Here is a 114092-nt window from a genome sequence, read left to right as displayed (position 1 = left end):
GATTTCATCGGGCAATTATGTGTTTTAAACAGTTTCATCTCGAATTATGTTTATTTCACCAAACGATTTGGTATTTTCGACAGTTTTGACTTGCGTTTTGTCGATTTCATCGGGCAATTATGTGTTTTAAACAGTTTCATCTCGAATTATGTTTATTTCACCAAACGATTTGGTATTTTAGACAATTTTGACTTGCGTTTTGTCGATTTCACCAAACGATTTGGTATTTTCGACAATCCCAACTCACATTCTGTTTATTTCACCAAACGATTTGGTATTTTCGACAATCCCAATCAAGCTGCAAAAAAAAATCGGGCAGTGCGCAAATAATTCGTAGCGCTATCACGCGCCGATATCACGCGCCGATATCACACGACGCTATCACAAGACGCTATCACGCGCCGCCGAGGAAAGCGAAAGTACCGCAGTAAAGCGCCGCCGCAACAGCAACCAACGGCACAATCGCGCACACAGCCAAAAGCCACCAGTCGCGCGCACGAACACTGCTCACCCTAGCATGCGAACGCGCACCGACTCCCCCAAAACCGCGCGCTTCCATAGCCGTGGCGAGCGTCGTCGAGCGTCGAATCGAAAGCACAAGCAGCGCAAACGACTGCGGGAAGAAAGCCCTCACGCGATGCTCATCACCCAAACCGCGCGAACGCCTCGACGCAGTCAGCGCCACCCAATCATCCTGCAGCACGCCAAACAACCTAATTCCAGCCAAACCGCCGTAAACAAATCGATCCGGCAAATGCAACACTTGGCTGAAAGCATCCGCCAAATCAGTAGCATCAAGCCCAATAACCATCACAATCGACGGCACGCCAATCGCCAAAATCCTAAGCGAAGTTGCAACAGCCAGCATAGCCGAACGGTCCGTAGCATGCATCAACCACCACTGGAACCAAGTATTTCCGCCACTTTTGCCGTATAGCAGCACAGTGAGCGCGGACGTCGGCGCACCCACCCACACAGGCCACGAAAGACGAATCACACGCCACGGCGGAAGTTTGATGCACGCAAAAATCACAAATTCCATCACCAACGCAGCAGTTGCCGACACGCAATCAAGCGTAAAAAGCAGCGGAATCGAAGCTGCGAACGCTCCGAAAATACGAAATACTGGGTTAATTGACGCAAGAAGTGGCGACCTACTGGAAAGTTTCGCTTCCTCGTCGCGATTGTTCACAGCGCTCACTTTGATACGCGAAATGTCTGTTGCGCCGGTAGTTGCGGAAAGCGCTTCGGAAGATTTCACTTCGGAGGATTTAGTTTCGGTAGATTTAGTTTCGGAAGATTTAGTTTCGGAAGATTTCACAGCAAGCGCTTCAGCAGATTCGGAAGCACAATCAGCTTCAGCAGCACAATCAGCTTCAGAAGATTCAGCAGCTTCAGTTTTCACATCCGGCACAAGCTCCACCAAGCGCGCACCCAACGCCTCGACCAGCTCGCGGTCGTGCGTCACCACAATAATGCTCACGCCCTCACTGCGCAAACTTGCGATAAGTTTAATAATTTGCAACCAAGTTTTGCGATCCTGTCCGAAAGTCGGCTCGTCCAAAATCAGCACACGCGGAGCCGCAGCAAGCGACGCTGCCACAGTCAGACGACGCTTTTCACCTCCCGAAAGCGTGTACGGATTCGCCTTCGCGTAACGCGCCAAACGGAATCGCTTAAGCAACTCCTCCGCCTTCGCACGCGCCTCATCCGCCGAAACCCCCGTGCGAAGCGGCCCCAACATAACCTCATCCAACACCGAACCGCACGCAAACTGATGCTCTGGATTCTGAAAAACGTACGAAATACGCTTCGCCAAATCAGGCGACTTCCACTTCATTGGATTCGTGCCGTTCGCGCCTTTAGAAAGAGCATCACTCGCCACAACTTCGCCGCTTACTGCCGGCAAAAGACCCGCCAAAGTGAGCGAAAGCGTTGATTTTCCAGCACCGTTCGCGCCGACCAAAGCCGTAATCTGCCCTGCTTTAAACTCAAGATTGATGTGTTGCGCAATCGGCTCGCTATTATGGCTGATTGCGAGATCCTTCGTGGAAAGTAGCACTTCTCCGTAACCTTCTGCTGGATCGCAGTTTGCGGAAGAATTACTTGCGGAAGAATTCGTATTTTTCTTGTAACGCTCAGGAAGCCAAATTCCAAGATCTTCAAAGTCCAAATCGGCGCGCGTAAAAACCTCGTCAGGCGTGCCGTCGGCCACAATCACCGTGCGAGAAGAAGCCGCGCGCGCGATATCGTCGTCGTGAACAGTTTCGCCGTCCGCAACGTCTCTATAAGCAGCTTCATCACTTTCAAGCCCAAGCACAACCACGCGGTCGATCATATCAATCCACGGCTCCGCGTGATGCTCCACAAGCACCATCGTGGCGCGCGTCGAATCCAGAACTGCGCGCACCGCACCCACAATCTGCTGCGTGCCATCCGGGTCCAAATTCGCGGTCGGCTCGTCCAAAAGCAGCACGCTCGGCTGCATAGCAAGCGCGCCGGCAAGCGCCAAACGCTGCATCTGACCGCCGCTTAAATGCGACGTTGAGCGATGCAATTGCAAGCCATCCAACCCAACTTTTTTAAGACTTTCGCGCACGCGATCCCAAATCTCACCGCGCGGAACGTTCATATTTTCCGGACCAAACGCAACGTTATCACCCAAACGCTGGAAAATCGCCTGCGCATCCGGATCTTGTAAAACCAAACCAACACGACCGCGCGCACGTCGAACCGGCACGCCGTCAACTAAAACGCAACCCTCGCTCACTCCACCATCGGCATCTTCGACGAGAGTGGTTTGCTGAGATTTTGCGCTATCTTTTGCATTTTTTACGCTATCTTTTGTCACAAAATCATTGCCAATAAGACCAGCCGCACCGCTTAAAATAGTAGATTTACCTATGCCTGATGCACCAAGCAGCAACACGCGCTGCCCCGCCTTAATCGTGAGGTCCAACCCGCGCACCGCAAAAGCGCGACGGGAAGCATGACGATAACCCCAATTCTCAAAACGAAGTTCAGCGTTATTTGCGTTACTTGCGTTATTACTAGCGTCACTACTAGCGTCACTACTAGCGTCACTAGCGTTGCTGATACTCTTGCGATCACTTAAATCTGTTGGAAGGAAAGTTTCAGATTCTTGCGATTTAGTAGCATCAGGCATAGTAAATCCTTTATGGCAATGATAGATTTTTAATTTTTAATATATTTAATTTTTAATTTCGCTATTTAGCAAATTTGCAACTAAGCACGAGCTACGCGACCAGATGCAAAACGATCCAACGCGCCAGTTAAGCAAATTGCCTTATACAAATACCACATCAACAAGCCCGAAATAATCGCACCAGAGATGAGTCCAGAAATTGTGCTGATAATCATGTAATCGCTAAAGATTGACGCACCTTCACCCCAAAGAATGTATGAAATCACAGTGCCACCAAATGCCGTGAATGCACCATCAAGAGTAGCAACCCAAACATTCCAAACGCGATATAGGAAGCAAAGGAAAATAATCTCACCAAAAATACCCTGAACTAAACCTGGAATCAAAACTCCAGTTGCACCCCAGCTGGTACCAATAAGAAATTCGGTAAGTGCAGCAACAAACTCACCTAAGAATGCAGCTCCAGGCTTACGAACAATAATTGCGGCCAAGCAAGCAGGGAAATAGAACAAACCATAGTACAAGCAATTCAAACCAGGAACTGCAGCAAATGGAATATCGAGGAAATGATGAGTAAAATAGCCAATCCAGAAAATTACACCGGAAGCAACGCCAATAACTACCGTAACAGTAATATCAGCGACGGTCCAGCGCCAATTAATCTTAGCCTTCTCTTTTAATTCTTCTGACATAAAAAATGTGCCTTTCTTGTTGTGTATTGCAATGCGTTACATTTTGATGCGTTACATGCAATACTTTGCGTTACAAAGAAACCTTGCAACACCTCTCCAGGCACGGGAAAATTGACCTCCGTGCGCCGGTATTACCCGGATTCACGTTCAAGCGGTTTTCTCTCAGCTCTTGCGGCGCTAGTAACGCGTCAACCAAAAGCACCCGTGTCGATTGACGATTGTACGGCACCGCGTCGACGCACAACCCTCCAACCCTCCATTCACGAGAACCATCTCTCGCAAATGGAGCAAATAATCTAATCAACAACTCCAAATGCGAGATAATCCTCTCACGTTTGGAGCAAAACACAGACGACAACCCTCCAAATGTGTTCTAACGCTCGCGCTATAAGCGCTCGCTACGAAACTCGCGTTGGAAGTCCACTGGACTTCCAACTTGAGCGAGTTTCCGCTCCGAGTTGCTTTCGCGCGCTAAATCGCAGCGCTCAAGCAGGTCGTCGCGCCAGCAAATGGAGCATTCAGTAGAATCAAACCCTCCAAATGCGAGATAATCCTCTCACGTTTGGAGCAAAAAGTAAGGTAGACAGCTCCAATTACGAGAACACTCTCTCGCAAATGGAGCAGAAAACGACTATAAACCCTCCAAATGCGAGACAACTCTCTCGCAAATGGAGCAATGAACAACATGCAAATAATTTTGGCAGTCAATAGAAAATGTCTATAACATCGGCTGATTTGGTGTTTTCGACAGTTTTGTCTTGCGTTTTGTCAAAAACATCGGACAATTATATGTTTTCGACAATTTCGACTCGTATTCTGTCTATTTCACCAGTTGATTTGGTGTTTTCGACAAAATCACACCGTGTTTTGTCGATTTCACCAAACGATTATATGTTTTCGACAATTTTAAGTAAGCTGCAAAAAATCGAGGTACGACGACATACTCCAACCGACACAATAAAAAACGTGCGCAAGCACCGAACAAACGGCACTTACGCACGCTAATCATCTTATTTTCAAAAACTCACCTACCGCACCGCAAGCTTACTCACTTACCGCACCGCAAGCCTACTCACTTACCGCGCATCGCACGTCGACTAACTCGCTGCGGACGCGTCGGATCAATCCCCTTAGGAATACCAAATCCGTTCTTGCCCTGCAACGTGCGCAGTCTCTCGTTCAAAATCGCAAGCTCCGCTTTAGTGAGGAAGAATCTGCGATTCGGATGAATCTTATCCATAAACGCAAACTTATGTTTTATAGGCTGCAACGTCTTAGCTTTCAAAACCTTTCCGCGCAATTCCTTAAGCTTAATTTGCTTCTCCCCACTTCCAACAGCAATACGATACACAGGTATATTTGACCCGGCAGTTACACTTTTAACAGCATGCTCCTGCCTGTCCATCGCTCGCATAACGCGATCATAATTACCTTCACCCACAAGAAACACGCCACAATAGCCCGTTCCTCGCCAAATCGCATCTTTAGTTCGCGGATCAACCCATACAGGTTGCTGTGGGAATGAATATCCGCCTTTATTTATGCCGGAAAGTATGCCGGCCGCCGCCCCCGAACGACCTTCCAACTTAGCGTAACCTACTTTGTCTGCACGCTTCGTAAGAACCACTGTAAACAGCAGCAAACCAACCATAGCAGCAGTGATTAGCATAAAAATCCAAGATAAAATCGACCAGCTATAAATCAGCCCAAGCGCGATCGCAATCACTATAGGCAAAGCAAACGCAACTGCCAACCATATTGGCAGCTGTTTGTCATCCGAATGCGTGTACTTGTAGATGCGCACGATTTGTGAAATCATGCCCTTCTTTTTCGTGCTTTGTGCTTTATCTTTTGCCATGCGTTTATCCCCTGATATTCGCTGCGCTAATCAGATTTGATTAAGCGTAAATGAGTTGCTACTAATAATAATCTATAGTGGCAATAATTGCGCGTTTTACGAAAACGTCTTACGAAAACGCCCTTACGAAAACGCCCTTACAGAACCGTCTTTACAAGAGTAATTTTACTTCGGCCAATTTCCACGCTTTTTGCTGCTTGGTTTCGGCAATCTCCAAATACGCACCTGTAACGCTCGGCTGAAAGCATACATCGCAGATCTTGATCCGCGCTGAACTGGAGCGTCACCAAATTTTTTAATAAGTTTTTTCTTAAGCTTTCGCCACATTACTATCAGATCGATAATCGACAAAAGTATGTAAGCATATAAGGCCACAGCGAGTCCGAAATACACGATTACGTATCGTTGACCTAAAAGACCTTGAGCAAAAAATAGGCAGACCATTATTAATATTGCAAAAGGAAAGAAGAATTCCGTAAGATTTCTGCGCGCGTCAACGTAATCGCGAATGTATATGCGCCATGGAAGCTGCTCTGACTTTGGCATGTGCGTTAAATCGCCGGATTTCATGGCCTCATACTGCTCGTTTTCTCGCTCTCTGAGGCGAGCACGTGCGCGTTTTGCGCTTGCTTTTCGATCCGCTGGTACGAGTGGACGAAGTTTTTCCGCTTGTACAGCGTTGCGTTTTGGTGTTGGCGCGTTTTTTTCGCGCGTTTTCTGTGCTGCTGCAGATTGCGTCTCAGCTTTTGCTGCAGCTTTTTCTGAAGCGTTCGCTGCAGCGTTATTAGCAGCGTCGCCAGCAGCTGATTTTTTTGCGAGTAGATTCCATGTCATGTTTGCAGATTACTCAACAGACTCGACGCACTTACTAGATACTCAATTCACTTACGCAACGCACTTACGCAACGCACTTAAGTTGATTCTCACTAACTTTACACACTCGCGGATATAGTTTATACGTAAATGTTTTACGCGCGAACGTCCTAAAACGTTATAAAACGTCCTAAAACGTCCTAACACGTTATAACTCGTTTAACCCGTTTAACGCGTTTTATATACACTTACATCTTTTAATTTAATACTTTGGAAAATACTTTGGAAAATACTTTGGAGGATTTATGGCAGATTTAGCAGTCGATGATGTGCGCGAACGCGTGCAAAATGCTTGGGACGACGTTGTTTCCGTATTGAATAAGAAGATTTCGCTTGCTGCGGTTTCTGCCAAGGGAATTTCCGGAGAACATATGCGCAAGTCCGCTCAGTACGTTGCTGAAGTGTTGCGTGAGGTTGGTGTGGATGCGCGCGTTGAGCAGTCCACGAATCCGGACGGCACTCCTGGCGCTTTTGAAGTGGTCGGCTCGCGCATCGTAAACCCGAGCGCGCCAACGGTTTTGCTCTACGCTCACCACGATGTGCAGCCAGTTCCAGACCCATCCGAGTGGGACACGAACCCATTTGAAGGCACGGAGAAAGACGGTCGCCTCTACGGCCGCGGCGCTGCTGACGACGGCGGCGGAATCGCAATCCACTACGGTGCTTTGCGCGCGCTAAGCGACGACTTGCGCGTAAATATTAAAGTCTTTGTCGAAGGCGAAGAAGAGATGGGCTCACCAAGCTTCATCCCGTTCATCGAATCGCATAAAGACGAGTTCGAATCTGACGTAATCATCGTTGCTGACTCCGGCAACTGGTCTGCCGAAATCCCAAGTCTTACAACGAGTTTGCGCGGAAATACCGACGTGGATGTGAAGGTTAAAGTACTTGGTCATCAGGTGCATTCCGGACAGTTTGGCGGCCCAATTTTGGACGCTTATACGCTTGCTTCCATGCTTATTGCTTCGCTTTATAACAAGGATGGCGATTTAGCTGTTCCTGGAATTGCCGCAGAGGAGCCGGTTGGCGGTTTGCAGCGCGATTTGGACGAGGCACAAGTGCGTGCCGACGCTTCAGTAGTCGATTCTTATAAGCTTGCCGGCACTGGATCTCTCGCCGCGCGCATGTGGACTAAGCCGAGCTTGACGGTAATCGGCATGGATGCGCACCCAGTTGAGGGCAGTTTTAATGTGATTGCTCACGAAACTAAGTTGCGTCTTTCGCTTCGTACCGCACCTTCGCAGCGTCCTGAAGAAGCGCAGAAAGCCTTGTGTGACTTTTTGGTATCTCACGCGCCTTTTGGTGCAGAAGTTACGGCAGAGCCGATTGATAGCGGCATGGGCTGGGCTATGGATCCGGATGCTGTTGCAACGAAGGATGCTCTCGCTTCTATGCGCGATGCTTTCGGCGTGGAGCCTGTAAATAAGGGTGAAGGTGGTTCGATTCCGTTTATTCCGGAACTTCAGCGCATCTTCCCAAAGGCGCAGGTTCTTGTAACTGGTCCGGAAGATCCGAAGTCTAATGCTCACAGCCCTAACGAGTCAATTTCGTTACCAGGTTTGCGCGGAAATATTGTTACCGAAGCACTTCTTTTGGATCGATTGGGCGAATAGCTTATTAGTTTTAGTTTTTGGTTTAGGTTTTAAGTGCGCGCTCTATACTCTGTCAATTGACTCTGCAACTAGGCTCTGTCAACAGAATCTGCTCTAGGCTCTGTCAATGCGAGCGCAAACCCAGTCTGCTATATAAGGCGCGCACTCTTCAACCTGATCCATTGCAACTTCAAATTCGCGAGGACCTCCGTACCATGGATCTGCCAAATCAAGCAGCATCTCGCGACCAGGCTGAGGCTTGGGAAGCGACGGATCGAACTCGCGGTACATGTGTACAAGCTCGCGCTTTTGCGCAGGAAGCAATCGCAAAAGTGAGCGCATATGTGATGCCGTCATTGGCAAAAACAGATTCGTTTCCGCAATCTCGTCTGCATCAATTCTGTGCGCAAAATGCGTTGCTGGAAGGTGGTATCCGCGTTTTGTCAATTCCCTTTGCGCACGTCGATCGATCGGATTTCCGTATTCTTCGTCACTGACTCCGCTGGAACGCACGGCAACAACGTCACTTAATCCCCTAAGCGCAAACTCATTGCGCAACACGATTTCCGCCATTGGCGAGCGGCAAATATTCCCCGTGCAAACTGTCATAACAGTGTATGGGTGACGCGCGTCTACCTTGATTTTGCTTGATTCTTCAGTCATATTTCCTCGTTTACTTTTGGATTTAGTGTGATCTAACGTCTTACTGTTACTGCGCAGGCTCATATACCATAAAACGATATCGTGCAGGATTGCTTTCGCTACCTACTTTCAGCGGCGCTTCCTGCCACTCGCCTTCGCGCGCAACACGCCATTTTCCAGTATTTACAAGATTTTGAATATCGGGAGCAAACGTGTCTGCATCAACTTTCGCTTCGATTTGCGTTACGTAAGCTGAGTCCGCGTGATAATTTGCAAGCATTTCGTGCAAAATTGCAGCCCCGCCAATAACCCAGATTGCACGTCCGTCTTTAGGTGAACCTTTAGGCGAATCTTGAGGTGAATCTTCCTGATTTACGTGATTTTCCAGCGCTTTTTGATTTTCCAGCGTTTCCTGATTTTCCAACCATTCTCGCGCGTAATCCAAAGCTGCGTCAATGCTAGTAAAACTACGCGCACCATCCGCCACAAAATCCGGATTTCGCGTAACAACAATATTTTCGCGCCCAGGCAGCGGACGGAATTTCGGCGGCGTCGCATCCCAGGTGCCTCGACCCATAATCACAGGGCAGCCGATTGTCATCTCTTTAAAATAGCGCAAATCCGGGGAAAGTCGCCACGGCATGCCACCGTTCACGCCCATCGCGCCGGTCCTTCCGTCAGTTCCGTACGCTTGTCCCCAAATCAGACGCACAGGAAAATTATTCGACATACTAACGCCACTTTCTACTAACGCTATTCTCTACTAAGGCTATTTTCTACTAACGCATATAAAATCTCGCGCAACTACTCACGCAAAATTCTCGCGCAACGACTCGCAAATCTAACGCAAAACAACTCGCGCAAAACTACGCAAAGTCACTCAGCACAAAATATCACACCGCAACCGGAGCTTTAATCGTCGGATGATGCCTATAATCAACCACTTCAAAATCGCTGTAATCGTAGTCAAAAATCGAATCCGCCTTACGAATCTTAAGCTGCGGATACGGGTATGGTTCGCGCGAAAGCTGCTCGAGCACCTGCTCAACGTGATTGTCGTAAATATGGCAATCGCCGCCCGTCCACACAAACTCACCCGGCTCAAGTCCTGCCTGCTGAGCCATCATCATCGTCAAAAGCGAGTAAGACGCAATGTTAAACGGCACGCCGAGGAACATATCGCAAGAACGCTGGTAAAGCTGGCACGAGAGCTTGCCATCAGCAACATAGAATTGGAAAAGCGAATGGCAAGGCGGCAAGGCCATGTTCTCAACTTCTGCAGGATTCCAAGCACTAACAATCATTCGACGAGAATCTGGATGATTCTTCATAAGATCTAGCACGTTCGCAATTTGGTCGATTGTGCGATTTGGATTTTCCTCTGTCGGCGCCGGCCAACTCCTCCATTGCACGCCATAAACAGGGCCTAAATCGCCATTCTCATCCGCCCACTCATCCCAGATATGAACGCCATTTTCTTGCAACCAGCGCACATTGCTCGAGCCTTTAAGGAACCAAAGCAACTCGTACGCGAGTCCTTTGAAAAACACGGTTTTCGTGGTGATAAGCGGGAAGTATTTGCTAATATCGAAGCGGATTTGCTGGCCGAAAAGCGAAATTGTACCTGTGCCAGTGCGATCTGATTTTAGAGTGCCTTCCGTAAGGATTTTTCGCACTAAATCCTCGTAAGGAGTAGGAATATTAGACGCTGGTTTTTGTGGTACGCGCGCGCGAATTGCCGCAAGTTCTTCTTCTGTTAAAGCCATACTGCCATGTTAACAAAGCGACAATAAATTTAAAGAATCGCGCTCGTAAAACATATGTCTACCGCGCAAAACGCTAGCCTCTGCGATCGAGCGCAGAGTTACGATCCTTACGATAATATGAAGAAATACGATTGCAGCAAAGGAGCAAAATGCCTAGAAGAATATGGGTCGAGCGCGACGAAGATGGCACTTGGAAAGCTAAAAGTGACGACGGCGCAGTTTTAAGTTTTGGCCGCGGCGACGGAATGTTTACTCCGGTTGAGTTGCTGCAGATTGCTTTGGCTGGATGCACTGCACTTAGTAGCCAATATGCGGCCGAGCAGGCGGTCGGCGATGGTTCCGGCGCACGCGTGGTTGTAAACGGCACTTACGATGCGGAAGAAGGAACTTACTTGCGTTTTCAGGAAGATGTTACGCTTGATGCCACTTGCGCAAAGCCAGCTCTTAGCGATGATGCTGCAGACGCACTTAAGCAACGTATGGAACGCCATATTTCTAAGGGTTGCACTGTTAAACATACTCTAGAAAAAGGTGCTGCAGTAAGAGTAAACGTTACGGTTCGCCATTAAAAGCGCAAAAGAGCACGCGCGTCTCATTGAGCTTCCCAACGAGCATCTCTACACGCTTTCCCATGCGCTTTCCCACGCGCTTCCCCACTTCCCACACGCCGCACTCACAAATCTCCCAAAAATTCGCCACTTGTGGCACAATTGTGTACGAAAGATGCTAATACACTTGCGCAATACCAACGCCACGTATGCATGTATACAAACGGAGGAAGCTTTGAAAATCGCGATTTTTACAGAAACGTATCCGCCGTATATTAATGGCGTTGCAACGCAATCTTATATGCTTAAAAAAATGTACGAAGAGCTGGGTCACGAGGTTCTTGTTGTCACAGTCGGCTCCGAAAAGCAGCGCAAAACAAAGCTTGTAGATGGCGTTGTCTACGTTCCTGGCATATTACTAAAGAAGCTTTATAAGTATCGCGTAGCTCTTCCAATTGGCCACATGCGCAAGCAACTTCCACTAAAATTTAAGCCTGATATTATTCATATTCAAAACGAGTTTGGTATTGGCGAAATCGGCTTAGAGGTTGCGAAAAAAGAGCATGTTCCTGTAATCTACACTCTTCATACGGAATATGATAAATTCCTGTTTTATATCGGTTTGAAGCATTTTACTAACTTCTCACGTAACCTTTCAGCGAAATATTTTATGCGATTCTCAAAAAACGCCACAATTATTACGAGCATGTCTTCTAAAGCTCAGGCGTATATAGATCGCCAAAAGGTGAATAAAAAAGTAATTGTGCTCAGCAATGCAGTTGAGTATAAGAAGTTCCTACCTACTCCTGAGCGTCTTGCTTTCCGCAAGGAATTTCGCAAAAAGTACGGCGTTTCTGACTCGACTAAACTGTTTGTGTTTGTTGGTCGCATAGGCGCAGAGAAAAATATTGCCGAGTTGATTGATAACTTCATGTACTGCGATTTTCCTCGCGATAAAGCTCGACTTTTTGTGATTGGCGGCGGCCCTGATTTGGAATCGTTGCGTAAGCATGTTGCTGAAAATGGTTTTGAGGATAGGATTTGTCTGCTAGGACCAATACCGCATACTGAAATTCCAAAGTATTTGCACGCAATGGATTACTACACTACAGCCTCGCTTTCTGAGATGCACTCGCTTTCTATGCTTGAGGCGATGGCTTCCGGGCTGTTCGCGCTTGTAAAGCATGATTTGCCTAACGAAGATCAGATTATTAGTGGTCAAAACGGGTATCAGTGGGATACGCGTGAAGATTTCAAGACTGTTTTTACTAAAGTTTTGGATATGAGCGAGTCTGAGCAAGCGCAGTTGAAGACGAATGTTCTCGAGTATTCTAAAAATAATGATTTTAAGAGTCAAGCTCAGGAACTTCTGAAAATTTATGAGCGCGCAATCGCTATGAATAAGGAGAAGCTCGCCGAAAAGAAGGCCAAGCGCGATGCTAGACGCGCACGGTTTATACTGAAAAAACGCGATAAGTAAGAAAATTTATAATTTTTTGAAAAAGGCTATTGTTTTTTGCAAGTTTCGTGATAGTGTTCTATCTTAATAACTTAAAATTAGGTTTAAATTTAGACGTAACTGAATAGACAAATAGACTAAATAGACTGAATAGACAAATAGACTAAATAGATTAGATAGACAAATAGACGTAACTGACACTGAAACCATTAAAGAGCCTGGGATCATACGATTCCAGGCTCTATCTTCTTGTAGATACGATCTACATTAAATACGCTTTAAATACGCTTTAAATACGCTCTATACTAAATCCACTCACTCACCTTAATGGGTCAATTGTCTGCTCGATTTCCTTTGCAGTATCAACACCAGCTTTTGGCACTTCTACCTCACGCACGCCGGAAATATCATCTAAGGAAGCTTTTTCACTTTGCTTCTGCGCTTCTGCAACCTGCGCTGCACTAAATTCCACGTACTTGCGTGGCACAACATACACTGGTCTTGAAGAATGTTGCAGCAATCCTTGGCTTATAGAACCAAGCAGAAGTCCTGTAAATCCGCCGCGTCCGCGCGAACCTACTACTACTAAATCGTGGTTTAGACTTGCTTGAGTTAAAGCGTCTACTGCTGAACCTGGTACTACAGTGCGGTGAATATTCAAATCCGGTAGACGCTTGAGAATTGGCTTTACTCGCTCCTCAAGATCGTCCATATACGATCCCATTACAGCCGTGTCACCTTCAGCACCTTGTACGCTTGGTACTGCAGATATAACGTCAAGCTCAGCATGCCAACTGTCTGCCAAATCTGCAGCAATTTCTAGCGCTTTAAGTCCCCACTTCGACTCGTCTGAGCCTACTGCCACACGCGTAATTGTGTTATTTAAGTGTATTCGCTGACCATCGTCATCAGTGTACGGCACTACTACTATCGGGCAGTATGCATATGCCGGTAGCGACGAGCTTGTGGTTCCGAGTAGCCGTTCCGCTAATCCACCTTTGCCGCGGTTGCCTATAACTATAAGCTGGTAGTTTCGTGATAACTCAACGAATACCGATGAAGGATCTCCTGTAACTATAAGCGTTGTTGCATCTACGCCTTGTTCTAACGCTACTGCTTTTGCTTTTGACAGTATCTCTTGCGCATCTCGATGCGCAGCATTGTCGTCTCCAATTGACGTGTAAGTTGCGTCGAATGAGACTGCTGCGTAACTTGGTAGCGAATACGCGCACACAATTTGAAGCTGCAACCCTGCGTGCTTTGCATAATTCGCCGCCCACCACGCAGCTTTGTAGCTTGCGTGGGAACCGTCTACACCTACTAGAACAGCCTTTTCCTGTACCATACTAGCCTCCTTCGTGCGCTCAGCGCTGCGTCTGCGCATAGCTGCGGCATAACCACATTGTTCACCTGCGTATTTTGCGTACATTGCGCACATACATTGCGTATTTTGCGTACATTTAATTCTGTAACACAACACGCTTTATTACGCTTTTATACGCTTTAATACAAGAATACGCGAGATAAGCCGACGCGTCTAATGCTCGTGTTGTTGCGCTCGTGTTGTTACGAAAGCCACTGAATACCGCAGTTCATGAATCGTACAGCGTGATTCACTGGACCATGACCGTGACCTACGTGCAGTTCGCTTCCGGCTGCAATCGCATCATGTAGCCAGTCCGTAGACCATTTAAGCGCACGTACTACAGTATCGTAATCATATAAACGTTTCTTTGCTCGCAAAGCGGCTCCAAGTTTTGTAGCTAGCGCGGATGAAAGCGAGCAGCCGGTTCCGTGAGTCGTGCTTGTTTCAACTCGTTCGCTTGGTATGTGCTGCTTGTAGCCGTCTGGAAATACTACAGTGTTTCCTACGTCTTCGCCTGTTAAGTGTCCGCCTTTTACGATTACTATTACATTGTTTTTTGCAGCTAACATTCTTGCTTGATCACAAGCTTTTGCGAAACTATCGGCTATTTCAGATCCGCATAATGACGCCAATTCCGGCACGTTTGGCGTTATTATATCGACGCAGCTTATGAATTTTCGCATTGCTTCTTCTGCTTCGGTTTTTAGTAGTCTTTTTCCGGATGTCGATACCATCACCGGGTCTAGCACGCTTACAGGAACCGGATTATCGCGCATCCAGTCTCGCATTGCTTCAATGTATTCAGTGCAGCCGAGCATGCCGATTTTTAGTGCGTCAACTGTGACGTCGTCGTACACGCACGAAAGTTGAGTGCGGAAAAAGCTGACAGGCGGCGTGAATACTTCGCGCACTTCGTAAGTGTTTTGCGCAACCAAATTAGTTGGTATGCACATGCCGTAGCCGCCTGCCGCCATGATTGATTTGAGATCTGCCTGTATTCCGGCTCCACCTGTTGGGTCTGTGCCGGCTACGCTTAGCACGCGCGGAATGATTGGCTCTGCTTGGCTTAAAGGCGATTGCGCATGCTGTTTACTTGATACTAACGTCATAACTTTATTATATTGCGTCGCAGACGAATATAGTTTCATGAGAAAGTATAGTTTATATTACATTTTGTTTAACGTGGCGCGAGTTTTGGCTGGTGCTTGGCTGGCGGGTTTCTTGTGTGGCTGTGAGTGGTGGGTGTTACTTGTCTCGCAGCGCTACGCTCTTATACCTTACTTAGACTTAACAGTTGCATAGTTAAGTTTAGTTTTTTACTTACTTTTTCTGCAAAAATAGTATTCGCCAACAAGATTATTACTATCGCTCCGCTTTTATATTGCTCGACCAAGCAACACCCACCCCTCACACACACGATATTCACTTAAACCGTATTATGAGTTGATTTTTGGCATGGCGCGAGTTTGGACTTACGCAAACGCTATAAGTCCAAACTCAGCAGCAATTACGCGTCAGCGTCGAAGCCACTTGAACAGATTGCCGCTTCGAAGCGCTTCAGCCGAAGCATCGCAGTGCTTACTGTCGGTGAGCGAGCCGAATCCGTTGCCGCTAAGCACCGAGCTAAGCCATCCGCGCCTTCCGAACGCGCCGGACGCCAAGAACAAAGCCAACAGCACGCCGAACATGAAGCTGAACCATATTGCAGCCTGGCCGCCGCTGTAAGGCAGCGCAACCGGACGCACTAAGTATCCGAAGCTGAAGTATCCGACTAAGCGACCCTTACCTTTATTATCTTTATTATCAAAGTCTTCACTCTTGTTGCCGGACCTATCTTTTGCACGTCCGTACAAAGCGTATTCAACTCCACTGCCGTTATCCTTTAACGTCTTAAACGTCTTAGCATCAAAGGAGCCATTGCTACCCATTATCGACGTACAGTTGCCAAAATCAGTTGCGCCTCCAGCCTTATTGACTTTGCACGCGTACAAGCTAAGGTCGCTGAGTCTAGAGAAGCTATCGTAGTCGTCGTGAACATCCGCAAACAGAGTCTTATTTTTATCCTTGCTTTCCGACTTCGAAACTTTTCCGTCCTTGTCGTATTCCAAAGGATTACCCTCAACCGTGAGCTTAGAGTAGTCCTTCTCATCCATCGCTACAACGTAAGGATTATTAGCATTCGTGTGCCCGCTTAAAAGCGATCCTGCAGTTGCAGCAACAGTTGGCCCAACGTTATCAACAGGTATTACGTATACGCGCATTGCGGCTTCGTCGGTACTGTCACCTTCCGCGTTGTACTTGGCTTTATCACGTCCGCGCGTGTCAAGCAGCGTCTTATTCACCCAGCTATCTCCTAGAGTCATCAGCTGAGTGCTTTGCGGTTCAGCAAACACCTTATCGTTCTTTGTAATATGGAACTTATCTTTGTTTGTTGCAATAGCTCCAGAGCTACCCCATGCAGCTATGCCACTGAAGCTGACTTCATCTTTATTATCGTTAGTTCCGTAAGTTCTGCCGTCACCACCAGTAATATGGTCACCGCCGCCACCACTGAGGCCACTACCATCACCTCTCCAATTAGCAGAAGTCATGTCGATAATGTTTACGTATGACGTTAAGTGCGAAGTGTTATGCTCGCTATCACCGCTAGGAGCGCCAGCACCACCAGCACCACCAGCACCACCAGCACCGCCAGCACCGCCACTTCCGCCAGTATCGCCATTACCTTCCGGCGTATACACGTAGAAGTTGTTCTCAATCATCTTGTAACCGTTTTGGCCAACAGTAACACCGTTTTCTTGATACTCGCCATCAACCTTGCTGCTACCTTTTACTTCGCGCAGCGACGGCTGGCAGTCGTACAAGTTGTAACCTTTACCGCACTCTTTTTCAAGTCTTACGGTATTCGGCTTCAGCACAATTCCCGACTGCAGGTCGTTAAGCGTAAACGGCGCTTTAGTGCCGAGGTTGAATAGATAGAACAGCGATTTTCTGTCTGGAGACAGCTTAAATCCTGGGTCGTCTTTTCGATTATTAACGTACTGATGATTCCACGTCACCAAATAGTCGGCTGCTTTATCTTTATCGCCATTAGTATTGTCAAAGTTTTCAGGCGCGCGAAGTCGAGCAAATCGCGTAATCTGCTTGATTCTAGGCAGCGGCACTAGTATGCGGCTTCGCCAACCGCGCGTCAATACGGCTACGTCTTGTATATTCCCGGCTCTGCCTCCGTAATTATCTTCAGGGAAGTTGTTCGGCTTAGCTACGTGTGGATTATGGCTAGTATCGTAGTCGTTTTCCTTAAACGTCACCATTGCTTGGCCTGGGCTTAGCGCTATTTCATCGTTTGAAGTGACTTCGCTATCGCTTTTAATCCAGTTTCCGCTTCCGTTTTCTTTGTGTAATTCGGTTTTGATTGCGTGCTTTTCGTCACCGCTTAGCAGCATTGGGTGCACTTGCACAATTCGCCTTTGCATGGATACGCCGAAGTACACGCAGTCGGAAGGATGTTGGTCTTTAAACCACTTGTTTGCAGAAACATTATCTGGCCTGCACACTTCGCTTGGCTTTTCTTTTGCTAATTCCATTGGCAGGACGTTATCAGCATCCTCTTGTTTAGCAAGCTCCACCGTGTTATCCGCGCCACGATCCCTACCTATTGAACGCACTTTGCCTGATTTTTCACCAGTTCTGGCGTCTTGGTTGTCGTCAGAGTCTTCAACGTCGCGTAAACCTGGCATTGGGGACCACGGCCCTGCATACCAACCTGTACGGCTGCGCGCTCGGACTACGCTGCCCGGTTCCAAGTAATTAGGCGTGAAGCGAACATCACCATTAGACGGATTAATGTATATACCAGGACCTTTTGTATCATACTTGGCTTCATCATACCATCCTCTTATTTCTTTTGCAGGATCGTACCCATCGCACAGCAGCCAGTATTTATAAATACCTTTCGGCGTCAAGCACAATGCAATTTTTTTACCAATGTCGTAGGACTGCTCATTACTTCCACCGGTACTTCCGTTTGCGCCTCCGTTTGCACTGCTGGCCGCAACGGTGTATTCCTTCCTAGGATGGAAGTAAATAACCATTCGTTTTGCAGCATACTCACGACCATACATTTGCTGCGACGGCTGTACCAATACTCCATTATTTAACTCTGAAGTATTAGCTCCTTCATTTTGATAAAGCCAATTTTTCTCAGTAGTTGGCTCTTCGTGCGTATTTCCATCGTACGCAACTACGCTAGGCCCCGGCGCTTCTTTCCACGTTACTCTGAAGCATCCTACAGCAGTTTCATCGCTATTTTTACCAGCGCTATCTGTAGTTGAAGCAACCATCTTGAATATAGTGTCCCCAGGCTTATTGCCTCTGTTAGATTCAATAAACCTTTGAAGCGATTTAATATACTCTTTTCCACGTTTAACAAACTCGAGACTCTTAGCTCCGTCGCAATTGTAACTATCACCGCCCGTGCTCTTGCAAACGAGAATTTTCACGCGCAAATTATCTTCAAGAACTTTACTTGATTTACCCTCTCTTGGTTTCGATTCACCGTTCTCATATTTTGATTCAGGCTGTATAGTCTTGTCGTACGCATTGAAGTCATCATCCAGCTTCAAATTATCAATTAAATGTATAGTAGCATTATCTACGTTACCGTATTTATCACTCGTATAAGCCGGGTTATACCATACTCTGTCCAAATCGATAGAATCGTCACTTCTGAGTCCACAACTCATAGTACTACCACTACCATTGTTGTGCAGGCAATCACCATGAATATTCCACGGCTTACCGTTTTTGTCATACTTCTTCGCACTAATCGTCGGCTTTTTGCCGTCCACAGGCACGAACCACACGTTAATTACGTTCGTGGTAACGTCCTGTATTACATCATTTTTATCAAAATCATTATTTCTCAGTAGCAGATCGTTCATCATTAGGCCGTTATGTACGAACAGTTGCGCGTGCATAAATGGTCGTTTGTTGAAGTATCTTTTTGCAGCTTCGTCATCACTTTCTCCGTACTTAAGTGGCGGATTATCGTAATCGTTCACCGAATTAACGCCTTTATTCTCGGTTATAATGTCACCAATGTTTTCGTTATCTGCTTGACCGTTAAAATACTTTCCTCCAGGCATAAGGAAGTCTTTACGAATTGTGTACTCGCTACGCTCATCTTTTTTCCCGACGTTTATGAGCTTATCCGTAATAGGAACTTCCTTATTACCAATCATGTTCACATCAACGTTGTCTGCAAAAGAACCAACATTTCCACCATGCTCATCCGGGGTATACTTAACTAAATCAAGCACGTTTTCCCACTGGCATTTTCCATTATTGTCGCTATCCTCGCCTGTAGTACACGTACCATCATTAGGAGCATAACCAACACTCAATCCGCGGTTTGGCAAACCATCGTTCCAACCATCGTTATCGCCAGAACCATACAAAATATCGCGCTTATTCTTCGAACCGTCAAGAACTTTGCTAAGCGAAGGTTGCGGCTTATTTGGATCTTGAGCTTTTGGCACGCCTTTAATTAAATCAAGCACAGCATCCGTGTTAAGCCTTTTACCCGTGTTGATATTCCACTTGTACACTAAATACTGCGTACCGTATTGTTGGTTTCCTCGCATTTCGAAGCCCGGGTCACTTTCCCTTCCATCAACCTTTGTACCTTTAAGCTCCCACGTATAATCCTTACGCATGTCTACAAAGCGCGTCACCTTATTCATAACAGGGTTCAGCTCAGTTTTATCGCTTGTTTCTAGCTTTTCAAAAACAAGCTTTTTCCTCGAATACTCCATCTTAGGAATATCTTTTATATCTCTAATGATTTTACGGGGTTCCATAACTCCGTCTAGGCACAGCTTCCACTGCAAGTCGCTACTATGCTTGTCATCCGCCTTGCAAGAATACTTAGGCTTATTATCTCCTTGAGCGTAAGTGAATTTATTACTAGACTTATCGTACTTGTTATAAGTATCGTACTTATCTTCGCCTTTAATGCCGATTTCTTCCTCGCGGTAGCCAAAAAGCCTGTAATTCTTAGGGTCGTGACGCATCCAAGTAAGCAATGCTCCCTTTTCTGCGTCGTTTAACTCGTACGGGCTTACTTGCACTAAGCCATTTGGCCACGTAATTTTCAACGGAAGCGGGTCGGATTCTTCCGAAACTCCGGTGAGTTGCCAAAGGCTGGTTTTAACTTCGTCCATAGCTTGTGCCGAGTCTCCCGTTATGCCAGCATCCACATAAATTCTGGAGCCAATTTCCGCAAAGTATTCCGGAATCGTAATATCGCCAGTTTGAGAGTCGAACGTAATTTCGCAGCTTCCGTCCGGAGCTTTTGCCGGATCGCAACCAGGAATCTTGCCTTTTAGATCCGTAATCACTCGCTTAGAGTACTTTTCTTTGAGCTTCTCATCACTTGGATTTCCTGCAGCACGGTCGTCTTCAGCATCTCGATTCTGTTTTTCAGCGTCTTTATTTCCCTCTTCAGGTGCATTAGAATCGCCTGCTTCGTTCTGCTTTTCGTTCTGCTTTTGCTCAGCATTCTTTTCGGTATTCTTTTCGTCCTTCTTCTCAGACTTACGCTCGTCATTCTTCTCAGACTTACGCTCGTCCTTCTTCTCAGGCTTACGCTCGTCCTTCTTTTCAGCATTCTGCGGATTTTCAGGTTTATTACCGGCACTACCAGCGTCTTTACCGTCACCTTCCTTAAGCACAGCAAGCTTTACACTACCGCGCCTTCCCGGAACGTTACGCTTCTTAGAATCCTTCTTATAATTCTTCTTAGCCGTCTTATTCTTAGGATTCTTCTTAAGTTCTTTAGAAATCTTCAAAGAAGCAGGCTTGTTATTGGCTTGAGTCTGCTGAATCTGCTGTTCCTGCTTACTTTCTTGCTTTTGCTGATTTTGCGACTGATTCTGCTGCTTTTGCGGCTGCTGTTCCTTCGACTTTTGCTGATTTTGGGTAGAGTTCTCCCCAGGTTTTGCATTTTCAGTCTTTTCGTTGCCAGCTTTAGCTTTGTTGTCAACTTTCGCCTTGCCGTCAGCAGCCTTACCGTCAGCCGCCTTTCCATCAGCCGACTTGTCATCAGCTGCATCTCTGTCCTCTAAAGCAGCTCTATCCTCAGCAGCTCTAGATCCATCCGAGCTTGCAGCATCATTATTGTGGTTATAAGTATTCACCTGATGCCACGGCTTTCCTAAGCCGTCTCTCTGAATAATAATTCCGTAGCAGCTACCGTCCGAAGGACACTTTTCATCAAAACTCTTATGAGTTTTACTTTGTACAGGGTCAACCACAGGCTTGTTTTTACCACGCGCCCAAATGCGTACCATAATCGAGCGCACGCGCTTATCACCATCCCACGGCTTTACGCGCCCAACGTAATACTTATAGTCTTTACTCGTGTCCCTATGGACGTTTTTATCTACGTTATTGCCAACTTCCTTCGTGCGCTTATCCCACCAAACGTTTGGCAAACCGTAATCTTTAGAAACAATAATCAGCCTAATCTTCTTAAATACTGAGTTTCCTGCAGCATCCCAACCGTGGAATATAAGATCGTGAATACCGCCGTTATCAGATTGATCCTGTGCTCCAACCGTAGGCGAGCCTTGAGCTCGACTATTGTTTTCCAAATCTTTCTTTAGAACCCAGCCTTCTTGATCTTTATCAGTGTGAGGCATACTACTACCATTACCATGATTAAAATCGTCATAGTTTATAGTCTTAAAGTGGCCGCCGCCTTTACGATCAGGATCCTCGTCTTCGTCAACTTTACGGTCATTAATCATCTTGAAGTCGTCACGGAATTTATCCCCAACATACTTCTTAACCGTATCCTGCTTCATAACGCCAAGAAGTATTTTCGTATCGTCATGACCTTTAACCCAGAACTTAATTTTGCTTCCAACAGCAATTCTCATACCATCTTCTGGCACTTCTTCAGCATCGCCATTATTTACGCTCACTTTTACATCAAGCTTTGGATCCTCATAGTCAACGTAAGCAAATACAACAGGTATAACAGTAGTTGAGTTATCCCAGAACGTAATTTTTGCGTACTTTACAAACACAACCTTTGGCAAAACTGTAGGCTCCTGGCCATCTTGCAACTGCGCACTATACTTGTTGCGCATCCAAGTGCTGTACTGACTATTGATTTTCTTTATAACTTTCTGCTTTTCTGCGTCTGTTACTTCATCCCCCTGCTTTGCATTTTTTGGAGCGTTACTTATGTACCAAATATTGCGTTTCGTTGCATCCTGAGGAGTAGGCCAGCACGCAGACGTTGCAGCGTCACGATTTTCAACGTCCGCAGACCGCTCAGTATTAGCCGAACGCATGCTTGCATCAACAGCGGACCTATCCCCGTTAGACGCAGACCTATCCCCATTCATTTCATCCTTATGCTCATCCAAAATCTTAGAGTGAGCGCAAGGATTTAGCACACTGACAACAGGCACTTTCGCAGCAATTTTTACATCCGCATCTTCCAACGTGTTTTTACGAGGCTGCTCACCCCATTGGTCAGTCCATTCAACGTTGTACACAGCGTTTTTACGAAGATTATCGTTAGCGTCGTTGTCTTTAGAATCTTTGTAAGTTTCGTCAATAGGATACGCCGTAGTTTTGCCAGGCTCTTGCCGTACGGAACCATACTTTATGTTAGTGCCGTACATATTCGCATTTACAGGAAGGAACAAGTTAGGGTCAAAAGCCATTACCTGCTTGTATAAATGCGCCCTATTCTTCACAAATTGCACGAAAGTCTTAGGATTCGGAAGCGGCTTATCGTAATTGTAATACTTTGGAGCAGTTGGACTTGTTTTATCGTCAATCCACTCCTCGGTTTGCAAAGGCTTAAACACGTCCGTTTGCGTAATAATCCTATACCACAAATCCTGCGTTTCGCTAATGCGATAATAATCGTTACTGTACTTTAGTTGCAGCTTATGCCTTCCAGGCGTTGAATCAACAGTATTGTGATCCCCCACACCAGGAGTACGGAACCACTGATTGCCTCGAGCGTAACCGTTATTAGAAGAATAATAATCTGGGAGCAGACGAATATTATCATTCACTTGAATAGCAGGAGAATCATATAAAGGCCTATTTACTAAATTCAGAAGAACGCTTGAGAACGTAATACCGTAATTAGAAAGGTAGTTACCATTATTGCTGTTATACGGCCCCAAACCAGTTCCCTTAAGGAAGTGCCACCTTGGCGCCTGAACATCCATAATTCGCGGCGCACCATACCACTGCTGGTACATAGTGGTATACATATACTTACCACGATTACGGCCAAAACTTATTAACGAATACTTAGAATTATTCCCAAACGGATCAGTCCGACCGTAAAAAGCAGTATTATTCCTTCTGCCGTAGTAAGATCCTGCAGCGTAGAAGAACGAATCGTTCTCGTGCCCAGGCTGAGTACTGGTAGTGAAATGAATCTTATAAGTGTAAGGAACTTCATAATCGCCAGATTCCTTATGAACTTCATTCACAAAACTAAAGACGCGCTGAGTATCAGTTTCTATAGACTTGTAAAGATTTTTTACGATAGCCATGTACGCAGGAGAGTATCCTCGCCCGTAACTACCTTCTGTCTTAGGTGCAATCTTGTGGACGCCATCATCCGGAGCCGCATAACTCGAAGAACTAATGCAAACTAAACCAGATCCATCTCGGCAAGAACCAATAACTTTATCGCTATTTAAGTCATCACTACTTATGGATTGAGGAAGAAGTCTAGAATAGTTTCCGTTTTGACTGTCGTCACTGCCGCTCATCTTATCCCAAGCTGCGGTAAGATCATCACCCGGAGCAAAATCGCTACTCTTCACTTCCTTGCTGCACAAACCGTTAGGATTATCCCACGAGAATGAGCAAGTTTCGCGAGGAGGGTTGGCAATATGCTTTACCTCCTTTTTGTACATTGCAGTTTCTTCCCTACCCGTGTACAGGACTCGCTGAATGTACTGCCTTCCACCTTCGCTACCCTTGTCCAAAGTCTGACCTTTTGGAACCGTAAAGTAGTTAAGAGCATCAGCTGCACCCTGCGTGCGGCCACCCATGTTGAAAATTATATCCCACACGAAGCCGCCGCCGGAAAGCTTAGGCGTGCGCTTTACAAACACAAAGTCTGCAACATCATCCAAAGGTAACTTATACACATCCATGCCGTTACCTTGCGGGCTAATAGTCATATCACGCAAACGCTTCATAATATACGTGCCTCTAGGGTACGGCGTGAAGTACGTTTTACCAAAGTGGTTAGTTCCGGAAGGATCTTCAGGCACAGGGCCATTCTCATAATGTCCACGAGGATAATCAACAGCACCGTTTACTGTTCCAGAATTGTGCATGTAACCTTTAGCGTTTACATCCAAATCGTGGCCGTTTGTAGCACGAGCGCCAGCACCATCGCCTTCGACAGTAAAGCATTCGCCGCGAGCATAATCCTTACCGCAGCCAGGATGATACACTTCGTAAGAATCGCGCTCACCACTGCGTTCTTGCGCTTCGCGGTTTTGCTCTTTGGCTTTTTGTTCTTGCAAGCGTTCAATAATTGGTTTACTTGCGTCGTCTGAAGACTGCTTATCCAAATTGTATAATCCGGAGCCATAAGAACCGGATCCATAAGAATCAGCGGAATAGTAACCAGCAGAACCATAGGAACCAGCGGAACCAGAGTTCCCTAATATCTTGTCCAAGTCATTTGCGCGATTACCGGCACCTAATTGCATAAATGGAGGCAAGCTATTGTAGTAATCTCTGTTCGCAGCACCGGCAGCACCATCAACACCAGCACCGGCAGCACCGGCAGCACCGGCAGCACCATTGCCGCCGTAATTGTATTGGTTTCCACTGCTCTCAAGCAATTTTTCAAAAGGCGTTTTATTCGACTGGCTATTATTATTCTGCATAGCCCTTAGCTTTTTAAATGGATTCCTAACGCCATTCTCGTCAATATAATCATTGTCAGAAGAATTACCGGCAGAAGCGCTAGCAGAATTACCGGCAGAATTACCGGCAGAAGCGCTAGCAGAAGCAGAGTGAACAGGCTCAAAAGCTACAGCAGTACTAGTGCTGATGCAAGTCGGCAACCACATCGCCGCCGAAATCACGCAAATAAGCGCAATCTTAGCTGCACGCACAGCAAATCGCCCAATCCAGACGACAGCATTACGCAAAATCGTCCAAATATCACTCATTATTCCACCTAAATTCTTCTTAACCATTTTTACGCAGTGTCCCTGTACTGTGTTTTGATTTGTTTTCACTTTTACGTGGCAAAACATCTATAAGATGAACTGCCACACCAACCCGTTTATACGTTTCACAAACCGAGTATGTCCATAAGCCAATCGAAAGTTTTTTCACGCTTCTTACGACGCGTTATTTTGCCACTCGCTTTGATACGACCGTCAAAGTGAGCGTCAAAATCTTTCTGAGCAAAGTCTTTCGAAGCATTTGATTTCGACTTATTCGATTTCAAGCTTCGTGACTTCAGCTTTTTCGACTTAAGACTTCTCGACTTAAGCTTCTTCGACTTCAAGCTTTTCGCTTTTGGTCTTTTTAGAGGCATCTGCTCAATCGCCTGAGCTTCAGCAGACTCCAGATCTTCGAGTGCCATCGAAGTCCTAGTCAAACCAGACTTACCGCGACCGGCAGCACTTCCAGCACTTCCGGCACTTCCGGCACTTCCGGCGGAGCCAACTCGACCACGCTGCTTGAACAAATCGCCAATACTTGCCGATCCGTCAAACACGCCACCGCTTGCACTATCAGCAGCAGCACGAGCCTCGCGCATACGTGAACGGTAACGCAACGAAGCCTGATCCTGCCTAGTAAGCACGGAAGCAGAAGTCACCGCAAACTCAGCAGTATCGTCGTTAGCCTCATCTTCTTTCTTTTTCTTCTTAACAACCGGCAAACCAGCCCAGTAAATGTAGCCGCACACAATACCAAAGCTTGCCACGCTCCACACAATCCACCACGGGAATCGCGGAATATCAGGCTTTTTGCCTCGAAGCGCCTTATCCGCTGCAGGCGTTGGTACCACGCGCTCACCAGTAACCAAAATGCGCTGCGTATTAATACCAAGCGGCGTGCAAGTGATCAGCGTCACCAAATCCTTACCAGGAACGGCCGCAATCTTCTTCGTCTCGTCCGGATTCACAACGATCTTGTCAATGACTTTGTAGGTAAGTATCTCGTCAAAAACTTCGATCGTAAAAGTGTCACCTTTGTCGACTTCGTCCAGCCTGGTGAACATTTCCGCACTCGCAAGACCTCGGTGGCCGGTTATAACTGAGCGTGTGCCTTTGCCGCCAACCGGAAGCGAAGTTCCACGCAAATGACCAAGACCCTTCAGAAGAGTGGCATCTTCTGTGCCGTGGTACACAGGCAAATCAAGATCAATTTTTTTGATTCGCAAACGAGCCATCAGCCCGTCGTCGTTCACTTTCAACTGATCCCAATAATCCTGACTCACATCGGAAGTAGCTCCGTGAGAAGTCGGAATATTAGTGTTTGCCTCGTAGATAGCACCCGACGAAAGCTTGCTATTGTACTCGCGTGCGCGGCGGAGCTGCTCGTGAGGTGCAGGAACCGCATGCGTGATGAGGCTCGCGTACTCTGCTGCAACTTGCGACATACGATACTGACTTAACCACATTGCGGCGTGCGGGTATATAAGCGACGCGAACGACGCTATCAGTAGCAACGCCGGGATTATGCAGGATTTAGAAAATCGCCACTTTCTGCGGTTAGAGGTTGCTTTGGTTTTTTGTGGTTTTTTGGATTTTTTGGTTGCTTTGGTTGCTTTGGTTGCTTTGGTTGCTTTAGGTTTTTGGTGCTTTTTAGGTTTGATGAGGTTTATGCCGCCGTCACTTGAATAAGACCGAGCGTCACGATGACCGTGTTCATTACGATAATCGCGTCGATCTGGCTTAACTGCAACAATGCGACTCTCAAAAAACCTAAACATGTTAGCAAATCCTAATGAAAGCATTCGTGTGCAAGAGCAACTCGTGGCGCGAGTTCTCGCTTGGTGTGGCGCGAGTTTTGGGGAATTTCTCTACTCGCACGCGCGACGACCTGCTTGAGCGTGAGCTTTACGTAAGTTCGTAGATTTAGGCTTATGGAGTGTATGTGTGGGATAGGAATTACTTATCTCGCAGCGCTACGCTCCTATACCTTACTTGGACTTAGCGGTTGCATAAGTTAAGTTTAGTTTTTTACTTACTTTTTCTGCAGAAATAGTATTCATCAAAAAAAACTATTACTATCGCTCCGCTTTTATATTGCTCGACAAGCAATTCCTATCCCACACTACCAATAAACCGATAGTGTTCTCTGGCACACGAAAACCTGCTTTCACAACTAATCTGCTCAAACCGGTTGCGCAGCTTGGCTTGGAACCAAACTGTGCAACCGGCAGAGCAAATCAGCTGAGCAAATCGTCCAAGTCTCTCAACCGACCAGTCACTCAACCAGCCGAGCGAGTTTTACTCCTGCTCTTGTTCCTTGCGACGCTTCATCACGATGTAGAAGAACGTGCCAACGATGCCAACAACGCCGCAAACCGTCAAAATCACCAAGCCGCGAGCACCAGTCATAGGCAATGCCGCGAGAATCTTATCCAGTTCGGTTGCCTGCTTGTTGTTAATAGTCTTAGTGTTATTAGCCTGATTAGCTTCAACTGAAGTCAAATTGAAGCAATGCAACTTGTCATCAAGATTGAATCCTTCTGGAGCTGTAGTTTCTACTGCGCAATAAACTTTAGTATTATCTGTACCGTTTCCAACGAAGAACGAATCAGATGCTACACCCTTATCATCAGTTGCAGCCATTGTACGAACTTTAGCTTCATCTGTTACAAGTGAATCACCAGCTTCAGTAACTGTCTTGCCTTCAAGGTCAGTAGTCTTTTTATCTTTTGCAGCTTGGTAAACCTTAAATATAGCACCTTTCAAAGGCTTGCCATCCTTATTATCATCGCTTGTGCTTAAACCAACCTTATTGATTGTGAGCTTAGCGAAATTAGTGGTGTCTTCACCTTCGTGAGGATTGTCTGGATTATCACATGGATTTGTCTTAGTTGGAACGCATGGAGTTTTATCTCCATCACCGGTTGCAACTCCATCTACATCAGTGTTTATAAAGTTCTTAATATTTCCAGGATTAATAACTGTTGTTACAACTGTTGCTGTAAGTTTACCGCCAACTTTGCCAGAAGCCTTAGTTAAACCATTACCAACAAGCTTAACACGAATCCACTTGACGGTCTTGAGTTTTTCAGCAGTGGATAAATCAGTAACCTCTACATTTGTATCAGAATATGCTTTAACTTCATACTCATCTGCATTTAAAGTATCAGAGGTCCCATCTTTACTAACAACCTTCACATCCTTAACACTGCTATAGTTCAAGAAGTCTGTGTTAATCGGATCAGTGAAGGAAACATTGGTATAGGCTTTGCCACCATCTTTGATAGCGGTGAGAGGGATGGAAATATCCCAACCCATAGTCGTCGTAGTACCATCAATGAATGGCTTGCTTGGCGCAGCTTGAGCTTTCTTCTCCACCTTGTTGGTGATGAAGTCGTTCTTTGGATAAATCTTTACATTGTAAATCCAAGTGTGAGTCTGCGTATCCGGAAGAGGAACCGTTACAAGGAATGGGTTAACTTGCTTGGTAACCTTAATAGGCTGACCATCTTTCATAGGCTTGCTATTAGCCAAGTCTTCTTCAACCAAGTACAAGCCGTATGTAGTACCAAGATTGAATGTCACAGAACCTGTAACACAACCCTGTTCAGTTGCCTTGCAGGCTTTTGTTTCACCGTCCTGCGTTTCGGTTGAAGTAGTCAAACCGGCATCTTCCAAAGCCTTAGCAGCCGTCTTACCTTCAACAGTCAAGCCCTTGATTGCTTTCCAACCTTCTGTATTTGACAAGTCGATTGGAGTAGTAGCACCACCCGTACCTTTCTTAACGATGCGAGTAATCTTGAACTTCACGCCAGAAATTGGTTTTTGTGTAGCTGGAATTTGCTGCTCTTTACCATTATTCCTGACATTAGATTCAGGGAATTCATACTTGTAAATGGTAATAGAAGTGTTCTGATTAGTTTTAATATTCGCGGTGTTTTCACCTTGAGCAGGTGTACCATCTTGATCACCAGCCCATGCGATGGAGCCGGCGACGCAGCAGGTGCCAAGTGTGCACGCCGCAGCTATGAGTGCCACGGAACGCTTCCATGAAATATTTTTTAGTCGCATATTTCCTCTCTTCTGACAATAAGCGAACCTTTTTATTCGATATTTTGTTGTCACATGCGAAGAGACATCGATGATAAGGAAATAACATCATGACAACCACTTAATGCAGCCCTGCATACCCATATCACCCGGCTGTTCGCAAGCAAGTTGTGCGCACGCGCTCAACCTTGAGTACATATCAGTTTAAACACGCTAAGGACTAAAAAATGCAAAATTGTATCATAAACAATTGTTTATACTTTTGAACATGTTACCCCCCCCCGGTGCAAATCCCTTGAGAATCAACGGTTTTATGAGATGTCAAAATGCAAAATTGCCGTTTTTTACCCAAAAATTCGCTTTCCCAAATTTTTTAGCACCAAAATCATCGGCGTGTCGCGCGCCCTCCATCTCCTCTCCCTCTCCCATCTCCACACCCCAAACACAACTCAGTAACTACGCACTCCGTTACTCGCGCAGAGCTCCAACTGCGCTAGTAACGAAAAATCGACATTATACGTTACGCGCGCAGAACACGCACTGCAGGAGAAACGAAAAACCGGCAAAATGCGTTACTAGTGCAGAACACGTACTGCAGGAAGAACGAAAAAACAGTAGAGAGCGTTACTAGCGCAGAACACGTACTGCGCCAATAACAAACAACCGCAGCGCGAGCGAAAGTTCTTGCTTTAGGTGGCGCGAGTTTGGGGGAATTTCTCTCCTCGCATGCGCGACGACCTGCTTGAGCGCTGCGATTTAGCGCGCGAAAGCAACTCGGAGCGTGAGCTTGCTCAAGTTGAAAGCACAGTGTGCTTTCAACGCAAGCTCAGTAGCGAGCGCGCCTAGACCGCGCGAGCGATACATTTCGCTCTGTGCGAAAAATCTCAAATCTCTACCACACTAATATTCCTATGATTAAAACCAATTAGTCTATTGTGAGTAGATTTGGCTGTTGTGTGTGAGGGGTGGGTGTTGCTTGGTCGAGCAATATAAAAGCGGAGCGATAGTAATAATCTTGTTGATGAATACTATTTTTGCAGAAAAAGTAAGTAAGAAACTAAACTTAACTATGCAACCGCTAAGTCCAAGTAAAGTATAAGAGCGCAGCACTGCGAGACAAGCAACCCCACCCCTCACACCAATCTCAATATCGCACCACACCAAAATCAGACACTAACGCAGAATGCAATCTGCACGAATGTCCGAAGATAGGCGAAATCAGACACGCGCGCAGAACGCAATCTGCGCCAGTGTCCCAAAACAAGCAAAATGAGACACTAGTGCAGCGCACCAACTGCACGCGGGTCTGAAAACTGCCAACTAGAGACACTCGCGCAGCGCGACGTCTGCGCCAGTGTCCCAAAACCGCAGCGTGCGCTCTAAGCGCTCGTTATCGATCAACGCGCATAATCCGCGGCACACCAGCATCAACAAGCTTCCGCTCAATATTCTTAACGCCAATAACATCCGCAAAATTAAAACGCACAATCTTACTCACGCCGCACTCCCTAAAAAGCACCGACTCACGCTCCGCCTGCCTATCAATATTGCGGTTAATAGCGGCCTGACTGTAGGAATTACGCAACATTTGGTTATCAGTAGACGAATTAAAATCTATATTCGCATGAGCCGCATTAGTTGAATCAACAAAATACTTGCCATATCCATCAAGCTCGCCAACAATCAGCCCGCCTCCCGGAAGCTGCCACAAAAAATCACACCTATACTTAACCCCAGAATTAGGCGCAACGAATTCGTGCTGTAGCTCCGGCACCATAAACCCAAGATCAATCATCGTGCCGCGCGCGAAAGACTCGCCGCCGTTCTCGCTTAATCCGTTCGCAAAACAGCAGAGACGGCGCAATTTAAAAAGCGAATCCGCATTGCTATCGGCACAAACTACGCCACTAACACCAAAGCCGCCAGAAAAGCCACTACCAAAGCCGCCGATTCCACCGCCGTCTCCGACACTGATTCCGCCGTATCTTCTTCCGCAAATCTCAAGAACCTTATTAAAATTCACGTTATCGCGCGCAGCAGAATCAAAAATCGGCAAAGCAGCCCTAAAACTCATAGTATTCGCAACATCAAAAAGCATCGTACTTTTATCAACAACATGACTTCTAATCTCATAACTTACCCTGTCGCTTGAATGCGGAAGTGTAATAAGCCGACCGTCATACTTGCGACTCGGCTGCACAATGCGCACGTCGTCGCTTGTGCCGTCCTGCTCCCTTCCGATTGCGCGAATACGATGCAATTGCGGATTATCGTGCACGGATTTGTTAGTTTTGGAACGAATATAAATGTGCGTTGGCTGCGTTTGCAGATTAATACCCTGCGAAGCGCAATCGTCACCAACAAACAACTCATCGTAATTCTCTACGACGTTATATCCAAGTAACGCTGCCCCAGTAGAGCCGGTAAATTTCCAATCCGGATAAAGATCCATCAAAGAAAGCGCTATATGACGTATTCGTTCTGACGTATATAGCTTCTGCCAGTACTCAGTTTGCGCGTAAAGATTGCGAAAAGTGCGCAAAAAAATGCCGCTTTTCACGCGTTTCTTTAGATACTGCTTTTGCGCATTAGTAACTGGCCGAATACACGTACGCTCTTGTTCAGCGTTTGAAATCATTCTGATAGTACTGGTACTTGCTGCAATCATACGACTGAGGCTATTCGATTTGACAATACTTGCGCAAGCAAATTAATACATTGTGGATATAGGGTATTAAGTGCACGAAAATAAGTAGTTACGTAAGATTACGTAACACTACGCAAGAGACACGCGCGCAGGGCGCAATCTGCGCCAGTGTCCCAAAACAAGCAAAATGAGACACTAGTGCAGCGCACCAACTGCACGCGTGTCCGAAAACTGCCAACTAGAGACACTCGCGCAGCGCGACGACTGCGCCAGTGTCCCAAAACAAGCAAAATGAGACACTAACGCAGAACGACGACTGCAGGAGCAACAAAAAAGGAGCTTCAAGCCCGAAAGCTTGAAGCCCCATTTCATATCAGACTAGCGCCGCAATCACTCAACTAACTCAGCGCCGCAATCACTCAGCTCACTCAGCGTCGTCACCATAATCGCCCTGACCGCCCTGATCATCAAGGAAGTCATCCGGATTAAAATCGTCACCGAGCTTCATATCGCCAAAGTCAATGTTGGAGAAGTCAACATCGCCCATATCGCTCTCACCGAAGTTCGAAGGCGTACTATCCGCACCGCCCAAACCGAAGTTCGGATAAATGGAGTCGCGCACCTGAGGATCCGGCTCCACACTAGCGTTACGATAACGCGCCAAACCGGTACCAGCTGGGATGAGCTTACCGATAATTACGTTCTCCTTCAAGCCCTTAAGGTCATCTTCCTTCTGGCTCAAAGCAGCTTCAGTAAGCACACGTGTAGTCTCCTGGAAGGAAGCGGCCGAAAGCCAAGAATCCGTAGCCAAAGAAGCCTTCGTAATACCCATAAGCTCTGGTCGACCAGCAGCAGGCTTACCACCGTTCTTCACAGCCTCCAAGTTTGCCTCGCGGAACTTTGCCTGATCCACAAGCTCGCCTGGAAGCAGGTTCGTGTCACCGGAGTCAATAACTGTAATACGGCGAAGCATTTGATGCACGATAACCTCAATGTGCTTATCGTGAATATCAACGCCCTGCGAACGGTACACGTTGTGAACCTCTTCCACAATATTCACCTGAGCCGCACGCGGGCCAAGAATACGCAGAATCTTCTTAGGATCCACGGAACCTTCGATCAGCTGCGTACCAACATCAACATGCTCGCCATCCTTAACCAACATTGGCGCACGACGCGTCACAGGGTAAACGATTGGCTCAACGGTCGTATCGTCTGGGGTCAAAGTCACCTGACGACCATGGTCAGTATCCTCAACCTTCACAACACCTGGGAACTCAGCGATTGGAGCCTCACCCTTAGGAGTACGAGCCTCGAAAAGCTCCGTAACACGAGGAAGACCCTGCGTAATATCAGAAGCCGAAGCAACACCACCGGAGTGGAAGGAACGAAGCGTAAGCTGCGTACCAGGCTCACCAATGGACTGTGCTGCAACAATACCAACAGCCTCACCAACATCCACGAGTCGGCTAGTAGCCAAAGACCATCCGTAGCACTTTGCGCAAACGCCACGCTTAGACTCGCAAGTAAGCACAGAACGCGCCTTAACTTCCTCAACGCCGTGCGCAACCAAATCGCGCAAAACGTCCATAGAAAGCGCATCGCCGCACTTAGCCAAAACTGTTGTGCCGTCAGCAGGATCGATCACATCCGCAGCAAGCAAACGCGAGTATGGGCCACCATCAGCAGCCTTAACAAGCGTCAAGTTACCGTTTTCGTCGCGATCAGCAATCTTCATCATAAGACCGCGCTTAGTTCCGCAGTCTTCCTCACGAACGATTACTTCCTGAGAAACGTCCACAAGACGACGAGTCAAGTAGCCAGATTCTGCAGTACGAAGTGCGGTATCTGCCAAGCCCTTACGAGCACCGTGCTGCGAGATGAAGTATTCCAACACGGAAAGGCCGTCATGATAGTTGGACTTAACTGGTCGAGGAATAATCTCGCCCTTAGGGTTTGCCACGAGGCCTCGCATACCAGCAATCTGACGAATCTGCATCCAGTTACCACGCGCTCCTGACTGAACCATGATGTTCACGTTGTTATCATCATGGAAGTTTTCGCGCATAGCGTCTGCAACTTTATCCGTGCATTCGGTCCACAAGTTGATCAACTCTTGACGACGTTCTTCGTCTGTAAGAAGACCCATATCGTACTGAGAGTTGACTTTTGCAGCTTGATCTTCGTAATCTTGCGCAATCTGTTCACGGTTGGAAGGAAGCACAATATCGGAGAATGCCATTGTTACACCAGACCATGGTGCTCGAGTGAAGCCAAGATCCTTCAAAGCATCCAAAGATGCCGCGACTTGCGCTGTAGAATAGCGAGTTGCTATATCGTCGACGATCTTTGAAAGCACTCCCTTTGGTACCTGCTCGTTTACGAACGGATAGTCTACTGGCAAAGTTCCGTTGAACAAAATACGTCCGCAGGAAGTTGCGAAAAGTACAGTACCGTCTTTGAAACGCTCTTCGTGTACTACGTCTGGGCAGCCAGGTTCAGGATCAACTACCTTAAGTTCGCCCGGTTCCCAATTCTTCGGCAGTACGAAATCTGCAGGAACGCGAATCAGTACCTTAGCCTGCATATCAATCTCGTGCTTATCCAGAGCCATTTCAGCTTCAGCAAGCGATGAGAAGATTCGTCCCTGACCTTTTGCTCCGTCAACAACAGTAGACAAGTAGTAAAGACCAAGAATCATATCCTGAGATGGCATTGTAACGGTGTGTCCGTCTGCCGGCTTCAAGATATTGTCGGAAGCCATCATCAAAGTACGAGCTTCAGCCTGAGCTTCTGCAGAAAGCGGAAGATGCACTGCCATCTGGTCACCATCGAAGTCTGCGTTGAATGCTGCGCAGGCAAGTGGTGGCAGGTGGATTGCTTTACCTTCGACCAGAATTGGCTCGAAGGCCTGAATACCTAAGCGGTGAAGTGTAGGTGCACGGTTAAGAAGTACAGGATGCTCGGAAATAACTTCTTCCAAAACGCCCCAAACTTCGGAGTCTCCGCGGTCAACCAAACGCTTTGCGCTCTTCATGTTCTGCGCGAATCCCTGATCTACCAAACGCTTAATTACGAATGGCTTGAAAAGTTCCAATGCCATTGGCTTTGGCAAACCGCACTGATGCATGCGAAGGCTTGGACCAACGACGATTACGGAACGACCAGAGTAATCAACTCGCTTACCCAGCAAGTTCTGGCGGAATCGACCCTGCTTACCTTTTAGCATGTCGGAAAGCGACTTTAATGGTCGGTTAGATGCGCCAGTTACTGGGCGTCCACGACGACCGTTGTCAAAGAGCGAGTCGACTGCTTCCTGAAGCATGCGCTTTTCGTTATTAAGCATGATTTCAGGAGCGCCAAGCTCAAGAAGTCTCTTCAAACGGTTGTTACGGTTGATTACGCGACGATACAAATCGTTCAAATCGGAAGTTGCAAAACGGCCGCCATCGAGCTGAACCATTGGTCGCAAATCTGGTGGGATTACTGGAATTACATCCAACACCATTGCTTCCGGCTTATTTCCGGTAGTTAGGAACGCGTTTACAACTTTCAGTCGCTTCAAAGCGCGAGCTTTACGCTGTCCGGTACCGTTATCGATTTCTGCGCGAAGCTCTTCTGCTGCAGACTTTAAATCGAAGTCTTGCAAACGCTTTTTAATAGCTTCAGCGCCCATGCAGCCTTCGAAGTAGTCGCCGTAACGATCTTCCATCTCGCGCCACAAGTCCACGTCGCCTTCCATATCTCCGGCTCGTAAACCTTTGAAGCGGTCAAATACTGCGTTCAAACGCTGAATCTGATCGTCGTAGCGTTGACGAATAGCAGCCATTTCGCGCTCTGCACTTACGCGCAGCTTGGATTTTACGCTGCCTTTCGTCTCGCCCGACTCTTCAAGTTCGTGCAAGTCTTCTTCAACTTTCTTCGCGCGAGCTTCAATCTCGTTATCGCGACGACGTCGAAGATTTGAGATTTCGGTATCGAATTCGTCTTGCAAGTCCGGAAGGTCTTGGTGACGCTGCTCTTCGTCGACTTTCGTAACCATGTAGGCTGCGAAGTAGATTACTTTCTCAAGATCCTTAGGAGCGATATCAAGTAAGTAGCCTAAGCGGCTTGGTACGCCTTTGAAGAACCAGATGTGCGTTACTGGTGCTGCAAGCTCAATATGACCCATGCGCTCACGACGTACGCGGCTGCGGGTTACTTCCACGCCGCATCGTTCGCACACGATGCCTTTGAATCGCACGCGCTTGTATTTTCCGCAAGCGCATTCCCAGTCGCGAGTAGGGCCGAATATCTGCTCACCGAACAGACCGTCTTTCTCTGGCTTTAGGGTACGGTAATTAATGGTTTCTGGCTTTTTAACTTCGCCGTGGCTCCAGCTACGGATATCTTCGGCAGTGGCCAAGCCAATTCTCAGTTTGTCAAATGCGTTGACGTCCAGCACTATTATTGTCCTGTCTGTGAAATTGTTTTCTAACGTTTCTTAAATTAGTGTTCGTTACCGAATCGTTCGTTACCGAATCACTGGTATTCAGGTTCAACAGCAACCTGGTCTTCTTTTGCGGACGAGTCTGGTCGAGCGCCAATGTTGAAACCAAGGTCTTCAGATGATGAAACTGGATCGTCTTCTTCATCCTTCATGTCGATTGCAACGCCTTCAGCGTTAAGAACCTCAACATTCAAGGAGAGCGACTGCATTTCCTTAAGCAACACCTTGAAGGATTCTGGAATACCGGCAGGCGGCAAATTCTGTCCCTTCACGATAGCGCCGTACACGCGCACGCGGCCGTCAACGTCATCAGACTTTGTGGTCATCATTTCGTGCAAAGTGTATGCTGCACCGTAAGCTTCGAGAGCCCAAACTTCCATTTCGCCGAAGCGCTGGCCACCAAACTGTGCTTTACCGCCTAATGGCTGCTGGGTGATCATGGAGTAAGGTCCAGTAGAGCGTGCGTGAATCTTGTCATCAACCAAGTGATGCAGCTTCAAGATGTACATGTAGCCTACGGAAATTGGCTTCGGGAATGGCTCGCCGGTTCGGCCGTCGAATAACGTTGCCTTACCGTCTGAACCAACAAGCTTATTGCCATCGCGATCAGCAAGGGTTGTTGAAAGCAAACCGTTCAAGGTCTCCGGACGCACACCGTCGAATACTGGTGTTGCTACAGGAGTACCTGGATCGCCGTGTTCTGCTCCTTCAGGAACGTACTTCTTCCAAGCTGCCTTTAGATCTGGATCCAAGTTGATATCCCAGCCTGCGTGAGCAATCCAACCTAAGTGAAGCTCAAGCACCTGGCCTAAGTTCATTCGAGATGGCACACCCAACGGGTTAAGCATGATGTCAACTGGAGTACCGTCAGCTAAGAACGGCATATCTTCTTCTGGCAAAATTCGGGAGATAACACCCTTGTTGCCGTGTCGACCAGAAAGCTTATCGCCTTGCGTAATCTTACGATGCTGAGCGATGTAAACGCGAATCATTTGGTTTACGCCGTTTGGAAGCTCGTCACCGTCGTCTTCTGCGTCTTCACGAGTGATTTCTTTAACTGCAATCACAGTACCGGTTTCGCCGTGTGGTACGCGTAGCGAGGTGTCGCGAACTTCGCGGCTCTTTTCGCCGAAGATTGCGCGCAACAAACGCTCTTCTGGAGTAAGCTCAGTTTCACCCTTTGGTGTTACTTTACCGACCAGAATATCGCCGGCTTCTACTTCTGCGCCGATGCGAATAATACCGCGTTCGTCGAGGTTTGCGATTGCGTCTTCACCAACGTTTGGAAGATCGCGAGTAATCTCTTCGGAACCGAGCTTAGTTTCGCGAGCGTCGATTTCGTATTCTTCAATATGGATTGAAGAAAGTGTATCGTCTTGCACAAGACGCTGGGAAATAATAACAGCATCCTCGTAGTTGTAACCGTTCCATGGCATGAATGCAACGAGCAAATTCTTACCTAATGCAAGCTCGCCCTTTTCTGTTGCAGGGCCATCTGCCAAAACAGTACCAGCTTCAACGCGTTCACCGTCTTTGATAAGAGGTACTTGATTGTAGCAGGTAGTTTGGTTGGAACGCTGGAACTTGGAAAGCTTGTAGCTTGATTGAGTTCCGTCGTCGTTCATTACTCGGATGATATCTGCGGAAACGTAGGTTACTACACCCGGCTTTTCTGCCAAGATTACGTCACCTGAGTCGACTGCTGCACGCCATTCGGAACCAGTTCCGACTAATGGTCGCTCCGACTTGATAAGCGGCACGGCCTGACGCTGCATGTTCGTACCCATCAATGCACGGTGGCCTTCATCGTGCTCCAAGAATGGAATCAATGAAGCGCCGAGGGAGACCATTTGTCGTGGAGAAACGTCCATGTAGTCGACAGTGCTTACTGGCACATCGACTGCTTCTTCTTCGTCGACTCGCGCAAGTGCCTGAGTTCCAACGAAGTTGCCGTTGTCGTCAAGATCTTGGTTTACCTGAGCAATAACGTGCTCGGCTTCGCGATCAGCTGTCATGTATTCAACTTCGTTGGTTACGTGACCGTTAATCACCTTGCGATAAGGAGTTTCGATAAAGCCGAATGGGTTGATTCGTCCGAAGGTTGCCAAAGAGCCGATAAGACCAATGTTTGGACCTTCTGGGGATTCGATTGGGCACATTCTACCGAAGTGGGATGGGTGCACGTCTCGAACTTCCATGGAAGCGCGGTCGCGAGAAAGACCACCAGGGCCGAGTGCGGAAAGACGGCGCTTGTTTGTAACTCCTGCCAAAGGATTGTTCTGATCCATAAACTGGCTGAGCTGAGAAGTACCGAAGAACTCTTTAATGGTGGCGTTTACAGGGCGAATGTTAATCAAGGACTGTGGCGTAATTGCCTCTGCATCCTGAGTTGTCATACGTTCACGCACTACGCGTTCCATACGGCTTAAGCCTGTACGAAGCTGATTCTGTACCAACTCGCCAACCTGACGAATACGACGGTTACCGAAGTGATCGATATCGTCTACGTCAACTCTCAACTGAACATCTTGACCATCGCGCTTTCCTGGGAAGGTTTTCTCACCAGAGTGCAAGGTAACCAAATATTTGATTGTGGCTATGATGTCTTCGCGGTTCAAGCTGCGATCGTTGTAGTCTGCTTCAAGTCCGAGCTTGCGGTTGATCTTGTAACGGCCAACTCGCGCCAAATCGTAACGCTTCGTGTTGAAGTAGAAGGAGTCGAGAAGATTGCGGCCAGCTTCTGGAGTTGCCGTATCTGCTGGACGGATTTTACGATACAAATCTGTAAGTGCATCTTCTTGCGTATCGATTGGCTCTTTTTCCAAAGCGTCAAGAACAAGAGGATATCCTTGGAATGCGTCGGCAATTTCGTCTTTTGTCATGCCGATTGCGAGAAGGAATACGATTGCAGACTGCTTACGCTTGCGGTCTACTCGCACGCCTAGAACGTCGCGCTTGTCGATTTCAAATTCCAACCATGCACCACGGCTTGGTATGATTTTCGCACCGAATACATCTTTGTCGGATGTGCGATCCTGAGTGCGGTCGAAGTACACGCCTGGGGAGCGCACGAGCTGAGATACGATTACTCGCTCGGTTCCGCCGATAATGAACGTACCGTGAGGGGTTTGCAATGGGAAGTCACCCATGAATACAGTCTGGCTTTTAATTTCGCCAGTTTCACTGTTCTCGAACTCAGCGTTCACATACAAAGGTGCAGAATAGGTGTAATCCTTTTCTTTGCACTCAAGTACGGTGTGACGTGGCTCTTCGAAATATGGGTCGGAGAAGGTGAGACTCATTGTCTCAGCAAAGTTTTCGATTGGGGAAATCTCTTGGAAGACTTCATCGAGTCCAGAAACGTGAGGAACGGTGTGCGTACCGTTTGCCTCATCTTCTGCAACGCGCTTCTTCCAGCGCTCTGAGCCGATCAACCAATCGAAGCTGTCGGTTTGTACGCCAAGAAGATATGGCACATCAATAGGTTCACAAATAGAGCCAAAATTCACACGATCTGACGCTTTGTGCAACTTAATGTCGTGCTCGTCAGCGCGTGCGATGACTTTCGTGGTGTTCGTCGTAGCTTGTTCAGCAGCCAATGGACGTTCCTTTATCACTAGCTAGTTAATTAATCATTGGGAGCTTAGAAATCACAGCAAACTAAAAGCTTTATAAGCATTTTTTGTTCGCGGGCGCCTTCTTCGGTTCCTTGAGTATGCCCGCTATATGACACACCTTATACAGACTGTCTATTTTAGCGAAAACTCCGGACTTATTTGCGCTGCGAGACAATCAACACCCACCCCTCACACGCAACTCACACTCGCGCCACACCAAAATCAACTCATCAACTACGCACATCGTTACTAGCGCAGAACACAATCTGCAGGAGAAACGAAAAATCGGCAAAATGCGTTACTAACGCAGAACGCAATCTGCGCTAGTAACGAAAAACCGGCAAAATGCGTTACGCGCGCAGAAAGCGTACTGCAAGAAGAACGAAAAAACGTAATGTGCAGCTTATGAGTAAACTAAATAAGTTATTAGTGCAAAACTTGAGTTACGAGGAAAATATGGATAAAAGCGAGCAGAAGCAGGAAGCCGAAAATAAAACCGCAACAAAAGACGCAACAGAAACCGCAGTAAATCGCGTTGAGCAAATGTACGAGTACGGCTACAGAAAGTCAAATTACGGTCCCGACGAGCTTGTAACTGATGCTCACGGAAATCCAATTAGCGTTATGGACGCTATGCTTAGTGCCGATGATGCCGCGCGCGCTGAAACTCAAACTCCTCACCTTTGCTTCTACTCCCCGCGCATTCCAGGCAACACCGGTTCCGCTATTCGTCTTTGCGCTGTAACCGGCACGATTTTGCATTTAGTTGAACCGCTTGGTTTTAATTTACATGATACTAAGTTGCGTCGTGCAGGCTTGGATTATCACGATATGGCTCACGTTGTTTTGCACCCGAATTTTGATAATTTAGTTGAGTCGATGCCAAATTCGCGAATTATTGCGTTTACTGCGAACGCTACGAAACTTTACACTGAAGTTGAGTATAAACCGAACGATATTCTGCTTTTTGGTCCGGAACCAGGAGATATTCCTGATCCTATGGATATTATGTCAGGCCCGCACGTAGCTGAGCAAGTGCGTCTTCCTATGCGCCCCTCACTTCGCAGTTTGAATCTTACGAATTGCGCTTCTATTGCCGTTTACGAAGCGTGGCGACAGCTCGGTTTTGCAGGCGGAAAGTAAGCACTAACTAAGCCACACTTCATTCTAAATCGCACCAATCTCTATTTGCATTACAATAGTAAATATGCCAATGCCAGCTATGACGCCACGTAAAACGCGCCGAGATGCAGATTCACTGATCTCGCGCAACTCAGCGAGCAAAAAAGCTCGTATGAATGAAGCGAAACGACGCATGTATCGCCGTCGCCGCATAGCTGTTTGTATAGCTTTACTTCTTGTACTTTCGCTTATAGTTTTTTGCATAATTAGTTTGATTAAAGGGATTTCCGCTATAGGCCATTCGCTTTCGGGAAATCAAGTTAATATCGTGCGGAAAGCTGTGCCAGATCCTCGTCCGGTTGGTACAACTCCTCGCTGCAACGCAAAAAATATGCGATTAGAAATTTCTACTAACTCGCAGATTGTGCCTATGGGTGGAGAAGTTGAAATTACGGAACGTTTTATTTATGACGGCACTTCTCCATGTTTGATTGACGCTTCTGATATTAATGCAGTTCTTACGGTAAGCAGCACTTCTGATCAGAATAACCAAAACAATCAAAACAACCAGAACAATCAAAACAACCAAACAAACCAAACAAACCAAACAAATGATCAAACCAATGATCAAAACGCAGTAGGAACGCCTGTATGGAATTCAAGCGAGTGCGCGTATAAGCTGAATCCGTTACTTATGGCAAAAGGCGACAAATACGAGAAAAAACTTATTTGGCATACGAGTAATAATATTGGCGCTAATCCTAATAAAAATGGCGGAAATAACGAAGCAAAACCTTGCCCTAAAGACGAGGACTTACCTAAAGTCAACCGTGGAACTTACATACTGCGCTTAAATCATAAAACCGTACCTAATTTGCACAGTGACCCAGTAGTAGTAACAGTTAAGTAATTTACTGCAAAAATTAGGATTAATTCTTGAAACTATGCACAGGTGCAGGAATTCTTCCACCTCGTGTAACAAAAGCCTCGCAGCTAGTCTGATTAACCGGAATAATAGGCGCATAGCCCATCAAACCGCCAAAATTAGCCATCTCTCCGACATCTTTTCCTTCAACAGGTATAACGCGAACAGCAGTGGTTTTCTGATTAATCATTCCAATAGCAGCTTCATCGGCAATAAGACCCGAAATCGTTGCGGCACTAGTAGCACCCGGAATAGCAATCATGTCAAGACCAACAGAGCAAACGCAAGTCATGGCCTCAAGTTTTTCAATCTTCAAGCAACCAGATTTTGCTGCATCAATCATATTCGCATCTTCCGAAACTGGTATGAACGCTCCAGACAAACCGCCAACATAGCTGCTTGCCATAATTCCGCCCTTCTTAACCTGGTCGTTAAGCATGGCGAGCGCCGCAGTTGTTCCAGGAGCACCGACTTGAGCTAGACCGATTTTCTCCAAAACTTCGCCAACAGAATCTCCTTGAGCAGGAGTTGGAGCAAGTGACAAATCTATGATTCCAAAAGGAATTCCAAGACGTCGAGAAGCTTCTTGAGCTACAAGCTGGCCGACTCGAGTAATCTTAAAAGCAGTACGCTTAATTGTTTCGCAAAGTAAAGCAAAGTCTTTTCCTTTAGCTTCGTCTAAAGCTCTGGAAACTACTCCAGGTCCAGAAACACCAACGTTAATTACAGCGTCGCCTTCAGTAACTCCGTGGAAACCGCCTGCCATGAATGGATTGTCGTCAGGAGCGTTGCAAAAAGCAACAAATTTTACGCAACCGTACGAATCATTGTCTTTAGTAGCATAAGCAATTTTTTTAATAACGCGTCCTAAAAGTTCAACGCAATCCATGTCGATGCCTGTGCGCGTGGAACCGACGTTTACTGACGAGCAGACTATGTCTGTTTCGCTTAAAGCTTGCGGAAGAGACTCAATAAGCATCCGGTCGGCTGCAGTCATAGATTTTGCTGGAAGTGCAGAATATCCTCCTATGAGGTCTACACCAACTTCTTTTGCAGCTTTGTCGAGTGAGTGAGCAATTTTTACGAAATCTTCCGGCTTCTTGCACGCAGACGCGCCGACTAAGGCTATAGGCGTTACTGTAATGCGTTTATTTACAATCGGTATGCCGTAATCTAGTTCAATTGATTTTCCTGTTGAAACTAGGTTTTTTGCGAGTTTCGTAATTTTGTTATATATCTTCTCGCATACTTCGTTAATATCGCTAGAAGCGCAGTCTAGTAGGTTGATACCCATTGTTATGGTTCGTACGTCAAGTTTTTCCTGCTCAATCATTGAGTTGGTTTCGCTGACTTCCAGCATATTTAACATGGTTATCTCCCGTACTTACTTCTTCAGACTTACTTCTTGCTTATTTAAACTTACTTCTCGCTTTTATATGCGATGCATTTTCTATATGCGATGCATTTCTATACGCGATGCATTGTTGTGAAAATTTCGGCTCTTTGGCAGTGAATACTTACGCCTATAGAATTACCGACTTCATTTAATCCATTTACTAAATTATCGAATTCATTTTCTACGCCTGAAATATCAACAATCATCATCATGTTAAAGAATCCGTCAACAATAGTTTGAGAAATATCTAAAATGTTGACTTCTTGATCTGCAAGATACTGCGTAACGCCAGCAATAATACCGACTGTATCGCGTCCTACTACGGTAATAACAGCTTTACTTACTGCCGTATTTTCGCTCATCTTCCCTCCTGGTGTCACTTACAAAATTTAAATTAATTTTGTCAAAATATTTCATAAGCTACTGTAAGCATAACATGTACACTTTGGCAATTTTGCAGCACCGCGCATTTTTGCGCACTTTTACTCACTTTTACTCTCAATTTCTCTTTTTTAAGAAAAATCTCCAGTAATTAAAAAGCACTAAACGTAAGAAAATCTAAAACGTAAAGTTATGCACGTTCGTGAATATTTTCCATACGTTCAAACACAAGTCGAGGATCGAGTGACTCGTGCACAGCTTGTATAGATTCTGTATTCAAAGCGGCTGCAGCTACAGCAAAACGTCCAGTTTTGGAATTATCAAAGTCGTTGTAGCGTGCATAAATCAGCGCAGCTGTTGCAGCATCACTAGAACCGTTATCGTTGCCGACTGCTTTAACTCCGTCACTGCCGTTTCCTCGAGAAAGCATCATACGCTGTACTCGCTTGACTGGAACTGGATAGAACGCAACACCTTCATCGGCAATTCCATAAGCAACACCAGATCTTCCAGCATTAACAAGAACATGTTTCACGCCACGCTTAAGCAGCACATTCGCACAGCGCACAGCACTACGCTCATCTACAGCACTAATACCAGTTAAAGCTTGAGATTCCGCCATGTCTAATATGAGCGTATCAATACTCTTAAGTCGAGAAAGCACTCGTGGAGCTTTTGCGTCTGTTACAGCGCGCACAATAATCGGACGTTTGTAATTGTCACAAACCCACTCAAGTGACTTTTGTGGAATATTAGTGTCCATAACAATCATGTCTGCGTTTTCAATAATAGAAAGACGTTCGCGCAGAAAATCAACAGTCATATGATCGTAAATACTCATATCATCCAAGGCGAGCAAACGCTGACCTGAAGCATCTCCAACATACATGTATGAAGCTGTCATACAGTCTGAAAGCTGCCTAGAATAACCAATATCCAAACCATTAGCGGAAGCATCTATTTTAAACAGTTCGCCGTTGTGGTCTCCACCGTACACCGACACCATGCTAGTTCGAATATTTAGCCTTTCAAGCGCAACAGCAATGTTACGCCCTACGCCGCCGAGCATGTATCTAACATGTGAAGCATTAGAAGTGTAATCCATCAAATCGCCGCAAGCAATTCCAAGAACATCCATGCTAATGCCACCGATAACTGTTACATAACTCGGTGGTGTTACTATATAACCTTTTCCTCTTAAATAGCCTTTTTTAATAAGATTTGATATATGCGCTGCAACACCGGAGCGCGTAATACCTGCTAAATTGGCAAGTTCCTGTTGGCTAATCATAGGATTTTGCTGAATCCAAGATAAAATTTGTTGTTCTCGTTCAGTCATTTCTTCCTCATCTCGATATCCCTATACAAGACTTACACTTCTAGAATATTCAAAATGTTTAAATTTCGCACGCAAATTAACAAAATAATATACTATTTTTTACATTTAGCTAATTGCTTATAAGAGAAACTCCAGTTCGAGTAAAGTCAAGAACAGCTCCTGCAAGTTCCGGATAAGAAAGAAGAGACAAATCTTTTCCTAAAGTTTCGCTAGCATCTTCGCGAGCATCAGCAATCATATCAGCATCTTCTACAACTCTAAGAAGCTTCAAACTAGAACGTCCACCGGATTGACTATCTCCAAGAACGTCGCCAACATTACGCAGTTGCAAATCTTTTTGAGCAATCACAGCACCGTCTAAAGATTTCTCAACAACCTGCAAACGTTGTTGCGCAAGACTTCCAGGCTCAGCGCATGAAATAAGAAAAGCCCAAGAATTAGTACCTCCGCGGCCAACTCGACCACGCAACTGGTGCAATTGAGCCAAACCAAAACGATCCGCATCAAAAATAACTATGCAACTAGCTTGAGGAATATCCACACCAACTTCGATTACTGTTGTAGCAACAAGAATTTGCACCTGACCGGAGGCAAATTTTTCCATAGTAGCATTTTTAGTTTCATCATCGTCTCTGCCGGTAAGTTTAGCAAATTTAACGCCATTAAACTGTGCAAGAGCCTGCAAACGTTGCAATATTCCATTCACAGTGTGAAGCTTTCTAGATACGGAATTTTCTGAATCAGAATCGTATGAAGAATTAACATTTACTTCTTCAAAATCACTATTTTCACTACTATTTACGCTATCTACACTATCTACATTTTCATAATTTTCTTCATCTTCTATATGCGGACACACAACGTACGCACGCTCTCCTGCGTCTATGCGAGCGCGAATATGTGAAAACATTCGTGACATTGTATTAGTATCTTTTTCTTCCACAATGAAGGTTCTAATAGGCTTACGCCCTCCTGGAAGCTCAGTCAAATACGATGCATCCAAATCTCCAAACCAAGTCATTGCAGCGGACCTAGGTATTGGTGTTGCTGTCATAACTAAAAGGTGAGGAGAGCTTGACTCAAGCTTATCTGATACTGCATGCATAAGCGCATCTCTCTGCTGCACTCCAAAGCGATGCTGCTCATCTATAATCACAAGAGCCAAATTAGTAGGCTTAAAGCTGGCGGAAAAAGCCGCGTGCGTTGCCACTATCAGCGAAGGCTCACCGCTTGCAACACTAGCTAAAGCGCGACGACGTTCAGCTAATTTCATTCCGCCGGTTACCATAATAATTTTTACGCTCAGTCCAGCTTTGTAAATCATGTTTCGTAAATTTTGTGCGTGCTGAGAGGCAAGAACTTGCGTTGGTGCTACTAGAACAGCTTGATGGCCGGAGCCAACTGCTTGAAGCATTGCGCTAACAGCTACTACTGTTTTTCCTGAACCGACTTCGCCTTGCAAAAGACGACGCATGGGGTGATTAGAAAGCATGTCTTCTGTAATTTCAGAAATAACTTGCTTCTGTCCGCCTGTTAATGGGAAAGGCAGACTTTTTATAAACTTTTCACGAAGTTCAGACTCACTACATTTCATTGCGGAATCTAATTTTGCGCTATTTCGAGATTTAAGAACCGTAATTTGTGATATAAACGCTTCTTCGTAGCGAAGAGTTTGTAACGCTTTACTAAATAATTGCGTTGAAGTTGGATTATGCAGTTCACTAAAAGCTTCTGCACGGTGCATAAGATTGCGTTTCGCTCGCACAAATTCCGGCAAAACGTCTGGAATTATTTTAGATAGCGATAAATCTTTTTCTGTAGCATCTTCTGTATCATCTTCTGTAGTATTTTCTGTAGCATCTTCCGCAACGCTTCGTTTAATCAAACTAAGAGCGTAAATAATAGTTTCGTGAATATGCTCGCTAGAAATACGAGAAGTTGCGTGATAAACAGGTCGAGGAGCACTAAGCTTTTGCAAACCTTCATCAACGCTTTTAACAACATCATTTGTAATGTTTAACAACGGGTCTGCAATATTCTCATCTGTAATCTCTAATGAATCAACATTATTCGCTACTACTAGAATCTGCGGATGAGTAAATTGCAATCTTCCATTAAAGGCACTTGACATTCCACCAACTACAATAGTTTCCCCAACTCTCAGCTTTGAAGAAAGCCACCTAGCATACCGCATACATTTTGAAAAGTAGATAAGCTGCGCGGAAATCTGATTTTGCGTTACGTTTACTTCAAGTCTAAAACCTCGCCTAGCATTCATTGGCACAATATTAAAAGATTGTACAGTGGAAGAAAACGCAACTTCTTCACCCAACTTTACTTCATCTAAACTCACTACTTTTAGAGGTTTAGTAACTCTAAACGGATAATATGTGAAGGCATCTTTTACGCTTATAACACCAAGAGATTTAAGTGCTGAAACTCGTCTTTTATTGCTTACTATCGAAGATAAAGGGGTATTTAGAGTAACTTGCGGCACTACTAAATTATTCATAACTCCCCCAATCCGTTATCCGTTATCTGTTATCCGTTATCTATTCCAATTCGCGCTTATATAAGACTCTTGTTTAAGGCAATAATATCATCAGACAGATTGCTATGGCTCAAAAACAAAAAGCCCCGAGCACTGCTCAGGGCCTTTACTACTACGCGATTCACGCCTCAACGCGCTGAACCTTGCCAGCCTTAATGCATTTTACGCACACGCGGAGGCGAACGTTTTCGCCATCAACGGTAGTGCGAACCGGCTGAAGATTCGGGCGGAAGGTGCGCTTATTGCGGATATGGGAATGTGATACAGAGAAACCGGTCTGAGGTCCCTTGCCACATACTGCGCAACGAGCTGCCATAATGGACTCCTAATTCTTTGACTTGCAAGTCTTGCGTCATTCAGCCACGCAAATCGCATAAACAAATAAACATGCCTGAACGCACAACTACACAAGTATATCACTCACCACGACAATCACATATCTTATGCGTTGTAATCATAATTTTAATTTACAAACTCTTATAAAAGCTATTATGCAAAAATCGTAAATGATGCAATACTATATATATGTCATATGTATCTAATAATTCTTTGCACAATGCTGTGAACAAAATGACTACAGATTTGTTCACTTTCTCTTACAAGCACATAATTAAGCCACATTTTGTTTTTAACATTCCGCCAGATGAAGCTCACGAGCGTATGCTTTCCTTCTGCAAAGTAAGCGAGCGCATTCCAGGCCTTATGTTCCTTCTCGACTCGATGCTAAATTACACAGATCCTGTTTTAGAAACTCAGGTTATGGGCGTAGATTTTGCTAATCCTTTCGGTTTAAGCGCTGGACTCGATAAAAATTGCGATATGGCTACTGTTCTTGACCGCGCTGGCTTTGGTTTCGAAACTGTAGGCTCTACTACTTCTAGGCCTTGCGAAGGTAACGCAAAACCTTGGTATCATCGTTTCCCTGAATACGATTCAATACTTGTTCACGCTGGTCTTGCTAATTATGGAAGCGACGTTGTTATTGAACGCGCAGAGAAAGCTTGGACTCGTGCTAAGCACATGAATATGTCTGTTTCGATTGCGCGCACGAATGATAATTTGTGCGGAGATATTCAGGAAGGAATTGAAGATTATCGAATTTCTCTTGAACGCGCAGTCGGACGCACTTCTATGATCGAAGTGAATATTTCCTGCCCTAACACTATGGTTGGCGAGCCATTTAGCCAACCTGAAGCATTGGATAAGCTGTTTACTGAGCTTGATAAAGTTGAGCGTCCGCAACCAACTTTGGTAAAAATGCCGCTTAATCTTCCAGGAGGATGGGAGCAGTTTAAATCCCTTCTCGATGTTCTTGCTGAACATAAGGTTGATGGCGTTAGTATTGCTAACTTGTGCAAGAATAGAAGCGGCTTAGACGTTCCTAAAGATTTACCTGGCGCGCTTTCTGGAGGCCCTACTTACCGCGCAAGTAACGAGCTTATTCGTAGAACTCGCGTTGCGTTTGGCGATAGGTTTGCTATTGCTGGAATTGGTGGCGTATTTACTCCTGAGCAGGCTTACGAAAAAATCCGTTCCGGAGCAGATTTAGTTATGTTTATTACTTCTCTTATGTATCGCGGACCGCAGCAGATTACTACTCTTAAACGCGGTTTAGCTAATTTGCTTAAAAAAGACGGTTTTGACAACGTTTCACAAGCTGTTGGCATAGACGCAAATATTTAAAATTTAAGTAGATTCTATAAAACAAGTTAAGGCTGGGATTCATTCAAGAACCACCAGCCTTAACTTTTATTTAACTTCTTTAATTTCTTATTTAATTACCATCAGTATTTACATCATTCCCAGCATTAGTATTCGTGGAGTTGCTATCTGTAGAATCATCCTTGCGAGGGAAATTATACTGACCGTACTGATCCTTCTGCTGGCTAAGCTGATCGAGCTGCTCTTTAGCTGCTTCCTTACGAGCATCTTCATCGCGCTTATCTTGATCTTCTCTAGCAGTATTACCTTCTGCCGGCGAAGAGCTTTCGTCGTCATACATAGGTCCTCCAGTCATATACTTTGGATCTGGGGTGCCGTACGTATCATCGTTAGGAATATTTGCATCTTTCAGATACGTATTCATAAACGACTTCCATGCAGGAGTTGCAATATACATACCGTACCAAGTGCGCATCTGACGGCCGTTAATCGTCATATTTTTAAAGCTCTTCTGAACTTCAGCATTACCAACCGCAACGAATGCAGCAACCTGATGAGGAGCAAAACCTGCAGTCAACATGTACTTATCTTCGTTAGTACCAGTTTTTGCAAAAGTTTTACGACCGCCATCTAACTGTGTTGTTGCAGCCTCACCTCCAGGGCGTACAACACCCTGATTAAGTGCGTATGCTACAGTTTGCGCAACTTCCTTCGGAATTGCTTGATGGCAGTGAGCGCTAGGAACCTTCAGCTTCTTACCATTTTTATCGATTACTCGTTTAATCGCTATTGGGTCGCATGCTACACCATCAGCACCTATTGTTGCGTAAACGTTAGCAACCGTAAGAGGAGAAGCCTGAACAGAACCAATCGTCATAGGAGGGTTAAGAGAATTAGCAGAGTAAACGCTTTCCTGACCTAAAGGCGAATTATGGTATCCAAGAGTTTTAGCAGCATCTGCAATTGCACACAACTTTATTTGTGATGCCATAGCAGCCTGAGTTGTGTTGTGAGAACGTATAAGACCCTGAAGAGGAGATTCTGAGCTATAAAAAGCTCCGGTTGAGTTCTGCACTGACCAGGAACCGAATCCCTTATACTTGGCGCAATTAAACTCAGAGTTGCTATAGTGCGTAGCGTTGCGAATAGGCTGATTAATAGACTTTCCTGCCATCATCCAAGCCACAAGGTTAATTGGCTTCCATGTGGAACCAATCTGCCAACCAATACCACCACCGTCTCGCTCATCTACAGCGTAATTCAAAGCCGTATGTGTATGATCAAGCCTTGCAGTATCTGTAGCATCATAAATACGGTTGCTACCAAAACCAAGAACCTCTCCAGTTCCAGGTTTAATAGCAGCAATAGAAACTTCGAAACCACTCTTATCGTTTACAGGAATAGTCTCACGAGCCGCTTTCATAGCCGCTGCGCTGGCTTTCAAATCCATTGTGGTATAAATATCCAAGCCACCTTCGTTTAACAGCTTCTGACGTGCCATTGCTGTTTTTCCAAACTCAGGAGAATTAAGTATTTTCTTGGTTACGTAGTCACAGAAGAATGCCGCATCTCCAGCAGCCTGACAACCAATTTTTGAAACTTCATTCTGAATATTTAAAGTACTTTTAAGAGGTGTTGCTACAGCACTATCATGCTCTTGTTTATTAATAAAATTCTGCCTGAGCATAAGATCAAGAACAATATTCCTCTGCTTTTCTGATTCCTTCTGATTACTTTCAATAGAAGGATCATAGTGAGAAGGATTTTTAGTTATTGAAGCAATAGTTGCAGCTTGTACTAGATTAAGTTTCGCAGCACTCGTATTAAAGTATCTGTGAGCTGCAGTTTCTACACCGTACAAATTATTACTACCAAACTGTGCGATATTTAAATATCCTTGCAAAATCTCAAGCTTTGAGTACTTCTTTTCCATTTGGATAGCAATAAGCATTTCTCGCAACTTACGAACTATTGTGCTCTCCGAAGCATGATATTCAGCAATAGGATCATTATCTTCATGAGCTTTAATCATAAGAACGTTTTTAACGTACTGCTGTGTAAGAGACGATCCACCTTGCATATCGTTCTTCTTAACGAATGTTTGCACAAATGCTCGCATAACACCTTGAACGTCTACGCCTGAATGTTCAAAAAATCGACGATCTTCTCGAGCTACCATTGCCTGCTGCATATATTTTGAAATACTACGCAATGGCACAACAGTGCGGTTTTGAGCGTAGAAAGTAGCAATAATAGTTTTCCCGTCAGAAGCGTAAAGATGCGTTTTCTGCGGCAAAGCCGTAACATCAAAATCAATACCGTCAACTCTTAAAGAAGGTACGACTGATTTAATAACACTGTTCACTGTCATAACGCCAGGAACAAACAGTACGCTTGCTGCAACACCGCCAGCAACGCATAATGTAATGTACGTAAGAAACAGCGCTAATACGCGTCGAACGGTAAGAGAATTCTTTTTCGGCATGCGACCTATTCTAAAGGTTCGTCTCTACCGTTCAGCGCGGCGAATAAGCATACCGGGTTCGTAAATAATAATTGAACGTCCTTGACGCTTAATCCAACCTCTATTAGCAAAATCCATTAAGGCTTTATTAACTGTTTCTCTTGAAGATCCAACTAGTTGCGCAAGCTCTTCTTGAGTTAAATCATGCTTCACAAGTAAACCTTCATGAACAGGCTTACCAAATCGTGAAGCTAAGTTTAGTAACATTTTTGCTAAACGTGCCGGCACGTCCATAAATACTAAATCTGCTATTCTTTCATTATTTGCGCGCATGCGAGCCGCTAAAACTTGAAGCATGTCTATAGCAACACTTGGATGCTTACCTAACCAACTAAAAAGCGCAGTATGCTCTAACACAAGAAGATGAGTGTGCGATTCCATTGCTATTGCAGAAGCTGTGCGAGGACCTCCTGCTGGATCAAAAACTGGTATTTCTCCCAAAATTTCGCCATAAGTGTGAATACTTAACAACTGCACTCTGTTATCTCTGGAATGACGAACTAGTTTTACGCGGCCGCGATCTAAAATATACATTCGGTGATCAGTGTCACCTTCGTTAAAAATTGCTTGACCTTTTTTAAACTCTACTTCTTTAAAATGTACTATAAGCTCTTTGGCTTGATCTACAGGAACTTGCTTAAATAGAGCTGTATGAATGAGCGTCATATTGTCTTTCGAACAGTCGCTCGTCTTAACCTTAGTCATACAGGCCTCCCCCACGCATTGGTAGCTCATCGTCGTGCTACATAAATGCTGAATAACTAGTGCTGACTAACTAGTACACTCGCGAATCATGCAAAACAGTACATTCAGCATTGCTATCTAGCATACAAGTGTAACAGACTAAAACAAAACTATGAAAATCTCAAAACTTTACGATCTTTTAAAAACTTCCGAAAGATAAGGCAGTATTGCTTCTTTTAAGCCCTCACCATCAGGAGACACAAAAAACGGAACTCCATGTAATGTTCCAACGCAATTTTTAACCTCAATAGTGCGCAAATTTTCTACGCTAGAATCTTCCTTTAAATCAAAATCATCTTCAGTACTACCGGCAAAAGTGTATGCGGTATGAGATGAGCTTAGTGCCATTCCAAAATCGCGTATGCAATGCTTTCTAAAGTGATCAACAGTATCGTCAGAATGTAATTGTCTAATAGCAACAGCCAACACGCGACCAGGATATTTTCTAATAATATTCGCGTACGTTAAAGGATCCTTCTGACCGTCATCTCCTATAAGCACAAAACGCATATCTGGAAAATCATCCATCAGCTGGCTAGCAAACTCCATTTTGTGCTGAGGACCGTTCGGAACAAAAGTTTTTGGTCGCGGATCAAGATCTCGAAGCAGCAAAGGTCCCTGCGGAAAACCTTCTCTGTCAATAAAATGACGAATTGAAGCTTCAACATTCCAAGGAGATGTAGAAAGATAGAAGAACGGCGAGTCTTCAGAAAAATCTTTAATAGCAGCAAATAATGAAGCCATTCCTGGAACTCTCGAGCGGTGAGCTGGGTTCATAATAAGAAGATTATATGCTGCACGAATAGGCGAAGGCGCTTGAGTTACCATAATAGTGTCATCTACATCTGAAATAACACCAATTGATGCAGAAGAAGATATTGCAAATAAGCTAGATTTAACAGCATCACGATTATTCACAGTGTAAGAAACAGTGTGTTGACCTGCACAAAGCGCTCTTTCAGTTACCAAATCCAAATAACCTGCGCGATCAGAAATGCAGTAATCTACTGAAGATACGCCAGCAGACTCAACCTTGTCGTAGGTTTCGCAGTCACCAACCTGCACTTTTTCAAGCGGTATACCATCTATTGATAACGTAACTTTTACGCGAACTGCAGGAACTACAAGCATTGCGTAAATACCGCGCTTTAATGCAGAATGATGCCCTCTTGCAGGAGCGTATACTGTGCGGCAAATAAGCCTAGCGTAACGGTCAGTTCCATAACCAATATACGGTTCAACACTAGGAAACCAGCCAGCACGACGAGCCACATAACTAGCAACGCGCATCCACAATCCAAAAACAGCAGTAACACCACGCCTAGCGCAACGCACTATGTAAGGCTTATTATCAATAAGCTCATCGGGTGCAGGAGCATCAAAAAGAGTAGAAGTAACATGAACAGGTATTGGCATGCTACTTACGCGACGAGCCGTACTAGCTGCACTAACCTGGCTAACCTGGCTAACCTGGCTAGAATCTTGTGAATCCGCAGAACTAGCAGTTTTAGAAAAGAAAGTTTTCTTAGAATTAGACATTAACGCACCGGACCGTCTGGCGTATCGCCAACTACCTGCACAATAGTTCCTCGCGGACAATTATCGTAAATCCAACGAGCATCCTGCTCATACATGTTTATACAACCGTGAGAGCCGTGATTAGCTGGATCTCCAGAAGCTATACCAGCATAATTCCACAAAGCAGTGTGGAAGCCTTCTCCGCCATGATAGTAGCTAACCCAACGCACGTTGTGAGTCAAGTAAGGAGAACCGTCAAAATTAGTTCCGCGCATATCTTGAATATCGTAATGCAAGTAGATGAAGAAAGTTCCGCTATGTGACTCACCTAATCCTGTACGTCCAGTGCAAACTGGGAAAGTTTTTACAAGCTCATCATCCTTGTAAACAGAAGCAGTTTGCGTTGACTTATCTACTACGATTCGCATATCAACAAGATTGCGCACTACACTAAATTTAGTAACTTTAGTAGGAACTGTAATATTCGCATCAGCGTTATTATTAACAGCGTCGGAAATCTTCTTCAAAATATCGTTTGAATACTTAATTTCTATACCGTCGTTGCCTTTGATAGTTGTGAAAATTACTTTCCCATTCTTGTCAACAGCATCTTCCTGATCAACTTTTTGCTCGTTAAGTTTCTTAGGCAATTCGCTAGAAAGCCATTTGTCAGCAATCTGCTCGTCTACAGCAAACGAAAGCTTTTTGTGAACGATATCAGCTTTTACTTTAATCCAAGATGCAACAACTTCTTTTGGTATTGTAAAATCTTTACCATTTCCGTTATCTAACTTAATTTTTTTCTTTAAAACTTCGTTTAAAGTGTCAGCAATCTTTTGAGCGGCTTCTCTTTTAATTGGAGCATCCGTACGTCTAGAACTGATTGAAACAGATACTGTGTTACCAGGCTTCTCAATTAAACGCTTAACAGCCTCCCTAACTGGCATAGTTTCAACACTTCTACCAGGAACACCATCTTTAACTACGAAAGATGAAGATTTAGTGTCAAATACTGCAGTGTATGGCATTGCGCGATCTCTTTTATGGACGAACTTATTAACAAGATACGCATCCATATCAGAATCTTCACGATGAGCTTCAAGATTAATAGTCTTATTCACCCACGGCATTAGCATTGTGGCAATATTTGAACGCTTAGCGCTCATAATCTTATCTACTGTAGAAGAGGTATCAACTTTTACACCCAACTGATCTAAGCTTGCTGTAATAGTGTTGCCGCGGTCGTCAGTAACTTTAACAAAAGACTGATAAACTGCCCTTTTAACAGCCTTCTCAACATCATCTCTTTGATGTCCTGAAATGTTTTGAGAAATCTCAGCAACACCAAAATTAACTCCAGGAGCTACACGATCGTGGAAATACCAGAGTGAAGCAAAAAATCCTGCAATCAAAAGAATCACAACAACAAGAACCGAATAGAACAATGCTAGAGCTGAATGCTTAGCGCTATTTTTGCCTTTAGAATCGTCCGATATTTCTTTAAACGATGTGGTTGCAGTGTAATCGGCATTGTTGGCTTTTACAATATTCATTGCAACCGTTTCGTCTGCTGCTTCAGCTGGAACTGCATTTGCTGACTGATATTGGTACGCAGGATTCGCTGCACTACTGTAGGTGGAATTATTTACTCCATTCACTTCGAAAGAACCTGTATCAGCGTAGTCGCTAACATCAGCGTCAGAAACATCGCCTAAATTTTCTTCAAGGCTCTTTTCAGAGTTATGATCATCAGTCATTTTAATTTCCACCATAAATGAATACGAAACGGTTTGTATGAATTTTAGGTTTCATACTGCGCATTATCACAAGTAACTGTGCAAGTAACTGTGCAAGTAACGTTCTTGAAAAGACTAGCAGCAAGATTCGCAACAAAAAACTTAGAAGTTTATGATGCAATCCTCCCATACTTAATCTCTGCATAGTGAACGCATGTGAAACACGCACTCGCACAGTTTACCACTAGCGACGCACCTGTGCTAGCACGTCGAATAAGGCTTTTGCAACCTCGTCCGGATGCTCTGTAGCACTAAAATGTCCACAATCGTCGATCTCAGTAAAAGATACGTTACTAGAAGCACTAATTTCTTTAACATAAGGCTTCATAACTGTAGGAGAGCTGGAAGGATCTAAATTACCGCTTACTATCGCAACAGGTGCTGTAATTTTCGCAAGTTGATCAGTTAAATCTTCACGTCCTGCTGCCATTCTCTCACGCCACGCAATACCAGCGGTTGGCTGCTGAATAATCCAATTTTCAAAACGTTTACAAAAGTCGGCAGTTTTCTTTATTGATGAATCAGTTTCTTTTGCTTCCGCAAAGTGCATAACAGGATCAAAAGTGTGCAACTGCTCGCAAATATGCGCTATACGAATACGATCAGCCCTATGTTCAGCATTATCTGCAGTAGATTTTGTATCACATAATGCGATTGCTGCAACAGAGTCTGGGAAAAGTTTTTGTATAGCGAGCGCAACGTAACCTCCCATAGAAAGACCAACCCAAAAAGCACGTTTGTATCCGGAATCTAAAATTAGTTTTACGTATGCTGCAGCAACTTTATCTAAAGCTTCAGTGTATGCGCCGTCTTGTGCGATTGCGCCTGTTTGTTCCGAAGAAGGAATTTCACTCAACCCAGCTCCCGGCATATCTGGAGCGAATATTGGAGTATCGTAGTTTAGTGTTCCGGATTTTACTGCATTATCAATAAGTTTATTAAGTTCTTGAGCGCACTCATCCCACATTCTGTGATCAACAGGGAATCCGTGAATAAGAACTATTGGAACTACTTGCTCTTTTTTACTGAAACGATCAGTATTTGCATTTCTGTAAATAGTATTGTGCAGTACCGGCACGTGTGAAAAAGCGGTGATATTACTTGAGCCGCTGTTTTCGTTTGTATTTTTCGCAAGTTCCATATTAGTTAATCTCTTTATTTGTTGATTTTTTAAGCTTTTAAAACGCTACTAATCCTACAACCGCGTAAAGAAAGAAAAAACGATTTTAATCAACTTCTAGAAAAAGAATTATAAAAGAAAATATAAGCTAAAATTACGAAATGCATAAAAGGTACGAAATGTGCATAAAATGTTAAATATTTCCTCAGTTTTAACCCAATATTTCTAATATTGTGCAAGAATAATAATTATGCAATATATGCCAGCTCAAGCGACTCTTGTACTCATGGTGATTGTTTTTGCTCTTGTACTAGCACCTTTTATCATCATGATTGTTTCGCGTGTGCTCAAAAAGCATCATTTAGCTGAAAAATTGTCTCAGCGTAATGGTGACTCAGTTCATTACGCTTTTATTATTAATCCTTCAAAACCGCAGGCAGAGCAGTATAGAAAAACTATAGAAGAATACTGCGAAGAGAATAATTTGCCGTACGAAATTATCGACACTCAGTTAGATAAAGACGGAAGAGAATGTGCTTTAGAAGCTTTAGATCACGGAGCAAATGTTGTTGTTGCTGTTGGTGGAGATGGCACAGTTAGAACGGTTGCTAGCGCAGTAAGCGGAAAAGATCATGCAATGGGAATTATTCCTATTGGAACGGGCAATCTTTTCGCACGTAATATGGGCATACCAATGAACGATGTCCATGCGGCTCTTAAAGTTGCAACTTCTCATGGGTCAAGAAAAGTTGATGTTGGTAGAGTTGCGCTTTTGGATAGTGTAAATAAAGATCATGCTCACGCGTTTTTAATCATATCTGGAATCGGATTCGATGCTCTTATGATTGACGACACAAACCCACATCTAAAGAAAAATATTAGTTGGCTCGCATATTTTGTAGCAGGTGCAAAACACTTATTTATGCCAAAATATCGCGCAAATATTATTTTAAAGCGCACTGACGGCAGCGAGTATAAAACAAATGGCGTAAATTTCCGCACTTTTATGGCTGGAAACTGTGGGCAAATCCCAATGTTTTCGCTTATGCCGAACGCTTCATACGATGACGGCGTGTTAGATTTTGAAATTATTGACACAACAGGCGGAATTATAGGTTGGGCAAACGTATTCGGTGACGTACTGCATCAAACTTTTACTGGAAAAGCTCAACAAAGTCCACTTTCTACAAATTCTAAAATTGATCAATATCAAGGATTGTGGGCGCAAGTTCAGTTAGAAAAAGCAGCTCCAGTGCAGGTAGACGGCGATATTTTAGGATATACAAAACTGTTGCGTTTCACTGTAGAAAAGCAAGCCTTGTGCGTAAGAGTTCCAGAAAGTAAGTAAAAATACCACCGCCGTGGCAAAATAAAAAATTATGGTAGCAAAAAATGCGGGAATGCCCGCCACCCCAGAAGATCTAGTCGACGTCGACGCTTTGGTTGGCGCTTACTATGATGAAGTTCCAAATTCCAACATTCCAGAACAGCGCGTGATTTTCGGCACGTCCGGTCACCGTGGTTCCGCTTTGAAAACTTCGTTTAACGAAGCTCATATTGTGGCTATTACGCAAGCTATTGCTGAATATCGCAAGAAGGCTGGCGTAACTGGCCCTCTTTATATTGGTCGCGATACTCACGCTCTTTCTGAGCCTGCTCAAAAAACTGCTATTGAGGTTTTGGTTGCTAACGGAGTTCACGTTCGCGTTGATTCTCGCGGCGATTTCGTGCCAACTCCTGTTGTTTCTCAGGCTATTTTGACTCATAATCGCGCAGCCGACGGCACTCAGCGTTTTAGCGGAGACGGCTTGGCTGATGGCATTGTTGTCACTCCTTCACACAATCCTCCAACCGACGGTGGTTTTAAGTACGATCCTGTAACAGGCGGCCCTGCACCTGCAGACGTAACTAATGCGATTGCAAACCGCGCAAATGAATTGCTTGACAACTACAAGTCAGTTAAGCGCGTGCCTTTCGAAGAAGCAATCAAGTCTGATTTGGTTGAAGGCTTCGATTACCGCGAACATTACGTAAGCGACTTGGCAAACGTAATCGACTTCGACGTGATTCGTTCCAGCGGCGTACGTTTGGGAATTGACCCACTCGGCGGCGCAAGCGTAAACTACTGGCCACTTATGAACGAAAAGTACGGCCTGAACATTGGCGTTGTGCGTCCAGAAGTTGACCCAACTTGGCGATTCATGACTATTGATCACGATGGCAAGATTCGTATGGATCCAAGCTCCCCTTACGCAATGAAGGGCTTAGTTGATCAGCTTAACGCTGGCGCTTGGGATAAGTACGATTTGGTCGGCGGCACCGATCCAGATGCTGATCGCCATGGTATTGTGTGCCCGAACTGGGGCGTTATGAACCCGAACCACTACATTGCAGTGTGCGTGGAGTACTTGTTCGGCGGCGCTCGCCCAGATTGGCCAAAGAATACCGCTATTGGTAAGACGCTTGTGTCTTCTTCCTTGATTGACCGCGTGGCTGCTTCTATTAACGCTAAGCTTGTGGAAGTTCCTGTTGGTTTCAAGTGGTTCGTTGACCCACTCTTTAGTGGCGAAGTTGCTTTCGGCGGCGAGGAAAGCTCCGGCATGAGCTTCTTGCGCAAAGATGGTCGCGTTTGGACCACCGATAAGGATGGTTTGATTCCTGATTTGCTCGCTGCGGAAATCACTGCAAAGACTGGCAAGAACCCAGCTCAGCTTCACCAGGATCAGGTTGCTCGCTTTGGCGAAAGCTGGTACAAGCGCGTTGATACTCCAACCACTCTTGAGCAGAAGCAGAAGTTTGCAGCTTTGAGTGGCGACGATGTTGAAGCAACTAAGCTTGCAGGCGAAGATATTACCGCAAAACTTACGGAAGCTCCTGGAAACGGCGCAAAGATTGGCGGCTTGAAGGTGACGACTAAGAACAATTGGTTCGCTGCTCGCCCATCTGGTACCGAGAATATTTACAAGGTTTACGCTGAGTCCTTCGTTTCTCCAGAAGCACTTGACAAGGTTCTTGAGGAAGCTACTGCCGTAGTAGATAAGGCTTTAGCGTAACGTAATAATCTTTCGTAAGTAAAGAATCTACTAATTGCGCTGGTTGCAATCTGCAGCCGGCGCATTTTTGAAAGGTTTTGTAATGATTGTTGTTTCTACCGACGGTTCAGCGCTTGGAAACCCAAACGGCTCAATGGGTTGGGCTTGGGCAGATCACACTGACGAGTCTGGCAGCGCACACGAACACCATCATTCCGGCAACGCGGATGCCGGAGGCGCTACTAATGGCACGAATCAAATCGGCGAATTATGCGCAGTTTTGGAAGCTTTGCGAGCGCATCCTGGAAGCGAGCAGCTAACAATCGAAAGTGATTCGCAATACGCTATCAACTGCGCAACTACGTGGATCCGCGGCTGGAAGAAGAACGGTTGGAAGAACTCTAAAAACGAGCCTGTTAAAAACGCTGATTTGATTCGCGCAATCGACGCGGAACTTACTAAACGCGAAGGCTCCGTAAAATTCGTGTGGGTTAAGGGGCACGCTGGAAACGCTGGCAACGAGAAAGTTGATACTTTAGCGCGCACATACGCAGAAGATTGCCGAAGCGGCGTGAAAAGCGGATACTTGCCTTTAGAAGGTTGGAAGTCGCTACTTTCTTCGCCTTACGCAAGTGGAACTGACGTTCCAGAAGATGCAAAAGCGCTTATGGAAAATAAGATTTCTTGCGAAGAGTATCATATTGGCCGCTCTGTTGGAGAAGATACGAATCCAGAATTTGCGAAAATCAACAATAAGCAGGAAAAGCAAGAAGCTGAAAATATAGAAAAACCGGAAAGTATAGAAGAAACAGATAGTATAGAAGAAACAGATAGTATAGAAAAAACAGATAGTATAGAAAAAACAGAAGAAACAGAGAATAAGCCAGAAAACAAATCAGAAAACAAACTTCAGCCAGTTCCAGGATTAAGTGTTTCAGGAGTACTGCAGTTTACTCCTCCACCAAACACAAGCCCAACGTTTAACGGCCAGCCGCGTTTTATTTCCGGCACAATTAACGTAAGCGGATACGTTGAACCAGATGGAACGTTACGATTTGATCCAACCGCCTTCTACCTTTCATAGGTTATTTTTTAATGTAGCCCTCCAAACGCGAGAAATCTATCTCGCATTTGGAGGACTATTCGTTGCGTAGCGCTCCAAACGTGCGCAACTTCTCTCACTTTTGGAGCGTGCGAGCGTTCTAACTCAGTTAAAAAAATCTGCACGCAGACTAATATGGAAATGTACGAAAATGAGGCACACATAAAAGCATAAAGCCTCTCCCGCAAATAGCGATGGAAGTTCATCGGCGAACTCGGGAATAACAAAACAAGAAAGCAGGAATAATGGATAAAGCACAACAAGACGCGCTTAAAAAGGCAGCAGGCATTGAAGCCGCAAAGATTGTAAAAAATGGCATGATGGTTGGTCTTGGCACCGGCTCTACAGTGCGCTTCTTGGTTGACGAGCTTGGCCGCAGAGTTAAGGAAGAAGGCTTAAGCTTCACGGGAGTTACCACTTCTCGCCGCACGCAAGAGCAGGCAGAAGGTTACGGTATTAAGATTCTCGACATTAACGAAGTAGATCACATTGACGTTACAATCGATGGTTCTGACGAAGTTGACAAGAATTTCAACGGTATTAAGGGCGGCGGCGCGGCTCTTCTTTGGGAAAAGATTGTGGCTATTAACTCCGACCGCATTGTGTGGATTGTTGACGCAAGCAAGGTAGTTGATACGATTGGCAAGTTCCCACTTCCTGTTGAGGTAATTCCATTTGGCTCCGCGCAGGTGATTCGTAAGTTCGAAAAGCGCGGATATAAGCCAGTTTTGCGTCTTGATGCTGACGGCAAGGAAGTACGCACCGACGAGAACAACTTTGTGGTTGATTTGCATATGGAGCGCATTGATCATCCGCAGGAGTTGGCGAAGGATTTGATTGAGACTGTTGGCGTTGTGGAGCACGGCCTGTTCTTGAACATGGTTGACACTGTGATCGTTGGCGATCCAAACGGTCCGCGCACTCTTACGAACCCAAATAAGTAACACAAAATCTTACGAATAGAGTCCGCAAACGCGGGCTCTATTTTTTATACTGCGCGTTTTTATATTTTATTTTATGTGAAGGTGAGGTGTAGATGTTACTTGTCTCGCAGCGCTACGCTCTTATACCATATTTGGACTTAGATTTTGCATTGTTAAGTTTAATTGCTTACTAATTTTCTCTGCAAAAACAGTAATCATCAAAAAGATATTACTATCGCTCCGCTTTTATATTGCTCGACCAAGTAACATCCACATCTCACAAACGGAGTTATATGATAAAAAATATAACAAAAAAGCGCCGGAAACCTCCGACGCTTTTAAAAAGTCTTACGTGCCTAAACGTTCAGACACGCATCAACGCATAAGCATAATTACTTGCGCTGGTGACGAGTCTTACGCAGCAGTTTGCGGTGCTTCTTCTTGCTCATCCGCTTGCGGCGCTTCTTGATGACAGAACCCATCTGAAGCCTCCATTCATATGTAAAAGTGTGCAACTTGCCTAATGGTACACCGTTTTAACGACTTTGCTGAACGCAATACACTATTTTCATATCAGATAGCACTATTTGCACATAATCTCCACGTAAATCACATAGGGAAAGTGCGGTAGAAGCGTTCTACTGATTGTCTAGATCCACTCACCTCAAAAACAGCGGTATCGTTCTGCCACAAGGCTTTAGCACGTCTTTTGTCACCTTCGTCTGAGCGAACAACATAGTTGCCAACAGCCTTATCGGCAATCATAATTTTGCCACTAACAATATCGTCACCTTTAAGCGAGTCATATGCAGATTCATACTGCTTGTTCGCAGAATCGCGGGTTGACCATTGCGCAACGGTTAAAGTAACCTCTCCATCAGCTTCGCCAGTATCGTATTTAAGAGTATATTCTTCCAACGGGGTTGCATCGCTCCAATTAGCACTTGGTACCGCGGAAACTCTCGCAAAATCAAGCACACTATCTGGCATAGATTTCAGCAAAACAGTTGCGTTTGCTGGTAAAGCCTTAGCTGGAATTGACGGCGTCTTTGGAGACGATATATGACTTTTAGCTGGAACCACTTCGTGATTAAAAGCCCAACCCGGCCACACGAATGCTGAAATAAGAGCCAGCAATACTATGATACCTGCTGAGGTAATTACTACTAGAAGATTGCGATGAGAAGCTGCATTCGCATCTTGCGTACTCATATTCGACATACTGTTATTCTCTCACATAACAGTGACTCTACTCATAAGCCGCGTTGATTTTGCGAAATACGATTTTTAATAGCAATTCTTGCGTTTGTCGCAGAAGAAAGATAGCGTCTAATCATGGCTGCAAAATCTCCCGTAACTTACTTGTGCTCCGAATGTGGTTGGAGTGGAGCAAAATGGTATGGCCGCTGCCCAGAATGCGGCGAATGGGGAACTGTTAACGAGTTTCGCGAGATTCGTCTATCTGGAGTATCTAAATCAACTCGTTCCGGAAAAACTGCTGCGCGTAACGTTGCGCACAATGTTCCACGCAATGTTTCACACAACTCTGCTCTCACTAAAACTAGCGCTTATACCAACGTAAATTCTCAAAATAATTCAGATAATAAAAATGTTACGTTTTCAGAAAACTCTTTTATACGCGGTACTTCGCAACTTGACGTACAAGCCCAGCCAATGAGCGCTATTCAAGCGGATGATAGTATGCGTATTCCTACCGGATTTTCTGAATTTGATAGAGTTTTGGGAGGCGGCCTTGTACCAGGTTCCGTAACTCTTATTGCCGGAGAGCCTGGTATAGGAAAATCAACTTTACTGCTTGAAACTGCAGGAAATATTGCTAGAGCACAAGAAAACTTAACGCAAAAACTTTCAGAAGCAAATTCAGAAACAAATTCACAAACAAAAGCACAATATCCTGCTCCCGTTCTGTATATTTCCGGAGAAGAATCAGCAGCACAAGTTAAATTACGCGCGTCAAGAATTAACGCAGTAAGCGATAATTTACTTCTTGCATCCACTACTGATCTTGACACAGTTTTAGCTTTAATCGAGCAGTATCAGCCTATTCTTACTATCGTTGATTCCGCACAAACAATTGTGTCTAACGATGTTGATGGCATAACCGGCGGTTCTACTCAAGTTCGCGAAGTTGCGAGCGCACTTATAGACGTTGCAAAATCTTACGATATTCCTGTTCTGCTAGTTGGACACGTTACTAAAGATGGTTCTATTGCAGGCCCTAGGACTTTAGAACATTTAGTAGATGCAGTATGCCAATTTGAGGGTGATTCTCAAACTGCTTTGCGCTTACTTCGCGCTGTTAAGAATCGTTTTGGCCCTACTGATGAAGTTGGCTGCTTTGATATGAGCGGCGACGGCATAGAGGAAGTACCAGATCCTTCTGGACTTTTTCTTTCTTCTAACGAAAATCAGCAAAATGATGGTACTTGCGTGACTTTTACTTTAGAAGGTCACCGCAGTCTTCCTATAGAAATTCAAGCGTTGGTTACTAATTCTGCACTTCCTTCCCCTAGAAGAGCTGTTTCTGGAGCGGATGCAAATAGGATTGCTATGCTTACCGCAGTCTTGTATCGTCACGGGAATGTTAATTTGCTTTCGAAAGATATTTACGTATCTACTATTGCAGGAGCTGTAGCTAAGGAACCTGCTTGCGATATCGCAATTGTTGCGTCTCTTGCTAGCGCTGCAACCGGTCGCAGTATTACTTCCTCTACTTGCGCTATTGGTGAGATAAGTCTTACCGGACAAGTTCGCCCTGTTCCTCGTCTTGAACCTAGATTACGCGAGGCTGCGCGTATAGGATATCGTCGCGCAGTAGTTTGCAGTTCAAGAAAGAAACTGCATATTCCAGGTTTGCAAATTGTGGAAGTTGCAAACATAAAAGACGCGTTGCGTGAATTAGGATTATAATTTATGCTCCTGAATGATAAATTGTGAAAATAGTATAGAAATTATACAAATTTCAGCTAAAGTTTAATCTCCAAAAAAGTGAAAATAAAAATGTACAAAAGCCTAAAAAGCATGTACAAAATATTGGAAATATCGCATAAGGGTAAAAATGAGCGTTGATAATTTAGGTGCTAAAAATACAGAAAACTCTCATAGCCGTAATAGCTTTGCTCAATGGGCTGCAACTGTTTCACACCATACGAACCGTTCTTTAGCTGGATCTCGCATATATTTGAACGATTTTTCGGAAAAAACTTACGAAAACAGCTTCGTAACATCTGCACAAAATTGGGGAATGATTCCAGTTAATTCTGCTTCAGAAGCAGATTTCGACGGCACTACTTCACACGAAACGTTACGAAATACTCTAGAAGATGCCACAAAACTTTCCGGAAAAGATGCTATAGATTACGCTCAGTCTCATATGCCTGTTACTCGCACTCTTCTTAAAAATCTTACAAACAGTAAAAAGCTTAACTTGCAGGGGCTTCGCATAGCAGTTTGCTTAGTTTTAGAACCAAAAACAGCGGTTCTTTTACGAGAGCTTAAATCAGCTGGAGCCGAGGTTGGAGTGTTTTGCGCGCCTGAAGAAACTGATCAGCGAGTAGCAGATCAGCTTGTTAATGAAGGAATTGTGGTTGAAGCAAATGTTAATTGGAATGCTGAAGAAACTCACCAAGGCGCTTTAAACTTACTTGACACGATTAAGCCGCAAATTATTATCGACGACGGAGCAAGCTTTGCTCGCTTAGCTTCACTAGAACGCCCAGAAATAGCGAAAAATCTTATTGGTGTTGCTGAAGAAACTACAAGCGGAGTTCGCGCTTTTGAAGCGATGCAAGAAGCTGGAAAACTTACGTACCCTGTTGTTGCAGTGAACGATAGTATTATGAAAACCGGTTTCGATAACCGTCACGGAACCGGCGAAACTTGCGTAACAACTTTGCAAAATATTATTGGATCTGAAATTTTTAATAAATCCTGCGTAACTGTAGTAGGATACGGTCCGGTAGGTCGTGGATTTGCTTTACGAGTGCGCGCGCTTGGAGCAAAAGTTATTGTTTGCGACACTAACCCAATAGCAGCTTTACGAGCAGTATTTGACGGTTTTGAGGCACTCGATATTGAAAAAGCTCTTGAAAAAAGCGATATTGTTATTTCTGCTACTGGAGTGAGACACACAATTACTTTGCAACATCTTTGTGCTATGAAAGAAAAGACTATTGTTGCTGTTATTGGCGGAATTGCTAACGAAATAGCATTGGATGACGTTCCTGGTTTTAAACCTATTCCAGGATCTGATATTCGCGAAATAAATCTTCCAAACGGAAAATCTATAAAACTTATTAGTGAAGGAAACGGCACTAATTACACTAGCGGCGGCGGAAATCCTATTGAGATTATGGATTTTAGTTTTGCTGTACAAATAAGCGCACTCGAGTATCTTATTAAACATGCTAATTTAGATTCTTTAGATTCTTTAGATTCGAGATTAAATTCTTCTCTACCTGCAAACATATATTGTCTTCCTGAATCTTCAGATAAGCAGATAGCAAAAATCGCACTTGAAAGCCGAAACTACAGCAGTAGTAGCGCTGTAGAAGATAACGGTTACCACTGGGATCTTACTCGTTTTGCTGAAGAAGCATCATGAAACATGTTTATTACAAAAGGTAAGTAGAATTTTATATAAATTCAGTTTGTATGAACGAAATTTATAAAAACACGATATTTTAGCTAAATAAACCAGAAATAAACCAAAAAATAAACCAAAAATAGTGAGGAACCTTCAGGTTATGCTTCAAGATCCTATACGTGCGCTTGCGCACCCAACTCCGCTCAATAATGTTACTTTATATAGTGCTTCAATGGTAATACCTGTAACTGGTCCTATTATTCCAGAAGGCGCTGTTGCTGTAGCTGATGGTCGAGTTGTTCACGTTGGCACAAGACGTTGGGTTTTGGATTCTCTTCGAGATGAAATGTCTGAAGAAGAACTCCATAAAATGCAAGCAAACGAGAAACATTGGCATGGCGTTATGACTCCTGGTCTTATTAACGCTCATACTCATCTTCAATACACAAATATGACTGAAGTTGGTCTCGGAACTTACAGTAATTTCCGCGGCTGGGAAGAGGGTTTCAATGTTGTGTATGAAGATTTGCAGAACCAGCAAAAGCAGAATCCTTGCGAACAAATTTGGAAAACTTCCGCAGAACGTGGCGCACGAATGATGGTTGAGTCTGGAACTACTGCTGCTGCGGATATTGTAACTGATTTGGAAGCTGTTGGCGCTTTAGCTTCTCAGGGACTTCACGGCATATCGTACTGGGAGGTTATGGGTTGGAAGAACGTTGATTGGAAGGAAGCCGGATACTCGGAACTTCTGAGCCGTTTAAGCCAAATGATGAAAGACGGTAAAGTTCCTAGTATAGGAATAAGCCCTCACGCTCCTTACAGTTTGGAAACTGCTCCTTTTGTTGATTTGCCAGATATTGCTCGACAGTTGAATATGCGTCTTCATATTCATTTGGCTGAAACTCCTATGGAAGCTGGAAATCATGCTGATACTCTCAGCACGTATTCCGCACCCGATTGGAATGCCAGCATGTGGTCTAGTTATAACGATTTGAAATCTCATGGCATGACCGCTTCAGCTATTCAGTTTTTGGATCAGCTTGGCTCTTTGGGACCGGATGTTCATATTGCGCACGGCGTTTGGGCAGATGGAGAAGATAGACGAATTTTACGTCAGCGTGGTGTTGGAGTAGCTTTGTGCCCTCGTTCTAACAGAATTACTGTTACCGAACGCGACGCACCAATACGAGAATACATGGAAGAAGGTAATCTTCTTGCTATTGGCACTGATTCACTTTCAAGCTCGCCTTCTCTTGATGTTCTTGACGATGCTGCAAAAGTTTATGATTTAGCTACAGCTCAAGGCTATCGTAAGGATGATTTAACACATCGTATTATTCGAATGCTAACTCTTGGTGGCGCTAGCGTTATGGGCTTGCACGTAGGGCCGCAGCGAATCGGACAAATTAACGCAGGTGCCACTGCAGATTTAGCTTTCTTTGATATTCCTACTGATGCATCTTCTCCGCAGGGTATTGAGGAAACTCTTCACACTTTCGTCCGTCACGGCGCTGGTACTGCTAGAGCTACTGTTATTTCAGGTCGTCTTGCGTACAACAAAAACGCTTTTTAAGCTCAAAATACAAGTAGATTAACTAAATCAAATACGCGCATGGAGGTTTTATGAGCGTCAAATTAGAAGACATGAGCAGTTGGGCTTCTAACGTAGTTAAAAAGCTTAATCTCGAAGCACATCCTGAAGGAGGATGGTACAGAAGAGATTGGCAAGCTACTGAGCTTTACAGCCAAAAATCTAAAATCGAGGCTGATTGCGAAAGTAAAAACTTGTTAAGCTTAAACGCAAATCACTCTTCAGAAAACTGTTCAGCTAGCGAACCTAGACCACTCGCCTCCCTCATATACTTTTTGCTTCCAAAAGGCGACTCTAGCGCCTGGCACAAGGTTGATGCAGATGAACTGTGGCTTTGGCATGGCCCATCTAATCTTATTCTTGAACTTGGCGGATGTGGGGAAAAGCCGTGTGAAGAGGAAAAGTGTACGAAAATACTGTTAGGAGCAGGAATTTCAGACAGCAGTTCAATTTTACAAACACCATGCGGCCACGCTATAGTTCCAGCTAACGTGTGGCAGCGCACAATACCGGGAGATGGAGATACGCTTGTATCTTGCGTAGTAAGCCCTGGTTTTACTTTTTCTGGTTTTAATTTGGCATAAATATTTGTGTAGCGTATTTGCTTAGTACGCTTATTTACTGCGGTTCTATAACAAGCTATAAGTAACTAACATAACGACTCGGCTTTCTATGCCGCTATCTTCATATAGACTTGTTTTTCGCAGCTTGCTGCAAGTACCAACGCACGTACATGCCACAGGTACCTGCTGCACAAGGTATAAAATTTTAATAAAAATATTGCGATTATCAGCCAATACGCATGATATAAAGGAGAGAGTATGACTATTCGCAATCGTAAAAAGCTGATTAAGAATGCCATAAAGTTTGCTACAGCTATTTTAAGCGTAGCAACTTTAGTAGGCACTGCAGCATGCGGTGAAAGTAAACCTGCTGGTCAAAAAACCGTAGACGCAAATGTTCTAACTATTGGCACTGCTCAGCCTGCTTACGAGCCTTGGATTCACGATAATAAGCCTGAAAATGGTGAAGGTTTCGAGTCAGCAGTCGCATATGCTGTTGCTAAAAAACTCGGATACGATAAAAACCGTGTTAAGTGGGTACGTACCACTTTCGACTCTGCTGTAACTCCTGGTCCAAAAGACTTTGATTTCAATATTCAGCAGTTCTCAATCACTGAAGAACGCAAAAAAGCTGTAGACTTCTCCCCAAGCTACTACAACGCGACTCAAGCTATTGTTGTTAAAAAAGACGGAAAGTTTGCTTCAGCTAAGTCGTTGGCAGATTTGAAGCCTGCTGCTGTTGGCGCAATGGTTGGAACTACAAGCTACGATGAAGCTAAGAAAATTAAGGGAGATATTCAAACCTTTAATGACAATGATGCTCTTGCTCAAGCTTTAAACTCAGGTCAAATTGATGCTCTTGTTATAGATACTCCTTCTGCGTTTGTAATGGTACAAACTGACGAAGTAAAAAACAGTACTGTAGTTGGTCAAATAGCAGGTTCTGAAGATAAGGAAGGCATGGGAATTGTGCTTCCTAAGAATTCAAAACTTACTAAAGATGTTACTAAAGCTCTAAACGAACTCAAGAAAGACGGTACTCTTAAGAAGTTGCAAGATAAGTGGCTTTCTGAGTTTACAACTAAAGTTCGAGAGTTGAAGTAAAACAAAATTTACGCTAATTAATATTGCGTAAGTGCAAAAGTTTCGATTTTAAGCGGTAAATTTAGGTGTGGAATCACTTTTATTTACCGCTTAAATAATTTAAATAAAGCACATTTATGTTAATTAAACGACTCGAGCGTTTGAAGTACTTGGATGCTCGAGTACAATAGCTAGGGAATGTTCATCGCGTCGAAAGGCTTAAGACTACCGCCCATGACAGTACTTACAGGCAATACTGCTGAAACCCGCACGAATAAAACAACGTCTGCGCAAATCTGCACTACAAATACCGTAAGTGAAGTAGAACAGAGTCGTCGACTTATAAGAAGACAGCAAAACCTGCGTTCTGTGGGAATAAGTATTCTCAGCACTGTTATTCTTATAGGCATTGTAATAGTAGCTTTGGCAATGTCTCCAGGCTGGCCTCGAGTGCGCGAAACCTTCTTTTCTGGCAAGTACTTTATGCTATCTCTGCCACAAGTATTGCAAGGTTTGATGCTGAATTTACAAGTACTTTGCTTTGCTGTTGTTGGAGTTGCTATTTTTGGCACTTTGATTGCTATTGTGCGCACAAGCATATCTCCTATGCTGTTTCCGCTTAGAGCATTAGCTCAGATTTATACTACTGTTATGCGCGGCATTCCTATGCTGGTTGTGCTGTATATTATTGGCTTTGGTATACCTGGTTTGGAAATTTTCGGTCGCATTTCTCCGGTACTTTTAGGCACTATTGCTATTGTTATGAGCTACTCAGCTTACGTTGGAGAAGTTCTTAGAGCCGGTTTTGAAGATGTTCATCCTTCTATGAGAGCTTCAGCAAGATCTCTTGGATTAACTGCTGGCCAAACGGTAAGGCTTGTTGTGATCCCTTTGGGATTAAGAAAAGTTGCGCCAGCTTTAATGAATGATTTTATTTCTATGCAAAAGGACGCTGGTCTTATATCAGTTTTGGGTGCAGTTGATGCTGTACGAGCTGCACAAATTTCTGTAGCTAGCACATACAATTTCACGCCTTATATTGTAGCTAGTGTTGTTTTTATAGCTTTAAGCATACCTTTTATTATTTTGAACGATTGGTACACTGCTCGCTTGCGTAAACGCGAATTAAACGGAGGAACAGTATGATTCCCTCACAAAACGCAAGTAATGAAAAAAGCGCAACCGCAAACGTGGAGTTGAATATGAGTACTTCTTCTGAAGAAAAAAATACGCCTGTACTACGTTTAGATAATATTCGTAAATCTTATAACGGAACTCAAGTTCTTAAAGGTATATCCTTCAACGTAGAACCTCACGAAGTTGTTGCTTTGCTTGGACCTTCTGGTTCTGGAAAATCAACTCTTATGAAGTGCATAAACCTGTTGGAACGCGTTGATGATGGGCAAGTTTGGCTTGCAGATACTGATATTACTGATCCTCGCGTAAACCAAGATAAAATTCGTTCACGCATTGGCGTAGTTTTTCAGCAGTTTAATTTATTCACGCATATGAACGTGATTGATAACGTTACGTTGGCTGCTAGAAAAGTACACAATTGGAGTAAGGATAAAGCTGAAGCTCGCGCAATGGAATTGTTGGAGCGCATAAAATTAAACAATAAAGCTAAGGCTTACCCAGATCAGCTTTCTGGCGGACAGCAGCAGCGTGTGGCTATTGCTCGCGCACTTATGACAAGCCCTCAGCTTCTTTTGCTCGATGAAATTACTTCAGCTTTAGACCCTATGCTTGTCGGAGAAGTTTTGGATTTAGTGTCTGAACTTAAATCTCAAGGCACTACGATTCTTATGGCAACTCACGAAATGCATTTTGCGCATACTGCTGCAGATAGAATTGTTCTTCTTAGGAACGGTATTGTGGCCGAAAATGGTACTCCTCAGGCTGTTATGGATGAGTCTGATGATCCAGAAACGCAGGCTTTCTTCCGCTCTTTCCGCCACTAATAAGCTATAAACTATAGTGAAGTTTGTTTTGTATCGTTTTGTATCGTTTTGTATTTGAGAATGTTTCCACTCTCAAATACAAAACTTAATACTAGAATACTAGCGTGGATTAGCGTCTGTAATAGCGCGCACTTCTTCAACATTGTGAGCAAGCATATTCTTTAAATCATCAACAGATTCGAAAGCTTGCTGAGGGCGCAAGAACCTTGAAAACTCAATGCAAACGCGATGTCCGTACAAATCTTTCCACTCATCGCACAAAGCATACGCTTCTACTGTGCGTTCCTCAGGATTCTCTCCGTCTTTTGCAAAAGTTGGCTTATTACCAATAGATATTGCAGCAGGCCAACGCCATGGAGAGTGAATTCCTAAATGCAACTCATCTCTACGAAGCATTCCAACGCTAGGAATAAGACTTGCGTGAGCCATACCAGAATCAGCCTGCTTGTCGTCAGCGTCGAGGTCAACAACCCAGCCAGCATACACGCCTTCTACAGGCACATAACCGTCTATACGGCCGCCAAGATTTACGGTTGGGAAACCAATAGCACGACCACGCTCTGCACCGTGAACAACCGTTCCTTCTACGCGATGAGGCTGATCCAAAATTTCACTTGCTGCTTGTACTCGACCAGTAGCAAGCATCCAGCGCACATTGCTTGAACTCCAAGCGCGCACTTTGCGATTAGGAATACTCTTACTCCAAGCGCGATATTCAGCCTTATTCATACCGTCTGAAGGATCTTGCGGTTCACCATTTTCTTCAGGAGCTGTTGGAACTATTGGGTCTGGTATACGAACCTCACCTGGACCACAATCGTCAACAACTACAAGCTCAAATACGCCTGTAGCCTGAGAAAGCTCTTTAATAGCGTTAATATCACCAGATCTACGAGCACCTAAAGCAGCATCGCTTCCCAAAACAAGCGCTCGCATACCAAGCTTTCCTACCAACTGTCCTAAGAAGAAGCGGTAAGATTTCGCTGCAAAAGCCAAACTGTATCGCACTACAATAACGTGATCAACTTCCAGCTCAGAAAGTACTCGTAAACGTTGCCTTACGCTTGTTAATGCTTCTGGATCGTACGGAACTTCCGGATCCTGCTCACCAAAATCATCATAAGTGTCTGGATTCTCATGAACTATGCTTGGACGTGGATCAAACATAATAACCACAGAAAATGCGCCATGACGATGCGCAAGGTCTACCGTGCGACGAATCACTTCACGATGTCCAAGATGCATACCGTCAAATACGCCTATGGTAACGACTGCTTTGCGCTCAGCGCTTAGTGTTGGCCAATTAATCATGCCGTTGGCATCTGGTCGAATGTCGATGACCTTCATCATATCCTTACTATCCGCGTGTGCGAGATTATTACTGCAAAATACTAGACTTCTTTATTTTACCAGGCTTCTCGCCTGCCGGAAATACCACAATAGGTTTGATTTGCTCACAATTTTTATTTTTTACCTGTTCTACCACGCTTACAACATCATATTCGCATGTTAATTCATCATAAGAGTATGCAATTGCAGGATAAGAATCTAAATTATTAAACGAATCAGTAGAATTTAGGCAAATCCAACGTCCAAAACGCAAATCTTGAGCCTGATTTTTATCAACCAAAAAAGTTGGAAGAGTGTGCTCAGCTGCTTGCATCATTGTTAGCAAAGACTTTGGTAAATCTTTTTTAGTATCAAAATTTGAAGGCGGAACAGCTTTCGAACGCTTTTGTACAATACCATTTCTATCAGTAAATTCACGTGTTTCTGAGTTAAGACACAAAACTTGCGTACTTTTTACAGAAAAATCTCCAATACTTGTGCGTCGAAGTTTTACTAGATGCCCTCCAACGCCTAGCAAACGACCTAAATCGCGTGCTAGAGCGCGAATATACGTTCCACTGCTGCAAGAAACTGTTGCTGTAACGTCTAGTACTTTTCTTCCGCTTACTCCTGTAGAAATAAGCGGATTAGAAATATCGAAACTGTATACGTTTATTTCTCTAGACTCAAGTTCTACAGTTTTGCCTTCACGAGCTAAATCGTAGGCGCGCTGACCGTTAATTTTAATTGCAGAAAATGCGGTTGGCGCTTGCATAATTTTGCCAGTTAAGTTTTCTTTAATAACTCGCTTAATTCGTTGAAAAGTTTTATTTAACAGTTCGGTTTTAGTATTAGAATTTTGCAAATTATTTTCAGAAAAATCAGTCTCGAATATTTCAGAAAGTAACTTATCTTTCGAGTTGATTTTCACTCCCGGCCCTAACCCAATTACGCTTTCAGACAATACTTCGCCTTCTGCATCGTCTGTAGTAGTAGCCTCTCCTAGGCGAATTACAGCTTCATAGGTTTTATCGTGACCTAGCATGTAATTCATGAGCCTAGTAGCGTAGCCAAAACCAATAATCAACAAACCAGTTGCCATAGGATCTAAAGTTCCAGCATGCCCAACTCGTTTTGTATGCAAAAGATGGCGAGCACACGCTACTACATCGTGACTTGTTACACCTTGCGGCTTATCTACAAGTAGTAGCCCTGAATCTGGTATACACATAAGTTAATTATCTGTTATTCGAGATTTAATTATCTGCTTCAGATTCAGTTGAGTCATCAAAATCGTCGTCTTCGAAGTCATCGTCTTCGAAGTCATCGTCTTCGAAGTCATCGTCTTCGAAATCGTCATCAGTTTCTTCAACTTCGCGAGGCTTCTTATACGGATCGACATCTCCAGCATACTGAGCGTTTTCGCGCGCCTTAGCTAATTCTTCATCTCGTTTTCGAGCAGCTACAAGAATATCCTCAATTTCGTGCGCTTCGCTAGGAACTTCGTCATACACGAACTGCAATTGCGGCGTCAAACGCAAGCCAGCTTTAGCACCAACAAGCGAGCGCAATCTGCCGTGAGCCTGCTGCAAAGCCTGGGCTGCACGCTGACGCTCACCCTGCTCTTTTCCTTCGTGACCAAGTTGCGTCCAATAAACTTTTGCAATCTGCAAATCGTTCGTAACACGCACTTCCGTAATAGTTACGCTAGAAAGACGCTTATCGTGCAAATGCGATTCCATATTAGACGCAATAACACGTTGGATTAACGCCGCTATTTTCGCAGCCCTAGGATTTGTTCCTGCCATAATTACTTACGCTCAATCTGCTTCATTTCAAAGGTTTCGATTATATCGCCAAGCTCAATGTCATTGAAGCTGCCGAGATTAATACCAGCCTCATAACCTTCGCTAACGGACTGCACATCATCCTTGAAACGACGCAAGCTGGAAATTTCCAAATCGTTTACAGTAGCAACACCGTTGCGCAAGATACGGCACTTTGTACCGCGCTTGACTTCACCATCTTGAACCATAACGCCGGCAATATTGCCAAACTTGGACGAGCGGAAGATTTCGCGAATCTCAGAATGAGAGGTGACAACCTCTTCAAATTCTGGCTTAAGCATACCCTTCAAAGCAGCTTCAATATCTTCGATTGCCTTGTAAATAACCGAGTAGTACTTAACTTCCACGCCTTCGCGTTCAGCCAAATCAGCAACCTGACGGTTTGGACGCACGTTGAAGCCAATAATCACAGCCTTATCGACAGTTGCCAAGTTCACATCATTCTGAGTAATTGCACCAACACCACGGTGAATAACCTGGATTCCAACTTCTTCAGAAACCTCAATCTTCATCAAGGAATCTTCCAAAGCTTCCACAGAACCAGAAGAATCACCCTTAATAACGATGTTCAGCATATCAACTTCAGACTTAGCGAACTGTTCCTTAAGGCTTTCAAGAGACACAACCTTGCGACGCTTAGCAAGCTGAGCTGCACGTTCGGTAGCTGCACGCTTCTCTGCAATCTGACGAGCAGAACGGTCGTCAGAAGTCACCAAGAACAAGTCGCCAGCGGTTGGAACTGAAGTCAAACCAAGCACCTGAACAGGCGTTGAAGGAGCTGCATTCTGCAAATGCTTACCATTTTCGTCGAGCATTGCACGCACACGACCATAAGAAGTGCCGGCAACAATAGAATCACCAACGTGAAGAGTGCCTTGCTGCACAAGCACAGTAGCAACAGCACCACGACCCTTATCGAGTCGAGCTTCGATAGTTGCACCACGAGCGTCCATATTTGGATTTGCTTTAGGATCAAGCTCAGCGTCAGCGGTCAACAGCACAGCTTCAAGAAGCTTATTAACGTTCGTACCCTGCTTTGCGGAAATATCCACAAACATGGTGTCGCCACCGTATTCTTCAGCAACCAAACCGTATTCAGTAAGCTGACCGCGCACCTTTTCAGGATTAGCACCTTCAACATCAATCTTGTTTACAGCCACAACAATTGGCACGTGAGCCGCTTGAGCGTGGTTAATCGCTTCAACAGTCTGAGGCATAACGCCGTCGTCTGCTGCAACAACAAGAATTGCAACGTCCGTAAGCTCAGCACCGCGAGCACGCATAGCAGTAAACGCTTCGTGACCTGGGGTATCGAGGAATGTAATCTTACGAGGCTTTCCTTCAAGATTTACAGTCACCTGGTAAGCACCAATTCGCTGCGTAATACCGCCGGCTTCGCGATCAATAACATTCGACTTACGGATAGTGTCAAGCAAGCGAGTTTTACCGTGATCAACGTGACCCATAACGGTAACAACAGGCGGACGAGGCTGCAAATCGTCATCTTCTTGCAACTCTTCTTCGTCCAAATCAATATCGAACTGCTGCAAAAGAGCCTTATCCTCTTCCTCTGCAGAAACAATACTGATATTCCATCCGATTTCTTCACCCAAAATCTGGAATGTAGACTCATCCAAAGATTGTGTAGCAGTTGCCATCTCACCCAAGTGGAAGAGAACAGTTACCAAAGCTGCTGGATTCACATCAATCTTTTCTGCCAAATCAGAAAGAGTTGCGCCCTGACGCAAGCGAATCGTAGCACCGTTTCCGGAAGGAATACGCACGCCACCAATAACTGGTGCTTTAAGCTCTTCGTATTCACGACGCTTTGCTAAACGATTCTTACGAGCCTTAGAAGACTTGCCTCCCTGACGTCCGAATGCGCCTGCTGCTCCTGCGCGACCGCGACCACCGCCGCGCGATGGGCCACCATTTGGCGCACCTGCAGCCGCAGCCTGGAAGCTAGCGCCTTGTGCTCCAACAAAACGAGATTCAGCTGACTGACGAGAATTGGAACTTCCAGCATTTGAACGATGCGAACCGCTCCACTGACCGCCTTTTGCTGCTCCAGAACGACCACCGCGACCGCGTCCGCCGCGTGCGTTTCCATTACCAGAGTTTCCTGCACCAGCTGCAGCACCCTGAGCGCCTGAACGTCCACCACGACCAGCTTCTGCGCTGCCCGGGCGTGACATTGGATGAGGGCGAGGAATATCACCAGGAGTAGGTGCTCGCATACCCTGCTTGCGACTAAACGGATTATTACCTGGTCGTGGCGTACCAGCGGCACCCTGCGCTCCTTGATGAGGACGAGGGCGTGGCGGCATCTGCTGAGAACGATCAGAACGACGCTCAGAACGTTCCGAACGATCAGAACGCTTAGAATCACGAGATGAATTTGGTGTATGAACACCAGCATTGCCAGGATGCTGTGGACGAGGGCGAGCGCCAGCACTTGGTTTAGGAATATCATGCTCACGTTCAGCAGATGGCTTAGCAGAAGCGTTACGAGTGGATTGTGCAGGCTGCGCAGGATGGTTTACTACTGCGGTAGGCTGTGGCTTTGCTTTAGAGTTATCATCTACCGGTTTAGCAGTTGGCTTAGCAGTTGGCTTTGCTGCCGGTTTAGCTGCTGGTTTAGCAGAATTTTGATCATTTGCTTTTGCTGATTTCATGCCGTCTGCTGCCAACGCAGTTTGCAAACGACGAACTACTGGAGCCTCAACTGTAGAAGAAGCGGACTTTACAAATTCGCCCATGCTCTTCAAACGCTCCAACACGGTTTTACTGTCTACACCAAATTCTTTGGCCAGTTCGTACACGCGCTTTTTTACCACTCAGTGTTCTCCTCTATTTGTGGCAGCGCTTAAGTACGCAGCCACGTTACATTATTGCGAGTCTATGCATTACTACGCGATATCTCATCGTGCGATATCTCATCGTGCGACCATGATGTTGTACCTCGTCTCTATCTAACCGTAAACAGGCATAGAAAAGCTGCGGACGGCTAGAATCCTCTTGCAAGCATACTCGAAACATAGGATTGCCGGGAGTGTCGTTTATATTAACTAATTTCTGGACTATCGCAACAAAAAGCGTCGAAGTAAAACATACTCCGACGCTTAGTAAAACAATCAGCTTAAAGAAACTGCAAAATAATCTAAATCATTCAGCAGAAGCAGATGTATCAGCAGCCTGTTCCTGCGCAGCTTGAGCCGCAGCAACCTTCTTAGTATGCTCTTCAGCTGATTCAATACCAATCTTCCAGCCCGTAAGTTTAGCAGCCAAACGAGCGTTCTGACCTTCCTTACCAATAGCAAGCGAAAGTTGAGAATCATGAATAAAAGCAATAGCAGTCTGATTCTTTTGGCTCACAACATGCACCTGCGTTGCAGTAGCTGGAGAAAGAGCAGCAGCAACAAACTTCGCTGGATCGTCAGACCAATCAACAATATCTATTTTTTCTTGGCCTAAATTCTCCATAACAGCACGAACACGAGAACCACCAGGACCAATCAAAGCACCCTTAGGATTCACACCCTCAGTATTTGCACGTACTGCAATTTTTGTACGAGCACCAGCCTCACGAGCAATAGCCATAATCGAAACTGCTCCAGAAACCAACTCAGGAACTTCACGCTCAAAAAGACGACGAACAAGTTCAGGATGAGATCTAGAAACTACGATTTCAGGGCCACGAAGACCACGCGCAACATTTACGACATAAACGCGAATACGCTCACCATGACGGTAACGTTCACCTGGAACTTGCTCTCTTCTAGGCAAAATTGCCTCAACGTCACCAACAGCAACATGAATATTAGAAGGATCTTTAGCATCCTGCTGCACAATACCGTTAATCAGCTTCCCCTTTTGGCCAGAAAACGCGCCAAATACGCGATCATCTTCAGCCTTACGGAAAATCTGACTAATAACTTGACGTGCTGTAGCAGCAGCTAAACGACCAAAATCGTGAGGAGTGTCATCATATTCCTCACCTAAAGTTGGCGCAGGATGAGGATTATCCTCAGTAGGCTCTCCTGGTATTTCATCACGTGCCCATACCGTAAAAGCACCAGCACGCTCATCCAACTCAACACGAGCGTGCTTAGCTGGATGAGAAGTCTTCATATACGCAAGACGCAAGGCCTCGGCGAGCGCCTCGTCAAGCTCTTCGGCATTAATCCCCTGCTGAGCCGCAAGCTGATGCATTCCCGCCAAATCCAGTTCCATCGCGCACATCCTCCCCATTTAAATTCACTTATAATTATGATTATTAATATATTGTCCAAATAAAACCAACGAGAACAAACAATATACGTTAGCTATTAGAACAATCACACTACGGCATGTGGTTTAAAAATGCAACACCACATTGGTCATAGTGATTGACTATTTTAGTTTATTATGCAGACACTTCTTGTTTTCTTTAGAGCTAAAAATATGAAGACAAAGCACACTATAAAAATGTCATCTGCACTTATGCTAATCGCTCTTATTGTGGCAATGTGCACAGCTTGCGGAGGAATGAAATCTTTGCAATCTGTACGAATAGATCAAAACAGGCACACTACTATTAAAGAAAACGGTTGCGCAAAAGCATATAGGCTAGCGCAAAAAGAACAAAATAAAATAGATGATGCTAGAAGAAAACAAAGCACGGAAAATAATAAGAATTTAATAGATACTAATACTCTTAAAAAAACTTCAGAAAATTGGGATACAGTTGCGAAGAAATGCCCAACTAGATTGTCTGAAGCAGTAACTTATAGCGTTCAAGACAATTGGCAGTATCTTCAAGAAAGCGGCCAAATATCTGATAATAATATTATAGAAAACGAGCGTGAAGCATACTATAAGCTACTTGAAGTAATGCAAAATAATGAGAATGTACGATGGACACATAATCCATTAGCGCAAGCTGCCGTAGCAGAAGACAAACTCTCATTCATACTTCAAACATTGGCAGCTAAAAAAGATAAAAATATGTCACTAAAATATAGCGATATGGCTGCAAGTAACGCAAATGCTCTTATGCACGCAGCTGGAAATGGCGCAGATTTACGCGGAAAAGTTTACGAAATACCGCAGCAAGCTTTACAAAGTGGTATAGCAAAAGATATAGCAAGCGGAAAAGATTTGCCGATTGCGGCAATAGCCTATATGGATTGCGCAAGAGAAGAACTCGCTGCTTTTAATCAAGTAATAGTTGTTGAAGAAAATAATCAAAAAAACGACGCAAAAAATAATAGCGAAACAAACTACGAACACTCTACTAATCAAGCGAATAATGATTTCAAAGACGCGGTAATAAAACTGATCACTTCACGCTTATTGCGCGCTTACGAACTCGGATATCCTACAGACGCAAAATTAGTTTTGAAGTAAGAAATTAAAAAGTTGACTACACAAAACTAAACTTTTGAAACATATTAACTTCTTGAACGTATTAATGTAGCTATATACTTTCAAAGACGCATGAACCTTGTTGTTATGCTATTGTGCAGCGCAAAACAGTTGCGCAGTAAAACAAGATTGATCGCTCATATCACCAAAATACATGTCAAAACTCTATATACTGGGAGGCAATAATGGTGACTATGAAAAAAGCAATAACTGCTTGCTTAGCCACTGTCATGTTGTTAGGCTGCTCCTCATGTGGTTCAAGCTCCATGAACTTTGGTAAAAAAGTAAGTCTAAACATTCAGGCACCTGAAAAACTCTTGAAAAAGGGTGGATGGATTCAAACTATGGAAGCTGCTTTCAGCCAAGAGAATCCAGGCGTTTCGTTTAAAAATACACCTATCAAGCAATTTAATGATCCAAATTCGTCTTCAGGTAATAAGAATTCTTCAAAAATCTCAGCCGACGTTTTTCTGTTCCAAAGTGATAGAACAGGTGACTTGGTTAAGTCAAAAATTCTTGGCGAATTAAGTGAAAAAAGTGAAGAGCAGATCAAAAAACAGAATCCTCTGCCATTACTTAACTCAGTATTAGAGGTTAACAAGTATTATGGCGTGCCGTACACAAGTGATGCTTGGTTTATGTACTACGACAAGTCTAAGCTCTCAAAAGATGATGTGAAATCTCTCAACACCATATTGGAAAAGCAGAAAGTTGCTATCAATCTAAGGAATAACACCCTTCTTTCAAGCTTCTATTTTGATTCATGCATTACTTTCCTTCATTCTAACCCAGGAATGAATAATACAAATGGTTCAAGCTCTAACGAGAACTGTACTTCTATTACTAAATTCCTTAGAGTCCTTTCTAATCAGCCAAACTTTATTAATGCCGTAGAGGATACCGGTATTAATGCTTTAAAGGATGGAAGCGCTGCAGCATATTTCTCTGGAATTTGGGACGCTAAAGAAGTCAAAAAGATTTTAGGTAAAAACTTTGCTGCTGCACCATTGCCTAAAGTTCGCACGGATATGATTAATGACTCCGAAGAATATGTTGGCGAACCAGTCGAGTATCAAATGAAACAAAACGTTTATTCTCAAGCTATTGGCTATAATGCAAATTCAAAACATCGCGACTTAGCAGAAAAATTCGCCGTATTCCTTGGATCGACTCAATCCCAGAAAAAGGCGTATGAACTGCAGCAAATCGTACCAAGCGATAAATCTTTGAAGAGTTTCGTAGCTAAAGATCCTGCCACAAGTGCTCAAATGCAAACTGTGGAAAAATCTTCAATAACGCAACCACTCAGCGATAACGAGCTTTACACGATTTCATACACTTTCCATCATCTAGGTGATTCATTATACAGAAAGAGTACTGATGAAAGCATCTATGAAATGACGGAAAACATTGAAGACGGTATAAATGATCAGCTGCTCAAACAGAGCAAAAGAAACTCAAATGATCAATAGTCTTGTATAGCAAATTTAAACAGACAAATAAATAGAAACTATCAACCTAATTAGCTGTATTAACAATAAAATAACCTTATTGTATTGCTCAGAACTTATACATAACGTTATTTATACATGAACGAAAGAAGGCTATTATGAAGCGTTTTGCTAAAGCACTTCTGACCTTCGCATGCGCTGCAAGCATTGTAATAGGGATCCCTGCTTTTGCGCATGCTGATGAAGGGGACGAACAAGAGCCAAAACCAAATGTTATCTCATCTATGATGGACATAGACAAAGACGTAAAATACAAATACTGGCTAGGACAAAATGACGCTGCAAAAATCAGTAACGTGAAAGTTACAGATATCGCAGCTCACAGCGCAAAAGTATCCTTTGACTATGAACTCTTTAATGTCAAAGATCTTAAGAGGCTTGCTTTCATTGTTTCCGTAAGGAAATACTCCAAAATAATGGTAACTGCAGATACTCTTTTAGGTCGCTCGTTATCTTACGATGAGAGTGATATTGATCCTCCTGATCCTCAAGATAACAAAACAGACGAAGATAAGAAAAAAGATTCCGAAAATGGTGATTACATTCCAAAAGAGTTTAATATACATTTCTTTAGCGATACACCTGGAGGATATGTTCGCGGACTAGATTACTACAACTACGATTTTGCAAAGAAACTTCCAACAAAGAAAAAAGGACATGCGCAAGTTATAGTCACCACTAAGCCAACAACTACATACACAAATACGGAAGGTGTTGGCTATGTAGATGGAGTAGTTCGTGTTGAAAATGGCAATATAAAGAAGCCTATTAAGCCGTTTACTAGCACACCAGAATTAATACGTTTGATAGCTAAGCAGGTCGACAGCTTTGATGGTAGTAATAGAGACAAGGCCATAGATATTGACGTTAGCTCTACTTATGTTGGTCTTCATGCGGATTATAAAGACGGTACCTCAATCTACTTCAACAACAATGCTGTACAGGTGCCAACCTTTACGACAACGAAAAAAGATCCGCCGTCACAATGCTCACTTGGAAAAAACAAAAAAGATTCCAACAAAAATGGTAAAGATGGCGATAAGGAAACTGCTAAAAACGCATCAGGAAAAACTTCTGGCATACTGTTGATGGTGGAGCACACTTTCAAAAAGAACCCAGCGTTGTTTATTATTGCTGTTCTAGTGGTAGTGGTGCTTTTAGCAACATGCGTTGTTACACTGGTAAGACTCAGCCTGGTCAGGAAGAGAACTATTGCCAATAAAGCAGCTGCAGGAGCTGACGGAACTGCAGATGCGGAAGGTGCGGCAAACGCTGAAGGTGCGGCAGACACTGCAAACGCAGAAGGTGTAGCAGACATAGCAGAAGGCGGTGCTGAAGTAGACGCAGCTGGAAATGGCGTAACTGCAGCAGACGCTTCTGAAGGCAACGCAGCTGAAGGCAATACAGCTTACGCTGATTTACCTGAAGGCGGTTTTGATACTCCGGCAGCTACTGAAGCTACTGGATATCCAGAAACTACTGCAAATACTGAAGCTACTGGCTATCCAGAAACGCCTTCAACAAGCGAGCAGCCAAAAGCCTAAATTAGCTACACTGCTCAATAACAAGCGATAATCCAAGAAGGGCCTACTACGCAATAGCTAGTAGGCCTCTTTTATATTCAAAATAGATATATATATGCTAGTAAAGATAAATATAGTCAAAAAACGTAGTTTCTCTGATATCATGCGCCTGTATACAGCATAAACTGCTTACACGCTTGCCGCCCTAGCTCTGCACTTTATTCGTTACTCGCGCAGTACGCTTTCTGCACTAGTGTCTCATTCTGCCTGTTTTGGGACACTCGCGCAGTACGCTTTCTGCACTAGTAACGCGCTCGCTACATACGCCCTAAGTCCACAAAAACATGGTAAAGTGCGCGCGTTTGCGCGACGACCTGCTTTCGCGCGCAAATGTGGACTCACCCCCCCCCAAAAAACGTATTTTTTGTACATCGGATGTACAATTTTTTGTACATTGAATGTACAAAAACCACGACTTTTATGTATACTTATCTTTATGAGCGCATATTTTCCTAGACCAATTGCTGACACTATTCTTCAAGCAAAACGAAAAGTCGTAATTCTCGAAGGCGCAAGAGCCGTGGGTAAAACTATGATGTCAAAGCGTCAACTTGTGCCTAAAGGCTTCTCTTACGTAAGTCTCGCGGATGAAAATACGTTTGCGCTCGCCTCAACAGATTTGTATGGTTGGTTAAAAAATCTCAGTACTCCAGTTGTTATTGACGAAGCACAAAGACTATCAAACTTGCCGCTTGCAATAAAAGAAACAGTAGACAATTCAACAGAAAACAGTCTGCAGTACGTTTTAACAGGCAGCGCACTTATAAATCGCAATGGACTAGACGGCCAAGATCCTCTCGCTAGACGCGCTCAACACTTTACAATAAGCCCATTTACACAGTGCGAAATTAATCAAAATAATACAAATATAGTGGATAGTCTTATAGAAAGTAATCCAAATCTTAAATATGAAAAAGAAATAAGCAGAGAAGAAATATACAGAATGATGGCTGCTGGCGGCTTCCCAGAATACCATCAATCATACGATTCTTACGAAACTTGGGAACGCGAAGATCTTGTTGAAAGCGATATTCTTGCAGTATTAGGAGATACTATTCTTCCGGGAGAACGATTAGACAGAAGCATGGCCGTTAGCATACTCAATAAGTTGCTGTGCTTTCCCGGCGGAATTCTTAACACGAGTTCAATAGGTCAGGATCTTGCTTTAGACAGGCGAACAATTGAACGTTACATTAGCGTATTCTTACGCAGATTCTTAATAAACGCTCTACCGAATATAAAAACTGCGCCAAATCGACAAACTTTTGCTAGAGCAAAAATACATCCGATTGATACATCTTTAAGCGTTCAAACAATGATTAGCAAGGGGCATAATCCTTCGGAAAATCCCGTTATGTATGGGAATTTGCTAGAGAGTTTTGTTGTGAATCAGATTATGCCTGCTGTGCAATGGTCTAAAACGCATCCGGACTGCTTCTACTGGCGCGAAACTGGTAGCAGCCCTAAAGAAGTTGACCTTGTGTTAAGTTTCCGCGGAAGCTTAATCGGTGTGGAAGTGAAAAGCTCGAGCATGGTGAATCGCAACGATTTTAAGGGGCTTGTAGCTCTTGCACAAAAACCTGAATTTAAGCGTGGATACGTTGTATATTTGGGGCAAAAAATTATGCAGTGGGCGGATAATTTGTGGGCAATACCGTTAAGCGCACTGTGGGAAGGCAGTGCGTTTAACGCTGAGTAAAAACGGCACTGACTGTACAACCGTAACGAAACTACCTCACAAACGCGCTGCAATTTATACGTTACTCGCGCAGTACGCTTTCTGCACTAGTGTCTCATTCTGCCTGTTTTGGGACACTCGCGCAGTACGCTTTCTGCACTAACAACAAAAAAGCTTCAAGCGCAAAATGCAGCAACACAAACCTGACACACTACGTTGAACATACTAGTCAACACTTTCTGCGTCAATCGAGACGCAGAAAAACCTCGCTTGCGTTGGAAGCACACCGTGCTTCCAACCCTGAGCAAGCTCGGCGAATTAAAAAAGCCTAAAGCAATTTACATGCTTTAGGCTTGGTTAATTCGCGGATGAAGCGAGATTCGAACTCGCGGAGGATTTTACCCTCACACGCTTTCGAGGCGTGCTCCTTAGACCGCTCGGACATTCATCCACTTGCGATTTGTCACAACAAAAGCGTGCACAAACGCAACTTTTCAATTGTAAACCATGCTGCGAATATAAATTTATGGCGCGTTGAAACGCTACAACTCGGCAGAATCACGGCGAGCGCGAATCTTCTCAGCTCGCACACCTAGCTCACTATCAGGCGGATATGCCACATACTCAAGAGTTAAACCTTGAGGCGCAATCGGACCAGTTGACCCCTCACGAAGAGGAACACGTATTTTTTGGGAGAACCACTCAACGCTTCTTTTCCCACTACCCACCTGTACGCAAGCTTGTACAAGAGAACGAACCATATTATGAGCAAAAGCATCCGCAACAATAGTAAATTCAAGTAGGCCATGCTCAACTTGCGGAACGCATCCTGTACTAAGCACGTTGCAAGTCGCATCTTTTATACGAACCCAACTTGCGCTTTTAACATCTCGTATAGTAGTACCGCCAGGATTTGGACGAGCAAAAGAACCAAAATCATGCAAGCCAATAATCAGGCTTGCAGCATCGTTCATAGCATCAATATCGAGAGCATTGTCAACATGAAAAACAAAATTACGCATACGAGGATCAACTACTGAATGTGCATCGGCTAAACGGTACACATATGTACGTTCAAGAGCAGAAAATCTAGCATCAAATCCTTCTGGAGCAACACTCACACTATGTATGTAAATATCTTCCGGAAGAACATGACGTAACCTATACTCTAGCGCCGAAACGCAATCAAGTCCTGTGTGGCCTACACAGCGAATCAAAACGTCTTCAGAAACGTCAATATGACAAACCTGGTGTGAAGCATGCACTCCTGTGTCAGTACGCCCAGCAACAGTTAAGCGCAAAGGTTCTTCAGCGCTTGAAACCGGCACTCTTAAAATCTTATGAAGCGCATCTTCTACTTCTCCTTGCACAGTACGCAAAGCAGGCTGTTTAGCCCAACCGTAGAATTTGCCACCATCATAAGCTAAGTCAAAACGAAGTCGCATCACACAACCTTCCGCAATATCACACATAATGCTACTTTTATTCCTCACCGGTTACAAAATAAGCATACTATTTTCCACCAACGCCGGCAGCTGCACTAACAATTCGACGAATCAGATCGTAGGATTTTGCATCTAAATGTGCAGCCATACCCAAAATTTTCGGCAACAGTTCAGACCAATGAGCTGCCATTTGATCAAAAGTAGGGTATCCAAGACCCGTTAATTCGCAGTATACTGTCTCGATTCTGCGTTTTCGTTCATCAAACGGCAAATCTTGCATCCAACTATTTACAGCTTTTGCGATTCCAACAGAACGAGCGGAAGGCGCATTGCAGTAGTCAAAATCTCCGTTTTTAACCTGCCAACACATACCAAAATGTTGAATAACTCCAATAGATTCTGCTGCTGTAACTTTGTATGGAGTGCCATTATCCATAAGTAGCCCTATAAAAGCGGATTGTGGAACTATTTTTTCGACTCGGTTTATTACATGAGAGAAAACACTAGAATCAACCACATCAGATGCAAAACCTGGTCCATCCATAGAATATATTTTCGAAACCAAATTTCCTAGTTGAGTATCTTCCGCATCTAATCTCATAGTCGCGTAAGTTGCCATATTTCCGCCTTTTGAATGGCCTACTACAAGTAGATTGGGATTGTCGCTATAGTAGCGGCTATGCTGATTCTGCTTTGTTTCACACGAATTTGCGTGCAAGCGTTTTTTAAAAAGATGAGTAAAGAAATTAGTTAAAGATTTTTGCAGGAAATTTTTATTAGCCAAAGAGTAGCGTGAAGCACGTTTCGCAATAGAAGATAAGTATTCTGCAGCAGACTCCTGAGACGGAACTGGGCACTGAAAAGCCATATTAAAATCTTCCTTCCAGCCAACAAGAGTATTATCGGTTCCTCTAAATGCGACTACAAGAGTACGAGAATCTTTTAAAAGATTTTCACTAGAGGATGCATTAGAAGATTCGCTAGCAGATTCGATAAGATTCACTTCGCTTTTTGATGAATTAAAGGATGAATTAAAGGAAGAATCAAAAGAAGAATTAATACCATAGCAATCAGTAAGGTCGAAGGTAACTCCAGCAAATTGCTGTTCACTATTTTCATCCACTTTAGAATCATCAAAACGTTCAAGTACCTCGCCTACTCTTAATCCCCTATATCTTGGGCTTGAAGCAACAGCAATTAGTAATTTTTTGCGAAAATCATCAATTTTTTCGGAACCGAAAACAAACATTGATGGAAAATTCTCAGCGCGAAGCAAATCAGAAATTGGTATAGTAGACAAATTTTTTGAATTAGCATCATATTTTGGTACAAAATCCGGCATACAAATATACGCAAGTTCACAAAATACCAGAGCATCTACGGCATTAAACTTTCTCTGCGCGAAAGTTTGAAAATCACTGCTCACTAAATCAAGAATATTCGGCATAACTTAATAATAATTGATTCACAATATTGAAAATATAATATTTAAACATGCAAACTACGAACTAGCAAAGAACGATCTATCAAAGAACGATCAGAAAATAGCAGCATAATAGTTTGTACAAAATACAAAAACGGGTCGAAGATAAAACTCCGACCCGTTTCAGTGAGATTAATACAGCAGATACTTTCGAAAAGCTCTACTCAAATACTCACCTTACCGATGCATAAATCTGATTTGATTCACTCAGCAGCTTCTTCTTTAGCTGCAACCTTAGTCGCTGCTTCAGCTTCCTTAACGACAGCCTTCTTTGGGCTTACCGGCTCAGTAACGAGCTCGATAATTGCCTGAGGTGCGGTGTCGCCACGGCGAGCAGCAATCTTAACGATGCGGGTGTAGCCGCCTTCGCGCTGCTTCATCTGCTCAGCAATTTGCGTAAATAGCACATGAACCACGGACTTGTCGCGGATCACACGCAATACGCGACGACGTGAATGCAAATCGCCACGCTTTGCGAATGTAACCAAACGCTCAGCAAGTGGACGAAGACGCTTTGCCTTTGGCAATGTCGTCACAATACGACCGTGCTGGAAAAGGCTGGTAGCCATGTTGGCCAGCATCAGGCGCTCATGCGCTGGGCTAGAAGCCAGACGAGGGCCTTGTTTCGGTGTAGGCATTATTACTCCTTATTGCCACGGAATTCAGGTGGGCATCAACCCGAACATCCGAAAACCGTGACGCTTGGCGATGGCTGTATCTTACTCGTCTTCAGGCGAGAAGAAAGTGCCACCTTCGAGATTATTGGCGTCAAAGCCAAGCGGTGAAGCCTTCAAAGACAATCCCATGGACTGCAACTTTTCCTTAACTTCATCGATTGATTTCATGCCGAAATTACGAATATCGAGCAAATCCTGCTCAGTGTGAACAACCAGTTCTCCGACTGTATGAATACCCTCACGCTTCAAGCAATTGTAGCTACGCTGGGTAAGATTCATATCCTCAATCGGTATAGCCAATTGGGAATCAGCTTCATCTTGTGATGGAGCTGGTCCAACTTCCACACCTTCGGCGTCAACGTTAAGCTCACGGCAAAGGCCGAAAAGCTCAACAAGAGTTGAACCTGCAGATGCGACTGCATCACGTGGTGAAATAGACGGCTTGGTTTCCACATCCAGGATGAGCTTATCGAAGTCCGTGCGCTGTTCCACGCGGGTAGCTTCGACCTTATAGCTCACCTTCAAAACTGGTGAGTAGATCGAATCCACAGGAATGCGGCCGATTTCGCTGTTCTCCTGCTTGTTCATCTGAGCTGGTACATAACCACGGCCACGCTCAACAGTGAACTCAATCTCAAGTTCACCGTCCTCTGCAAGTGTGGCAATATGCATCTCAGGATTAGCAATTGTGACACCAGCTGGAGGAGTAATATCTCCAGCAGTAGCTTCACCCTTGCCATTTTTGCGTAGATACATCACTACTGGCTCGTCGTACTCGCTAGTGAGCACGATGCCCTTAATGTTCAGCAGGATTTCAGTAACATCCTCTTCAACACCTGGCAGAGTCGTAAACTCATGTAGAGCACCGGAGATGCGAACCGAAGTAACGGCAGCACCTGGAATAGAGCTCAACAAGGTACGACGCAGCGAATTGCCGAGCGTGTAGCCGAAACCTGGCTCCAACGGCTCAATAGTAAAGCGAGAACGCTGGGGATTCAGTGATTCCTCGGTAAGTGTCGGACGCTGTGCGATAAGCACTTTGGTATCCTTTCAGCTTCTGGTCGGTGGTGCACTCGCCGCCCATAAGCGGGTTGGATGGATGGATTCGTAAGAGTGCTCAGACGCGGCGACGCTTTGGTGGGCGTACGCCGTTATGCGCTTGCGGGGTGACGTCGGTAATAGAACCAACTTCAAGACCCGCGGACTGAAGGGAACGGATAGCGGTTTCACGACCGGAACCAGGACCCTTAACAAACACGTCGACCTTCTTCAGGCCATGTTCCATTGCCTTACGAGCTGCAGCTTCAGCTGCCATACCAGCTGCGTAAGGAGTCGACTTACGGGAACCCTTAAAGCCGACATCACCACCGGAAGCCCAAGAAAGGACTGCACCGGATGGATCAGTGATGGAAATAATCGTGTTATTGAATGTTGACTTAATATGCGCCTGCCCAACCGGTACCGACTTGCGGTCCCGGCGACGCGGCTTGCGCGAGGCTTGCTTTGCAGCTGCCATTGACCCTCGTTTCCTAATGACGAATGAGTTGGTATGTCTAGACGATGGGAAATCATCCCGTGGCCTAGAGCCGACCACCGACTACTATCGGGTGGCCTTCTTCTTCCCGGCGACAGTACGCTTCGGGCCCTTACGGGTACGAGCATTAGTCTTAGTACGCTGACCACGCACAGGAAGACCCTTGCGATGACGCTGGCCTTGATAGCAGTTGATCTGAATCTTACGACGGATGTCTGCATCAATTTCACGACGCAAATCACCCTCGATCTTGTAATTAGCCTCGAGATAATCACGTAAAGTGATCAGCTGTTCATCCGTAAGATCCTTGACGCGGGTATCCGGATTAATACCGGTCGCGGCAAGCGTTTCCTTAGCGCGAGTGCGGCCAACACCGAAAATGTAGGTGAGGGCAATCTCAATGCGCTTCTCATTGGGAATATCTACTCCGGCAAGACGTGCCATTGTAATTCCTTTACTGTTACGCAGGTCGTGCACCAAGTCTTCCGTAATTTACGGCCTGGGCCTGCGCACCCAGGGTTCAGCTTTCGCTGCGACTCAGCGCCTTATTCCTTTATATTCCGCGCTGGGAATCTACTCAGCCCTGACGCTGCTTATGACGTGGGTTGATGCAGATCACCATGACGCGGCCGTGACGGCGGATCACACGGCAATTTTCGCAGATCCTCTTCACGCTAGGGCTGACCTTCATGGTTTTCCTTTGCTTGTACCTTTACTTATAACGGTACGTAATACGTCCACGGTTCAAATCGTAAGGACTCATCTCCAACACAACGCGATCCTGCGGCAAAATACGAATATAATTCTTCCTCATTTTGCCCGAAATCGTTGCAAGAACAATGTGCTCGTTCTCAAGCTGAACACGAAACATCGCGTTTGGTAGTGCTTCTACTACCTTGCCTTCGACTTCAATCACACCGTCTTTTGCCATGAGCCTCGTTCCGTTCCCTGGACATACTACTTCACGTATCCGAAGACACGCCAATCTTCTATGATACAGTAAATGCGCTATATACAACACTCGGCGTGTCGCAATAGCGCATTTAAACAGTTAAATTATCAAAAGCTCTGCTGATTTTATGATTTCAGAACAGTACTAATTCAAAGAGTCGATAATGTGACCATTAATCTCATCGATATCGCCGACACCATCAACAGAAACAAGCTGACCGCGAGACTCATAAATGTCAAGCAAAGGAGCAGTTTCTTTTTCATAAGTGTCCAAACGCTTAGCAATAACTTCTGGAGTATCATCAGAACGACCCTGTTCAATAGCACGCTTCTGCATACGCTCAAGAAGCACTTCACGCTCAGCTTCAAGAGCCACAACGTGATCGAGTGGAGTATTAAGCTCCTCTAACATGTGATCTAAAGCCTGAACTTGGGAAGCATTACGAGGATAACCGTCAAGAATCCAACCGTTCTTTGCATCATCCTGTGCAAGACGATCCTTAACAATACTGTTAGTCAACTCGTCAGGAACTAACTCTCCCTTATCGAGATAGCCCTGAACTTTTTTACCAAGTTCAGTATGGTTCTTCAAGTTGTAACGGAAAATATCGCCAGTAGAGATAGCTGGGATACCATAGTGCTCACTTAAAAGAGCAGCCTGAGTACCTTTTCCAACACCTTGTGGTCCCATAATCAGCAATCGCATATTGAAACTCCTTGAGTATTTACATCAACATGTGCGCAAACTATGCAGCCTGCGCACATGCGAATACATTATATTATTTAATTAATGGTCACTATTCGTGAACTTGATTACTATTTAGCAGACTTTTCGGTCTCAGCATGATTAAATAAGAATCCAGCATACTGGAACTGTTCAGTCTGAGCCTTTGCCTGCCTCAAAGTATCCAAACCAACACCGGCGATAATCAGAATTGTAGTACCGCCGAATGGAAGCTTCATGTTTAAGTGCAAGGACATAATCAAGACTGTAGGAATAAGCGCAACGAACAGAAGATAAACAGCACCAACAGTATTAAGTCTGTTCATCACATAGCTCAAATAATGGCTTGTGGCACTTCCAGCACGTATACCTGGAATAAAACCACCATATTCCTTCATATTGTCTGCTGTCTCATCTGGATTAAAAGTAATCTCAGTGTAGAAGAAGCAGAAGAACACAATCATCAATGCATAAAGAGCAATATACCAGGCAGAAGTCGAATTAGCTAAGTTAGTTTCAATCCAATTGACCCAGCCCTTACGTTTATCGCCAAACTGTGCGATAAGCGTCGGAACAGCAAGAATAGACGAAGCAAAGATTGGTGGAATAACGCCACTCATATTAACCTTAAGAGGCAAGTAAGTGGAAGAACCGCCATACATTTTGCGGCCAATCATACGACGAGTGTACTGCACTGGGATACGACGCTGAGCGAGTTCCACAAAGTCAACAAATATAAGAATAACCAGAAGAACACCAACAACGATACCGAACTTATTCCAATCGCCGTTATAGCCGTTTGTTCCCCAGCCAATCTCCCATAACTTCGGAAGGAAGCCAGCGCAGATAGACATGAAGATTAATACTGACATACCTTGGCCAATACCTTTATCGGTAATGAGTTCTGCCATCCACATGATAAGACCAGTGCCGCCAGTCATGATAAGAACCATAACTACAAGGCTCCACATGCTTCCGTCTGGAATAACATTTCCGCACTGATAATTAAATAAAGCGCCGGAACGAGCAGTAACCAAAATCGTTGTGGACTGCAATATAGCCAAGCCAATGGTTAAATAACGAGTGTACTGCGTAAGCTTTGTCTCACCAGACTGACCTTCCTTGTGCAAAGCTTCAAAGCGTGGAATTACAACTCGCAACAACTGGATCACAATGGAAGCAGTGATGTAAGGCATAACACCAAGTGCAAAAATAGAAAGCTGCAAAAGGGATCCGCCAGAGAACAAGTTCACTAAGCCTATAAAGTTTTCGTTAGAAGAAGCCAACTTTACTGTGCAAGCATGAACAACTCTATAATCTACGCCTGGAATCGGGATAAATGAACCAATGCGGTAAATGATAATCATGGCGAAGACGAAGAGAATCTTATTCCTCAGCTCCTTCGTCCTGAAGGCCTGGATTAACGTTTTCACTTGGGTTTTCCTCCCTTTTCTCGCGCACTCCAAGGCGCAAACAGTGCAAAAAACAAACTCTGAGGCAATAGTTTATCTCACGGTACATACCGAACTATGCCGCAGTGAGTCTTAACAATAAAGTAATCCCCCTAGCCACTAAGCTAGAGGGATTACATATAGCTTTAATATCGCTTTAATTTCGCTCAAGCAGAGTAAAAACTACTCTTCGCTTACAGAGCCGCCAGCAGCTTCAATCTTGGACTTAGCGGAAGCAGAAGCCTTAACACCCTTAAGCGTCAAAGCAACAGTCAACTCACCATCGCCCAAAACCTTAACTGGATAGCCATCACGTACAGCGCCCTTAACTACCAAGTCAGCTACGGTAACTTCGCCACCCTGTGGGAAAAGTTCAGCAAGAGCCGCAACATTAACGACCTGGAACTCTTTCTTGAATGGGCTCTTGAAGCCACGAAGCTTTGGTAAACGCATGTAAAGTGGAAGCTGGCCACCTTCGAAGCCTGGACGCACTTGGTAACGCTTCTTTGTACCTTTGTCGCCACGGCCTGAAGTTTTACCCTTAGAGCCTTCACCACGACCCACACGGATGCGATCCTTCTTAGCTCCTGGAGCTGGACGCAAAGTGTGCATGTGCAGCATTGGTTCTTCGTTAGCCATAATCAGTCGACCTCCTCTACGCTCACCAAGTGGCGCACGGCCATGACCATGCCACGATTGACGGGGGTGTCTTCGCGAACTACGCTGTGGCCAATTTTATAAAGGCCAAGCGAATGAACATTTGCGCGCTGACGCTCGGTGGTGTGAACCAAACCGTGCACCAGAGTGATCTTCAAATTCGCCATCACTCACCATCCTTTGCTTCTGCAGACTTTGCAGCCTGAGCTTCTTCACGAGCTTTACGTGCTTCAGCAATACCGGTAGCACGCTCACGAAGCAAAGCATCAGGTGCGACTTCCTCGAGGGAAAGTCCACGACGAGCAGAAATCTCTTCTGGCTCTTCGAGCTTCTTCAAAGCATCCACAGTTGCACGAACCACGTTTACTGCGGTCGCAGAACCCATGGACTTGGTGAGAATATCAGTGATGCCTGCGCATTCCATAACTGCACGCACTGCGCCACCAGCAATTACACCAGTACCTGGAGCAGCTGGACGAAGTAACACAGTACCAGCAGCATCATGGCCGATTACCGGATGGGTAACAGTGCCACGAATGCGTGGAACGGTAAACATATGCTTCTTAGCATCAAGCTGACCCTTAGCGATAGCAGCTGGAACTTCGCGAGACTTACCGTAACCAACACCAACAGTGCCCTTACCGTCGCCAACAACAACAAGTGCTGCAAAGCTAAAAGTACGACCACCCTTGTGAGTCTTGGAAACACGATTAATAGTAACTACGCGATCCAGAAGTTCATCGCTATGATTTTCTTCACGACGGCTACGACGTTCGCCACGCTTGCCCTCGCCCTTATTACGGCGAGAACGGCGATCGTCATTGCGCTCCTCGGCGGATGCCTGAGTGTTCTGAGTTTCTTCAGCCACTTGGGTTTCCTTTTCGTTGTCGCTCACAGTGCCAGACCTCCCTGACGGGCGCCTTCAGCAACAGCTGCGACGCGACCATGATACTTATTACCGCCACGATCGAAGACAACAGCGGTGATGCCCGCTTCCTTCGCTCTAGCCGCGATAAGCTCGCCAACCTTGGTAGCAGCTTCGGTCTTAGTGCCGGTGAAGCCAGCGAAATCCGAAGTCAAAGTGGAAGCGCTAACAAGAGTAAGACCCTTGGTATCATCCACAATCTGAGCAACCATGTGACGGTTGGAACGAGAAACGACTAAGCGAGGACGTTCCGAAGTGCCGGAAATGCGCTTACGAAGACGGGCGTGACGACGCAAACGTGCGACTTTGGTACCCTTACCGAAAATCTTAACGCTCATATCACTTACCAGCCTTTCCAGCCTTGCGCAGGATACGTTCATCGGTGTACTTAATACCCTTACCCTTGTAAGGTTCTGGAGCACGAAGCTTACGAATGTTAGCAGCAACCTGTCCAACAGTCTGCTTATCAGTGCCCTTAACGATTACTTGGTTAGGATTTGGTAACTCGAAGTCAATACCTGCCGGTGGTTGAACGGTAATAGTGTGAGAATAACCGAGCGAGAACTCAATGCCCTTGCCCTTCATTACTGCACGATAACCGGTACCGACAATATCCAAAGTCTTGGTGTAGCCATCATGTACACCCTTCACCATGGAAGCAATGATTGAACGAGCAAGACCGTGCTTTGCACGAGTTGGACGCAAATCATCAACTGGAGTCAGAACAATCTGATTGTCAGCAACTTCCGCAGTGATGCCCTCTGGAATTACATAAGAATCAGAACCCTTAGCGCCCTTGACGCTGAAGGACTGACCTTCAATCTTTACTTCCACGCCTTGAGGAATGTCGACGGGGAGCTTACCAATATGCGATGCCATCTTCAGCTCTCCTTTCTCACCACACGTAGGCGACAATTTCGCCGCCAATGCCTCGTTCGAGGCATTCCTTCTGAGTCAACAATCCCGAGCTGGTCGAGATAATAGCGATACCGAGACCACCAAGAGGCATTGGCAAAGCATCAGACTTCGCATAGCGACGTAAGCCTGGCTTAGAAATACGCTTGATGCCCTGAATTGAACGCTGACCATTGGAACCATACTTCAAAGTAATTTCCAATGTCTGTCCAACCTTGGCTTCTTTAGCAGCGAAATCTTTAATATAGCCTTCGCGCTTCAGAATCTCAGCGATATTCGCCTTGAATTTGGAGTACGGCATTTCCACGATATCGTGCTTTGCCGCGCTCGCGTTACGCAGACGTGTCAACATGTCTGCGATAGGATCTGTCATTGTCATGTTGGGCTAACGCCCTTTCTCGCCGTGGTTTCCACCGCCTGTTTTCAGGATTCTAACCTTTAAGCAGTGGACCTTCAGCGTCGATATTTACCAACTGGACTTCGTAACACCCGGCAACTCACCGCGATGAGCCTTCTCACGAAGGCAAACACGGCACAGACCGAACTTGCGATACACGGAGTGAGGACGACCACAAACCTGGCAGCGCGTATAAGCGCGCACCTTGAACTTCGGCTTAGCGGCCGCCTTGTTTTTCAGAGCGGTTTTTGCCATTTCAGTTCTCCTTGAATGGGAAACCGAGGTGCTTAAGCAGCGACTTAGCTTCCACATCGTCCTTGGTGGTAGTCACCACGGTGATGTCCATACCACGCTGATGATCAATCGAGTCAGGATCAATCTCATGGAACATTGACTGTTCGGTAAGACCGAAATTGTAATTACCCTGACCATCGAACTGGTTGCCGTTAATACCGCGGAAATCGCGAATACGTGGCAAAGCCAGAGTGAGCAAACGATCCAAGAACTCCCACATACGATCACCACGAAGGGTAACGTAAGCACCGATAGCCTGTCCTTCACGAAGATGGAACTGGGCTACAGACTTCTTAGCCTTAGTAACCTTTGGCTTCTGACCGGTGATAAGGGTGAGATCCTTAATCGCGCCTTCAATGAGCTTGGAATCACGAGCAGCGGCACCGACGCCCATAGAGACGACGACCTTTTCTACACGAGCCACCTGCATTGGATTAGTGTGGCTGAATTCCTTCTCCAAGGCTGGAACGATTTCGTCCTTGTATTGCTGCTTTAAGCGCGGAGTTGCCGGCAACTCAACAGTAGTATCGGTCATGCCAGCTCCTTTCCGGACTTCTTGGCTACACGCACGCGCACGGTCTTAACCTTGCCGTCACGAGCCTCTTGCTTGACGATCACGCCAACGCGGGTAGGCTTCTTAGTCTCTGGGTCAATAACCATAACGTTAGAACGATGGATTGGAGCCTCAGTAGAGACAATGCCCGCCTGCTGACCCTGCTGGGTAGCGCGAACGTGCTTCTTGACGATTTGCACGCCTTCGACAATCAAACGGTCGTCGGCAAGTACGCGAAGTACCTTGCCATCTTTACCGCGATCCTTACCGCGGATAACCTTTACCTGGTCGCCGGTTTTAATCTTGGCTACCATATCAGATCACCTCCGGGGCAAGGGACACAATCTTCATGAAGCGCTTATCGCGCAATTCACGACCGACTGGTCCGAAGATACGAGTGCCCTTTGGTTCACGGCCGGAGCCGAGAATAACAGCGGCGTTCTCGTCGAACTTAATGTAGGAACCATCGACACGACGATGTTCCTTGACAGTACGGACGACGACAGCTTTAACTACGTCGCCTTTCTTGACCGACCCGCCAGGGATCGCGTCCTTGACGGAGGCGACGATGATGTCGCCGATGCCGGCATAGCGTCGCTTCGATCCACCGAGCACGCGGATGGCAAGCAATTCCTTAGCACCCGTGTTGTCGGCGACATGAAGCCGCGTTTCCTGCTGAATCATTGATTCTCCTTAGCCGAGCTGGTTCTCCCCACTCACCCGTGAATATTCATATGAATAAACACGGGTGAAGTGCGGAGCCTTGCCGAACTTGTTTACTTGGCGCGCTCGATAATCGAGTCGAGACGCCAACGCTTGGTCTTGCTCAAAGGCCGAGTTTCCATAATACTCACGAGGTCGCCAATATGCGCCTCATTGTGTTCATCATGGGCCTTGACCTTGCGGGTGGAGCGAACGACTTTACCATAAAGTGGATGAGTCGAACGCTGCTCCAACTCAACGGCAATCGTCTTGTCCATGGCTTCGGACACGACGTAGCCGCGACGAACCTTGCGGAAGTTGCGCTCTTGGTTCTCAGCCATGCTTACTTCTCCTTGACCTCAGTGGCGCCCGGCTCTTGGCTGATGCCGAGTTCACGCTCACGCAGGACAGTATACATCCTGGCTATGTCGTGCTTGACCGCCTTGAGGCGAGCGCTGTTTTCGAGTTGGCCAGTTGCTGCCTGGAAGCGCAAGTTAAAAAGCTCTTCCTTGGACTTCTTCAAGAAGCCTTCAATTTCAGCATTGGTCTTCTCGTTTAAATTCTTGATGGTGTAGTCTGCAGTTCCGACTGGCATCAGATGTCACCGCCTTCACGCGCAATAACACGGCATTTCATAGGGAGCTTATCGATGGCGCGGCGCAAAGCCTCGCGAGCGATATCCTCAGAAACGCCACCGATCTCGAACATTACGCGACCTGGGTGAATGTTGGCGATCCAGAATTCTGGAGCACCTTTACCGGAACCCATTCGCGCACCAAGCGGGTGCTTGGTCAACGGGCGATCAGGGAACACTGTAATCCACACACGACCGCCACGCTTGATGTAGCGGGTCATGGCGATACGAGCAGCCTCGATCTGGCGGTTAGTGATGTACGCCGGAGCCAGCGCCTGAATACCGAAATCGCCGAAAGCGATTGCGGTTCCACCCTTAGACATGCCGCTACGGGTAGGACGGTGCTGCTTGCGATATTTGGTCCTCTTTGGGATAAGCATCTGCTCACTCCTTCGTTTCCGTTGCGGCAGGAGCTTCAGCAGCTGCAGCTTCAGCTGGCTTTTCAGCCTGTGCTTCAGCAGCCTTCTGCTGGTTAGCAGGACGTGCACCACGACGTGGACGACGATCGCCACGGCGACCTTCACGCTTACCCTGCTGAGCCTGCTGCTCTTCAAACTCACGCTCAGTCATATCACCCTTGTAGATCCAGACCTTTACGCCAATACGGCCGTAAGTGGTCTTAGCTTCGAAGAAGCCGTAATCGATAAGGGCGCGAAGGGTCTGCAGTGGAACGCGACCCTCACGATAGAACTCAGAACGGCTCATTTCGGCACCACCAAGGCGACCGGAGAGCTTGATACGGATACCCTTGGCGCCGGCGCGCATAGCGTCCTGCTGTGCCTTACGCATAGCACGACGGAATGTAACACGGTTCGTCAACTGTTCCGCAATACCCTGAGCTACCAACTGAGCGTCAAGTGCAGCATTCTTTACTTCGAAGATATTGAGCTGTACTTGCTTGCCCGTGAGCTTCTCGAGCTTTTCACGAACACGCTCGGCTTCAGCGCCACGGCGACCGATAACAATACCCGGACGAGCAGTGTGAATATCCACACGCACACGATCACGAGTACGCTCGATAACGATGCGGGACACGCCAGCACGTTCGAGGTCATGGCTCATTTCCTTGCGAATCTTGTCATCCTCAAGGACAAAGTCACGATAACGCTCGCCAGCTTTGTTGGAATCGGAGAACCACTTAGAACGATGATTCTCTGTAATGCCCAGGCGATAGCCGAAAGGATTGATCTTCTGACCCATCTTTAGCGTGCTCCTTCCTGAAGCGAGACGATAACAGTGATATGGCTGGTACGCTTATTAATGCGCGCAGCGCGACCCTGTGCACGAGCACGGAAACGCTTCAACGTTACGCCCTCATCCACATAGGTTTCCTTGATGACCAAGTCCTGCTCACGGAATGGTTCACCGGCTTTTTCAGCCTTAACGCGAGCATTAGCGATCGCGCTTTCAAGAACCTTGCGCACCGGCAAAGATGCGTCCTGAGGAGCAAACTTAAGAATGGTAATAGCTTCGACTGCACGCTTGCCTCGGATGAGGTCGACCATGCGGCGAGCCTTGCGCGGCGTCACGCGGACGTGACGAGCGATTGCTTTAGCTTCCATGTGTCCTAACTCTCCTTTAGCGGCGTGCCTTTTTGTCGTCCTTCACATGACCCTTGAAGGTCTTGGTCGGGGCGAACTCACCGAGCTTATGACCAACCATGGCTTCGGTAACGAATACCGGCACATGCTTGCGGCCATCGTGTACGGCAAAGGTATGTCCAATGAAATCAGGAGTGATCATCGAACGACGCGACCACGTCTTAATGACGTTATGCGTGCCCTTGTCGTTTTGCTCGTCGACTTTCTTCTGCAAGTGGGCGTCGACGAAAGGGCCCTTCTTGATGCTACGAGTCATCTATTCGACACTCCCTTACTTGCGATTCTTACCATTCGGGCGACGACGAACAATCATCTTGTTCGAAGCCTTCTTTGGACGACGTGTACGAACTTCGCCCTTGCCCCATGGAGAAACTGGCGGCTTGCCACCACGGGTACGACCACCATGTGGATGGTCCACAGGGTTCATGGATTCGCCTCGTGTGACTGGTCTGCGACCAAGCCAACGAGCACGACCAGCCTTACCAAGCTCAATATTTGCGTGATCGGAGTTACCGACTTCGCCAATCGTAGCGCGGCAACGAGCGTCCACGTTACGAATTTCGCCAGATGGCATACGCAACTGAGCGTAAGCACCATCCTTTGCTACGAGCTGAACGGCTGCACCTGCGGAACGAGCAATCTTTGCGCCACCAAGTGGGCGAAGTTCGATTGCATGAACCACGGTACCAGTTGGAATGTTCTTAAGAGGCAGGTTGTTACCTGGCTTAATATCAGCCTGAGCACCAGTCTCAATAACATCACCCTGGGCAACGCCTTCAGGAGCGATAATGTAACGCTTCTCACCATCTGCATAATGCAGAAGAGCGATGCGAGCGGAACGGTTAGGGTCATACTCAATATGAGCAACCTTTGCTGGCACGCCATCCTTGTCCCAACGCTTAAAATCGATGAGACGGTACTGACGCTTATGACCGCCACCGCGATGGCGAGAAGTCATGCGGCCGTAAGAGTTACGACCACCAGTTTTGCTGAGTTTGCGTACCAGCGACTTTTCAGGCGTAGAGCGCGTGATTTCGGCAAAATCCGAAACCGATGCGTTGCGACGGCCTGCAGTCGTCGGCTTATAAACGCGGATAGCCATAATATAGTCTTCCTTTAACTTTTCTCGGCTAGCCTTCAGTTACCAAAGATATCGATCGTCTGGCCTTCAGCTACGGTGACAATAGCACGCTTCTGATTCACACGACGGCCAAAACCGGTGCGAGAGCGCTTCAACTTGCCAGCGCGGTTAAGAGTATTGACGTTCGTTACCTTGACTTTGAAGATTTCTTCGACAGCCTGCTTGATCTGAACCTTGTTTGCATCTGGAGCCACAACGAAAGTGTACTGACCACGATCTGCAGCTGCATAGCTTTTTTCAGAAACAACTGGCTTCAAAATGACGTCATGTGCTGGGTTATGGACTGCGACCATGTAAATCAGGCCTCCTTAACGACAGGCTCGGTCTTAGCAGCAACGAAGGCATCAAAACCTTCCTTGGTGAAGACTACATACTGAGCCGTGATGACATCATAGGTGTTGAGCTGATCTGCAAAGATCACATGCACCGTTGGAATATTACGAACAGACATCCACTCGTTGATGTTTTCGCGGGAAAGCACAACAGTAGTGAACTGGTTCTTGGTCACTGGGGTGAGTGCTGCAACAGCAGACTTGGTTGAAGGAACATCCTTAATACCAAGATCAACTACAGCAATACGTCCAGCATTTGCACGATCAGACAAAGCATAGCGAAGAGCAGCTGCCTTCATCTTCTTTGGAGTACGCTGATCATACTTGTGAGGAACTGGACCGTGTACAACACCACCATGTACCCACTGAGGAGCACGAATGGAGCCTTGACGAGCACGACCAGTGCCCTTCTGCTTCCAAGGCTTCTTGCCGCCGCCGGATACGTTAGCGCGATTCTTAACTGCGTGCGTGCCCTGACGAGCAGCAGCGAGCTGAGCGATAACGACCTGATGAACAAGTGGGCCATGAGCCAACACATCTTCGTTGGAGATGCCGAAGATTTCAGCAGGAGCTTCAACAGTACCGTTGGCATTACCCTTAGTATCAGTGACGTTCAGAGTTACGTTTGCCATAGCTTCAGGCTCCCTTCACTGCCGAACGGACAAGAACGATAGCACCCTTAGGACCTGGAACAGCGCCCTTAATGGCGAGAATACCGTTCTCGACATCCGAAGAAACGATGGTGAGGTTGAGCGCGGTAGAAGTCACATGACCCATGCGACCAGCCATACGCTTGCCCTTCAAAATGCGGCTCGGAGTTGCGCATGCGCCCACAGAACCTGGGCGACGTTCGTTCTTGTGTGAGCCGTGAGTACGACGATAGGACTTGAAGCCCCAACGCTTAATAGTGCCAGCGAAACCTTTACCTTTGGTAGTTCCGGTGACATCTACTTCAGAACCCTCAGCGAATAATTCAGCAGTCAATTCCTGACCTGGCTGATAATCTGCTGCATTCTCAGTACGCACCTCAGCGAGGTGACGACGAGGAGTCACGCCAGCCTTAGCAAAGTGACCAGCCAATGGCTTGGTTACCTTGGTAGGATCGATCTGGCCATAACCGAGCTGAACAGCGCTATAGCCGTCAGTTTCCACGGTTTTTACAGCAGTTACTACGTTTGTAGCAACTTCAACCAGAGTTACGGGGACGAAGAAGCCGTTCTCATCCCAAACCTGCGACATACCCAGCTTACGGCCGAGCAGAGCGGTGCGATTCTTATTCTGCGACATTACTTTCTCCCCCTTCCTACAGCTTGATCTCGATGTTGACATCCGCAGGCAGGTCAATGTGCATCAAAGAATCCACAGCCTTTGGCGTTGGATCGACGATGTCTATGAGGCGCTTATGAGTGCGCATCTCGAAATGCTCGCGAGAATCCTTGTACTTGTGAGGAGAACGGATAACAACAAACACGTTCTTCTCGGTCGGCAGAGGAACCGGACCCACTACTGTGGCGCCCGCGTTCGTCACCGTCTCGACGATTTTCTTCGCCGATTGGTCGATGACCTCATGGTCATAGGACTTAAGCCTGATGCGGATTTTCTGTCCCGCCATTGCCGTCCGCCCTTTCTAGCGATTCGTTTACTGTTTACCAACCTGTATGATAAGGGCACCGGAGAGAATAGACACTCAAGGTCATTCCACATCAGTGCGCAGCACCGGTATTTCTTACGGCGTAAAAAATTCCGTTTCCGCGCTCGCTTTTTTTAATTCCAATATGCGAGCCTTAAAAACAGGCAACTGAACAATTAAACCATCACATGTGGATTATTAAAAACCGGGCGTGTCGGCTATTTTTCAACCGTTTTAGGCAATTGCAATACACCTTTTACAATCATCGTTACGTTTTCAATTTTCAAAAATACCAGCAAAAATACCAGCAAAAATATAAACAGAAATTGCCGGCAAAAATATAAACAAAAATGGCAGTAGCTACAATTAGTGCAACTACTGCCATTTTGTACTAAATACACGTTATTTAACGCAATTTATATTTTAAATTAAACGATTCAAATAAATACATTTAATTCGCATTTATTTAGCATTTACTTCGATTCGCGTTCTTTGCGCAAACGATGGCCTTCTTCTTGAGAAACTCCATAATACGCTGCAATAGCAATATCTTTCATATCCTCAATCTGAGGGATTCTTGGATTTGCCGGCGCACACTGATCCTCATACGCGCGCATACCGATTTGTTCAAGAATCGACCAATAATATTCTTCGTCAACTCCGCATGCCTTGAATGAACCATCCATACCAAGCACATTATCGCGATAATTTTCTACTGCGCTTGCTAATTTCTCTACTGCTTCTTCTGCACTAGAGCCGGTATCCAATCCAAGATTCTTCGCAAGCTGCTGATATCGTTCCGGAGCAACATAACGATTATACTTTGGCCAGCTCGTAGCTTCTTGAGGAACCTGACCGTTGTAACGAATCACATATGGAAGCAAAATAGCGTTCGTGTGTCCGTGAACAACATGGCACAAAGCACCAATTGTGTGAGCCATTGCGTGGCACATTCCAAGGAATGCAGATCCAAATGCCATTCCAGACATAGTTGCTGCGTTATGCATCTTCTCTTGAGCTTGAACTTTGCGCTGAGAATCTTCAGAATTTACAGAATCGTTAAGATTTTCCCAAATAAGCTTTGATGCGTGCAAAGCCATAGCATCCGTAAAATCATTCGCATAAACAGAGGTGAAAGCCTCAATCGAATGAGTTAATGCGTCGAAACCGGCATCGCAAGCTAAGCGTCTCGGCTGAGTGCGAGCCAAAACAGGATCTACTATTGCAACCGATGGAGTAAGCGCGTAATCGGTAATCGGATACTTGTAGCCAGTTTTGTGATCAGTAATAACAGCGTAAGGCGTTACCTCAGAACCTGTGCCGGAAGATGTAGGTATGCACACAAGTTTCGCTTTTGCGCCAAGAGGTGGGATCTTAAATGCGCGCTTTCTGATATCAAAGAACTTTTCTCTCACGTCTGCGAAAGAAATTTCCGGATGTTCATAAAGCAACCACATGATCTTTGAAGCATCCATAGGAGATCCGCCACCGACAGCAATAATTGTGTCTGGCTGGAACTCATCGCGCATCATTTTAGCTCCGCGCTCTACAGTTTCTACGCTAGGTTCTGGCTCTACGTAATCAATAATTCTAAACGTTACGCGATTTTCTCTAGCTCGCAATTGGTCGATAATCTTATCAACTACTCCAAGCTGTTCCATAACTTTGTCGCATACTATAACAGCACGGTTTACATTGTACATATCGCGCAAGTAGCGTATTGCATTCGGCTCAAAATATGTTTTTGCCGGAATCTTGAACCATTGCATATTATTATTCCTTCGTGCAATTCGTTTAATATTAAGAAGGTTTACTGCCTGTACATTTCCAGAAACTGAATTTCCGCCATAAGAACCGCAACCAAGCGTCAATGAAGGTGCGATTGCGTTGTAGATATCGCCTACTCCGCCTAGAGATCCTGGGGAATTCCATATAATGCGGCAGGCGTGCATGCGACTTCCGTATTCACGCGCAAGTTCTTGATTATTTGTGTGAATAACAGCAGTATGTCCAGCACCGTGAATCAGCATTTTTTCGCACATTTCGAAAGCCTCTTCTTTATTTTCAGCTTTCAAAATTGCGTGCACAGGAGCCAGCTTTTCCATTGTAAGCGGCTCCATTTCGCCAACTTCCTTGCACTCAGATATTAAGATAACTGCATCATCTGGAACTTCAAAACCTGCAGCATGCGCAATAAACTGAGGTGATTTTCCTGGTACTACAGAATTCAATTTTGGCATTTGACCTGAGTACGCTGTGCATCCAAACATATACTGTTCGAGTTTCGCTTTTTCTTCGGCATTAACGAAATACGCTTTGCGACGTTTTAGCTCGCATACAAGAGGATCATAAATGTCTTTGTGAGCTATAATTGCCTGCTCAGTTGCGCAAATCATGCCGTAATCAAAATGCTTAGAAAGCACTAAATCGTTCGCAGCTCTCACAATATCAACATCTGCATCTACGTATGCTGGGGCGTTGCCTGGTCCAACACCTAGTGCAGGTTTTCCTGAAGAGTATGCTGCTTTAACCATTCCAGGCCCACCTGTTGCAAGAATAGTTGCAATATCAGGATGTTTCATTAATGCACCGGTAGCTTCAATAGAAGGATGCTCAATCCACTGAATGCAGTTTTCTGGAGCACCTGCTTCTATAGCAGCATCTCGCACGATACGTGCAGCTTCCGATGAGCATTTCTGAGCGAACGGGTGGAAACCAAAAATAATTGGGCAACGAGTTTTTAATGCTATAAGTGACTTAAAAATAGTTGTAGAAGTAGGATTAGTTACAGGCGTTACACCAGCAACTATTCCAACTGGCTCGGCTATTTCATCAATTCCAAGAACATCGTCTTCGCGAATAATTCCTACTGTACGCTGTCCTGCTAAGTAATGCGTAATATGTTCGCATGAAAATATATTTTTTGTGGCTTTATCTTCTACTAAACCACGTCCTGTTTCATCAACAGCCATTTTTGCTAGCACTAAATGCTTATTTAATGCTGCAACAGAGGCCTTTGCTACGATATGATCAACTTGCTTTTGATCTAATTTTTCAAATTCGATTAGTGCAAGCTTAGCTTTTTCTGCAAGTTCATTAACTTCATTCTGTGCATCAGTTGCTGCTTGCTCACGCTCACCATTGGGCTTTTCTGCTTCGGCTTTTTTCAGCGCCTCAACCATTGCGTCCTCCTTGATCAAATGTTGAACCTGAGTATTCACATCAGAGTATCAACTCACTCAATTTTGTGATACAGGTCACAATTTAGTAGATCTTGTGTATTATTTCCACTTTACAGCGAGTTGAGCTTTTTATGATTGAGAGCGGTAGCCTTATGTTCGTTAATTTTGCTATTTTGTTAATTTCTATGTGAGATTTTCTAATGAACGTGCAGGAATGTTATGTTTACTCGTGCGTTGCGAACTATTTTTAACATTCAGATTTATTGATACTGCGTTACGTATACAAAAATGGCTTCCAGCCAAAGCCAGAAGCCATTGAAAATATAAATTCTGCGAAACTTAACGCTTCGAGAACTGAGGTGCACGACGTGCCTTGTGCAAACCAGCCTTCTTGCGTTCCACAACGCGAGCGTCGCGAGTCAAGAAGCCAGCCTTCTTCAAAGCAATACGGTTTGCATCGCGATCGATAGCATTCAATGCGCGAGCAACACCCAAACGAATAGCACCTGCCTGACCAGTAGTGCCACCACCGTCTACAAGCACGACAACGTCAAACTTACCCTCAAGCTTCAAAAGAACAATTGGGGAGTTAACTTCGCGCTGCAAAAGGCGAGATGGGAAGTATTCTTCCAAAGTACGGCCATTAATAGTCCACTTGCCAGAGCCTGGAACTAAACGCACACGAGCTACAGCTTCCTTACGACGACCAGTACCATAACCTGGCTCAATAGCTGAAGTACCAGTACCGGCACCAGCATTAGTCTCGGTAGTGTAGTTGGTCAGTTCTTCTTCATTTTCAAGAACCGCGGAGTTGTTGTTATCTGCCATAATCTATTCTCCTTGATCTCACTTAGCCTGCTGAGAGACCTTAGCGATCTCGAAGACCTGTGGCTTCTGCGAAGTGTGTGGATGCTCGGCGCCAGTGAATACACGGAGGCGATCAAGCTGCACCTTAGCAAGACGATTCTTTGGAAGCATGCCCTTGACGGCAGCCACGATAATACGCTTTGGATTCTTCTCCAAAAGCTCTGCATAGCTGTCACGACGAAGGCCACCTGGACGACCAGAGTGGGAATACAGTTCCTTGCTCAACTTGTTGCCAGTCAAAGCAATCTTTTCTGCGTTAATGATAATAACGTGATTGCCAGAATCAGCGTGTGGAGCAAATGTTGGCTTATTCTTACCACGCAGCAAAATGGCTACCTGAGTGGCCAAACGACCGAGAACCACATCAGTGGCATCGATAATGTACCAGTCATGAGTCAAATCTGCTGGTTTCGGTGTGAAAGTCTTCACAATCGTACCTTTTCTCTATTGTGTTTCGAGCTTGCGTTTCCTTAGGTTTTATAGGAAATACTTTGCTCATAATCCGTGGGCTCCCTGAAAGTCCTCGATGGCGAGTGGGAAAAGCGCTTTGAAGGACCCCTTAGGGAAACACAACAATCTATAAGTATATCGCCGCCTGCAGACTATAGCAAATTATTTATAGCAAATCACTAAAAAACAATATACACAGTCAACAAGCGGCGAAAATTAGCTTTTTAATTATTTAATACTCAAAACTTACGCATTCATAATCTCAGAAAGAGACTTTACTCGCGGCAAATCGAAAAGATTATCCAGTGATACAGGATTACCTTCTCCATCTGCAAGAGGAATACGCCAGTTTGGATATTCGTCGTTAGTTCCAGGCTGATTTTGCGCTCTACGCTCGCCAACAGCATCAACAATAGATGCCGCAATTAAACGTGACGGCGCAGCTTTCAAAGCTCTGTACAAAGCTTCTATAATTTGCTGCTCATGAGAATTCTCATCTTCCAATATTGCAGCATCCAAGAATCCGCCCTCTACAAGCATTTTCATCATCGCTCTGTGCTCTGCAACAGCTCCAGCACGGAAATCTTCTACAGAACCGGTAAGCAGGTGCAAACGTTCACGAATATCAACATGCTCGTATCTCAAATAACCAGCAGCAGGAGGCAAATCGTGCGTATTTACAGACGCTAAAGTCATCTCACGCCACTTACTTGGATTACGGAACACTCCATCAGCCACTTCGAACCACTCAACAGTGCATCCAAGAACTTCTTTCTTAGCCAAAGCACCCAAAGCGTTCGATGGCAATACACCTAGATCCTCACCAACTACCACACCGTTAGCGCGAGTAGCCTCAATAGCAAGAATTCCAAGCATTACGTCAGAGTCATAGTACACATATGCACCATTCTTTGGCGTTGCATTTTCAGGAATCCACCACAATCTGAAAAGTCCAAGAATGTGATCAATTCGCACTGCTCCAGCAGAAGCAAACATGCCGTGAACCATATCATGATAAGTTTTAAATCCAGTCTTCTCCAACTCAAGTGGATGAAGTGGAGGCTGTGACCAATTCTGACCCTGCTGATTGAAATAATCAGGAGGAGCGCCAACAGTAGCACCATGAGCAAATCGCTCTGGGTTCCACCATACTTCAGAACCTGCAGGATGAACACCAACTGCCATGTCTGCCATAACGCCTATACGCATACCGGCATTTTTAGCAGCAACTTGAGCTTCATGAAGCTGAGCAAAAGCAATCCACTCAAGCCAACGGTAGAATTCCAGAGTGTCTGGGAACTTTTCCATTAATCCCTTAATTTCTGGAGAATCCTTATGCAGTTGACTTTCCCAATCATCATGCCCCTTAGGAGCACCCCACTTGTCGTAGCAGAGGCACCAAACTGCATAAGATTCAAGACGATCGCCCATAGTCTTCTTATACTGTTCGAAATCTTTGCTTCGTTCAGAATTGAGACCTGACTTAAAAATCAACCAAAGTGCACGCATTTTTACACGCCACATAGCGTCACGGTCAATAATCTGAGCATCATTATTCAATGGTTCAACCTGATTATGCAACTCATCAATTTCTTTACGAGTTTCTTCATCTAATTCAGCATATTCAGGAATGCTTTCTGGATGAATATAAGTTACATTTACCATCGAACGAGCCACAGGCAAATAAGGAGAAGGAGTTAGAGGTGCTACTGGCTCACCAGCATGCAACGGATTTACTAACACAAAATCTGCGCCAGTTTTTTTCTTAGCTTCCACCAAAAGCTGAGCTAAATCAGCGTAATCTCCGACACCCCACGACTTAGAGGATCGAATTGAATACAGCTGAGCCATCCATCCCCAAAGACGCTTACCATTAGATTCCAACGAATCCAGGGTTTTGATACTTTCAGGAGCGCTTATAAGAGTAGCTTCTTCACTACGATCACCAACAGTAACCTTGAGCGTATGATATCCCATTGGTACATCTGCCGGAATAGTAACAAGAGACGTAGCAACAAAAGTGTCATTTACCGGGAAAGCAGCACTATCTTTACTTGGCTTAATAACTAATTCACCTTCGTATTTTTCGCCATTTTCCAGCGTCAAAGTAGCTACTGGATATTCAAGAATACCAGTATTTACACAAATCGTATCTTCACGGCCAACCGTATGCAAAACTGTTGGAGCAACAAGACGACCATGTCGATATTGCAAAATTTCTTGTGTTGCAGTTTCAATTGAACTTTCGGAAGTTGCATCAACGCCTAAAGCATTAAGAACAGACACAAGTACATCATCACTGACTTCGCGCTCAATACCATCAGATCCTATGGTTTTTACGCCGATACCCATAAGTTTGGCAAGATGCCTTAATGGTGTTGAAGATTCGAATTCTTCTTCTACATTATTATTCATGTGTTCTATCGTAACTATTGCTATTCCTACGACGCGACACGCTTGAAACGACTGCGAGCAGCTAAATAAACATCACTTTCTTTATCGTTACAAAGAGTTTGTAAAGTTTGTTGAGATACTCCAGGATTTAGTGCCACTGCTCTGCGAACCATTGTTGCTAAAACTACAGGAGCATTTTCTTCCTCACTAACACCTAAAGAAGCCAGATATTGCAATGTTTTTGCACCAACACCATCACATTGTGCACCTTCTAATCGCATCTTCCATGATGCTTTTGGATTACACAATGCTGCGTCTCTTACTTCTGGACAACTATCTTTAGTAAGTCTTCCAACAAGCCAGTTTTTCGCATTCGTATTTTTCGCAACAGCTAACCTTACTGCGTCAGAAGAATCTTCAGAAAGTTTCACCAAAATATTTGGGAATGGCATTGTTGTTGCTAAATAAATTCTATCTTCTTCCGGAGTATACGAATTACCCGCCACAGCCTCTAGAAGTGCCGTTGCTCTGGAAAATTCTGCTTGATTATTTCGATCCGGAAGCACTCTACGAGCAAATTTATGAAGTTCTTCAGAATCTTCAGAGTGTCTTAATTTTTCATAAACAGCAGTTAAAGGATCATATTTTGCTGATTCTTGAGATGAAAGAACTTCAGATTCTTGCGAATTTTTCGTTTCTGATATATTACTGTCATTTTCAACAGTTGCGCTAGTTTCGCTACTCAATCCGATCCCCTTCCGCTTTTATTACGGTTACTTTCTTGGAAGTATCATACGCGACTTACCGCTATTTACAAGCTTTACTGTGCCAGCAAAAGTATTTTTCACTTGCGTAACTAATTCTTCTTCTTTCTCTATTGGAACAATTATATCTAGATTTATATTTACTCCGTAAGTCTCATTTTCTACGCTTCCATCTGCTTTCATAATAAGATGCTTTAGCATACGCAAATTTTGATACTCAACAGCGCAATTTAGCCTGAAGCACTCAACTATATCCGCTATGTTTGAAGAATTTAAAGCCAAACTTGCTGCATGCGAATATGCTCTTGTAAGCCCTCCTGAGCCTAGCAAGATTCCGCCAAAATATCTTGTTACAGTAATTACACAGTCAGTTAGATCAGCTGATCTGATTACATCCAATATTGGCTTACCAGCTGTTCCCGATGGCTCTCCATCGTCGCTCATGCGTTCACAAAGCCGCCCATTTGCATCGCCGCATACCGCAGCATACGCTACATGACGAGCCTTGGGGTGCTGCTCACGAATTGTTGCAACCACTTCAGCCGCCTCATCCAATGTTGATATATGACACATATCACCTATGAATTCAGATTTTTTCTCTGTGAATGCATCGTGAGCAGGCTTTAAAGATGTGTTTGTTACTGTACGCATACTTGCAATATACCTGACGTCATTTCCAACTCTTTACGATCTGAATGCTTTGCTTTTACTACCTTTGCTTTATTTCAGTAGATTAGCGCTTAATTGATGCAGTTTAGCAAAGTATCCGACAGTAACAACAGCGCCCCAACACTTATGTTTATCTATCTTACTTATCTATCTTATATATCTATTTTACTTATCTATTATTTATCTATTAATGCTATTAAATACGTTATATTATTATTACTTTATTTCGTAAAAAATATATAATTTTCACGACTTTTCATATCTCAGTAGCCTGTCAACGACCAATGATATTTCCGAAACCTTTTCATCAGTATTCTTTTCATCATTAGCGTTTACTGCATCTTTTACACAAGTCTCAATTTGCTTCCTGGCAACTATAACAGCTATCGAACGTAAAGCTGCTGTAGCTGCAGAAAGCTGCATAAGAACATCATTGCAATACGCTTCATCATTGAGCATAGCTTCAATAGCATTAATTTGTCCTCGCACACGATGAACGCGCACTAACAAATTATCAATATCCACGTCGCACTCACTCATTTAATTCCTCTATAAAATGTTATGAATAATATAGTTCGTTCTGCATGTTATACAATTACACGACCCCCTTGTTTATAGCCGCGCAATATGCATAACAATTTTTGCATATTTTAACACTATGCAGAACAGAAATATACTACTATTTACAAGAAAATAGTAATAATTACAGTTTTTGCGAGTCTAAGCATAAAATTCAGTAAATTTTTCTTATTTTTATATTTTTCCTAAAGAATTTAATTTTACTTAAGATAATTTTTAGCGAGGACTCTTACTCTTTTATTTGAAATTTGTACTTTGCACTATTGAACACTAATTACACTTACTAATTTAATATATGAAACAATCGGCGCCAGCTGTTAAGCAAATATATAAATTTACTTAAGTACACTAGCGCCGAAATTTCTATTTATAAATTATTTACCTGATTCATTTGCAATTCATAACTCTATTCATTGCGCAACGTACGGATGTCAATCCATTTGTGCAATTTTTAAGACGAGTAGCAGCATGTGACGTATTGCGAGAACCGCTGTGTAGTCCTCTACTCACATTGCCGCGACTAGAATAACCTGCTCGACTTGCTGACAAAATAGCTGCAATTGCAAACGATGCTACTGCGAGCATAACAAATACAATACTGCTACTACCAGTTGTTGCAAGCTTGGAAGCGTGCGCAAAATTATTAGTATTAGAATCTATAAACTTATCGTTTACATCATCCTGAGCATAGTTACCGTCCTGATTATTATTTGCTTTTACAGAATTCACAGTCTTTACGGAACCAGAATTTTTATTAGCGCCAGAAGATTTACCAGAATTTATAGCAATACCAGAATCTTCAGAATCACTTACTGAATCTTCTTCTATGCGCTTACCAGATTTATCGTTATCTTCTTTTGACGTATTTTCTGCTGCGATTTCAGAATTGGTACGATTGCCAAAATTATGCTTATTAGACGATTTACCATTTTCAGCATTTTCGGACTTGTACAGTGTTTCTGCCATCGAGCGCAATATATCGTTGAAAGTAACGTTGTTCAAATCAAAGTTTTTCTGATTTTCGCTTTGATTCTCGCTCTGGTTCTCGCTTTGATTGCCTCTCTGATTACCACTATTTGAATTATTAGTTAAACTCGATCCACCATTTTGGCTGCCACCATTCTGATTAGCAACATTTTGTGCTTCACCTTCCTGGTTTTCCCCATACTGAGACTCTCCGTTTTGCGAATTACTATTTACTTTCTTATGACGAGGATCTTGTTTGCCTTGATTATTCTTGCTTCTCTTTTCAAACTCTCGCAATAAGTCATAAATACTCATCTTGCCATAGTCGTAATCATTTTCATCTTCTGAATCTGGCTGATCCGAAGAATATCTACCAGAATTATTTGTGTTACCACTTGCGTTACCGCTCGTGTTACCACTTGCGTTGCTGTTGCCGTTGCCACTAACAGGGCCTAGATTTTGAACATTACCGGCATTCTGATTACCAGCAGTCTGATTACCACCATTCTGCGTACCAGACGCAGCATTGCCAGCATTACCACCATTCTGATTACCAGTACCAGGCTTAGTTCCAGCTACACCACCAGACTGAGCACCTCCAGACTGAGTGCCACCACTCTGATTACCACCATTCTGAGAACCAGTTCCAGGCTTTACAGCACCACCAGGTTGCGAACCACCAGACTGAGCACCTCCAGACTGAGCTCCACCATTCTGATTTGTAGTACCAGGCTTAGTCCCAGCAGATCCACCACCAGACTGAGTGCCACCAGACTGAGCTCCACCACTCTGAGCACCACCATTCTGATTTGTAGTACCAGGCTTAGTCCCAGCAGATCCACCACCAGACTGAGCACCACCAGACTGAGCTCCA

92 protein-coding genes, 1 tRNA gene and 1 pseudogene (1 of these 94 cut by a window edge) are annotated in these 114092 nt (G+C 44.9%); 22 read left to right on the top strand and 72 right to left on the bottom strand.

The window, feature by feature from the left end; all coding sequences use genetic code 11:
* Nucleotides 1–330 (top strand): hypothetical protein (locus tag ACNEUN_RS01680; RefSeq protein ID WP_463630383.1); only part of this gene is annotated, 330 nt, incomplete at its 5' end.
* A 64-nt stretch (nucleotides 331–394) separates the two neighbouring features.
* On the opposite strand, the gene ACNEUN_RS01675 is transcribed toward ACNEUN_RS01680, so the two are convergent.
* The 4 genes from ACNEUN_RS01675 to ACNEUN_RS01660 all read right to left on the bottom strand — a co-directional run bounded on the left by ACNEUN_RS01675 (nucleotide 395) and on the right by ACNEUN_RS01660 (nucleotide 6550).
* The gene (locus ACNEUN_RS01675; RefSeq protein ID WP_463630381.1) at nucleotides 395–3166 is read right to left on the bottom strand and encodes an ATP-binding cassette domain-containing protein; all 2772 of its coding nucleotides are present in this window, start codon (nucleotides 3164–3166) and stop codon (nucleotides 395–397) included.
* Nucleotides 3167–3246: 80 nt separating this feature from the next.
* Nucleotides 3247–3858, bottom strand: coding sequence for an ECF transporter S component (locus ACNEUN_RS01670; protein WP_427877466.1), 612 nt, complete (start codon nucleotides 3856–3858; stop codon nucleotides 3247–3249).
* Between the two features lie 1072 nt (nucleotides 3859–4930).
* Nucleotides 4931–5716: a DUF4191 domain-containing protein gene (locus ACNEUN_RS01665; RefSeq protein WP_427877468.1), complete on the bottom strand. Its 786-nt coding sequence runs from the start codon at nucleotides 5714–5716 to the stop codon at nucleotides 4931–4933.
* 165 nt (nucleotides 5717–5881) lie between these two features.
* A complete protein-coding gene (locus ACNEUN_RS01660) occupies nucleotides 5882–6550 on the bottom strand; it encodes a DUF3043 domain-containing protein (protein ID WP_463630378.1) in 669 nt (222 codons plus the stop codon).
* Nucleotides 6551–6834: 284 nt separating this feature from the next.
* On the opposite strand from ACNEUN_RS01660, the gene ACNEUN_RS01655 reads away from it, so the two are divergent.
* The gene (locus ACNEUN_RS01655; protein ID WP_463630376.1) at nucleotides 6835–8202 is read left to right on the top strand and encodes a M20/M25/M40 family metallo-hydrolase; all 1368 of its coding nucleotides are present in this window, start codon (nucleotides 6835–6837) and stop codon (nucleotides 8200–8202) included.
* Nucleotides 8203–8295: 93 nt separating this feature from the next.
* Here the strand turns inward: ACNEUN_RS01655 and ACNEUN_RS01650 are convergent, their stop codons facing one another.
* From ACNEUN_RS01650 to ACNEUN_RS01640, 3 genes are all read right to left on the bottom strand, one after another.
* Nucleotides 8296–8844: a low molecular weight protein-tyrosine-phosphatase gene (locus tag ACNEUN_RS01650; RefSeq protein WP_463630374.1), complete on the bottom strand. Its 549-nt coding sequence runs from the start codon at nucleotides 8842–8844 to the stop codon at nucleotides 8296–8298.
* A 46-nt stretch (nucleotides 8845–8890) separates the two neighbouring features.
* Nucleotides 8891–9553, bottom strand: a complete 663-nt coding sequence (locus tag ACNEUN_RS01645; RefSeq protein ID WP_463630372.1) for a dihydrofolate reductase — start codon at nucleotides 9551–9553, stop codon at nucleotides 8891–8893.
* Nucleotides 9554–9716: 163 nt separating this feature from the next.
* On the bottom strand, nucleotides 9717–10589 hold the full coding sequence (locus tag ACNEUN_RS01640) for a thymidylate synthase (protein WP_463630370.1): 873 nt from the start codon (nucleotides 10587–10589) through the stop codon (nucleotides 9717–9719).
* A 149-nt stretch (nucleotides 10590–10738) separates the two neighbouring features.
* Here ACNEUN_RS01640 and ACNEUN_RS01635 point away from each other — a divergent pair, with 149 nt between their 5' ends.
* A complete protein-coding gene (locus ACNEUN_RS01635; protein WP_463630368.1) occupies nucleotides 10739–11158 on the top strand; it encodes an OsmC family protein in 420 nt (139 codons plus the stop codon).
* A 214-nt stretch (nucleotides 11159–11372) separates the two neighbouring features.
* Entirely contained in the window at nucleotides 11373–12617 is a 1245-nt protein-coding gene (locus ACNEUN_RS01630; RefSeq protein ID WP_463630366.1) for a glycosyltransferase, read from the top strand.
* A gap of 298 nt (nucleotides 12618–12915) precedes the next feature.
* Here the strand turns inward: ACNEUN_RS01630 and ACNEUN_RS01625 are convergent, their stop codons facing one another.
* The 8 genes and pseudogenes from ACNEUN_RS01625 to rpoB all read right to left on the bottom strand — a co-directional run bounded on the left by ACNEUN_RS01625 (nucleotide 12916) and on the right by rpoB (nucleotide 39987).
* Nucleotides 12916–13941 (bottom strand): universal stress protein, encoded by a 1026-nt coding sequence (locus ACNEUN_RS01625; RefSeq protein ID WP_427877483.1) that lies wholly within the window; start codon nucleotides 13939–13941, stop codon nucleotides 12916–12918.
* 221 nt (nucleotides 13942–14162) lie between these two features.
* Nucleotides 14163–15071, bottom strand: a complete 909-nt coding sequence (gene thiD, locus ACNEUN_RS01620; protein WP_463630364.1) for a bifunctional hydroxymethylpyrimidine kinase/phosphomethylpyrimidine kinase — start codon at nucleotides 15069–15071, stop codon at nucleotides 14163–14165.
* A gap of 405 nt (nucleotides 15072–15476) precedes the next feature.
* Nucleotides 15477–25229, bottom strand: coding sequence for a hypothetical protein (locus ACNEUN_RS01615; protein WP_463630362.1), 9753 nt, complete (start codon nucleotides 25227–25229; stop codon nucleotides 15477–15479).
* Between the two features lie 647 nt (nucleotides 25230–25876).
* Nucleotides 25877–26980 (bottom strand): annotated as a pseudogene (locus tag ACNEUN_RS01610) (class C sortase); the annotation flags it as partial.
* Between the two features lie 520 nt (nucleotides 26981–27500).
* A complete protein-coding gene (locus ACNEUN_RS01605) occupies nucleotides 27501–29273 on the bottom strand; it encodes a SpaH/EbpB family LPXTG-anchored major pilin (protein WP_463630360.1) in 1773 nt (590 codons plus the stop codon).
* Nucleotides 29274–30642: 1369 nt separating this feature from the next.
* Nucleotides 30643–31920, bottom strand: a complete 1278-nt coding sequence (locus ACNEUN_RS01600) for an AMP-dependent synthetase (protein ID WP_463630358.1) — start codon at nucleotides 31918–31920, stop codon at nucleotides 30643–30645.
* A 403-nt stretch (nucleotides 31921–32323) separates the two neighbouring features.
* The gene (locus ACNEUN_RS01595) at nucleotides 32324–36343 is read right to left on the bottom strand and encodes a DNA-directed RNA polymerase subunit beta' (protein WP_463630356.1); all 4020 of its coding nucleotides are present in this window, start codon (nucleotides 36341–36343) and stop codon (nucleotides 32324–32326) included.
* A gap of 77 nt (nucleotides 36344–36420) precedes the next feature.
* A complete protein-coding gene (rpoB, locus tag ACNEUN_RS01590) occupies nucleotides 36421–39987 on the bottom strand; it encodes a DNA-directed RNA polymerase subunit beta (protein WP_427877495.1) in 3567 nt (1188 codons plus the stop codon).
* Between the two features lie 474 nt (nucleotides 39988–40461).
* Between rpoB and ACNEUN_RS01585 the strand changes: the two genes are divergently transcribed.
* Both ACNEUN_RS01585 and ACNEUN_RS01580 read left to right on the top strand, forming a co-directional pair.
* Complete coding sequence (locus ACNEUN_RS01585; protein WP_463630417.1) at nucleotides 40462–41148, top strand: tRNA (cytidine(34)-2'-O)-methyltransferase; 687 nt, start codon at nucleotides 40462–40464, stop codon at nucleotides 41146–41148.
* Nucleotides 41149–41299: 151 nt separating this feature from the next.
* Nucleotides 41300–42037, top strand: coding sequence for a peptide ABC transporter permease (locus ACNEUN_RS01580; RefSeq protein ID WP_463630354.1), 738 nt, complete (start codon nucleotides 41300–41302; stop codon nucleotides 42035–42037).
* Nucleotides 42038–42056: 19 nt separating this feature from the next.
* On the opposite strand, the gene ACNEUN_RS01575 is transcribed toward ACNEUN_RS01580, so the two are convergent.
* The 5 genes from ACNEUN_RS01575 to rpmB all read right to left on the bottom strand — a co-directional run bounded on the left by ACNEUN_RS01575 (nucleotide 42057) and on the right by rpmB (nucleotide 48035).
* Nucleotides 42057–43421: a DUF711 family protein gene (locus ACNEUN_RS01575; protein WP_463630352.1), complete on the bottom strand. Its 1365-nt coding sequence runs from the start codon at nucleotides 43419–43421 to the stop codon at nucleotides 42057–42059.
* Nucleotides 43422–43519: 98 nt separating this feature from the next.
* A complete protein-coding gene (locus ACNEUN_RS01570) occupies nucleotides 43520–43810 on the bottom strand; it encodes an ACT domain-containing protein (RefSeq protein ID WP_463630350.1) in 291 nt (96 codons plus the stop codon).
* 209 nt (nucleotides 43811–44019) lie between these two features.
* Nucleotides 44020–45168, bottom strand: coding sequence for a PfkB family carbohydrate kinase (locus ACNEUN_RS01565; RefSeq protein WP_427877503.1), 1149 nt, complete (start codon nucleotides 45166–45168; stop codon nucleotides 44020–44022).
* A gap of 109 nt (nucleotides 45169–45277) precedes the next feature.
* A complete protein-coding gene (locus tag ACNEUN_RS01560) occupies nucleotides 45278–47680 on the bottom strand; it encodes an ATP-dependent DNA helicase RecG (RefSeq protein ID WP_463630348.1) in 2403 nt (800 codons plus the stop codon).
* 160 nt (nucleotides 47681–47840) lie between these two features.
* On the bottom strand, nucleotides 47841–48035 hold the full coding sequence (gene rpmB, locus ACNEUN_RS01555) for a 50S ribosomal protein L28 (protein WP_116439860.1): 195 nt from the start codon (nucleotides 48033–48035) through the stop codon (nucleotides 47841–47843).
* A gap of 209 nt (nucleotides 48036–48244) precedes the next feature.
* Between rpmB and ACNEUN_RS01550 the strand changes: the two genes are divergently transcribed.
* A complete protein-coding gene (locus ACNEUN_RS01550; RefSeq protein WP_463630345.1) occupies nucleotides 48245–49402 on the top strand; it encodes a quinone-dependent dihydroorotate dehydrogenase in 1158 nt (385 codons plus the stop codon).
* Nucleotides 49403–49493: 91 nt separating this feature from the next.
* Here the strand turns inward: ACNEUN_RS01550 and ACNEUN_RS01545 are convergent, their stop codons facing one another.
* From ACNEUN_RS01545 to ACNEUN_RS01525, 5 genes are all read right to left on the bottom strand, one after another.
* Nucleotides 49494–51866: a transglycosylase domain-containing protein gene (locus ACNEUN_RS01545; protein ID WP_463630343.1), complete on the bottom strand. Its 2373-nt coding sequence runs from the start codon at nucleotides 51864–51866 to the stop codon at nucleotides 49494–49496.
* Nucleotides 51867–51890: 24 nt separating this feature from the next.
* On the bottom strand, nucleotides 51891–52610 hold the full coding sequence (locus tag ACNEUN_RS01540; protein ID WP_427877511.1) for a Crp/Fnr family transcriptional regulator: 720 nt from the start codon (nucleotides 52608–52610) through the stop codon (nucleotides 51891–51893).
* Between the two features lie 168 nt (nucleotides 52611–52778).
* A complete protein-coding gene (locus ACNEUN_RS01535; RefSeq protein ID WP_427877512.1) occupies nucleotides 52779–54188 on the bottom strand; it encodes an App1 family protein in 1410 nt (469 codons plus the stop codon).
* A complete protein-coding gene (locus ACNEUN_RS01530) occupies nucleotides 54188–55924 on the bottom strand; it encodes a L,D-transpeptidase (protein ID WP_463630340.1) in 1737 nt (578 codons plus the stop codon). Before ACNEUN_RS01530 ends, ACNEUN_RS01535 begins: the two co-directional genes overlap by 1 nt.
* Nucleotides 55925–56147: 223 nt before the next feature.
* The gene (locus tag ACNEUN_RS01525) at nucleotides 56148–57104 is read right to left on the bottom strand and encodes an alpha/beta fold hydrolase (RefSeq protein WP_463630338.1); all 957 of its coding nucleotides are present in this window, start codon (nucleotides 57102–57104) and stop codon (nucleotides 56148–56150) included.
* A 229-nt stretch (nucleotides 57105–57333) separates the two neighbouring features.
* Between ACNEUN_RS01525 and ACNEUN_RS01520 the strand changes: the two genes are divergently transcribed.
* From ACNEUN_RS01520 to rpiA, 4 genes are all read left to right on the top strand, one after another.
* Nucleotides 57334–58431 (top strand): diacylglycerol/lipid kinase family protein, encoded by a 1098-nt coding sequence (locus ACNEUN_RS01520; RefSeq protein ID WP_427877518.1) that lies wholly within the window; start codon nucleotides 57334–57336, stop codon nucleotides 58429–58431.
* A gap of 31 nt (nucleotides 58432–58462) precedes the next feature.
* The gene (gene pgm / locus ACNEUN_RS01515) at nucleotides 58463–60136 is read left to right on the top strand and encodes a phosphoglucomutase (alpha-D-glucose-1,6-bisphosphate-dependent) (protein WP_004121470.1); all 1674 of its coding nucleotides are present in this window, start codon (nucleotides 58463–58465) and stop codon (nucleotides 60134–60136) included.
* 34 nt (nucleotides 60137–60170) lie between these two features.
* Nucleotides 60171–61199: a ribonuclease H family protein gene (locus ACNEUN_RS01510; protein ID WP_463630335.1), complete on the top strand. Its 1029-nt coding sequence runs from the start codon at nucleotides 60171–60173 to the stop codon at nucleotides 61197–61199.
* 263 nt (nucleotides 61200–61462) lie between these two features.
* A complete protein-coding gene (gene rpiA / locus ACNEUN_RS01505) occupies nucleotides 61463–62161 on the top strand; it encodes a ribose-5-phosphate isomerase RpiA (RefSeq protein ID WP_415700235.1) in 699 nt (232 codons plus the stop codon).
* A gap of 371 nt (nucleotides 62162–62532) precedes the next feature.
* Here the strand turns inward: rpiA and ACNEUN_RS01500 are convergent, their stop codons facing one another.
* Both ACNEUN_RS01500 and ACNEUN_RS01495 read right to left on the bottom strand, forming a co-directional pair.
* Nucleotides 62533–62622 carry a 30S ribosomal protein bS22 gene (locus ACNEUN_RS01500; protein ID WP_004268639.1) on the bottom strand — a complete coding sequence of 30 codons (90 nt, stop codon included), beginning with the start codon at nucleotides 62620–62622 and terminating at the stop codon, nucleotides 62533–62535.
* Nucleotides 62623–62749: 127 nt separating this feature from the next.
* Nucleotides 62750–63361: a hypothetical protein gene (locus ACNEUN_RS01495; RefSeq protein ID WP_427877525.1), complete on the bottom strand. Its 612-nt coding sequence runs from the start codon at nucleotides 63359–63361 to the stop codon at nucleotides 62750–62752.
* A 114-nt stretch (nucleotides 63362–63475) separates the two neighbouring features.
* Here ACNEUN_RS01495 and ACNEUN_RS01490 point away from each other — a divergent pair, with 114 nt between their 5' ends.
* From ACNEUN_RS01490 to ACNEUN_RS01460, 7 genes are all read left to right on the top strand, one after another.
* Entirely contained in the window at nucleotides 63476–65071 is a 1596-nt protein-coding gene (locus ACNEUN_RS01490) for a DNA repair protein RadA (protein ID WP_463630330.1), read from the top strand.
* A 148-nt stretch (nucleotides 65072–65219) separates the two neighbouring features.
* Nucleotides 65220–66764 carry an adenosylhomocysteinase gene (locus ACNEUN_RS01485; protein ID WP_463630328.1) on the top strand — a complete coding sequence of 515 codons (1545 nt, stop codon included), beginning with the start codon at nucleotides 65220–65222 and terminating at the stop codon, nucleotides 66762–66764.
* Between the two features lie 142 nt (nucleotides 66765–66906).
* Nucleotides 66907–68322: an amidohydrolase family protein gene (locus tag ACNEUN_RS01480; protein ID WP_427877604.1), complete on the top strand. Its 1416-nt coding sequence runs from the start codon at nucleotides 66907–66909 to the stop codon at nucleotides 68320–68322.
* Nucleotides 68323–68372: 50 nt separating this feature from the next.
* Entirely contained in the window at nucleotides 68373–68924 is a 552-nt protein-coding gene (locus ACNEUN_RS01475; RefSeq protein WP_427877531.1) for a cupin domain-containing protein, read from the top strand.
* A gap of 237 nt (nucleotides 68925–69161) precedes the next feature.
* Nucleotides 69162–70007 (top strand): ABC transporter substrate-binding protein, encoded by an 846-nt coding sequence (locus ACNEUN_RS01470; protein WP_427877533.1) that lies wholly within the window; start codon nucleotides 69162–69164, stop codon nucleotides 70005–70007.
* A gap of 213 nt (nucleotides 70008–70220) precedes the next feature.
* Nucleotides 70221–71132 (top strand): amino acid ABC transporter permease, encoded by a 912-nt coding sequence (locus ACNEUN_RS01465; RefSeq protein ID WP_463630326.1) that lies wholly within the window; start codon nucleotides 70221–70223, stop codon nucleotides 71130–71132.
* Between the two features lie 56 nt (nucleotides 71133–71188).
* Nucleotides 71189–71947 (top strand): amino acid ABC transporter ATP-binding protein, encoded by a 759-nt coding sequence (locus tag ACNEUN_RS01460; RefSeq protein WP_463630415.1) that lies wholly within the window; start codon nucleotides 71189–71191, stop codon nucleotides 71945–71947.
* A 99-nt stretch (nucleotides 71948–72046) separates the two neighbouring features.
* Here ACNEUN_RS01460 and ribF read toward each other — a convergent pair whose 3' ends face one another.
* The 5 genes from ribF to nusA form a co-directional block, all read right to left on the bottom strand.
* On the bottom strand, nucleotides 72047–73294 hold the full coding sequence (gene ribF / locus ACNEUN_RS01455) for a bifunctional riboflavin kinase/FMN adenylyltransferase (RefSeq protein ID WP_463630413.1): 1248 nt from the start codon (nucleotides 73292–73294) through the stop codon (nucleotides 72047–72049).
* 31 nt (nucleotides 73295–73325) lie between these two features.
* Nucleotides 73326–74507, bottom strand: coding sequence for a tRNA pseudouridine synthase B (locus ACNEUN_RS01450; RefSeq protein ID WP_463630324.1), 1182 nt, complete (start codon nucleotides 74505–74507; stop codon nucleotides 73326–73328).
* Nucleotides 74508–74532: 25 nt separating this feature from the next.
* Nucleotides 74533–75084: a 30S ribosome-binding factor RbfA gene (gene rbfA / locus ACNEUN_RS01445; protein WP_463630322.1), complete on the bottom strand. Its 552-nt coding sequence runs from the start codon at nucleotides 75082–75084 to the stop codon at nucleotides 74533–74535.
* Between the two features lie 2 nt (nucleotides 75085–75086).
* On the bottom strand, nucleotides 75087–77960 hold the full coding sequence (gene infB / locus ACNEUN_RS01440; RefSeq protein ID WP_463630320.1) for a translation initiation factor IF-2: 2874 nt from the start codon (nucleotides 77958–77960) through the stop codon (nucleotides 75087–75089).
* Between the two features lie 328 nt (nucleotides 77961–78288).
* The gene (gene nusA, locus ACNEUN_RS01435) at nucleotides 78289–79356 is read right to left on the bottom strand and encodes a transcription termination factor NusA (protein ID WP_463630317.1); all 1068 of its coding nucleotides are present in this window, start codon (nucleotides 79354–79356) and stop codon (nucleotides 78289–78291) included.
* 210 nt (nucleotides 79357–79566) lie between these two features.
* Between nusA and ACNEUN_RS01430 the strand changes: the two genes are divergently transcribed.
* The 4 genes from ACNEUN_RS01430 (at nucleotide 79567) to ACNEUN_RS01415 (ending at nucleotide 85322) form a co-directional block, all read left to right on the top strand.
* On the top strand, nucleotides 79567–80511 hold the full coding sequence (locus ACNEUN_RS01430; RefSeq protein ID WP_463630315.1) for a hypothetical protein: 945 nt from the start codon (nucleotides 79567–79569) through the stop codon (nucleotides 80509–80511).
* Between the two features lie 212 nt (nucleotides 80512–80723).
* Nucleotides 80724–82001, top strand: coding sequence for an extracellular solute-binding protein (locus ACNEUN_RS01425; RefSeq protein WP_463630313.1), 1278 nt, complete (start codon nucleotides 80724–80726; stop codon nucleotides 81999–82001).
* A gap of 137 nt (nucleotides 82002–82138) precedes the next feature.
* Nucleotides 82139–83584, top strand: a complete 1446-nt coding sequence (locus tag ACNEUN_RS01420) for a hypothetical protein (protein WP_463630311.1) — start codon at nucleotides 82139–82141, stop codon at nucleotides 83582–83584.
* A gap of 475 nt (nucleotides 83585–84059) precedes the next feature.
* Nucleotides 84060–85322 (top strand): ATP-binding protein, encoded by a 1263-nt coding sequence (locus ACNEUN_RS01415; RefSeq protein WP_463630309.1) that lies wholly within the window; start codon nucleotides 84060–84062, stop codon nucleotides 85320–85322.
* Between the two features lie 344 nt (nucleotides 85323–85666).
* Here ACNEUN_RS01415 and ACNEUN_RS01410 read toward each other — a convergent pair.
* The 40 genes from ACNEUN_RS01410 to ACNEUN_RS01215 form a co-directional block, all read right to left on the bottom strand.
* Nucleotides 85667–85752 (bottom strand) — tRNA-Ser (locus ACNEUN_RS01410).
* A gap of 91 nt (nucleotides 85753–85843) precedes the next feature.
* Nucleotides 85844–86746: a tRNA pseudouridine(38-40) synthase TruA gene (truA, locus tag ACNEUN_RS01405; RefSeq protein WP_463630412.1), complete on the bottom strand. Its 903-nt coding sequence runs from the start codon at nucleotides 86744–86746 to the stop codon at nucleotides 85844–85846.
* A 67-nt stretch (nucleotides 86747–86813) separates the two neighbouring features.
* On the bottom strand, nucleotides 86814–88193 hold the full coding sequence (locus tag ACNEUN_RS01400; RefSeq protein WP_463630307.1) for an Mbeg1-like protein: 1380 nt from the start codon (nucleotides 88191–88193) through the stop codon (nucleotides 86814–86816).
* A 239-nt stretch (nucleotides 88194–88432) separates the two neighbouring features.
* Nucleotides 88433–88867, bottom strand: a complete 435-nt coding sequence (gene rplQ, locus ACNEUN_RS01395; RefSeq protein ID WP_427875811.1) for a 50S ribosomal protein L17 — start codon at nucleotides 88865–88867, stop codon at nucleotides 88433–88435.
* Nucleotides 88868–88948: 81 nt separating this feature from the next.
* Nucleotides 88949–89944 (bottom strand): DNA-directed RNA polymerase subunit alpha, encoded by a 996-nt coding sequence (locus tag ACNEUN_RS01390; protein ID WP_427875812.1) that lies wholly within the window; start codon nucleotides 89942–89944, stop codon nucleotides 88949–88951.
* Between the two features lie 79 nt (nucleotides 89945–90023).
* Entirely contained in the window at nucleotides 90024–90422 is a 399-nt protein-coding gene (gene rpsK / locus ACNEUN_RS01385; RefSeq protein ID WP_075523699.1) for a 30S ribosomal protein S11, read from the bottom strand.
* A gap of 84 nt (nucleotides 90423–90506) precedes the next feature.
* Nucleotides 90507–90884 (bottom strand): 30S ribosomal protein S13, encoded by a 378-nt coding sequence (gene rpsM / locus ACNEUN_RS01380; RefSeq protein ID WP_427875813.1) that lies wholly within the window; start codon nucleotides 90882–90884, stop codon nucleotides 90507–90509.
* 133 nt (nucleotides 90885–91017) lie between these two features.
* Entirely contained in the window at nucleotides 91018–91131 is a 114-nt protein-coding gene (rpmJ, locus tag ACNEUN_RS01375; protein ID WP_003842636.1) for a 50S ribosomal protein L36, read from the bottom strand.
* 21 nt (nucleotides 91132–91152) lie between these two features.
* Nucleotides 91153–91371: a translation initiation factor IF-1 gene (gene infA, locus ACNEUN_RS01370; RefSeq protein ID WP_004129021.1), complete on the bottom strand. Its 219-nt coding sequence runs from the start codon at nucleotides 91369–91371 to the stop codon at nucleotides 91153–91155.
* A gap of 165 nt (nucleotides 91372–91536) precedes the next feature.
* The gene (locus ACNEUN_RS01365) at nucleotides 91537–92097 is read right to left on the bottom strand and encodes an adenylate kinase (protein WP_427875814.1); all 561 of its coding nucleotides are present in this window, start codon (nucleotides 92095–92097) and stop codon (nucleotides 91537–91539) included.
* 110 nt (nucleotides 92098–92207) lie between these two features.
* Nucleotides 92208–93548 carry a preprotein translocase subunit SecY gene (secY, locus tag ACNEUN_RS01360; RefSeq protein ID WP_427875815.1) on the bottom strand — a complete coding sequence of 447 codons (1341 nt, stop codon included), beginning with the start codon at nucleotides 93546–93548 and terminating at the stop codon, nucleotides 92208–92210.
* A 201-nt stretch (nucleotides 93549–93749) separates the two neighbouring features.
* On the bottom strand, nucleotides 93750–94205 hold the full coding sequence (gene rplO / locus ACNEUN_RS01355) for a 50S ribosomal protein L15 (protein ID WP_427875816.1): 456 nt from the start codon (nucleotides 94203–94205) through the stop codon (nucleotides 93750–93752).
* 2 nt (nucleotides 94206–94207) lie between these two features.
* Nucleotides 94208–94390 carry a 50S ribosomal protein L30 gene (rpmD, locus tag ACNEUN_RS01350; protein WP_427875817.1) on the bottom strand — a complete coding sequence of 61 codons (183 nt, stop codon included), beginning with the start codon at nucleotides 94388–94390 and terminating at the stop codon, nucleotides 94208–94210.
* Complete coding sequence (gene rpsE / locus ACNEUN_RS01345; RefSeq protein WP_427875818.1) at nucleotides 94390–95118, bottom strand: 30S ribosomal protein S5; 729 nt, start codon at nucleotides 95116–95118, stop codon at nucleotides 94390–94392. Before rpsE ends, rpmD begins: the two co-directional genes overlap by 1 nt.
* Nucleotides 95115–95486, bottom strand: a complete 372-nt coding sequence (rplR, locus tag ACNEUN_RS01340; protein WP_427875819.1) for a 50S ribosomal protein L18 — start codon at nucleotides 95484–95486, stop codon at nucleotides 95115–95117. Before rplR ends, rpsE begins: the two co-directional genes overlap by 4 nt.
* Before the next feature lies 1 nt (nucleotide 95487).
* Nucleotides 95488–96027 (bottom strand): 50S ribosomal protein L6, encoded by a 540-nt coding sequence (rplF, locus tag ACNEUN_RS01335; protein WP_427875820.1) that lies wholly within the window; start codon nucleotides 96025–96027, stop codon nucleotides 95488–95490.
* Nucleotides 96028–96043: 16 nt separating this feature from the next.
* Complete coding sequence (gene rpsH, locus ACNEUN_RS01330) at nucleotides 96044–96442, bottom strand: 30S ribosomal protein S8 (RefSeq protein ID WP_427875821.1); 399 nt, start codon at nucleotides 96440–96442, stop codon at nucleotides 96044–96046.
* An 87-nt stretch (nucleotides 96443–96529) separates the two neighbouring features.
* Nucleotides 96530–96715 (bottom strand): type Z 30S ribosomal protein S14, encoded by a 186-nt coding sequence (locus ACNEUN_RS01325; protein WP_004114370.1) that lies wholly within the window; start codon nucleotides 96713–96715, stop codon nucleotides 96530–96532.
* 1 nt (nucleotide 96716) lies between these two features.
* Nucleotides 96717–97289 carry a 50S ribosomal protein L5 gene (gene rplE, locus ACNEUN_RS01320; protein ID WP_427875822.1) on the bottom strand — a complete coding sequence of 191 codons (573 nt, stop codon included), beginning with the start codon at nucleotides 97287–97289 and terminating at the stop codon, nucleotides 96717–96719.
* Nucleotides 97286–97621 carry a 50S ribosomal protein L24 gene (rplX, locus tag ACNEUN_RS01315; RefSeq protein ID WP_427875823.1) on the bottom strand — a complete coding sequence of 112 codons (336 nt, stop codon included), beginning with the start codon at nucleotides 97619–97621 and terminating at the stop codon, nucleotides 97286–97288. The genes rplE and rplX overlap by 4 nt, the downstream gene beginning before the upstream one ends.
* 1 nt (nucleotide 97622) lies before the next feature.
* Nucleotides 97623–97991, bottom strand: a complete 369-nt coding sequence (rplN, locus tag ACNEUN_RS01310) for a 50S ribosomal protein L14 (RefSeq protein WP_004114366.1) — start codon at nucleotides 97989–97991, stop codon at nucleotides 97623–97625.
* Nucleotides 97992–98083: 92 nt separating this feature from the next.
* On the bottom strand, nucleotides 98084–98350 hold the full coding sequence (gene rpsQ, locus ACNEUN_RS01305; protein WP_004114365.1) for a 30S ribosomal protein S17: 267 nt from the start codon (nucleotides 98348–98350) through the stop codon (nucleotides 98084–98086).
* Nucleotides 98351–98352: 2 nt separating this feature from the next.
* A complete protein-coding gene (gene rpmC, locus ACNEUN_RS01300; RefSeq protein ID WP_004129054.1) occupies nucleotides 98353–98604 on the bottom strand; it encodes a 50S ribosomal protein L29 in 252 nt (83 codons plus the stop codon).
* Nucleotides 98604–99023, bottom strand: a complete 420-nt coding sequence (gene rplP / locus ACNEUN_RS01295; protein WP_075523715.1) for a 50S ribosomal protein L16 — start codon at nucleotides 99021–99023, stop codon at nucleotides 98604–98606. The genes rpmC and rplP overlap by 1 nt, the downstream gene beginning before the upstream one ends.
* A gap of 4 nt (nucleotides 99024–99027) precedes the next feature.
* On the bottom strand, nucleotides 99028–99843 hold the full coding sequence (gene rpsC, locus ACNEUN_RS01290; protein WP_463630297.1) for a 30S ribosomal protein S3: 816 nt from the start codon (nucleotides 99841–99843) through the stop codon (nucleotides 99028–99030).
* Between the two features lie 2 nt (nucleotides 99844–99845).
* Complete coding sequence (rplV, locus tag ACNEUN_RS01285) at nucleotides 99846–100205, bottom strand: 50S ribosomal protein L22 (protein ID WP_427875825.1); 360 nt, start codon at nucleotides 100203–100205, stop codon at nucleotides 99846–99848.
* 16 nt (nucleotides 100206–100221) lie between these two features.
* The gene (gene rpsS / locus ACNEUN_RS01280) at nucleotides 100222–100500 is read right to left on the bottom strand and encodes a 30S ribosomal protein S19 (protein WP_004114357.1); all 279 of its coding nucleotides are present in this window, start codon (nucleotides 100498–100500) and stop codon (nucleotides 100222–100224) included.
* A 15-nt stretch (nucleotides 100501–100515) separates the two neighbouring features.
* Complete coding sequence (gene rplB / locus ACNEUN_RS01275; RefSeq protein ID WP_427875826.1) at nucleotides 100516–101346, bottom strand: 50S ribosomal protein L2; 831 nt, start codon at nucleotides 101344–101346, stop codon at nucleotides 100516–100518.
* 35 nt (nucleotides 101347–101381) lie between these two features.
* Nucleotides 101382–101678: a 50S ribosomal protein L23 gene (gene rplW / locus ACNEUN_RS01270; RefSeq protein ID WP_427875827.1), complete on the bottom strand. Its 297-nt coding sequence runs from the start codon at nucleotides 101676–101678 to the stop codon at nucleotides 101382–101384.
* 5 nt (nucleotides 101679–101683) lie between these two features.
* Entirely contained in the window at nucleotides 101684–102349 is a 666-nt protein-coding gene (rplD, locus tag ACNEUN_RS01265; protein WP_427875828.1) for a 50S ribosomal protein L4, read from the bottom strand.
* A 4-nt stretch (nucleotides 102350–102353) separates the two neighbouring features.
* On the bottom strand, nucleotides 102354–103004 hold the full coding sequence (gene rplC / locus ACNEUN_RS01260; protein WP_463630294.1) for a 50S ribosomal protein L3: 651 nt from the start codon (nucleotides 103002–103004) through the stop codon (nucleotides 102354–102356).
* A 16-nt stretch (nucleotides 103005–103020) separates the two neighbouring features.
* Entirely contained in the window at nucleotides 103021–103329 is a 309-nt protein-coding gene (rpsJ, locus tag ACNEUN_RS01255; protein WP_003808013.1) for a 30S ribosomal protein S10, read from the bottom strand.
* 491 nt (nucleotides 103330–103820) lie between these two features.
* Nucleotides 103821–106529: a bifunctional acetaldehyde-CoA/alcohol dehydrogenase gene (gene adhE / locus ACNEUN_RS01250; RefSeq protein WP_463630291.1), complete on the bottom strand. Its 2709-nt coding sequence runs from the start codon at nucleotides 106527–106529 to the stop codon at nucleotides 103821–103823.
* Between the two features lie 339 nt (nucleotides 106530–106868).
* Nucleotides 106869–107357 (bottom strand): 30S ribosomal protein S9, encoded by a 489-nt coding sequence (rpsI, locus tag ACNEUN_RS01245; protein WP_427875831.1) that lies wholly within the window; start codon nucleotides 107355–107357, stop codon nucleotides 106869–106871.
* Nucleotides 107358–107375: 18 nt separating this feature from the next.
* Nucleotides 107376–107825: a 50S ribosomal protein L13 gene (gene rplM / locus ACNEUN_RS01240; protein WP_427875832.1), complete on the bottom strand. Its 450-nt coding sequence runs from the start codon at nucleotides 107823–107825 to the stop codon at nucleotides 107376–107378.
* Between the two features lie 267 nt (nucleotides 107826–108092).
* Entirely contained in the window at nucleotides 108093–110261 is a 2169-nt protein-coding gene (gene malQ, locus ACNEUN_RS01235) for a 4-alpha-glucanotransferase (RefSeq protein ID WP_463630288.1), read from the bottom strand.
* Between the two features lie 26 nt (nucleotides 110262–110287).
* Complete coding sequence (locus ACNEUN_RS01230; protein ID WP_463630410.1) at nucleotides 110288–110944, bottom strand: AbrB family transcriptional regulator; 657 nt, start codon at nucleotides 110942–110944, stop codon at nucleotides 110288–110290.
* Between the two features lie 69 nt (nucleotides 110945–111013).
* Nucleotides 111014–111664 carry an IMPACT family protein gene (locus tag ACNEUN_RS01225; RefSeq protein ID WP_427877616.1) on the bottom strand — a complete coding sequence of 217 codons (651 nt, stop codon included), beginning with the start codon at nucleotides 111662–111664 and terminating at the stop codon, nucleotides 111014–111016.
* A gap of 255 nt (nucleotides 111665–111919) precedes the next feature.
* Complete coding sequence (locus ACNEUN_RS01220) at nucleotides 111920–112213, bottom strand: metal-sensitive transcriptional regulator (protein WP_427875834.1); 294 nt, start codon at nucleotides 112211–112213, stop codon at nucleotides 111920–111922.
* A 426-nt stretch (nucleotides 112214–112639) separates the two neighbouring features.
* A protein-coding gene (locus tag ACNEUN_RS01215; protein ID WP_463630286.1) for a hypothetical protein crosses the window boundary here: on the bottom strand, nucleotides 112640–114092 show its end. 2216 nt of this gene lie beyond the right edge of the window; 1453 of the gene's 3669 nt are visible here — the last part of the coding sequence; the start codon falls outside the window, past its right edge — the gene reads right to left on this strand; its stop codon occupies nucleotides 112640–112642.

The organism is Gardnerella sp. C0684A1 (assembly GCF_055326835.1).
This window is presented reverse-complemented; position numbering and strand designations above follow the sequence as displayed.

Bases quoted from the DNA above. Each gene is read 5' to 3' on its own strand.
- ACNEUN_RS01675 (WP_463630381.1), bottom strand. From the start codon at position 3,166: ATGCCTGATGCTACTAAATCGCAAGAATCTGAAACTTTCCTTCCAACA.
- ACNEUN_RS01670 (WP_427877466.1), bottom strand. From the start codon at position 3,858: ATGTCAGAAGAATTAAAAGAGAAGGCTAAGATTAATTGGCGCTGGACC.
- ACNEUN_RS01665 (WP_427877468.1), bottom strand. From the start codon at position 5,716: ATGGCAAAAGATAAAGCACAAAGCACGAAAAAGAAGGGCATGATTTCA.
- ACNEUN_RS01660 (WP_463630378.1), bottom strand. From the start codon at position 6,550: ATGACATGGAATCTACTCGCAAAAAAATCAGCTGCTGGCGACGCTGCT.
- ACNEUN_RS01655 (WP_463630376.1), top strand. From the start codon at position 6,835: ATGGCAGATTTAGCAGTCGATGATGTGCGCGAACGCGTGCAAAATGCT.
- ACNEUN_RS01650 (WP_463630374.1), bottom strand. From the start codon at position 8,844: ATGACTGAAGAATCAAGCAAAATCAAGGTAGACGCGCGTCACCCATAC.
- ACNEUN_RS01645 (WP_463630372.1), bottom strand. From the start codon at position 9,553: ATGTCGAATAATTTTCCTGTGCGTCTGATTTGGGGACAAGCGTACGGA.
- ACNEUN_RS01640 (WP_463630370.1), bottom strand. From the start codon at position 10,589: ATGGCTTTAACAGAAGAAGAACTTGCGGCAATTCGCGCGCGCGTACCA.
- ACNEUN_RS01635 (WP_463630368.1), top strand. From the start codon at position 10,739: ATGCCTAGAAGAATATGGGTCGAGCGCGACGAAGATGGCACTTGGAAA.
- ACNEUN_RS01625 (WP_427877483.1), bottom strand. From the start codon at position 13,941: ATGGTACAGGAAAAGGCTGTTCTAGTAGGTGTAGACGGTTCCCACGCA.
- thiD (WP_463630364.1), bottom strand. From the start codon at position 15,071: ATGACGTTAGTATCAAGTAAACAGCATGCGCAATCGCCTTTAAGCCAA.
- ACNEUN_RS01615 (WP_463630362.1), bottom strand. From the start codon at position 25,229: ATGGTTAAGAAGAATTTAGGTGGAATAATGAGTGATATTTGGACGATT.
- ACNEUN_RS01605 (WP_463630360.1), bottom strand. From the start codon at position 29,273: ATGCGACTAAAAAATATTTCATGGAAGCGTTCCGTGGCACTCATAGCT.
- ACNEUN_RS01600 (WP_463630358.1), bottom strand. From the start codon at position 31,920: ATGATTGCAGCAAGTACCAGTACTATCAGAATGATTTCAAACGCTGAA.
- ACNEUN_RS01585 (WP_463630417.1), top strand. From the start codon at position 40,462: ATGGATAAAAGCGAGCAGAAGCAGGAAGCCGAAAATAAAACCGCAACA.
- ACNEUN_RS01580 (WP_463630354.1), top strand. From the start codon at position 41,300: ATGAATGAAGCGAAACGACGCATGTATCGCCGTCGCCGCATAGCTGTT.
- ACNEUN_RS01575 (WP_463630352.1), bottom strand. From the start codon at position 43,421: ATGTTAAATATGCTGGAAGTCAGCGAAACCAACTCAATGATTGAGCAG.
- ACNEUN_RS01570 (WP_463630350.1), bottom strand. From the start codon at position 43,810: ATGAGCGAAAATACGGCAGTAAGTAAAGCTGTTATTACCGTAGTAGGA.
- ACNEUN_RS01565 (WP_427877503.1), bottom strand. From the start codon at position 45,168: ATGACTGAACGAGAACAACAAATTTTATCTTGGATTCAGCAAAATCCT.
- ACNEUN_RS01560 (WP_463630348.1), bottom strand. From the start codon at position 47,680: ATGAATAATTTAGTAGTGCCGCAAGTTACTCTAAATACCCCTTTATCT.
- rpmB (WP_116439860.1), bottom strand. From the start codon at position 48,035: ATGGCAGCTCGTTGCGCAGTATGTGGCAAGGGACCTCAGACCGGTTTC.
- ACNEUN_RS01550 (WP_463630345.1), top strand. From the start codon at position 48,245: ATGTCATATGTATCTAATAATTCTTTGCACAATGCTGTGAACAAAATG.
- ACNEUN_RS01545 (WP_463630343.1), bottom strand. From the start codon at position 51,866: ATGCCGAAAAAGAATTCTCTTACCGTTCGACGCGTATTAGCGCTGTTT.
- ACNEUN_RS01540 (WP_427877511.1), bottom strand. From the start codon at position 52,610: ATGACTAAGGTTAAGACGAGCGACTGTTCGAAAGACAATATGACGCTC.
- ACNEUN_RS01535 (WP_427877512.1), bottom strand. From the start codon at position 54,188: ATGTCTAATTCTAAGAAAACTTTCTTTTCTAAAACTGCTAGTTCTGCG.
- ACNEUN_RS01530 (WP_463630340.1), bottom strand. From the start codon at position 55,924: ATGACTGATGATCATAACTCTGAAAAGAGCCTTGAAGAAAATTTAGGC.
- ACNEUN_RS01525 (WP_463630338.1), bottom strand. From the start codon at position 57,104: ATGGAACTTGCGAAAAATACAAACGAAAACAGCGGCTCAAGTAATATC.
- ACNEUN_RS01520 (WP_427877518.1), top strand. From the start codon at position 57,334: ATGCAATATATGCCAGCTCAAGCGACTCTTGTACTCATGGTGATTGTT.
- pgm (WP_004121470.1), top strand. From the start codon at position 58,463: ATGGTAGCAAAAAATGCGGGAATGCCCGCCACCCCAGAAGATCTAGTC.
- rpiA (WP_415700235.1), top strand. From the start codon at position 61,463: ATGGATAAAGCACAACAAGACGCGCTTAAAAAGGCAGCAGGCATTGAA.
- ACNEUN_RS01500 (WP_004268639.1), bottom strand. From the start codon at position 62,622: ATGGGTTCTGTCATCAAGAAGCGCCGCAAGCGGATGAGCAAGAAGAAG.
- ACNEUN_RS01495 (WP_427877525.1), bottom strand. From the start codon at position 63,361: ATGTCGAATATGAGTACGCAAGATGCGAATGCAGCTTCTCATCGCAAT.
- ACNEUN_RS01490 (WP_463630330.1), top strand. From the start codon at position 63,476: ATGGCTGCAAAATCTCCCGTAACTTACTTGTGCTCCGAATGTGGTTGG.
- ACNEUN_RS01485 (WP_463630328.1), top strand. From the start codon at position 65,220: ATGAGCGTTGATAATTTAGGTGCTAAAAATACAGAAAACTCTCATAGC.
- ACNEUN_RS01480 (WP_427877604.1), top strand. From the start codon at position 66,907: ATGCTTCAAGATCCTATACGTGCGCTTGCGCACCCAACTCCGCTCAAT.
- ACNEUN_RS01475 (WP_427877531.1), top strand. From the start codon at position 68,373: ATGAGCGTCAAATTAGAAGACATGAGCAGTTGGGCTTCTAACGTAGTT.
- ACNEUN_RS01470 (WP_427877533.1), top strand. From the start codon at position 69,162: ATGACTATTCGCAATCGTAAAAAGCTGATTAAGAATGCCATAAAGTTT.
- ACNEUN_RS01465 (WP_463630326.1), top strand. From the start codon at position 70,221: ATGACAGTACTTACAGGCAATACTGCTGAAACCCGCACGAATAAAACA.
- ACNEUN_RS01460 (WP_463630415.1), top strand. From the start codon at position 71,189: ATGAGTACTTCTTCTGAAGAAAAAAATACGCCTGTACTACGTTTAGAT.
- ribF (WP_463630413.1), bottom strand. From the start codon at position 73,294: ATGAAGGTCATCGACATTCGACCAGATGCCAACGGCATGATTAATTGG.
- ACNEUN_RS01450 (WP_463630324.1), bottom strand. From the start codon at position 74,507: ATGTGTATACCAGATTCAGGGCTACTACTTGTAGATAAGCCGCAAGGT.
- rbfA (WP_463630322.1), bottom strand. From the start codon at position 75,084: ATGGCAGGAACAAATCCTAGGGCTGCGAAAATAGCGGCGTTAATCCAA.
- nusA (WP_463630317.1), bottom strand. From the start codon at position 79,356: ATGGAACTGGATTTGGCGGGAATGCATCAGCTTGCGGCTCAGCAGGGG.
- ACNEUN_RS01430 (WP_463630315.1), top strand. From the start codon at position 79,567: ATGAAGACAAAGCACACTATAAAAATGTCATCTGCACTTATGCTAATC.
- ACNEUN_RS01425 (WP_463630313.1), top strand. From the start codon at position 80,724: ATGAAAAAAGCAATAACTGCTTGCTTAGCCACTGTCATGTTGTTAGGC.
- ACNEUN_RS01420 (WP_463630311.1), top strand. From the start codon at position 82,139: ATGAAGCGTTTTGCTAAAGCACTTCTGACCTTCGCATGCGCTGCAAGC.
- ACNEUN_RS01415 (WP_463630309.1), top strand. From the start codon at position 84,060: ATGAGCGCATATTTTCCTAGACCAATTGCTGACACTATTCTTCAAGCA.
- truA (WP_463630412.1), bottom strand. From the start codon at position 86,746: ATGCGACTTCGTTTTGACTTAGCTTATGATGGTGGCAAATTCTACGGT.
- ACNEUN_RS01400 (WP_463630307.1), bottom strand. From the start codon at position 88,193: ATGCCGAATATTCTTGATTTAGTGAGCAGTGATTTTCAAACTTTCGCG.
- rplQ (WP_427875811.1), bottom strand. From the start codon at position 88,867: ATGCCTACACCGAAACAAGGCCCTCGTCTGGCTTCTAGCCCAGCGCAT.
- rpsK (WP_075523699.1), bottom strand. From the start codon at position 90,422: ATGGCAGCTGCAAAGCAAGCCTCGCGCAAGCCGCGTCGCCGGGACCGC.
- rpsM (WP_427875813.1), bottom strand. From the start codon at position 90,884: ATGGCACGTCTTGCCGGAGTAGATATTCCCAATGAGAAGCGCATTGAG.
- rpmJ (WP_003842636.1), bottom strand. From the start codon at position 91,131: ATGAAGGTCAGCCCTAGCGTGAAGAGGATCTGCGAAAATTGCCGTGTG.
- infA (WP_004129021.1), bottom strand. From the start codon at position 91,371: ATGGCAAAAGACGGTGTGATTGAAGTCGAAGGCAAGGTAGTAGAAGCA.
- ACNEUN_RS01365 (WP_427875814.1), bottom strand. From the start codon at position 92,097: ATGCGATTGCTGATTATGGGACCACAAGGTGTTGGAAAAGGTACTCAG.
- rplO (WP_427875816.1), bottom strand. From the start codon at position 94,205: ATGGCTAACGAAGAACCAATGCTGCACATGCACACTTTGCGTCCAGCT.
- rpmD (WP_427875817.1), bottom strand. From the start codon at position 94,390: ATGGCGAATTTGAAGATCACTCTGGTGCACGGTTTGGTTCACACCACC.
- rplR (WP_427875819.1), bottom strand. From the start codon at position 95,486: ATGAGCGTTAAGATTTTCGGTAAGGGTACCAAAGTCGCACGTTTGCGT.
- rplF (WP_427875820.1), bottom strand. From the start codon at position 96,027: ATGGCATCGCATATTGGTAAGCTCCCCGTCGACATTCCTCAAGGCGTG.
- rpsH (WP_427875821.1), bottom strand. From the start codon at position 96,442: ATGACAATGACAGATCCTATCGCAGACATGTTGACACGTCTGCGTAAC.
- ACNEUN_RS01325 (WP_004114370.1), bottom strand. From the start codon at position 96,715: ATGGCAAAAACCGCTCTGAAAAACAAGGCGGCCGCTAAGCCGAAGTTC.
- rplE (WP_427875822.1), bottom strand. From the start codon at position 97,289: ATGACCGATACTACTGTTGAGTTGCCGGCAACTCCGCGCTTAAAGCAG.
- rplX (WP_427875823.1), bottom strand. From the start codon at position 97,621: ATGGTAGCCAAGATTAAAACCGGCGACCAGGTAAAGGTTATCCGCGGT.
- rplN (WP_004114366.1), bottom strand. From the start codon at position 97,991: ATGATTCAGCAGGAAACGCGGCTTCATGTCGCCGACAACACGGGTGCT.
- rpsQ (WP_004114365.1), bottom strand. From the start codon at position 98,350: ATGGCTGAGAACCAAGAGCGCAACTTCCGCAAGGTTCGTCGCGGCTAC.
- rpmC (WP_004129054.1), bottom strand. From the start codon at position 98,604: ATGCCAGTCGGAACTGCAGACTACACCATCAAGAATTTAAACGAGAAG.
- rplP (WP_075523715.1), bottom strand. From the start codon at position 99,023: ATGCTTATCCCAAAGAGGACCAAATATCGCAAGCAGCACCGTCCTACC.
- rpsC (WP_463630297.1), bottom strand. From the start codon at position 99,843: ATGGGTCAGAAGATCAATCCTTTCGGCTATCGCCTGGGCATTACAGAG.
- rplV (WP_427875825.1), bottom strand. From the start codon at position 100,205: ATGGAAGCTAAAGCAATCGCTCGTCACGTCCGCGTGACGCCGCGCAAG.
- rpsS (WP_004114357.1), bottom strand. From the start codon at position 100,500: ATGACTCGTAGCATCAAGAAGGGCCCTTTCGTCGACGCCCACTTGCAG.
- rplB (WP_427875826.1), bottom strand. From the start codon at position 101,346: ATGGCTATCCGCGTTTATAAGCCGACGACTGCAGGCCGTCGCAACGCA.
- rplW (WP_427875827.1), bottom strand. From the start codon at position 101,678: ATGGTCGCAGTCCATAACCCAGCACATGACGTCATTTTGAAGCCAGTT.
- rplD (WP_427875828.1), bottom strand. From the start codon at position 102,349: ATGGCAAACGTAACTCTGAACGTCACTGATACTAAGGGTAATGCCAAC.
- rplC (WP_463630294.1), bottom strand. From the start codon at position 103,004: ATGTCGCAGAATAAGAATCGCACCGCTCTGCTCGGCCGTAAGCTGGGT.
- rpsJ (WP_003808013.1), bottom strand. From the start codon at position 103,329: ATGGCGGGACAGAAAATCCGCATCAGGCTTAAGTCCTATGACCATGAG.
- adhE (WP_463630291.1), bottom strand. From the start codon at position 106,529: ATGGTTGAGGCGCTGAAAAAAGCCGAAGCAGAAAAGCCCAATGGTGAG.
- rpsI (WP_427875831.1), bottom strand. From the start codon at position 107,357: ATGGCAGATAACAACAACTCCGCGGTTCTTGAAAATGAAGAAGAACTG.
- malQ (WP_463630288.1), bottom strand. From the start codon at position 110,261: ATGAATAATAATGTAGAAGAAGAATTCGAATCTTCAACACCATTAAGG.
- ACNEUN_RS01220 (WP_427875834.1), bottom strand. From the start codon at position 112,213: ATGAGTGAGTGCGACGTGGATATTGATAATTTGTTAGTGCGCGTTCAT.